The sequence below is a fragment of the Cupriavidus sp. 10L45 genome (assembly GCF_056395225.1).
The window spans coordinates 113,472-227,632 of record NZ_JBFTJC010000008.1; the positions used below are offsets into that span (position 1 = coordinate 113,472).

Annotated in this window: 96 protein-coding genes and 1 pseudogene (2 of these 97 cut by a window edge); 54 read left to right on the forward strand and 43 right to left on the reverse strand. The window is 67.5% G+C overall.

Going from position 1 to position 114,161, the window contains the following annotated elements; translation table 11 throughout:
• The 7 genes from AC1DFU_RS15940 to ccsB all read left to right on the forward strand — a co-directional run.
• Positions 1–303: the 3' end of a c-type cytochrome gene (locus AC1DFU_RS15940; RefSeq protein ID WP_092297918.1), read on the forward strand. It extends 402 nt beyond the left edge of the window; only the last 303 of its 705 coding nucleotides appear in the window; the start codon falls outside the window, past its left edge; it ends in the stop codon at positions 301–303.
• Entirely contained in the window at positions 300–671 is a 372-nt protein-coding gene (locus AC1DFU_RS15945) for a c-type cytochrome (protein WP_441590912.1), read from the forward strand. The genes AC1DFU_RS15940 and AC1DFU_RS15945 overlap by 4 nt, the downstream gene beginning before the upstream one ends.
• Positions 672–697: 26 nt before the next feature.
• Positions 698–1,621, forward strand: coding sequence for a multicopper oxidase domain-containing protein (locus AC1DFU_RS15950; protein ID WP_092297915.1), 924 nt, complete (start codon positions 698–700; stop codon positions 1,619–1,621).
• 72 nt (positions 1,622–1,693) lie between these two features.
• Positions 1,694–3,118 (forward strand): heavy metal-binding domain-containing protein, encoded by a 1,425-nt coding sequence (locus tag AC1DFU_RS15955; RefSeq protein ID WP_441590910.1) that lies wholly within the window; start codon positions 1,694–1,696, stop codon positions 3,116–3,118.
• Between the two features lie 66 nt (positions 3,119–3,184).
• Positions 3,185–6,337: an efflux RND transporter permease subunit gene (locus AC1DFU_RS15960; RefSeq protein WP_441590908.1), complete on the forward strand. Its 3,153-nt coding sequence runs from the start codon at positions 3,185–3,187 to the stop codon at positions 6,335–6,337.
• Complete coding sequence (locus AC1DFU_RS15965; RefSeq protein ID WP_477113762.1) at positions 6,334–8,370, forward strand: cytochrome c biogenesis protein ResB; 2,037 nt, start codon at positions 6,334–6,336, stop codon at positions 8,368–8,370. Before AC1DFU_RS15960 ends, AC1DFU_RS15965 begins: the two co-directional genes overlap by 4 nt.
• The gene (ccsB, locus tag AC1DFU_RS15970; RefSeq protein WP_441590905.1) at positions 8,367–9,551 is read left to right on the forward strand and encodes a c-type cytochrome biogenesis protein CcsB; all 1,185 of its coding nucleotides are present in this window, start codon (positions 8,367–8,369) and stop codon (positions 9,549–9,551) included. Before AC1DFU_RS15965 ends, ccsB begins: the two co-directional genes overlap by 4 nt.
• 24 nt (positions 9,552–9,575) lie before the next feature.
• Here ccsB and AC1DFU_RS15975 read toward each other — a convergent pair whose 3' ends face one another.
• Together AC1DFU_RS15975 and AC1DFU_RS15980 are read right to left on the reverse strand one after the other, a co-directional pair.
• The gene (locus AC1DFU_RS15975) at positions 9,576–9,716 is read right to left on the reverse strand and encodes a hypothetical protein (protein WP_177219974.1); all 141 of its coding nucleotides are present in this window, start codon (positions 9,714–9,716) and stop codon (positions 9,576–9,578) included.
• A gap of 114 nt (positions 9,717–9,830) precedes the next feature.
• The gene (locus AC1DFU_RS15980) at positions 9,831–10,742 is read right to left on the reverse strand and encodes a LysR family transcriptional regulator (protein ID WP_092297906.1); all 912 of its coding nucleotides are present in this window, start codon (positions 10,740–10,742) and stop codon (positions 9,831–9,833) included.
• 142 nt (positions 10,743–10,884) lie between these two features.
• On the opposite strand from AC1DFU_RS15980, the gene AC1DFU_RS15985 reads away from it, so the two are divergent.
• From AC1DFU_RS15985 to AC1DFU_RS16010, 6 genes are all read left to right on the forward strand, one after another.
• On the forward strand, positions 10,885–11,649 hold the full coding sequence (locus AC1DFU_RS15985; RefSeq protein WP_441590903.1) for an SDR family oxidoreductase: 765 nt from the start codon (positions 10,885–10,887) through the stop codon (positions 11,647–11,649).
• Between the two features lie 19 nt (positions 11,650–11,668).
• Complete coding sequence (locus AC1DFU_RS15990; RefSeq protein WP_441590901.1) at positions 11,669–12,568, forward strand: SDR family oxidoreductase; 900 nt, start codon at positions 11,669–11,671, stop codon at positions 12,566–12,568.
• 582 nt (positions 12,569–13,150) lie between these two features.
• Entirely contained in the window at positions 13,151–14,500 is a 1,350-nt protein-coding gene (locus tag AC1DFU_RS15995) for an HlyD family secretion protein (RefSeq protein WP_441590899.1), read from the forward strand.
• A gap of 132 nt (positions 14,501–14,632) precedes the next feature.
• Positions 14,633–15,898, forward strand: coding sequence for a hypothetical protein (locus AC1DFU_RS16000; protein WP_369823508.1), 1,266 nt, complete (start codon positions 14,633–14,635; stop codon positions 15,896–15,898).
• A 2-nt stretch (positions 15,899–15,900) separates the two neighbouring features.
• Entirely contained in the window at positions 15,901–17,883 is a 1,983-nt protein-coding gene (locus tag AC1DFU_RS16005) for a glycosyltransferase family 2 protein (RefSeq protein ID WP_441590897.1), read from the forward strand.
• Positions 17,884–17,888: 5 nt separating this feature from the next.
• Positions 17,889–19,451, forward strand: a complete 1,563-nt coding sequence (locus AC1DFU_RS16010) for an efflux transporter outer membrane subunit (RefSeq protein WP_441590895.1) — start codon at positions 17,889–17,891, stop codon at positions 19,449–19,451.
• Here the strand turns inward: AC1DFU_RS16010 and AC1DFU_RS16015 are convergent.
• On the reverse strand, positions 19,423–24,918 hold the full coding sequence (locus AC1DFU_RS16015; protein ID WP_477159671.1) for a trifunctional serine/threonine-protein kinase/ATP-binding protein/sensor histidine kinase: 5,496 nt from the start codon (positions 24,916–24,918) through the stop codon (positions 19,423–19,425). The genes AC1DFU_RS16010 and AC1DFU_RS16015 overlap by 29 nt on opposite strands.
• Before the next feature lie 279 nt (positions 24,919–25,197).
• On the opposite strand from AC1DFU_RS16015, the gene AC1DFU_RS16020 reads away from it, so the two are divergent.
• The 10 genes from AC1DFU_RS16020 (at position 25,198) to AC1DFU_RS16065 (ending at position 36,939) form a co-directional block, all read left to right on the forward strand.
• Positions 25,198–25,569, forward strand: coding sequence for a c-type cytochrome (locus tag AC1DFU_RS16020; RefSeq protein WP_441590892.1), 372 nt, complete (start codon positions 25,198–25,200; stop codon positions 25,567–25,569).
• 51 nt (positions 25,570–25,620) lie between these two features.
• Entirely contained in the window at positions 25,621–27,999 is a 2,379-nt protein-coding gene (locus AC1DFU_RS16025) for a DNA polymerase II (RefSeq protein ID WP_441590890.1), read from the forward strand.
• Between the two features lie 113 nt (positions 28,000–28,112).
• Positions 28,113–29,804 carry an MBL fold metallo-hydrolase gene (locus AC1DFU_RS16030; RefSeq protein ID WP_092297888.1) on the forward strand — a complete coding sequence of 564 codons (1,692 nt, stop codon included), beginning with the start codon at positions 28,113–28,115 and terminating at the stop codon, positions 29,802–29,804.
• Between the two features lie 18 nt (positions 29,805–29,822).
• Positions 29,823–30,767 carry a LysR family transcriptional regulator gene (locus tag AC1DFU_RS16035; protein ID WP_441590888.1) on the forward strand — a complete coding sequence of 315 codons (945 nt, stop codon included), beginning with the start codon at positions 29,823–29,825 and terminating at the stop codon, positions 30,765–30,767.
• A gap of 84 nt (positions 30,768–30,851) precedes the next feature.
• Positions 30,852–31,289, forward strand: a complete 438-nt coding sequence (locus AC1DFU_RS16040) for a hypothetical protein (RefSeq protein ID WP_092297882.1) — start codon at positions 30,852–30,854, stop codon at positions 31,287–31,289.
• A gap of 194 nt (positions 31,290–31,483) precedes the next feature.
• Positions 31,484–31,633 (forward strand): hypothetical protein, encoded by a 150-nt coding sequence (locus AC1DFU_RS16045; protein WP_177219971.1) that lies wholly within the window; start codon positions 31,484–31,486, stop codon positions 31,631–31,633.
• A gap of 263 nt (positions 31,634–31,896) precedes the next feature.
• Positions 31,897–33,135, forward strand: a complete 1,239-nt coding sequence (locus AC1DFU_RS16050; RefSeq protein WP_441590886.1) for an AI-2E family transporter — start codon at positions 31,897–31,899, stop codon at positions 33,133–33,135.
• A 156-nt stretch (positions 33,136–33,291) separates the two neighbouring features.
• Entirely contained in the window at positions 33,292–34,353 is a 1,062-nt protein-coding gene (locus tag AC1DFU_RS16055) for a cyclase family protein (RefSeq protein ID WP_092297876.1), read from the forward strand.
• 59 nt (positions 34,354–34,412) lie between these two features.
• The gene (locus AC1DFU_RS16060) at positions 34,413–35,663 is read left to right on the forward strand and encodes an ABC transporter substrate-binding protein (protein ID WP_092297873.1); all 1,251 of its coding nucleotides are present in this window, start codon (positions 34,413–34,415) and stop codon (positions 35,661–35,663) included.
• 169 nt (positions 35,664–35,832) lie between these two features.
• Entirely contained in the window at positions 35,833–36,939 is a 1,107-nt protein-coding gene (locus AC1DFU_RS16065) for a porin (protein ID WP_092297870.1), read from the forward strand.
• A gap of 190 nt (positions 36,940–37,129) precedes the next feature.
• Here AC1DFU_RS16065 and AC1DFU_RS16070 read toward each other — a convergent pair whose 3' ends face one another.
• Positions 37,130–38,017, reverse strand: coding sequence for an RNA polymerase sigma-70 factor (locus AC1DFU_RS16070; RefSeq protein ID WP_441590883.1), 888 nt, complete (start codon positions 38,015–38,017; stop codon positions 37,130–37,132).
• A 169-nt stretch (positions 38,018–38,186) separates the two neighbouring features.
• On the opposite strand from AC1DFU_RS16070, the gene AC1DFU_RS16075 reads away from it, so the two are divergent.
• Entirely contained in the window at positions 38,187–38,504 is a 318-nt protein-coding gene (locus tag AC1DFU_RS16075) for a CppA family protein (RefSeq protein ID WP_441591168.1), read from the forward strand.
• Between the two features lie 27 nt (positions 38,505–38,531).
• Here AC1DFU_RS16075 and AC1DFU_RS16080 read toward each other — a convergent pair whose 3' ends face one another.
• Complete coding sequence (locus AC1DFU_RS16080) at positions 38,532–40,211, reverse strand: thiamine pyrophosphate-binding protein (protein WP_441590881.1); 1,680 nt, start codon at positions 40,209–40,211, stop codon at positions 38,532–38,534.
• Positions 40,212–40,490: 279 nt separating this feature from the next.
• Between AC1DFU_RS16080 and AC1DFU_RS16085 the strand changes: the two genes are divergently transcribed.
• The 5 genes from AC1DFU_RS16085 to AC1DFU_RS16105 are packed head-to-tail and all read left to right on the forward strand — an operon-like array spanning position 40,491 to position 45,257.
• On the forward strand, positions 40,491–41,486 hold the full coding sequence (locus AC1DFU_RS16085; protein WP_092297864.1) for a Bug family tripartite tricarboxylate transporter substrate binding protein: 996 nt from the start codon (positions 40,491–40,493) through the stop codon (positions 41,484–41,486).
• A 3-nt stretch (positions 41,487–41,489) separates the two neighbouring features.
• Positions 41,490–42,584 carry a malate/lactate/ureidoglycolate dehydrogenase gene (locus tag AC1DFU_RS16090; protein ID WP_441590879.1) on the forward strand — a complete coding sequence of 365 codons (1,095 nt, stop codon included), beginning with the start codon at positions 41,490–41,492 and terminating at the stop codon, positions 42,582–42,584.
• Positions 42,585–42,606: 22 nt separating this feature from the next.
• The gene (gene garL / locus AC1DFU_RS16095) at positions 42,607–43,395 is read left to right on the forward strand and encodes a 2-dehydro-3-deoxyglucarate aldolase (RefSeq protein WP_092297858.1); all 789 of its coding nucleotides are present in this window, start codon (positions 42,607–42,609) and stop codon (positions 43,393–43,395) included.
• Positions 43,396–43,419: 24 nt separating this feature from the next.
• Positions 43,420–44,322 carry a 2-hydroxy-3-oxopropionate reductase gene (locus tag AC1DFU_RS16100; RefSeq protein WP_092297855.1) on the forward strand — a complete coding sequence of 301 codons (903 nt, stop codon included), beginning with the start codon at positions 43,420–43,422 and terminating at the stop codon, positions 44,320–44,322.
• Positions 44,322–45,257, forward strand: a complete 936-nt coding sequence (locus tag AC1DFU_RS16105; protein ID WP_441590877.1) for a LysR family transcriptional regulator — start codon at positions 44,322–44,324, stop codon at positions 45,255–45,257. The genes AC1DFU_RS16100 and AC1DFU_RS16105 overlap by 1 nt, the downstream gene beginning before the upstream one ends.
• A gap of 31 nt (positions 45,258–45,288) precedes the next feature.
• Here the strand turns inward: AC1DFU_RS16105 and AC1DFU_RS16110 are convergent, their stop codons facing one another.
• Positions 45,289–45,627, reverse strand: a complete 339-nt coding sequence (locus AC1DFU_RS16110) for a hypothetical protein (RefSeq protein ID WP_441590875.1) — start codon at positions 45,625–45,627, stop codon at positions 45,289–45,291.
• Positions 45,628–45,940: 313 nt separating this feature from the next.
• On the opposite strand from AC1DFU_RS16110, the gene AC1DFU_RS16115 reads away from it, so the two are divergent.
• Both AC1DFU_RS16115 and AC1DFU_RS16120 read left to right on the forward strand, forming a co-directional pair.
• Positions 45,941–46,426 carry a GFA family protein gene (locus tag AC1DFU_RS16115; protein WP_092297849.1) on the forward strand — a complete coding sequence of 162 codons (486 nt, stop codon included), beginning with the start codon at positions 45,941–45,943 and terminating at the stop codon, positions 46,424–46,426.
• A gap of 89 nt (positions 46,427–46,515) precedes the next feature.
• On the forward strand, positions 46,516–47,850 hold the full coding sequence (locus AC1DFU_RS16120) for a PQQ-dependent sugar dehydrogenase (protein WP_441590873.1): 1,335 nt from the start codon (positions 46,516–46,518) through the stop codon (positions 47,848–47,850).
• Positions 47,851–47,946: 96 nt separating this feature from the next.
• Here the strand turns inward: AC1DFU_RS16120 and AC1DFU_RS16125 are convergent, their stop codons facing one another.
• Positions 47,947–49,008: a porin gene (locus tag AC1DFU_RS16125; RefSeq protein WP_092297843.1), complete on the reverse strand. Its 1,062-nt coding sequence runs from the start codon at positions 49,006–49,008 to the stop codon at positions 47,947–47,949.
• A 202-nt stretch (positions 49,009–49,210) separates the two neighbouring features.
• Between AC1DFU_RS16125 and AC1DFU_RS16130 the strand changes: the two genes are divergently transcribed.
• Both AC1DFU_RS16130 and AC1DFU_RS16135 read left to right on the forward strand, forming a co-directional pair.
• Positions 49,211–49,915: a response regulator gene (locus AC1DFU_RS16130; protein WP_092297840.1), complete on the forward strand. Its 705-nt coding sequence runs from the start codon at positions 49,211–49,213 to the stop codon at positions 49,913–49,915.
• Positions 49,916–49,934: 19 nt separating this feature from the next.
• Complete coding sequence (locus tag AC1DFU_RS16135) at positions 49,935–51,341, forward strand: sensor histidine kinase (RefSeq protein ID WP_092297838.1); 1,407 nt, start codon at positions 49,935–49,937, stop codon at positions 51,339–51,341.
• Here AC1DFU_RS16135 and AC1DFU_RS16140 read toward each other — a convergent pair.
• Positions 51,338–51,865, reverse strand: coding sequence for a DUF3016 domain-containing protein (locus AC1DFU_RS16140; protein ID WP_441590870.1), 528 nt, complete (start codon positions 51,863–51,865; stop codon positions 51,338–51,340). The genes AC1DFU_RS16135 and AC1DFU_RS16140 overlap by 4 nt on opposite strands.
• A gap of 229 nt (positions 51,866–52,094) precedes the next feature.
• Between AC1DFU_RS16140 and AC1DFU_RS16145 the strand changes: the two genes are divergently transcribed.
• Positions 52,095–52,370 (forward strand): FmdB family zinc ribbon protein, encoded by a 276-nt coding sequence (locus AC1DFU_RS16145; protein WP_092297832.1) that lies wholly within the window; start codon positions 52,095–52,097, stop codon positions 52,368–52,370.
• Between the two features lie 27 nt (positions 52,371–52,397).
• Here AC1DFU_RS16145 and AC1DFU_RS16150 read toward each other — a convergent pair whose 3' ends face one another.
• From AC1DFU_RS16150 to AC1DFU_RS16180, 7 genes are all read right to left on the reverse strand, one after another.
• Positions 52,398–53,228, reverse strand: coding sequence for an alpha/beta fold hydrolase (locus tag AC1DFU_RS16150; RefSeq protein WP_441590868.1), 831 nt, complete (start codon positions 53,226–53,228; stop codon positions 52,398–52,400).
• Positions 53,229–53,258: 30 nt separating this feature from the next.
• Complete coding sequence (locus tag AC1DFU_RS16155) at positions 53,259–53,993, reverse strand: sensor histidine kinase (protein WP_369823503.1); 735 nt, start codon at positions 53,991–53,993, stop codon at positions 53,259–53,261.
• A gap of 131 nt (positions 53,994–54,124) precedes the next feature.
• Complete coding sequence (locus AC1DFU_RS16160) at positions 54,125–54,787, reverse strand: response regulator transcription factor (RefSeq protein ID WP_441591167.1); 663 nt, start codon at positions 54,785–54,787, stop codon at positions 54,125–54,127.
• An 86-nt stretch (positions 54,788–54,873) separates the two neighbouring features.
• Entirely contained in the window at positions 54,874–56,157 is a 1,284-nt protein-coding gene (locus AC1DFU_RS16165; protein WP_092297826.1) for an MFS transporter, read from the reverse strand.
• A 21-nt stretch (positions 56,158–56,178) separates the two neighbouring features.
• Positions 56,179–59,004, reverse strand: coding sequence for a molybdopterin-dependent oxidoreductase (locus AC1DFU_RS16170; protein WP_092297823.1), 2,826 nt, complete (start codon positions 59,002–59,004; stop codon positions 56,179–56,181).
• Positions 58,985–59,839, reverse strand: coding sequence for an FAD binding domain-containing protein (locus tag AC1DFU_RS16175; protein ID WP_092297820.1), 855 nt, complete (start codon positions 59,837–59,839; stop codon positions 58,985–58,987). Before AC1DFU_RS16175 ends, AC1DFU_RS16170 begins: the two co-directional genes overlap by 20 nt.
• 2 nt (positions 59,840–59,841) lie before the next feature.
• Positions 59,842–60,534 (reverse strand): TetR/AcrR family transcriptional regulator, encoded by a 693-nt coding sequence (locus AC1DFU_RS16180; protein ID WP_092297817.1) that lies wholly within the window; start codon positions 60,532–60,534, stop codon positions 59,842–59,844.
• A gap of 334 nt (positions 60,535–60,868) precedes the next feature.
• On the opposite strand from AC1DFU_RS16180, the gene AC1DFU_RS16185 reads away from it, so the two are divergent.
• Positions 60,869–62,266, forward strand: a complete 1,398-nt coding sequence (locus tag AC1DFU_RS16185) for a GAF domain-containing sensor histidine kinase (RefSeq protein ID WP_441590865.1) — start codon at positions 60,869–60,871, stop codon at positions 62,264–62,266.
• A 6-nt stretch (positions 62,267–62,272) separates the two neighbouring features.
• On the opposite strand, the gene AC1DFU_RS16190 is transcribed toward AC1DFU_RS16185, so the two are convergent.
• Together AC1DFU_RS16190 and AC1DFU_RS16195 are read right to left on the reverse strand one after the other, a co-directional pair.
• Positions 62,273–63,232 carry a quinone oxidoreductase family protein gene (locus tag AC1DFU_RS16190; protein ID WP_441590863.1) on the reverse strand — a complete coding sequence of 320 codons (960 nt, stop codon included), beginning with the start codon at positions 63,230–63,232 and terminating at the stop codon, positions 62,273–62,275.
• Between the two features lie 49 nt (positions 63,233–63,281).
• On the reverse strand, positions 63,282–63,848 hold the full coding sequence (locus AC1DFU_RS16195; RefSeq protein ID WP_092297808.1) for a TetR/AcrR family transcriptional regulator: 567 nt from the start codon (positions 63,846–63,848) through the stop codon (positions 63,282–63,284).
• A 141-nt stretch (positions 63,849–63,989) separates the two neighbouring features.
• On the opposite strand from AC1DFU_RS16195, the gene AC1DFU_RS16200 reads away from it, so the two are divergent.
• Positions 63,990–64,823 carry a class I SAM-dependent methyltransferase gene (locus tag AC1DFU_RS16200; RefSeq protein ID WP_092297805.1) on the forward strand — a complete coding sequence of 278 codons (834 nt, stop codon included), beginning with the start codon at positions 63,990–63,992 and terminating at the stop codon, positions 64,821–64,823.
• Between the two features lie 134 nt (positions 64,824–64,957).
• Positions 64,958–65,350, forward strand: coding sequence for a lysozyme inhibitor LprI family protein (locus AC1DFU_RS16205; RefSeq protein ID WP_441590861.1), 393 nt, complete (start codon positions 64,958–64,960; stop codon positions 65,348–65,350).
• 26 nt (positions 65,351–65,376) lie between these two features.
• On the opposite strand, the gene AC1DFU_RS16210 is transcribed toward AC1DFU_RS16205, so the two are convergent.
• The 4 genes from AC1DFU_RS16210 to AC1DFU_RS16225 all read right to left on the reverse strand — a co-directional run bounded on the left by AC1DFU_RS16210 (position 65,377) and on the right by AC1DFU_RS16225 (position 69,927).
• On the reverse strand, positions 65,377–66,957 hold the full coding sequence (locus AC1DFU_RS16210; protein WP_441590860.1) for an EAL domain-containing protein: 1,581 nt from the start codon (positions 66,955–66,957) through the stop codon (positions 65,377–65,379).
• A gap of 104 nt (positions 66,958–67,061) precedes the next feature.
• Entirely contained in the window at positions 67,062–67,910 is an 849-nt protein-coding gene (locus AC1DFU_RS16215) for a tetratricopeptide repeat protein (protein WP_092297796.1), read from the reverse strand.
• A gap of 21 nt (positions 67,911–67,931) precedes the next feature.
• Positions 67,932–68,852, reverse strand: coding sequence for a non-homologous end joining protein Ku (gene ku / locus AC1DFU_RS16220; protein ID WP_092297794.1), 921 nt, complete (start codon positions 68,850–68,852; stop codon positions 67,932–67,934).
• 136 nt (positions 68,853–68,988) lie between these two features.
• Entirely contained in the window at positions 68,989–69,927 is a 939-nt protein-coding gene (locus AC1DFU_RS16225) for an AraC family transcriptional regulator (protein ID WP_441590857.1), read from the reverse strand.
• Between the two features lie 152 nt (positions 69,928–70,079).
• Here AC1DFU_RS16225 and AC1DFU_RS16230 point away from each other — a divergent pair, with 152 nt between their 5' ends.
• Positions 70,080–70,616: a carboxymuconolactone decarboxylase family protein gene (locus AC1DFU_RS16230; RefSeq protein WP_441590855.1), complete on the forward strand. Its 537-nt coding sequence runs from the start codon at positions 70,080–70,082 to the stop codon at positions 70,614–70,616.
• Between the two features lie 35 nt (positions 70,617–70,651).
• On the opposite strand, the gene AC1DFU_RS16235 is transcribed toward AC1DFU_RS16230, so the two are convergent.
• Positions 70,652–71,851 (reverse strand): BamA/TamA family outer membrane protein, encoded by a 1,200-nt coding sequence (locus AC1DFU_RS16235; RefSeq protein ID WP_441590853.1) that lies wholly within the window; start codon positions 71,849–71,851, stop codon positions 70,652–70,654.
• A 483-nt stretch (positions 71,852–72,334) separates the two neighbouring features.
• Here AC1DFU_RS16235 and AC1DFU_RS16240 point away from each other — a divergent pair, with 483 nt between their 5' ends.
• Positions 72,335–72,775 (forward strand): MarR family winged helix-turn-helix transcriptional regulator, encoded by a 441-nt coding sequence (locus tag AC1DFU_RS16240; RefSeq protein ID WP_441590852.1) that lies wholly within the window; start codon positions 72,335–72,337, stop codon positions 72,773–72,775.
• A 31-nt stretch (positions 72,776–72,806) separates the two neighbouring features.
• On the opposite strand, the gene AC1DFU_RS16245 is transcribed toward AC1DFU_RS16240, so the two are convergent.
• Together AC1DFU_RS16245 and AC1DFU_RS16250 are read right to left on the reverse strand one after the other, a co-directional pair.
• Positions 72,807–74,660, reverse strand: a complete 1,854-nt coding sequence (locus tag AC1DFU_RS16245) for a flavin monoamine oxidase family protein (RefSeq protein ID WP_441590850.1) — start codon at positions 74,658–74,660, stop codon at positions 72,807–72,809.
• Between the two features lie 4 nt (positions 74,661–74,664).
• Positions 74,665–75,942 (reverse strand): cytochrome c, encoded by a 1,278-nt coding sequence (locus tag AC1DFU_RS16250; RefSeq protein WP_441590848.1) that lies wholly within the window; start codon positions 75,940–75,942, stop codon positions 74,665–74,667.
• A gap of 188 nt (positions 75,943–76,130) precedes the next feature.
• Between AC1DFU_RS16250 and AC1DFU_RS16255 the strand changes: the two genes are divergently transcribed.
• Complete coding sequence (locus AC1DFU_RS16255) at positions 76,131–77,543, forward strand: aminotransferase-like domain-containing protein (RefSeq protein ID WP_441590846.1); 1,413 nt, start codon at positions 76,131–76,133, stop codon at positions 77,541–77,543.
• 18 nt (positions 77,544–77,561) lie between these two features.
• On the opposite strand, the gene AC1DFU_RS16260 is transcribed toward AC1DFU_RS16255, so the two are convergent.
• From AC1DFU_RS16260 to AC1DFU_RS16270, 3 genes are all read right to left on the reverse strand, one after another.
• Positions 77,562–79,043: an ABC transporter permease/substrate-binding protein gene (locus AC1DFU_RS16260; protein ID WP_441591166.1), complete on the reverse strand. Its 1,482-nt coding sequence runs from the start codon at positions 79,041–79,043 to the stop codon at positions 77,562–77,564.
• A gap of 100 nt (positions 79,044–79,143) precedes the next feature.
• A complete protein-coding gene (locus AC1DFU_RS16265) occupies positions 79,144–79,539 on the reverse strand; it encodes a cupin domain-containing protein (RefSeq protein ID WP_441590844.1) in 396 nt (131 codons plus the stop codon).
• A 32-nt stretch (positions 79,540–79,571) separates the two neighbouring features.
• Entirely contained in the window at positions 79,572–82,637 is a 3,066-nt protein-coding gene (locus AC1DFU_RS16270; protein ID WP_092297774.1) for an FtsK/SpoIIIE family DNA translocase, read from the reverse strand.
• Between the two features lie 248 nt (positions 82,638–82,885).
• Between AC1DFU_RS16270 and AC1DFU_RS16275 the strand changes: the two are divergent.
• Positions 82,886–83,137 (forward strand): annotated as a pseudogene (locus tag AC1DFU_RS16275) (response regulator); the annotation flags it as partial.
• 212 nt (positions 83,138–83,349) lie between these two features.
• The gene (locus AC1DFU_RS16280) at positions 83,350–84,048 is read left to right on the forward strand and encodes an EAL domain-containing protein (RefSeq protein ID WP_477159869.1); all 699 of its coding nucleotides are present in this window, start codon (positions 83,350–83,352) and stop codon (positions 84,046–84,048) included.
• Here AC1DFU_RS16280 and AC1DFU_RS16285 read toward each other — a convergent pair.
• The 3 genes from AC1DFU_RS16285 to AC1DFU_RS16295 form a co-directional block, all read right to left on the reverse strand.
• The gene (locus AC1DFU_RS16285) at positions 84,005–84,604 is read right to left on the reverse strand and encodes a DUF4136 domain-containing protein (RefSeq protein WP_441590842.1); all 600 of its coding nucleotides are present in this window, start codon (positions 84,602–84,604) and stop codon (positions 84,005–84,007) included. The two genes, AC1DFU_RS16280 and AC1DFU_RS16285, sit on opposite strands and share 44 nt — an antisense overlap.
• A gap of 4 nt (positions 84,605–84,608) precedes the next feature.
• Positions 84,609–85,022, reverse strand: a complete 414-nt coding sequence (locus AC1DFU_RS16290; protein WP_092297765.1) for a DoxX family protein — start codon at positions 85,020–85,022, stop codon at positions 84,609–84,611.
• Positions 85,023–85,143: 121 nt separating this feature from the next.
• On the reverse strand, positions 85,144–86,163 hold the full coding sequence (locus tag AC1DFU_RS16295; protein ID WP_092297762.1) for a LysR substrate-binding domain-containing protein: 1,020 nt from the start codon (positions 86,161–86,163) through the stop codon (positions 85,144–85,146).
• Between the two features lie 155 nt (positions 86,164–86,318).
• Here AC1DFU_RS16295 and AC1DFU_RS16300 point away from each other — a divergent pair, with 155 nt between their 5' ends.
• Both AC1DFU_RS16300 and egtB read left to right on the forward strand, forming a co-directional pair.
• On the forward strand, positions 86,319–86,939 hold the full coding sequence (locus AC1DFU_RS16300) for an FMN-dependent NADH-azoreductase (protein WP_092297759.1): 621 nt from the start codon (positions 86,319–86,321) through the stop codon (positions 86,937–86,939).
• Positions 86,940–87,222: 283 nt separating this feature from the next.
• Positions 87,223–88,512, forward strand: coding sequence for an ergothioneine biosynthesis protein EgtB (gene egtB, locus AC1DFU_RS16305; RefSeq protein WP_092297757.1), 1,290 nt, complete (start codon positions 87,223–87,225; stop codon positions 88,510–88,512).
• A 143-nt stretch (positions 88,513–88,655) separates the two neighbouring features.
• Here egtB and prpR read toward each other — a convergent pair whose 3' ends face one another.
• A complete protein-coding gene (gene prpR / locus AC1DFU_RS16310; protein ID WP_369823506.1) occupies positions 88,656–90,590 on the reverse strand; it encodes a propionate catabolism operon regulatory protein PrpR in 1,935 nt (644 codons plus the stop codon).
• A 351-nt stretch (positions 90,591–90,941) separates the two neighbouring features.
• On the opposite strand from prpR, the gene prpB reads away from it, so the two are divergent.
• From prpB to AC1DFU_RS16335, 5 genes are all read left to right on the forward strand, one after another.
• Complete coding sequence (gene prpB / locus AC1DFU_RS16315; protein ID WP_441590839.1) at positions 90,942–91,850, forward strand: methylisocitrate lyase; 909 nt, start codon at positions 90,942–90,944, stop codon at positions 91,848–91,850.
• 89 nt (positions 91,851–91,939) lie between these two features.
• Positions 91,940–93,094 carry a bifunctional 2-methylcitrate synthase/citrate synthase gene (gene prpC / locus AC1DFU_RS16320; protein ID WP_092297748.1) on the forward strand — a complete coding sequence of 385 codons (1,155 nt, stop codon included), beginning with the start codon at positions 91,940–91,942 and terminating at the stop codon, positions 93,092–93,094.
• Positions 93,095–93,160: 66 nt separating this feature from the next.
• Positions 93,161–95,758 carry a Fe/S-dependent 2-methylisocitrate dehydratase AcnD gene (acnD, locus tag AC1DFU_RS16325; RefSeq protein WP_092297745.1) on the forward strand — a complete coding sequence of 866 codons (2,598 nt, stop codon included), beginning with the start codon at positions 93,161–93,163 and terminating at the stop codon, positions 95,756–95,758.
• Between the two features lie 28 nt (positions 95,759–95,786).
• Entirely contained in the window at positions 95,787–96,983 is a 1,197-nt protein-coding gene (prpF, locus tag AC1DFU_RS16330) for a 2-methylaconitate cis-trans isomerase PrpF (protein WP_441590837.1), read from the forward strand.
• A gap of 237 nt (positions 96,984–97,220) precedes the next feature.
• The gene (locus AC1DFU_RS16335) at positions 97,221–98,369 is read left to right on the forward strand and encodes an asparaginase (protein WP_255370909.1); all 1,149 of its coding nucleotides are present in this window, start codon (positions 97,221–97,223) and stop codon (positions 98,367–98,369) included.
• A 56-nt stretch (positions 98,370–98,425) separates the two neighbouring features.
• On the opposite strand, the gene AC1DFU_RS16340 is transcribed toward AC1DFU_RS16335, so the two are convergent.
• A complete protein-coding gene (locus AC1DFU_RS16340) occupies positions 98,426–98,860 on the reverse strand; it encodes a PaaI family thioesterase (protein WP_092297739.1) in 435 nt (144 codons plus the stop codon).
• 223 nt (positions 98,861–99,083) lie between these two features.
• Between AC1DFU_RS16340 and AC1DFU_RS16345 the strand changes: the two genes are divergently transcribed.
• Positions 99,084–99,953, forward strand: coding sequence for an acyltransferase (locus AC1DFU_RS16345; RefSeq protein ID WP_092297736.1), 870 nt, complete (start codon positions 99,084–99,086; stop codon positions 99,951–99,953).
• A gap of 102 nt (positions 99,954–100,055) precedes the next feature.
• Positions 100,056–100,280 carry a DUF1289 domain-containing protein gene (locus tag AC1DFU_RS16350; protein ID WP_092297733.1) on the forward strand — a complete coding sequence of 75 codons (225 nt, stop codon included), beginning with the start codon at positions 100,056–100,058 and terminating at the stop codon, positions 100,278–100,280.
• Here the strand turns inward: AC1DFU_RS16350 and AC1DFU_RS16355 are convergent.
• The 4 genes from AC1DFU_RS16355 to AC1DFU_RS16370 all read right to left on the reverse strand — a co-directional run bounded on the left by AC1DFU_RS16355 (position 100,267) and on the right by AC1DFU_RS16370 (position 105,750).
• Positions 100,267–100,995: an MOSC domain-containing protein gene (locus AC1DFU_RS16355; protein ID WP_441590835.1), complete on the reverse strand. Its 729-nt coding sequence runs from the start codon at positions 100,993–100,995 to the stop codon at positions 100,267–100,269. The two genes, AC1DFU_RS16350 and AC1DFU_RS16355, sit on opposite strands and share 14 nt — an antisense overlap.
• Positions 100,992–101,705 carry a glutamine amidotransferase gene (locus AC1DFU_RS16360; protein WP_144195131.1) on the reverse strand — a complete coding sequence of 238 codons (714 nt, stop codon included), beginning with the start codon at positions 101,703–101,705 and terminating at the stop codon, positions 100,992–100,994. Before AC1DFU_RS16360 ends, AC1DFU_RS16355 begins: the two co-directional genes overlap by 4 nt.
• Positions 101,706–101,723: 18 nt before the next feature.
• On the reverse strand, positions 101,724–104,186 hold the full coding sequence (locus tag AC1DFU_RS16365) for a penicillin acylase family protein (protein WP_441590833.1): 2,463 nt from the start codon (positions 104,184–104,186) through the stop codon (positions 101,724–101,726).
• Positions 104,187–104,319: 133 nt separating this feature from the next.
• The gene (locus AC1DFU_RS16370; RefSeq protein ID WP_441590831.1) at positions 104,320–105,750 is read right to left on the reverse strand and encodes an aldehyde dehydrogenase family protein; all 1,431 of its coding nucleotides are present in this window, start codon (positions 105,748–105,750) and stop codon (positions 104,320–104,322) included.
• 147 nt (positions 105,751–105,897) lie between these two features.
• On the opposite strand from AC1DFU_RS16370, the gene AC1DFU_RS16375 reads away from it, so the two are divergent.
• A complete protein-coding gene (locus AC1DFU_RS16375; protein ID WP_441590830.1) occupies positions 105,898–106,515 on the forward strand; it encodes a hypothetical protein in 618 nt (205 codons plus the stop codon).
• A 39-nt stretch (positions 106,516–106,554) separates the two neighbouring features.
• Here the strand turns inward: AC1DFU_RS16375 and AC1DFU_RS16380 are convergent, their stop codons facing one another.
• From AC1DFU_RS16380 to AC1DFU_RS16405, 6 genes are all read right to left on the reverse strand, one after another.
• A complete protein-coding gene (locus AC1DFU_RS16380; protein ID WP_092297716.1) occupies positions 106,555–108,177 on the reverse strand; it encodes an ABC-F family ATPase in 1,623 nt (540 codons plus the stop codon).
• 240 nt (positions 108,178–108,417) lie between these two features.
• Positions 108,418–109,341, reverse strand: a complete 924-nt coding sequence (gene ldcA / locus AC1DFU_RS16385) for a muramoyltetrapeptide carboxypeptidase (protein ID WP_092297713.1) — start codon at positions 109,339–109,341, stop codon at positions 108,418–108,420.
• On the reverse strand, positions 109,338–109,889 hold the full coding sequence (gene tadA, locus AC1DFU_RS16390; protein ID WP_441590827.1) for a tRNA adenosine(34) deaminase TadA: 552 nt from the start codon (positions 109,887–109,889) through the stop codon (positions 109,338–109,340). The genes ldcA and tadA overlap by 4 nt, the downstream gene beginning before the upstream one ends.
• A gap of 9 nt (positions 109,890–109,898) precedes the next feature.
• Positions 109,899–110,375, reverse strand: coding sequence for a 6-pyruvoyl trahydropterin synthase family protein (locus tag AC1DFU_RS16395; RefSeq protein WP_092297707.1), 477 nt, complete (start codon positions 110,373–110,375; stop codon positions 109,899–109,901).
• 3 nt (positions 110,376–110,378) lie between these two features.
• Entirely contained in the window at positions 110,379–111,023 is a 645-nt protein-coding gene (gene queE, locus AC1DFU_RS16400) for a 7-carboxy-7-deazaguanine synthase (protein ID WP_441590825.1), read from the reverse strand.
• A gap of 75 nt (positions 111,024–111,098) precedes the next feature.
• A complete protein-coding gene (locus tag AC1DFU_RS16405; RefSeq protein WP_092297701.1) occupies positions 111,099–111,986 on the reverse strand; it encodes a LysR substrate-binding domain-containing protein in 888 nt (295 codons plus the stop codon).
• A gap of 105 nt (positions 111,987–112,091) precedes the next feature.
• Between AC1DFU_RS16405 and AC1DFU_RS16410 the strand changes: the two genes are divergently transcribed.
• Together AC1DFU_RS16410 and dkgB are read left to right on the forward strand one after the other, a co-directional pair.
• A complete protein-coding gene (locus AC1DFU_RS16410) occupies positions 112,092–113,300 on the forward strand; it encodes an MFS transporter (protein WP_092297947.1) in 1,209 nt (402 codons plus the stop codon).
• Positions 113,301–113,334: 34 nt separating this feature from the next.
• Positions 113,335–114,135 carry a 2,5-didehydrogluconate reductase DkgB gene (gene dkgB, locus AC1DFU_RS16415; RefSeq protein WP_441590823.1) on the forward strand — a complete coding sequence of 267 codons (801 nt, stop codon included), beginning with the start codon at positions 113,335–113,337 and terminating at the stop codon, positions 114,133–114,135.
• 7 nt (positions 114,136–114,142) lie between these two features.
• On the opposite strand, the gene AC1DFU_RS16420 is transcribed toward dkgB, so the two are convergent.
• On the reverse strand, positions 114,143–114,161 hold the final stretch of the coding sequence (locus AC1DFU_RS16420) for a DUF1993 domain-containing protein (RefSeq protein WP_092297696.1). The gene runs 488 nt beyond the window's last position; 19 of the gene's 507 nt are visible here — the last part of the coding sequence; the start codon falls outside the window, past its right edge — the gene reads right to left on this strand; its stop codon occupies positions 114,143–114,145.

Genomic DNA, 114,161 nt, shown 5'->3' on the forward strand with positions numbered 1-114,161 from the left:
GCCGGCCTGGTGGAGAAAGGCGGCTTCAAGAACGATCCGCCCAACGCCTCCATGGCCAGCCTGCTGTTTGCCAAGCTGCGCGGCTGCGCCTCCTGCCATTCGGCCAAGCCGGGCAACGGCGGCAGCTCTGGGCCGGAGATGGTGGATGGTGGCGCGCGGCTGCAGCCGGACTACGTGGTCGCCTACATCAAGGATCCACAGAAATTCGACCCGCATGTCTGGATGCCGCGCCTCGACCTCAATGATGCCGATATCCAGAAGCTGGCCGGATACATCACCACGTTGAAGGGAGAGCCGAAATGAGGCGCCAGACGACTTTCCTGATGCTCGCGCCGCTGCTTGTGGCCGCTGGCATCAACCGTGCGCATGCCGACGACCAGTTCGCGCATGCCACACGGCTCTACAACACGTATTGCGTGCAGTGTCACGGTGTGAACCGTGACGGCAACGGTGTGAACAGCCGCGACATGGCGGTCAAGCCGCGCGATCACACCGACACCAAGGCTATGGGTGACACACCAGATGAAACGCTGTTGAAGGCGATCAAGGGAGGTGGTCTCGCTGTAGGGAAATCCGTTCTGATGCCGAAATGGGAGGGCCTGCTCACCGACGACGACATGAAGGAAATGGTCAGTTACCTGCGCTTCGTAAGCAAGACTGGCACCAAGTAATACGCAACCGAGGAAACACAAGACAAATGAAAGCCCTTCCAACCCTGCTCTTTGCCGCCGCCGCTCTCCTGGCCGGCGTGCAGGCGCATGCGAAGACCGTCAAGGTCACGATGACAGCCAAGGAGATCGACCTGCCTATCGACAACAAGGGGACGATGTACCGCACCTGGACCTTCGACGGCCAGGTGCCGGGCACCGTGGTCCATGTCACCGAAGGCGACACGATCGAGTTCACACTGATCAACGACAAGGCGAACAAGAACTCGCACTCGATGGACTTTCACGCGGCACGCGTGGATGTCGTCAAGGACTTCGAGGCCGTGAAGCCGGGTGAAGAAGCCCACTACACGTTCACTGCCGACTACCCGGGGGTGTTCTTCTACCACTGCGGCGCGGACCCGATGATCCAGCATATCGCACGCGGCATGTACGGCACGATCATCGTGGATCCGAAGGATTCCAAGGCCATGCCGAAGGCGGATCGCGAGTATGTGCTGATCCAGTCCGAGCTGTACGCGAATCCGGACAACCAGGCGGACATGATGGCCAACAAGTGGACCAACGTCATGTTCAACGGCAGCATCTTCAAGTACGACCCGGTGCATGATCCGAGCGCCACCCGCGTGCTGCAAGCCAAGCCGGGCGAGCGCGTGCGGATTTACTTCGTCAACGCCGGTGTGAACGAGTTCTCGTCGCTCCACCCCATCGCGGGTATCTGGGATCGCGTCTACGGCAGCGGCAACCCCAAGAACGTCCACGTGGGCATGCAGAGCTTCGTGGTTGGGCCGGGCGATGCCGCCACGTTCGACCTGATCTCGCCGAAGGAAGGCGCCAACGCCATCGTGTCGCACTCGCTGCGTCAGGCGCTGTCGGGCGCCATCGCCATCATGCAGTTCTCCAATGATGCCGATCCGAAGGCCGGCAAGGGCGACAACATCCTCGTGAGGTAAGCAGCGCGGGGCTAACGGCTGGCCGAGGCGGGGACATCGTCGCGGCCGGCCACAGAGAGCAAGGTGAAAAACATGAAAGAAGGTGCGATGCTGGGCATCGGCGGCGCTACCGTGGCACTGCTGGCTGGTGTGGTGGGAATGGTGGCTTCGTACGACTACGTCAACGATCCACTGATCAGCCAGGCGCGGGCGGTGACCGCCGATGCTGGGGCGCATGCGGATGGCGGGCACGACCAGATGCACGGTCGACCTGAAGCCGGGAATGCACTGCTGACGGCGGCAACCAAGTCCGCCAGCGGCGTCACGCAGTACACCTGCCCCATGCATCCGAACATCGTCACGGCCCAGCCGGGCAACTGCCCGATCTGCGGCATGCACCTGGTCAAGGCCGGCGCCACCCAGTCGATGCCGCAGCACCAGCACGCGCAGCAATCCGCTGCCGCCGCGCCGATTGCCGTGACCGTGGGCGATGCCGCCTACCGGCAGATGGGCATCGCGGTGGAGGTCGTCACGCACCGCCAGTTGAAGCCGGTCATCAACACCTATGCCGTGCTCGAATCCGACCAGGGACGTGCCACGTCCGCCACGCCGAAGTTCGAGGGCTGGATCAAGCGCCTGGGCGTCGCCGCAACCGGCGAGCGGGTGCGTCAGGGCCAGGTGCTTTACGAGATCTACTCCGCCGAGGCGCAACAGCGCCAGCGCGACTACCTCGACCTGCTGACCCGCCGCGACGGCCTGACCTCCGGCGGCATGGCCGCGCTGGAACAGAGCAACGCGATGCTCGGCAGTCTTGCGCGCGAAATTGCCCGCCAGCGGGACCGCCTGCGCGAAGCCGAGATTCCGCCGGCGGTCATGGCAAAGCTCGATACGGAGCGCCGCATTACCGAGGTCATTCCCGTGCTGGCGCAGCGCGACGGCATCGTTTCCGCCATCAATGTCAGGCCCGGCGGCTTTGCCGGACCCAGCCAGCCGGTGCTGACCTACGGCGACCCGCGCGGCACTAGCGCCACGCTGTCGCTCTATCCCGATCAACTGCCACTGCTTGCGCAGGGTGGCCAGCTCACGCTGACCTCGGACACCGTGCCCGGCTGGCGCGCCACCGCGCCGCTGCGTGCCACCACGGCGGAGGTGGACCCGGCCACCCGCAAGGCCCGTGTGCGCGTGACGCTCAACCAGGTGCCCGCCGCCCTCGTCGCCGGCACCTTCCTCCATGCCATCGTCGAGGTCGCGGGCGAGACCACGCTAACGGCACCGCGCGATGCCGTGCTGCGCACCGGCCACGGGAGCTTCGTCATGGTCGCGCTGGGCGAAGGACGTTTCGTGCCGACCGAGGTGCGGCTGGGCAAGGAAGACGCCGAGCGCGTTGAGATTGTCGACGGACTGGCCGAAGGCGCGGCAATCGCCGTGAACGGCCAGTTCCTGCTCGGTGCGGAGGCTTCTCTGGCGGCCACGCGCCAGCGCATGGGCGGCGGCGCGGCCGCGAAAGAGATCCTGTAACGACAAGGCGACAGCGCGGCGGCAGCGCATCCGCCCCAATGACATCGGCATGACGGAGAACATATCGTGATAGGACGCATCATCGACTGGTCCATAGCGCATCGCGCGGCCGTCCTGCTTGCCGCGGCGATGCTTTGCACGGCGGCCATCGTCTCGCTGCGCAGCTTGCCGCTCGATGCCCTGCCCGATCTCTCCGATACGCAGGTCATCGTCAAGACCGACTACACCGGGCAGCCGCCTCAGCTGGTCGAGGATCAGGTGACCTATCCGCTGGCCAGCGCGATGCTGTCCATTCCGGATGCCGACGCCGTGCGCGGCTTCTCCATGTACGGCCAGTCCTACCTGTACATCGTCTTTCGTGATGGCGTGGCGCCTGCCGTGGCGCGTGCGCGCGTGACCGAGCAACTCAACCAGATCCGCGACCGCCTGCCCGCCGGCGTGTCGCCCACCTTGGGTCCGGATGCCTCGGGCGTGGGCTGGATCCTCGAATACGCGTTGGAGGACCCATCCGGGCAGGTGCCGCCGGATCGGCTCAAGGCACTGCAGGACTACTATCTCGCGCCGGAACTCCGCGCCATCCCCGGCGTGGCGGAAATCGCGGGTGTGGGTGGCAAGGGTCGGCAGTACGAGATCCAGGTGGATCCGCAGCGGCTGGCATCGCTCGATCTCTCGATCGCGGATGTTGCCGGCGCCGTGCGCGAGAGCAACCAGGCCATCGAGGGCGGCGCGTTCGAGCTGGCGCGCTCGCGACTGGTGGTGCGCGCCAATGGCCTGCTGCGCAAGCCTGCCGACCTGGCCGAGATTCCCGTGGCGAACAGTGCAGACGGCGGCGCGATCCGGCTCCGGGATGTCGCCACCATCGCCACCGTGCCGCGCCCCACCGAGGGTGCCGTCGACGTGGACGGTCACGGCGATGCCGCCAGCGCCATTGTGGTCATGCGCCAGGGCCAGAACACCCTCGACACCATCGAGCGGGTCAAGACGCGCCTGGGCCAGTTGCAGGGCGGTCTGCCGGCGGGCGTGAAGGTGACCATCCAGTACGACCGCTCCTCGCTCATTCTGCGCGCCGTCGATACCCTGCGCACCAAACTGATCGAGGAATCGCTGGCCGTCGCGCTCGTCTGCCTGGTGTTCCTGCTGCACCTGCGCTCGTCGCTGACCGCCATCGTCACGCTGCCGGTCGGCATTCTCGGCGCCCTGCTCGTGCTGCGGTTGCAGGGCAGCACCGCCAACATCATGTCGCTGGGCGGCATCGCGATTGCCGTGGGGGCGATGGTGGACGCCGCCATCGTCATGGTGGAAAGCATGCACCGGCGCCTGGAAAAGGAACCCGACCCCGCACCCGCGCGCCGCTGGGAGATGGTGCGCGCCAGCGCGAACGAGGTGGGCCCCTCGCTGTTCCTCTCGCTGGTGGTGATCGCCGTGTCCTTCCTGCCGGTCTTCGCGCTGCAGGGGCAGGAAGCGAAGCTGTTCTTCCCGCTGGCCTTCACCAAGACCTATGCGATGGCCTTCGCGGCCGGGCTGGCCATCACGCTGACGCCGGTGCTGATGGGCTACGCGGTGCGCGGCAAGATCCGTGGCGAATCCCGCAACCCCGTCAGCCGTGTCCTGCGTGCCGTGTATGCGCCGCTGCTCTTCGGCACGCTGCGCCATGCCCGTCTGGCGCTGGTCGCCGGCCTCGCCCTGGTGCTGAGCGCCGCGTGGCCGCTCTACCGGCTGGGCAGCGAGTTCATGCCGCCCTTGGACGAAGGCGACCTGCTCTACATGCCGACCACGCTGCAATCGGTCTCCGCCGCCGAGGCGCAGCACCTCCTGCAGATGACCAATCGCATGATCCTGCAGGTACCGGAGGTCGAGCACGTGTTCGGCAAGGTGGGTCGTTCGGACTCGGCCACTGATCCGGCGCCGCTGTCGATGATCGAGACCACTATCCGCCTGCATCCGCGCGACCAGTGGCGCCCCGGCACGTCGATCGAGGACGTGATCGCAAAGCTGGACGCCGCCGTGCGCGTGCCAGGCCTGACCAACTCCTGGGGCTATCCCATCCGCACGCGCATCGACATGGTGTCTACCGGCATCCGCAGCCAGCTCGCGCTCAAGGTCAGCGGGCCGACACTCGCGGGCATCGACACCATGGCCGGCGAGATCCAGGCCGTGCTCAACCGGGTGGAAGGCACGCGCTCGGTGTTTGCGGAGCGCGCGGGCAGCGGCCGTTATCTGGATATCGACATCGACCGCGCCGCGGCCGGGCGCCTCGGCATCCGCATCGCGGACATCCAGGGTGTGATCGAAGGCGCGCTCGGCGGCCAGCAGTTGACGGTGATGACCGACGGGCGGGAGCGCATCCCCGTGACGCTGCGGCTGCCGGCCTGGCAACGCGAGACGCCGGACGCCATCGGCGCGCTGCAGGTCAAGGCGCCATCCGGCGCGCTCGCGCCACTGCGCGATCTGGCGCACATCCGCATCAGCGATGGCCCCACCGAGATCAAGAGCGAGAACGCCAAGCTGATCGGCTACGTGTTCGTCGACGTGGCTGGCGCCGATATCGGCGGCTACTACCGCCGCGCCAGCGCCGCGCTGGCGGCGGCCGGCATCCACCAGCAGGGTTACACCGCCACCTGGACCGGGCAGTACCTGCAGTTCGAGAACGCGTCCGCCAACCTCGCACTGATCGGCATCGCCACGGCTGCGCTGGTGCTGGGCCTGCTCTACCTGCACTTCCGCAGCCTGCGGCGCGTGCTGCTGGTGCTGCTCTGCCTGCCCGCCGCCGTGGCCGGGGGCGTGTGGCTGGTGTGGTGGCTGGACTACCAGATGTCGGTCGCGGTTGTGATCGGCCTGATCGCGCTGGCCGGGGTGGCCACCGAGTTCGGCGTGGTCATGGTGCTCTACCTCGACCAGGCGGTCGGCCGCTGGCGGCATGATGGCGGGCACCTCGGCTCGGCGGGCTTCTACCGCGCCGTGGTGGGCGGCGCGCTGCTGCGGCTGCGGCCGAAGGCCATGACGGTTTCGGTGATCCTTGCCGGGCTGCTGCCGGTCATGCTGTCCGACGCCACGGGCGCTGACGTGATGAAGCGGATCGCCGCACCACTGCTGGGTGGGATGCTGTCGGCGCCGGTGTTCTCGCTGCTGCTGATGCCGGCGCTCTACGTCATGCTGTTCCGCGAGCGTGCCGCCCGCGCGCCGCGCCTCGGCACACTGGATAGGGAGGTACGGGTATGAGCACGAACGCCCCAACCCGGCCATCGGCCCACCCCGCACCCATCGCACTCGGGGAACGGGTGCGGAAGGCGGCCCGCGCGTTGTATCACCTGCTTGGCTCGATGCGCTTCGCCGTGGCGATCCTCGTCATCGTGGCGCTGGCGGCCTGCATCGGCAGCATCGTGCCGCAGAACGCCGGGCCGGCCGCCTATGTCTCCCAATACGGCACGACCTGGACGGCGGTGCTGGTGTTCCTCGGCATGACCGACGTCTACCACGCGAGCTGGTTCGGCGCGCTGCTGGTGGTCATGTCCACGTCGACGGCGATCTGCGTGGTGCGCAATACGCCCGCCATGCTCCGGCAGGTCTTCGATCGGCAGGATCAGGTGAACCGAAAGTTCGTCGAGACCCTGCCCTGCCGCGTGCGCTTCCGTCACGACGCAGGCGAGGCCGCACTGCTGGCCACCCTGATGCCGGCGCTGCGGCGCGAGCGCTTTCGTGTCGCCACACGGCGGACTGCCGATGGGGCGCTGCTGGTGGCGGCGCGGCGCGGTGGCGCGCGGCGCGTCGGCTATATCCTGACGCACGCCGCAATCGTCCTGATTACCGTGGCTGCGTTCCTTGACAGCGATCTCGCCGTGCGGGGCCGCGTGCTGGCCAGCCTCCAGCAGATCGAGACCCGCGACCTGCCCGTCGATGCCGTGCCGCCCAGCAGCGTGCTGCCGGCCGGCACGCTCAGCTATCGCGGCCAGCTCACCCTTGCCGAAGGTGAATCGGCCAGCAACGCCATCGTCCCCATCGGCGATGGCTATCTGGTCCAGCCGCTGCCGTTCACCGTGCGGCTGCACCGCTTCCACATCGAGCGCTATCCCAACGGCCAGCCCCGGGACTTCGTCAGCGACCTGGAGATCCAGTTGCCCGGGCAGCCGCCGACACGCCACGCGCTGCGCGTCAACCATCCGCTCGCCGAGCACGGCGTCACGCTCTACCAGTCCGGATTTGCTGATGGTGGCAGCACGCTGAACCTGCGCATGCTCTCCCGGACTGGCGCGGCGGTGCCGCTGGCGGCCACCGTGGGCAGCGATGTGCCGCTGCTGATCGATAACGCGCCCTGGACGTTCCAGGCGAGCGACCTGCGCATGGACAACATCCAGGACACCGGCAACGCGCCGGCACAGGGGCTGCTGCGCCGCTACCTCGAAGGCCGCTCCGGCACCGTCGCCGACCTGGGACCGACCATCGAATACGTGCTGCGCGACCCGGCTGGCCAGCCCCGCACCATGGTGACGTACCTGCGGCCGCTGACCTTTGGCGGCGACCGCTACTTCGTCAGCGGCGTGCGCCGGGCGGATGGCGAGGGCTACGAGTACATCCGCGTGCCTGTCGATGCGGACGGATCGGCGACCACGTTCGAGCGATTCGAGCGCCAGCTGCAGGATCCCGCCGCGCGGCAGCGTGCGGCGCGCCGGATACTGGCCAAGCCCTCCGCGGAAATGGCGGACGTGGCGGCCCGTGCGCTGGAGGTGTTCGCCCATGACGGCTCGCCCGGCATCGCCGCGCTGGTGGAAGCGACGGTGCCCGAGGCGGAACGCGGCGCAGCCACCACGCTGCTCTCCGGCCTGGTGGTGCGCGCCGCGCGCGCGCTGGCCGCCGAGGACGACGAGCAGGGTCCACAGGACGCCTCCGCCCGGCGCCGCCTGCAGGACCTGCTGAACGCCCACGACGACATGGTGGCCAGTGACGCGCCCGCGTGGGCGCTGGCCGGCACCGTCAGCCAGCGCGCCGCCTCCGGCCTGCAGGTCGCCCGGCGTGGTGGCGATGCGCTGTTGATCGTCAGCCTGTCGATGCTGGCCATCGGCGTGTGGCTGCTGTACGCGGTGCGCGAGCGGCGCCTCTGGCTGTGGTGGGACCCAGCCAGCCGCGTGGCGGTGGCCGGTCTGCGCGCCAATCGCAAGATGCCCGGGCTCGAAGCGGAACTGGCTGCATGGCTGGCGCCGCTCGGCCCCCTCCCGCCGGTGGACGCCGGCAACCGTGACTTATCGGAACCATCATGAAAACTGCCATTGCAGAGCCCGCCCCGGCGGGTGCCTCCGCCCCCGCCCTGAACGCCGCTGCGGTGGGAAACCCGCCACCGGCGGGCGCCCTCCCCGGCAAGCTGTTCGCCATCGCGCTGGCGGGCGGGGTCGCCGTCTGCTACGCACGCTGGTGGGCGGCCATGGACGGCTACGAGGTCGTGATCCTCGCGCTGGCCGCCGCCGGGCTGGTCTATGCCGGCAATGCGTGGCCGCCCCTGCGGGCGTTCATGGCCGGCACGGGTGCCGTGGCATCGCTGCTCTGCTGGCAGCTCGGCCGCGATATCGGCGGCGCCGTGGCCGTCGGCAACCTCGCCAGCGGCCCGGTGAGTCAGCCGGTGTTGCTGGGCTCGGGCGCGCTGATCGGCGTTGCCACGCTGGCCTCCATCGCCGGCTGGGTAGGACAGCGGGCGCACCTGGCCGCGATCGGCCGTGCTGCCACGTGGAGCGGGCTGGGGCTCGCGGCTGCGGCCTTCCTCACGCGCTGGTACGAGTCGTACCGCATCGGTGCCGGCATGGGCCACATACCGGTCAGCAATCTCTATGAGGTGTTTGTCGTCTTCATCATCCTGACCGGCCTGATGATGCTGTACATGGCGTCCCGCTATCGCGCGGCGGGGTTCACGGTGTTCACCCTGCCGCTGCTGTGCGCGGCCTACGCCTTCCTGTTCTGGTATGGCGGCGCGCGCGGCGCAGGCGCGATCACGCCGTTGATTCCGGCGCTGCAGTCGTATTGGATGAAGCTGCACGTGCCGGCGAACTTCCTCGCCTATGGCGCGTTCTCGATCGCAGCCATGCTCGGCGGCGCGCGCCTGCTGTCGGGACGGCGTTTCATGAGGTCGCGCATGCCGGATCCGGCATGGATCGACGAAGCGGTGTACCGCGCCATCGCGAGCGGCTTCGCCTGTTTCACGGTCGCCACGATCCTCGGGGCGCTGTGGGCGGCGGAAGCCTGGGGCGGCTATTGGTCATGGGACCCCAAGGAAACCTGGGCCCTGGCGGTCTGGCTGAACTACGCGGCGTGGCTGCACCTGCGCATGCTGGGCAAGGTGAGCGCGCCCGTGCTGGCGTGGTGGGCGGTGGCCGGCCTGTTCGTCACGCTCTTCGCCTTCCTTGGCGTCAACATGTACCTGGCTGGCCTGCACTCGTACGGTTCACTCTGAACGCGGCCGACGGTTACAAAGCGCTCACACCGCGCGCACGTCCACCAATTCGCCTGCCGCGCCACGCTCCCCTTGGGGATCGACGAGATCGGCGATGGCCATGGTGACGCTGACGCCCGAGAACAGGAAAGCGACGGCAAGGGCGAAAAGGGTGGCGACTTCCATGAAGCACTCCAGCTACGTTTAGGAGTTTCCATTATATGATGCGTCGCACCATCTGTAAATATTTTGTATGTGGTATATCACGAGAGATTGAGCATCTCGCCTGGAAATGATCGATCAGTCGCTTTCCGTCTCTTTTCTGCATCGATCGGCGAATTCCCGGGCGGCCCAGTCGAGAAACGCCCTCACCCGTGGCGATAGCTGCCGGGACCGCTGATACAACAGCGAGACCGGCGCCGAAGGCGGCGGCGTGTCCGGCAGGATCTCCACCAGTTCGCCATCGGCCAGTTCCCGTTCGATATGGAAGCGCGGCACCTGGGCCAACCCTAGCCCCAGCTTGATCCCGGCCAGGTAGCTTTCCGTCCCGGTCACGGTCAGTACGGCCGGTATCGATACGGCCTGTATTTCCCCGTGGACGTCGAACTCCAGCGGCGTGACATTCCCCGTCGTAACCGATCGGATGCCCACCATCTGGTGCCCGTCGAGCGATGCCAGGCTCGTTGGCGTGCCGAACCGCGCCAGGTAAGCCGGCGTGGCGCAGGTCAGCCGGTCCAGGGTCGCCACTTGCCGCGCCACCAGCTCGCTATCGGGCAATTTGCCATAGCGGAGCACGCAATCGACGCCCTCCTGCACCATGTCGACCCAGCGGTCGCCCTCGCTCATCGAGATCTGGATATGCGGATGCCGGGCGAGGAAGTCCGGAAATCCCGGCAGCAGGAAATGGCGCGCGATTGTGCCCTGCACCTCCAGCCGCAGCAGCCCCTTCGGCTCGGCGCCGTTGAAGGCGCCCTCGGCGTCCTCGATGTCGTCCAGGATGGTCAGGCAGCGCCGGTAGTACGCCTCCCCGTCCAGCGTCGGCCGCACTACGCGCGTGGTCCGCTGCAGCAGCCGAACTCCCAGCCGCCCCTCCAGATCGTGGATGACCTTGGTCACCGTCGATCTCGGCACCTCCATGTCGTGCGCCGCCAGCGTAAAGCTGCGCCGCTCCACCACCCGCGTAAATAGCCGCATTGCGTCGAACCGGTCCACCCCACCCTCCGCCGATTGTTTCCCTGCCAGAACAAGTGCGGGCAATTTTAGACCGATTATCTATCCGCTCCAATCGCGCATAGTTCACTCAACCCGCAGCGCCACACAGCGAATGGCGGCCACCCAACCCCGGAGAAGAACCATGAGCACCACCCAGAACAGCACCCAAGCCAAGTCCAACCAGCAGGTCGCCATCGTGACCGGCGCCTCACGCGGCATCGGCGCCGCCATCGCCCGCCGGCTGGCGCAGGAGGGCTTCACCGTCGTCGTCAACTATGCCGGCAGCGCTGGCGAAGCCGAGGCGCTGGTCGCCGAAATCGAAGCCGCCGGCGGCCGGGCGATTCCGGAGCAGGCCAATGTGGCCGACCCGGCCGCCGTGGCGCGCATGTTCGATGCCGCCGAAGCCGCTTTCGGTGGTGTGGACGTCCTCGTCAACAACGCCGGCATCATGAAGTTGGCGAAGCTGGCCGACAGCGACGACGCCTTGTTCGACAGCCAGATCGCCATCAACCTCAAGGGCACGTTCAACACGCTGCGCGAAGCGTCGCGCCGCCTGCGCAACGGCGGCCGAGTGATCAACCTGTCGTCGAGCGTGGTCGGCCTCTACCAGCCCGCCTACGCGGTGTACGCCGCCACGAAGGCCGGCGTGGAAGCCATGACGCATGTGATGACGAAGGAAATGCGCGGCCGGAACATCACGGTGAACGTCGTGGCACCCGGCCCCACTGCCACCGCCCTGTTCCTCGACGGCAAGCCGCAGGAAGTCATCGACAACCTCGCCCGGCTCGCCCCGCTGGAGCGCCTGGGCGCGCCGGAGGACATCGCCAACACCGTGGCCTTCCTGGCTGGCCCCGATGGCGCCTGGGTCAACGGGCAAACCATCCGCGTCAACGGCGGCATCATCTGATGCAGGAGCGGAGTCCATCATGAAGAAAGTCATCCTCATCACTGGCGCGTCGAGCGGCTTCGGCCGCCTGACCGCCGAGGCCCTCGCCAAGGCCGGCCACACGGTCTACGCCTCCATGCGCAACACGGCCAGCCGCAATGCCGAAGTCGTGGCGCAAATGGCTGCGTTCGCCCGCAGGCATGACGCTGATCTGCGTACGGTGGAGCTGGACGTACAGTCGCAGCCGTCCATCGATGACGCCGTGGCCAGCATCCTCGCCGCCACGGGCCGCATCGACGTGCTGATGCATAACGCGGGCCACATGGCCTTCGGCCCCGCCGAGGCGTTCACGCCGGAACAATTCGCCCAGCTGTACGACATCAACGTGCTCAGCACCCAGCGCGTGAACCGCGCGGTGCTGCCCCATCTGCGCCGCCAGAAGCAAGGGCTGCTGGTCTGGGTCTCGAGCAGCAGCTCGGCCGGCGGCACCCCGCCCTACCTCGCCCCCTACTTCGCGGCGAAGGCGGCGATGGATGCCATCGCGGTCCAGTACGCGCGCGAGTTGTCGCGCTGGGGCATCGAGACATCGATCATCGTCCCGGGCGCGTTCACCAGCGGCACCAACCATTTCGCGCACACGGGGTTGCCTGCCGATACCGCGCGCGCGGAGGAATACGAGTCGGGCCCTTATCCCGGCTTTGGCGATGAAATCCAGCACGCGTTCGCCGGCATCGTGCCGCCCGATGCGGATGCGGGACAAGTGGCCGACGCCATCGTCGATGTCGTCAACGCGCCGTTCGGCAAGCGGCCGTTCCGCGTGCATGTCGATCCGACGCAGGACGGCGCCGACGTCGGCTTCGCCGTGCTGGACCGCCTGCGTGCCGAGATGCTCCATCGCGTGGGCATGGGAGATCTTCTCGTGCCGCGCGTCGCGCAGTGAGCACGCTGCAATCTCTACGACCTCGTAACATTTTCCCCCACGCTTCTTCCATCACAACTGCACCGAGACACTGCATCATGCCCTGATGCAGTGCTCTCACGTCACCGCTTCATTACTAGTGTTGCGTGACGCGCGCATGACCCTTGTCGCACGCGGCCGACCGAACGGCCGTACTAAGTATTGCGATATACAGCCCTTACACTTCCTTACAGCACGCCCCCGTCAAACTGACTACCTTTGAATCGCTCCGGCAATGCCATGCCGATCCCATCCGCGATATGGTGTGACGGAGCATCAATGGGCGTGTATCGCCTCGCTGTACCGGTCCGCTTTTGTGGGCCTCTCAAATGACCGGCCTGCCTGCCCGGTCTGGAAGTAAAGCCAGTTCCGGCGCGTAGCAACAGCCCGGGACCACGCGCATAAGAACTACCTGGGGACGACGACGTTGCGCCTCCGCGCGCGCCAACACCGCGTGCGGGGTGCAGCTTTTGCCCGTGATTTCCGCGATTCCGCTCCGGCCATCGCGGTGGGGACGCTTTTGCCCGTTTTTTGACGGGCGCTGACTATTGTTCGGAGGATGGCATGCAGAACGACAAGCCCGACAACAAACCAACGTTGCCGACGCGCCGGCCCACCTCCCCCGCGCCCCCGCCCGGCGGTAAGCTCGACGACCCCCTCGTCGCGCGGCGTGGCGGCATGCTGAGCCTGCGGCCACTGTGGCAGATCGTGCCGCGGCTGGCCAGCTACGGGATGGTGGCCTTCATCATCTGGGTGGTCCTCTCCGTGATGTTCCCGCCCGTGTTCACGCGGTCTTCCGAGCGCGCCGTGGTGAACAGCCCCGTGAACCTCGTCACCACGCCGGTGGAAGGCATCGTGACGAAGCAGATCGTGGCTGTGGGCAGCACCTTCGCGCAGGGGCAGTCGCTGATGACGCTCCAGAATCCCAATACCGACCGCTCGCTGCTGGTGGAACTGCTCGGCAAGCAACTCGACAACCAGAAGCGCTATGAAGCCGCCAAGGCCAAGCTCGAGGGCAACCAGGCGCGGCTGGCGTCCACCGGCGACGACATCAAGCGCTACCAGTCGGCGGCGCAGCGCGAGCATGCGTCCAAGCTGCGCGGCATCGAGGCGCGGCTCTCCGTGGCCAAGCAGCAGATCGACCAACAGACCGACCTCGTCAATCGCAACCAGGCCATGCAGTGGGCCGGGGCGGTGAGCCAGGCCTATACCGATGCCTCGCGCAACCAGCTCACCGTGCTGGCCGGCAATCGGGATGCGATCCAGGCCGAACTGGATACCGCACGCGGCAGCAGCGAGGCGGCGCGCGGCAAGGTGTACATGTCGAGTACCGACGGCGCGCTGGGCTCGCTCGCGCAACGGCAGGACGAGTTGCGCGCGGAGAACGTGCAGCTCGAAGCCGAGATCAAGCAGTTGGAGGAGTACGGCCAGTCGGTCGACAAACTCGTCGCCGCCGAGCAGGAGCGCGTGGAGCGGGTCACCAACCTCGACATCAAGGCCTATGGCGGCGGCATCGTCGAGGATGTGACCGCCCCGCCGGGTACGCGCGTGGCGGCCGGCGCCACCTTGATGCGCACCACCAACTGCGCCCAGCCGAGCGTGGTGGCGGTGTTCCCGCGCAGCCTCAGCAAGGACCTCCTGCCCGGCGCCAAGGTCAAGGTGCAGGTCGATGGCGTGGCCGTGCCGCTGTCGGGCGCGGTGTCCGAGATCCTGCCGCGCGCCCCCGATGGCGACCAGGCGCGCTACTTCGTGCCCTTCCCGCCCATCGAGAAGAACGAGATCTATCTGATTGCCAAGCTGAACAAGCCTCTGCCTGACTTGCCCGGCAGCAGCGGCAGCGGCACGGACCGCTGCGCGCTCGGCCACTGGGCCAAGGTCAGCCTCGATCGCCCGTGGTTCAAGAGCCTGATCTGAGATCGATTGCGTTCGATTGCGTTCGACTGGATCGGCAATCCGCCACGTTCCCCACGCCCGCAGGAAGGAGACCTCGCCGTGCAGCGTTATTCCCTACCCTCCCAAGCGCTGGCGTGCGCGGGGGCGTGCCTGATGGCCGCCGCGCTCGCCACGCCGCCCCCCGCCATGGCCGCGCCCCCGGTTCCGCCCGACGCCGCGCGCCAGCAATTGCGCGATGGCGCCTGCCAGGCGCTGACCGCGCGCGTCGGCGCCTTGCCCGGCAAGGGCCCGGTCATGCTCGGCAGCTACGAGCCGGCCCCCGGCGGCGAGCCCCTGCCCGCCCCGCTGCGCCAGTCGGCCTTCGTCTATGACAACGCGCTGGCCGGCATCGCCCTCATTGCCTGCGGGCAGCCCGCCGCCGCGCGCCGGATTGCCGATGGCGTGGTGGCCGGCGTCACGCGTGACCGCCACTACCACGATGGCCGCGTGCGCAACGCCTACCGCGCCGGCGCCGTGCCCGATGGCCCGGTGCCGCTGCCGGGCTGGTGGGACGAGCCGAGCAAGAAATGGTTCGAAGACCGCTACCAGGTGGGCACGGCCACCGGCAATGTCGCCTGGGCCGCGCTGCTGCTGCTGGCGGTCTATGAATCGACGCAGGACCGTCGCTACCTGGACACCGCCGGCACGCTGATGGGCTGGATCGACAAGCAGACCTTCGCCAGCGAGCCCCCGGCGGCCTTTATCGGCGGCTTCTTCGGCCATGAGCCCGCGCCGCAGCGGCAGGGCTGGAAGTCCACCGAACACAATGTCGATGCCTACGCGGCCTTCCGCTGGCTGGGCCGCTACAGCGATGACCCGCGCTGGCGCACCGGCGCGGACCGCGCCAAGCGCTTCGTGGAGGCGATGTGGCAGCCCGGCGAAGGCCGCTTCGTCATCGGCACGCGCGACGATGGGCGCTCGCTCAACGCCGGGCCGTCCGCGCTCGATGCCTCGCTATGGCCGCTGATCGCCGTGCCCGAATCGGCCAATACCTGGCGCCGCGCGCTGGACTGGACGCGGAGCCGCCACGCCGTGGGCGGCGGCTACGGCTTCAACGCCAGCCCCGATGGCGTCTGGACGGAAGGCACCGGACAGGCCGCGCTGGTCCTGCGCGCCATGGGCCGCGAGGACGAGGCCCGCCCGCTCTGGCCGCTGCTGCTGGCCCAGCGGGCGCCCTCGGGCTACCTCTTTGCCACGCCCGAGCGCCGCATCCGCACCGGTCTCCAGATCGGCCCGGACAGCACCACCGACGATTTCTACTACTACCACCTGCCCCACCTCGGGGCCACCGCGTGGGCCATCCTGGCCGCGGCCGGCTGGAATCCGTTCCAGCCCGGCGGACGACAGGCCGACACCGCCAATGTCGCCAACAAGGAGTGACGATGTTCGCCGATTTTCTCGAAAACCGGATGCTGATGGAGATCAACGCCGGCGCCTTCCTGATCGCGGTGCTATGCCTGCGCGGCAGCCGCCATCGCGCGGCGGACCGTTGGCTGTTCGGCATCGCCGCCGGGGTGCTGCTGTCGTGCTACTACGTCTGGCGCTGCACGCAGACCCTGCCGGACTGGCGCATGGACTTCCCGAGCGTGTGGTCGTACGCGTTCTTCGGCTTCGAGACCCTGACGATTGCCTACACGCTGATCTCGATCGTCACGCTGACGCGCACCTCGGACCACAGCGCGGCGGCCGATGCCGGCGAGGCGGTCCTGCGCCGCAGCCCCGAGGTGCCGCAGGTGGACATCTTCATCGCCACCTATAACGAGGGGCTGGACGTACTCGAAAAGACCATCGTCGCCGCACTGGCCATCGACTATCCCAACTTCCGCGTCTGGGTGCTCGACGATACCCGGCGCGACTGGCTCAAGGACTTCTGCGGCACGGTCGGCGCGCGCTACGTGACCCGTCCGGACAACACCCACGCCAAGGCTGGCAACCTCAATAACGGGCTGCAGCACAGCGCGGAGGCGGGCGGCGCGCCGTTCATCATGGTCCTGGACGCGGACTTCGCGCCGAACCGGAACATCCTGCTGCGCATCATCGGCCTGTTCGACGACCCCGTGGTCGGCGTGGTGCAGACGCCGCAGTTCTACTACAACGCCGACCCGATCCAGTACAACCTGCGCTCGACCGAATGCTGGGTGGACGAGCAGCGGGCCTTCTTCGACGTCATGCAGCCGGCCAAGGACGCCTGGGGCACCGCGTTCTGCATCGGCACTTCGTTCGTGGTGCGGCGCGACGCGCTGACCAAGATCGGCGGATTTCCGACCGGCACGGTCACCGAGGACATCCACCTGACCTACCGCCTGATGCCGCACGGCTACATCACGCGCTGGCTCAACGAGCGGCTCAGCGTGGGCCTGTCTGCCGAAGGGCTGCCTGAATACATCAGCCAGCGCAGCCGCTGGGGGCTGGGCACGATCCAGGTGGCGCTCACCGCCGATGGTCCCCTGCGCGGGCGCGGCTATTCGCTGCGGCAGCGGCTGCACTACGTGCACGGCCTGCTCCACTGGCTGAGCCGCCCGTTCACCTTGATGCTGCTGGCCGGCCCCCTGCTCTACTGGTATTTCAACGTGCCGACGCTATATGGCGATCCGGTCCAGTTCCTCGCCTATGGCGTGCCGGCGCTGCTGCTGTACTGGGCCTACAGCATCTGGATCACCGGCTCGCGGGCGATGCCGATCTTCACCGAGGTCACCCAGATCGTGGCGGCACTGGCGGTGACCGCCACGCTGGCCAGCGCCGTGTTCAAGCCGTTCGGGCGACCGTTCAAGGTCACCAACAAGGGGCTGGACCGCTCGAAGCTGGTGATCCACGGCAAGTTCGCCGCGCTCTACGGCGGAATGTTCCTGCTCACCGGCATGGGGCTGGCGCGTGCCGTGGCCGCCGATGGCTCGGCGCCCGGCCTGGCCTTCAACATCGGCTGGACGCTGGTGTCGATGGTGCTGTACTTCGCCTCCCTGCTGGTGTGCTTCGAGCTGCCGCGCCCCCGCAAGGAAGAACGCTTTCCGCACCGGGAGCGCGCCGTGCTGCGGCTCTTCGGCAAGGATGGCAACGCCTACGAATTCCACGGCACCACGCGCGACCTCTCCTGCAACGGCGCGGGCCTGCTGCTCGACGGCAACGCGGCCGTCACGCGCGGCATGGACGGCGCCGAAGGGGCGATCTGGCTGGAACCGCTGGGCTGGGTGCCCTGCCGCGTGGCGCGTGCGCGCGGCAACCTCGCCGGCGTGGCGCTGCGCCCCGACACGGCCGCCCGCCACCGCCTGATCCGCCTGCTGTTCAGCGAGCCCGCACACAACATCGCAGACCGTGGCCGGCCCGGCGTGGCCATCGCCCAGCTGCTGCGACGCGCTTTTTCGGGATAACCACCATGACCAAGACAATCACGACGATGCGCTACCTAGTCCCCCTGCTCCCGCTGGCGCTGGTCGCCTGCACGCTCGAACCCACCTACCAGCGGCCCGAGTCGCCGGTGCCCCAGCAATGGCCGACCGGCGCCGCGTACCAATCTGGCGCATCCGGTGCCCAGGCGGCCTCACCGGGGCAAGCGCAGGCGCAGGCACCCGCCGCCAGCCTGGGCTGGGAAGATTTCTTCACCGATGCGCGCCTGCGCCGGCTGATCGAACTCGCGCTGGCCAACAATCGCGACCTGCGCATTGCCACGCTGTCGATCGACCAGGCGCGCGCGCAGTACCGCATCCAGCGGGCGGCGCAGTTCCCGGCCATCAATGGCAGCGCCGGCTTCGCCAGTTCGCGCATCAGCGGCGACCTGCGCCCGCCGGGGCAGGACCCGATCATCAACGCGTGGACCGCCGGCGTGGGCTTCAACGCCTTCGAACTGGACCTGTTCGGCCGGGTGCGCAGCCTCAAGCACGAGGCGCTGGAGCAATACCTCGCCATCGAGGAGGTGCGCCGCAGCGCGCAAATCAGCCTTGTGGCCGAGGTTGCCAGTGCCTACCTGACGCTCCGGGCCGATCAGGAACTGCTGAAGATCTCGCAGGACACGCTCAAGGTGCAGGAAGACGCCGCGCAGATGATCGACCGCAGCAAGCGCGCGGGCGGCATGGCCCAGCTCGACACCCATCGCGCCCAGACCCAGCTGGAGACGGCGCGCGTGGGCGTGGAGCAGTACACGCGCCAGGTGGCGCAGGATGAAAACGCGCTGGCGCTGCTGATCGGCGGGCAACTGCCGGCCGACTTGCCGGCGCCGCAGCCGTTCGAGAACAATTCCTTCGTGGCCGAATTGCCGGCCGGGCTGCCCTCCACCGTGCTCGAGCAGCGGCCAGACATCATGGCCGCCGAACACCGGCTCAAGGCGGCCAACGCCAATATCGGCGCGGCGCGGGCGGCCTTCTTCCCGACCATCTCGCTGACCGCCAGCGTCGGCGCGGCCAGCAGCACGCTGGCGGGGCTGTTCTCGGGCGGCATGGCCTGGGTCTTCGCGCCGCAGATCACCCTGCCGATCTTCAATGCGGGCGCCAATCAGGCGCGCCTGACCGTCTCCGAGGTGCAGAAGGACATCAACGTGGCCGCCTACGAGAAGACCATCCAGGGTGCGTTCCGCGAAGTGGCCGACGGGCTGGCCGCGCGCGGCACCTACGACCGCCAGACGGCTGCGCAGGAGGCGCTGGCGAAGGAGATTACCGAGACGCGGCGCCTGTCGGAAATCCGCTTCAAGAACGGGGTGGATGACTACTTCGGCGTCTTCGATGCCCAGCGGCAGCTCTACAACGCCCAGCAGACGCTGGTGACGATCCGCCTCGCGCGGCTGACCAGCCGGGTGGGCCTGTACAAGGCGCTCGGCGGCGGATGGACGCAGGCGACGGTGGCCCAGCCGGCCCAGCCCGCACCCGGCGCGCCAGCCGCGCCAGCCGCCCCCGCCGCGAAAGCTGCCACGCCGGCCGTCACGCAGCCGGTTGCGCAGGCACGGTGAACTGGACCACGGCGCCCCGGGGCTGGTTCGGGCTCGCCCAGAGCCGGCCGCCGTGGGCCTCGATGATCGACCGGCAGATCGACAGCCCCATGCCCAGGCCCGTGGCCTTGGTCGTGTAGAACGGGGCGAACACGCGCTCGGCGTCTTGCGGCGCAAAGCCTGGGCCGGTGTCGCTCACCGTCACCAACACGCTGCCGGCCTCGGCCTGCACGGTGCGGATAAGCAATTGCCGGGCACCGTCGCCGATGCCGCCCATGGCCTCCAGCGCGTTCATGATCAGGTTGAGCAGCACCTGCTGCAGTTCCACGCGGTCGCCTTCGATGGCTGGCAAGCCGTCCGCAAGCTGCGCCTGCACCGTGGCGCGGCCCTTGTCGGCTTCGCCACGGGTCAGCTCGACCACCTCGCCGATCGCCTGATTGATGTCCACCAGCTCCTTGCGCGGCGGCGCCTTCTTGATCAGTTGGCGGATGCGCCCGAGCACGTCCCCCGCGCGGTTGGCGTCCTTGACGATACGGGTGAGCGCCTGGCCCACCTCGTCGATATTGGACGGTTTGGCGCCCAGCCAGCGCAGTGCCGCCTGCGCATTGGTCACCGTCGCCGCAATCGGCTGGCTGACTTCGTGCGCGATCGACGCCGCAAGCTGCCCCATGGTGGCCACGCGGTTGGCGTGCGCCAGTTCGGCCTGGACTTCGCGATAGCGCTGCTCGCCCTGGTGGACCCTTTCCTCGGCCTGCTTGCGCTCGGTCAGGTCGAGCACGAACGCCACGCCCTCCTTCCGGCCGGCTTCGAACGTGGCCAGGCCAACGATGACCGGCAAGTAGCTGCCATCCTTCCTGACGTACGCCTTCTCGAAGGGCCGCGCGTGCCCCGTCCGCACGGCCTCGGCCAGTGCATGGTGGTTGACCGGGCGCAATTCCGGCGGCGTCAGGTCGTCCCAGCCCACGCGCCCCGAGAGCAGTTCCTCGCGCTCATATCCCACCATGCGCAGGAAGGCATCATTGGCTTCGAGAATCTCGCCCTCGCCCCGCCAGAAGACGATCCCGATGATGTTGGCGTCCACGAGTCGCCCGATCTTCGCTTCCCGTTCCGCCACGTCGCGGTACAGCCGGGCGTTTTCCAGCGAGATGGCGGCCTGCGAGGCCAGCAGCTTCAGCACCGCGATCTGGGCCGGGCAGAACACGCGGGCGGTCAGGTTGTTTTCGAGGTACAGCGCGCCGATGAGCTTGGCCTGGTTCATCAGCGGCAGGCAGAGCACGGAGCGGGCGCGATGCTGGCGAATGTACGGGTCGGCGGAGAAGGACGGCTCGGCCACGGCGTCGTCGAGGAACACGTTCTCGCGCGTGCGCAGGGCATGGTAGAGGACCGATTCCGGCAGCATGGCCGCGCTCACGGGCGCCGCGCGCAGTTGCAGCAGGATCGCGTCGCTGCCGGTCGTGGCTTCCGCCGCAATTCGCAGTTCGCCGCCGTCCGACAGGATCAGCAGGCCGCGTTCGGCGCCGGCCTGCTCGATGGCCGTGCGCATGATCATCTCGATCAGGTTGTCCAGGACGATTTCGCCCGAGGCGGCCTGTGACACCTTGATCACGGTGGCAAGGTCGAGATGTTCGACTGGCGTGGCGATGGTGTTCGTCGCCCCGGGCGCGGCTTCCTCCGTCCGCAGTTGCGGATACTCGGCCTCCAGCTGCCGCACCTTGCCCGCAGCGCCCCAGCGCAGGTAGCCGTAACGGGCGTCCCGCAAATAGACACGGGCGATCTTCGCCAGACCACGCGCCGCATAGAAGCGTGCCGCGAGTTCGTTGACAAGCGCCTCATTGTGCACATAACCGCCATCCTGCGCGAGCTGGATGGCGGTCTCGTAGCCAAGTTCGGCGTCCACCACACGGTCTTCGAGCCGGGCGATTTCGGCAGCCACCAGCGCGGCATGGCCGGCAAAGTTCTCCGGGCAGAGATCGGCCCAGATGCGGAGTTCGCGCTGCTGAGCGGCCAGGATGTCCATATGTGGCTGGCGGTCGTCGGCTGGCATGGCGGTGCACAGGCCGGCCCGGGCCAGCGCGCTATAGAAGACGTACTCGCCCTCTTCGATGAACCCGTGCGCGGCCGGCAGCAGCGGTTCTGCCCGGGACGCGGCCTCCAGGGCGCCCGCATGGTCGCCGGCGACATAACGCGCCTGCAGTTTGCGGATCCAGTACCAGCAGGCGTTCAGGATGGAGCCCATGGGCAGGCGGCCCTCGACCTGGGCTTCGTTGAACTGCGCGTCGTCCAGGCTGCCGAATGCCGGCGTCAGGCCGCGCAACATCCGGATCAGCGCAAGCTGGGTCTCCATGAAGCCGATGACGAGGCCGAAGCGCTTCATCTTCACGTAGGCCAGGCCGCGTTCGGCTTCGCTCTGGGTCTCCGCCAGCGGCGTGCCGATGAACAGCAGGTTGGCGGCGAGGCTGTTGCAGACGAAGGCGCCGAACGGCACGTCGCCAGTCCGGTTCGCGGCGTCGAAGGCGCGGCGCAACTGGTCGTTGGTGGTCCGCACAGGCTCCGCCCAGCGCCGGGCGAACAGCGCGTAGGACAGGTAGGTGCGGGCTTCGTAGTGATCGAGCCCGCGCCGCTCCGCCAGTTCGCAGCCAAGCTGGCCGAACTGGAAGGCGCGCGCGTAGTCGCCAAAGCGCCGCCCGACCACCCGGGGCACGTTGGTGTAGGCCACGCACGAGGCATCGGCGTTGCCGTGCTCCAGACTGAGGTTGGTCGCCTTGCAGATGGTCAGGGACGCGAGGTTGGCATCCGTATGCGACGCCGGCACGAAAAGCTTGATCAGGACGTCGACGGTGCCGATCGAGGCGGGATCCTCCATCGGCGGCAAGTCGATCAGCGTTTCGATCGGCCGATCGCCGAGTTGGGACCGGATGCGCGCGTACTCGGCCTGCACCGCGGTCTCGTCCGGGTGCGGGGACCAGTCGATCCCCACATGGCGGAGGAAGGCGAGGCAAACGGCGATGGCGTTGTCGCGCTGGCCGAGCACCACGTAGATGTCCACCTGCCAGCAGGTGACCTGGGCACGTTCGACCGTCGTCGTGGCGCGCGCGGACAGCGCCGCGAACCGCGCTTCGGCCACCGGCGCCTGCCCGGACAGGAACTCGCACTGGGCGCGACCCGACTCCAGCGCGAATCGCAGCGCAGGCCGGCGGACCCAGCCGTCGTCGTTCAGGAGTGCCGCGCCCGCCGCGAAATAGGTGAGCGCCGAGGCGTAGGCCGTCGCCGCCTTGGCGCGCTCGCCGGCAAGCAGGTTGAATTCCGCCAGTTGGTCCCGTTCCTCCTGTTCGGCGATCAGCGCCGCGCCCCGGTTGAGCTGGCCCACGATCTCGAAGATCGCGCCTTGGCGCTCGCCCGGTGCCGTCTGGGCGGCAATCAGCCGCCCGACCCGGAGGTGGGCCTCGGCGCGCGAGGCTTCGGGGATCATCGAATAGGCGGCTTCGTGGATCCGGTCGTGCACGAAGGCGTAGGCGCCCTCCTGCCGCTCGACCAGCTCCTGGCGAATCGCCTCCCAGAAGGCCGCATGGACCTGCCCTTCGGCCATGCCGAGGATGGTCGAGAGCGTGGTGATGCCGGCGACGTTGCCGAGGCAGGCCAGTTGCTGCAAGGCCTGCTGGGTCGCGTCGGGCAGGCGGGCCAGCTTGCCGACCATCAGCTCCACCACGTTGTCGGTGTAACCCTTGGCGTGGATGCGGTCGGCCTCCCAGCGCCAATCCCGGGCGGCATGGTCGAAGGTCAGCAGGTTCTCATCGACCAGCCCGTGCAGGAACTGGATCACGAAGAACGGGTTGCCGACGGTCTTGTCCCAGATCAACTGCGCCAGCGGCGCGATGCGCGCCGGCTCGCCATGCAGCGACTCTGCCACCAGTTGCTCGACATGGCCGCCGGTAAGCGGCGCCAGCCGGATTTCGTCGATCCTGACGCCCTTGCCGCGAATGGCGCGCAGCGTGCCCGCCAGCGGATGCGCGTCGTCGACCTCGTTGTCGCGATAGGCGCCGATCAGCATCAGATAGCGCAGGTCCGCATGGCTCAGCAGGTCTTCCAGCAGGGCCAGCGTGGCGGCGTCGAGCCACTGGAGGTCGTCGAGAAACAGCGCCAGCGGATGCTCGGCCCGGGCGAATACGCCGATGAAGCGCCGGAAGACGAGCAGGAAGCGGTGCTGCGCCTGCTGGGGCTCCAGTTCGGCCACCGGCGGCGGCTCGCCGATGATCAGCTTCAGTTCCGGGATCAGGTCCGTCATGAGCCGCGCATTGGGCTCCAGCGCCTCCAGCAGCGCGCCGCGCCAGCGTTCGAGCTCCGCATCGGGCTTGCCGAGCAGCGAGCGCACCAGGCCCTGGAAGGCCTGCACCAGCGTGGAATACGGGATGTCGCGCTTGTACTGGTCGAACTTGCCGGACGCAAACAGCCCGCGCGGCGGCACCTGCACCCGGTGCAGTTCATAGACCACCGACGACTTGCCGATGCCGGAATAGCCGGAGACCAGCACCATCTCCGGCACGCCGCCGTCGACGATCCGCGCGAAGGCGTCGAGCATCGTATCGACCTCCTGCTCACGCCCGTACAGCTTCTCGGGTATCCGCAGCCGGTCGCGCGTGCCGTGCCCGTCGAGTGGGAGTGCGTCGATGCTGCCCTGCCGCCTCCAGTCGTCCAGACAGCGCCGCAGGTCATGCTCGAGCCCGGCGGCGGTCTGGTAACGCTCCTCGGCCGTCTTGGCCAGCAGCTTCGCGACGATGTCGCAGAGCATGTCCGGGATGGTCTCCACCCGCGTGCGCGCCGCCACCGGGAGGCGGGCGATATGGCAGTGGACCCACTCCATGGCGTCGGTCGCCACGAATGGCAGCACACCGGTCAGCATCTGGTACAGCGTGACGCCCAGGGCATAGAGGTCGCTGCGCGAGTCGATCGACCGGTTCATCCGCCCGGTCTGCTCGGGCGCCATGTAGGCGAGCGTGCCGGCGATGGTCTCGGGCGGCTCCGGGGCCTGCCGTTCGCGTGGCAGCCGCGAGGCAAGGCCGAAACCGGTGAGCCGGGCCTGGCCGTCGGCGCAATTCACGAGGATATGGGTGGGCTTGAGGTCCTTGTGGACCAGCCCGCGCTGGTGCAGCTTGCCCAGTGCCGATGCGATGCCGATGGCGTGCCCCAGGAACGTCTCCGTCTCCATCGGCACGCCCAGTTGCTGCGAAAGCGGTTCGCCGCCGGCGTCCTCCAGGATCAGCAGGCTCCGGCCACCTTCGTGGACCAGTGCCAGCGGACGGGCGGCCCAGCTGCCATCCAGTTCGTCCTTCAGGCCGAATTCGTGGGCGAGGCGATCCAGCGAGGCAGGCAGCGGGTGCTCGGCGGCGGGCCGCGCCAGCAGGACGGTCGGCCCGTTGCCGCCGCCCGGGTGCCGCCCTCGATGGAAGACGCGCTCCCCATCGTCCCACTGCATCTTCACGCTGTCATTCATTGGCACCGGCACCTGTCTATATCTATGCGCGAAAAGGCGCCGCGACAGCATATACCAAGCCGCCAGCCGCAAGCTGCCCGGAAGGCACCGCGCGACAGGATTGTCCGAGTTTCAGGGCTGTCTGGCGGCCCGCTGTTGTCGGCTTAAATATCGGGTCGAGATAATGATAGTTATCAGGCCATGTCGAATCGTGATTCGGCCGATTTTTCGGGGTGACGAAGGGAAAAGCCGAGGGGGCGGCTACACTGTCGCCGCTGCAATTCCCCTCGCTTACCCACCATGCGTTTCCCCTTCCTCGCGCTCCTGGCCGGCATCGCCATCCAGACCAGCGCCCATGCCGCCGGCGATATCGAGACCGGACGTGCCGTGTTCGACCGCAAGTGCGCCTCCTGCCACAAGATCGGCCCGGCGGCGCGCGGCACCTTCGGCCCCCACCTCAACGGCATCGTTGGCCGGCCGGCGGGCACGACTTCCGACTACCGCTATTCCGATGCCATGAAGACGTCGAAGGTGGTCTGGACCCCCGAGACGCTCCGCGCCTTCATCCACGCCCCGAACAAGGTGGTGCCGGGCAACAAGATGCGCTTCTGGGGCATCGGCGACGACAGCGAGATCACCGACCTGCTGGCCTTCCTGCAAACGGTTCGGTAGGGGCTAGAATCCCGCCAGCACCTCCCCACAGGTTTTCCATAGGCTTCCAGCGTGGCACTTGAGCAGGGCTTCATCCTGACCCGGCACTGGCGCGATACTCCCGCCGGTACCGAGGTCGATTTCTGGCTGGCCACGGACCAGGGGCCGCGCCTGCTGCGCCTGCCGCCCCAGCCGTCGGTGGCCTTCGTGCCCGAGGCCCAGCGCGATCAGGCCGAGCCGCTGCTGCGCGGCGAGCGCGATGTGGACTTGCGCCCGCTCGAGTTGCAGGACTTCCACCGCCGGCCCGTGCTCGGGCTCTACTGCCAGCAGCACCGCCAGCTGATCCGGATCGACAAGGCGCTGCGGCAGGCTGGCGTGGATGTTTACGAGGCCGATATCCGCCCGCCCGAGCGCTACCTGATGGAGCGCTTCATCACCGCGCCGGTCTGGTTCGACGGCCAGCCGGACGCGCACGGCGTGCTGCGCCAAGCGCAGATGAAGCCGGCCACCGACTATCGCCCCACCCTGCGCCTGGTCTCGCTCGATATCGAAACCACCGCCCATGGCGAGCTGTATTCGATTGCGCTGGAAGGCTGCGGCCAGCGGCAGGTCTATATGCTCGGCCCGGCGCCGGCGGGCGATCCGGCCCCGCTGGACTTCGCGCTCGAATACTGCGACACCCGCCCCGCCCTGCTCGAAAAACTCAACCAGTGGCTGGCCGAGCACGACCCGGACGCCATCATCGGCTGGAACCTCGTTCAGTTCGATCTTCGCGTGCTGCAGGCCCACGCAGTGCAGTTCCAGGTGCCGTTGCGGCTGGGCCGGGGCGGCGCCGAGATGGAGTGGCGCGAGCACGCCAGGCAGCAGCACTACTTCGCGGCGGCGGCCGGGCGGCTGATCATCGACGGCATCGAGGCGCTGCGCGGCGCCACGTGGAGCTTCCCGTCGTTCAGCCTGGAGTCGGTGGCCCAGACCCTGCTCGGCGAAGGCAAGGCGATCGACAACCCCTACGACCGCATGGACGCCATCGACCGCATGTTCGCCGAGGACAAGCCCGCGCTGGCACGCTACAACCTGCGCGACTGCGAGCTGGTCACCCGCATCTTCGCCGCCACCGAGCTGCTGACCTTCCTGCTGGAGCGCGCCACCGTCACCGGCCTGCCGACCGACCGCAGCGGCGGCTCGGTGGCCGCCTTCACACATCTATATATGCCGCTGATGCACCGGCAGGGCTACGTGGCGCCGAATCTGGGCGAACTGGCGCCCGAGGCCAGCCCCGGCGGTTTTGTCATGGATTCGCGCCCCGGCCTGTACGAGTCGGTGCTGGTGCTGGACTACAAGAGCCTGTATCCATCGATCATCCGCACCTTCCTGATCGATCCGATTGGGCTGGTGGAGGGGCTGGCCCACCCCGATGACGCCGATTCGGTGCCCGGCTTCCGGGGCGCGCGGTTCTCGCGCGGCAAGCACTGCCTGCCGGCCATCGTCGCCCGGATCTGGCAGGGCCGCGAGGCGGCCAAGCGCGAGCAGAACAAGCCGCTCTCGCAGGCGCTGAAGATCATCATGAATGCGTTCTACGGCGTGCTGGGATCGAGCGGCTGCCGCTTCTTCGACCCGCGCCTGGCGTCGTCGATCACCATGCGCGGCCACGAGATCATGCGCCAGACGCGCCTGCTGATCGAGGCGCGCGGCTATGACGTGATCTATGGCGACACCGATTCCACCTTCGTCTGGCTGCGCGGCGCCCATGCCGAGGATGATGCGGCACGCATCGGGCGTGAACTTGTCGCCTACGTCAACGACTGGTGGCGCGACCACCTGCGCCAGACCTTCGACCTGGACAGCGCGCTGGAACTCCAGTTCGAGACCCACTTCCGGCGCTTCCTGATGCCAACCATCCGGGGCGCCGAGTTGGGCAGCAAGAAGCGCTACGCCGGTCAGGTCATGCGTGCCGATGGCCGCGCCGAGATGGTGTTCAAGGGGCTGGAGACGGTGCGTACGGACTGGTCGCCGCTGGCGCAGCAGTTCCAGCAGACGCTCTACGCGATGATCTTCAACCGCGAGCCGTACCGCGATTATGTGCGGGACATCGTGCGCCGCACGCTGGCCGGCGAACTGGACGCGCAACTGGTTTACCGCAAGCGCCTGCGGCGCCAGCTTGGCGACTACCAGCGCAACGTCCCGCCTCACGTGCGCGCCGCGCGGCTGGCCGATGCCTATAACGATAGCCAGGGCCGCCCGCGCCAGTACCAGAACGGCGGCTGGATCAGCTATGTGATGACGGTGGCCGGGCCGATGCCGATGGAGACGCTCGATCCGCGCCAGTCGCCGATCGATTATGACCACTACATCACAAAACAGCTCCAGCCGATTGCCGACGCCATCCTGCCCTTCCTCGACGATGATTTCGACACGCTGCTGACTGGGCAGATGGCGCTGTTTCCGGACTGAAATCCGCCCCCATCCCAAGAGCAGCGCGGGATTCCTGCTGCATCGCGGCAGATTCGAACCGCCCGAACCCATTACACTTGGCGCCTGTTCTGATACTGCGCCCCATTCCGTCCATGTCCGAGACCCACGCCACTGCCGCCCCCGTTCGCTCCAAAGCCCTGCGCGCCGCCGCCAGCGTGCTGGTGCTACGCGACGGCCCGGCGGGCATGGAGGTGCTGATGATGCGCCGCCCCCAGCGCGACGACGACCGCAGCGCCGGTGCCTTTGTCTTCCCGGGCGGCACACTCGATGAGCAGGATACGGCACTTCACCCCTTGTGCGATGGCCTCGACGATGCCGCCGCCAGCGCCCGGCTCAATGTCGACAAAAACGGGCTCGACTATTACCTCTGCGCCGCACGCGAAGCGTTCGAGGAAGCCGGCCTGCTGTTCGCCCGCGATGCCAACGGCCAGAATGTGGATCTCGATGCACTCGACGCGGACACCTACGGCAGCCTGCGCGAAGCCGCCGGCTACGGCGGCGCCGGCATCGCCCATGTCTGCGAACGGCTGGGCGTGCGCCTCGCCGTGGACCAACTGGCCTACGGCAGCCACTGGCTGACGCCGCCGGGCCTGCCGAAGCGCTTCGACACGCGCTTCTTCTTCGCGCTGGCGCCGGCTGGGCAGACCGCGCGGCACGATGGCGTTGAAGCGGTCGAGCATCGCTGGATGCGGCCCGTCGATGCGCTCGACCCGGCGAACGAGATCTCCCTGGTCAACGTCACGCGGCGCATGCTCCAGTCGATTTCGCACTTCCCGACTGCGCAGGCGTGCTTCGACCATGCCCAAAAGCTGCGCAACATCGTGCAGATCATGCCGCGCCTGGCCACCGGCCCCAAGGGCGTGCGGCCGGTGATGCCGGAGGAAGCGCCGTACGCCGAAATCGCCCGGATCGACCCCGATGGCGCCGGCCATGGCCGCTACGCGCTGGCGCCGGGCGCAGCGGTGAAGCTCTCCGAACGGGTCTGGCGCGTCACGGCGGACAACGGCAACGTGATGACTGGCCCCGGCACCAACACCTACTTCGTGGGCGGCGGCGCGGACAACACCTGGGCGATGATCGATCCCGGCCCCGCCGATCCGGCCCATATCACCGCCGTGCTGGCCGCCGCGCCGGGCCCGGTGAAGTGGATTCTCGTCACGCATACCCACCTGGACCATTCGCCCGCCTCCGTGGCGGTGCGCGAGGCCACCGGCGCGCCGGTCTGGGGGCGCGTCACGGCCGTGCAGGACCGCCAGGACCAGACTTTCGCGCCGGACCGCATGCCCGAGCACGGAGAGCGCATCGTGCTCGGCCCGCACGCCACGCTGCGGGTGGTCCACACGCCGGGGCATGCATCGAACCATCTCTGCTACCTGCTCGAGGAAGAGAAGACGCTGTTCACGGGCGACCACGTCATGCAGGGTTCCAGCGTCGTCATCAATCCGCCCGATGGGGACATGCGCGCCTATCTGGCGTCCCTGCAGGCGCTGCTCGACGAAGACCTGGAGTGGATTGCGCCGGGCCACGGCTTCCTGATGCCGCGCCCCCGGGATGCCATCCGGCTGCTGATTCGCCATCGGCAGCAGCGCGAGGCCAAGGTGCTGAACGCGCTGCGCGCGCTGGCGCCGGCCGATATCGGCACGCTGCTCGCCAGCGTCTACGACGACGTGCCCGAGCGCATGCATCCGGTGGCGCAGCGCTCGCTGCTGGCCCACCTGCGCAAGCTCGAGGAAGACGGCGTGGCGCGCGAGACCGAGGCGGTCTGGCATCTGATTTCGGCATGAGCCACAAATGAACCGCGCATGAACTTCAGCCTTTCCGATCTGCGCGCCTTCGTGGCGGTGGCCGAACTGAGCAGCTTCCGCGCGGCAGCGACGGAGTTGCATCTGTCCCAGCCGGCGTTGTCGCGCCGGATCGAGAAGCTGGAAGACGCCCTCGGCGTGCGGCTGTTCGACCGGACGACGCGCTCGGTGGAGATGACCGCCGTGGGCCGGGAGTTCTCGCGCAAGGCGCGCGAACTCCTGAACGGGCTGGAGGAGTCGCTGCTCGGCATCCGGGACGTGGCCACCCGCGTGACCGGCGAAGTCACGGTGGCGTGCGTGCCCTCGGCGGTGCGCTACTTCCTGCCGGCGGTGCTGCGCAAGTACCACGAGACGTGGCCGCGTATCGTCGTGCGGCTGATCGACGAAGGCGCCAACGAGGTGCTGAACCTGATCGTGCGCAACGAGGCCGACTTCGGCCTGAACTACATCGGCACGCAGGAGCCCGACGTCGAGTTCGAACCCGTGCTCAAGGAACCGTTCGTGGTGGCCTGCCCGCCCGACCATCCGCTGGCGCGCAAGCGCAAGGTCACCTGGGCCGAACTGGGCCAATACGACTACATGACCGTGGGCAAGGCCAGCGGCAACCGCATGCTGCTGGACCTGGCGCTGACCGATGTACCCGATCGCCCACAGTGGTATTGCGAGGTGCGGCACGTCAGCACGCTGGTGAGCCTGGTGGAAGCCGGGCTCGGCGTGGCGGCGGTACCCCGGCTGGCCATGCCGCCGGGCAAGCATCCCACGCTGACCAGCGTGCCGCTGGTGGAGCCCACCGTCTCGCGTACCGTGGGGCTGATCCGGCGGCGCGGCCGGTCCCTGTCGCCGGCGGCGCAGCAACTGTATGACATGCTGCTGACCGCCAATGCCGAAATGCAGGGGGCCAAGACGCTGCCTGGACACCGAAAGCGCGGCAACCCCCGTACCTGAAATATCTGGATACCTTGCCGCACTGGCAGCGCGGCGCATCGCTGCCTACATTGGATGACATCGCTATTCGTCCAAGGCGCCGCCATGTCCAGACAATTTGCCATCCTGCTGCTGATGCTGGCCGCCTCCGGCGCCGCCCACGCCGTCACCAAGTGCCAGAGCGGCAAGGACACGCTCTATACGGCGGCATCGTGCCCGGCGGGCTACCGCGATGTCACGTCCACCATGCGTGCCAATGTGACCACCATCACCAAGACCCCCAAGATCCGCCAGGACGAGCAGGCCTACCTGCAGAGCCGCGCCCAGATGGCGCAACAGATCCAGGTCTGGCAGGGGCGCGAGGACGATCTCGACCTGCGCGCGCAGAACGTCTTCTGGAATCAGTGCCGGGCACTCGAGTACCAGGCGCGGGCCGCCGAGCGCGCCATGCATACCACCGAGTACTGGAGCCGCGCGGACCGCTACCGCAGCGACGTCCATGCCCTGCGCTCGCAGCAATACGAGATGGGGTGCTACTTCTAGGGCCGAGGCTGATGCGAGGCGGTCATGATCCATGCCCCTCGTAGAACCTGCCGATATTAGTCAGGCTTAGATCGGCATACAGAAAATTTCAGGCAAATCGGCGCCGGTGAAACGTCTTGTCTCACATACAATTCGTTCCCATCGGCCCGCCAACGAAAGCTGGCAACGCGGTCGCAACCTACTCCTGTGATGCCATGCTGACTCTCACTGTGATCGTTGCGTATATGCTGGCCTGTATCGTCGCACTGGCCTTCGGCGCCCGCTGGGTGCTCAAGAATGACCCGCTGCTCAAGCAGTCGGGCGCCCGCCCTCACGGCGACGATCATTCGACGCTGACGCGCTAACCCGCCATGCGCTGATCGCCCCCCGGCTACGCCAGCCACGCAATCCCCAGAAGCCCGGTTCACGAGACCGGGCTTTTGCTTTGGTGCGGCTTTCGTGTATCAGGCTGCACACGCCCAAGCCCGCCTTAGAAGGTCGCGCCGCTGTCCTACACCGCGACCCGGAACGCACCGACACCCTCCCGCGCCCCGTAGTGACTATGGTTATGGCAGGCGTCCGCCTCGTGACGCCATGTCCTTCTTGTCTGCGAGCCGCCCCGCCATCCATGTCGCGCGTACCGATCCAGCCCGCCATGCGGGCCGCCCCGCCCGGCACCGTGGCCGGGCCTGATGTTGTGCCGGATGTCGTACCGGAGGGGGTGCCCGCAGTCACGGCTGAGGTGCCCGCGGACGCCGCGCCGGCGTCACCCACCCGTACGCCCCCCAAGCTGTCCGTCTCTGTGCGCCGCGCCAGCACGGCGTTGGTCATTCTGGCGACGCTCGCATCGCTCTACACCCTGCACCTCGCCCGCGACTTCATCGTGCCAGTGGTGGTGGCCATCGTCATCGCCTACCTGCTCGATCCGATGGTCGAGTGGCTCCAGCGCCAGCGGGTGCCGCGCGCCGTGGGCGCGACCGTGGTGCTGCTCGGCATGCTGGCCCTGCTGCTGTGCGGCGCCTATCTGCTCCAGGGGCAGATTGAATCTATCGTCGACCGGCTGCCCGCCATCGCCAGCAAGCTCTCCCGCTCGCTGGGCGAACTGGTGAGCGGCGACGACTCCATGCTGCAAAAGATCCGCCGCGCCACCACGGTACTGGTCGGTACCGGTCAGCCACCGCCGACCAAGGGCGCGCCGATCGTCGTCGAACGTTCCGCCGACGCCCTCAACAACGCCATCTGGGTGGGATCGATGGGCGTCTTCGCGATGCTGGCGCAGGCCATCGTCGTGCTGTTCCTGACCTGGTTCCTGCTGCTGGGCGGCGACATGTTCAAGCGCAAGTTCATCAAGATGGCCGGCACCACCATCAGCCAGAAGAAGATCAGCGTGCACATGCTCGACGAGATCAACCGGGCGATCCAGCGCTACATGCTGATGCTGGTCATCACGAACGCCGCGCTGGGGCTTTGTACGTACATCCTGCTCAGGTATCTGTCGATCGACAATGCCGGCGCATGGGCGCTGGCGGCTGCCTCGCTGCACCTGGTGCCGTACTTCGGCGCGGTACTGATCGCCCTGTGCCTGGGCGTGGCCGGGTTCATGCAGTTCGGCACGCTGTCCGTCGCGGCAGCGGCGGCCGGTGGGTCGATGCTGATCGCCACGCTGATCGGCTCCGGCATGACCACCTGGATGACGGGGCGCATGGCGCGCATGAACGCCGTCGCCGTCTTCGTCTCGCTGCTGCTGTTCACGTGGCTCTGGGGCACCTGGGGGATGCTGCTGGCGATTCCGCTGGCCGTCATCGCCAAGGTCGTGGCCGACCACGTCGAAGGGCTCGAGGTGGTGGCCGAGTTCCTCGGCGAATAGCCGTCCCCCTCGCCTTCCTTCCTCCTATTTCGTCACGCGGAACTTGATGCGACGCAGAATGACCGCGCCGCATGGATCACGTATAACCGGATGCTGCGCCGCGATGTGGCGGCGGCGCTTCAACCGGCAACATCTTTCGCGAGGGAGGTATCAGGCATGCGTTGGCAGCAACGTCCGCAGGGCTCCAACTGGGGCGATTTCGGTCCTGACGATCAACTGGGGCGCGTCAATTTGATCGGCCCCGAGCAGGTGGTCAAGGGCGCGCGCGAGATCCAGGCGGGGCGCAGCTTCTGCCTCTCGCTGCCGCTGGACTACCCCGGCGGCAACAAGCTCAATCCGCGCCGCCATCCGCCCGAGTTGCGCCCCACCTTCCGCGACGACTCCCCGTACATGAACTTCCCGCTGGCCAAGGTGAACCCGGCCGCGACCGATGTCATCAGCGACGATCAGGTGCTGCTCTGCCTCCAGTACTCCACCCAGTGGGACTCGCTGGCCCACGTGGGCGCGCTGTTCGATGCGGACGGCGATGGCAAGCTCGAGCGCGTCTACTACAACGGCTATCGCGCCAACGCGGACATCGTCGGCCCGGTCGACTATGCCGATGACGACCAGTTCGCCGCCCACGATTGCAGCCACGGCCATACCCATAGCCACGCGGATGCGCTCGGCATCGAGAACTTCGCCGTCAAGGGCATGCAGGGCCGGGGCGTGCTGGTGGATCTGGCCGATGTGTTCGGCATGGACTTCCGCAACGTCGGCTACGACGACCTGATGCACGCCATGGACACCCATCGCGTGGAAGTGGAGCCCGGCGACATGCTCCTGCTGCGCACCGGCTTTGCCGAAGTCGTGCTGTCGATGCAGCGCGAGCCCGACGAAGCGGTGCTCCACCACAGTTGCGCAGCGCTAAACGGGCGCGACGCCCGGTTGCTGAACTGGATCACCGATTCCGGCATCGCCGCGCTGATCGCCGACAACTACGCCGTGGAGCGCTACCCGGCCCTGCCGCCGCCCGACGAGGCGAAGACGCATCCGCTGCTGCCGCTCCACCACCATTGCCTGTTCAAGCTGGGGCTGCCGCTTGGCGAACTCTGGTATCTCAAGGACCTGGCGGACTGGCTGCGCGCGCACCGCCGCTCGCGCTTCATGCTCACGGCGCCGCCGCTGCGGCTGCCGGGCGCGGTGGGCTCGCCGGTGACGCCGGTGGCCACGGTGTGATCCGCGGTGTGCGTTTTTAAATCGTAGAAGAACTAGATAAAAAACTGGAGGAGACAACCATGAAGACTTCAGCGACATGGCGGCGGACGGCCGCTGCCCTGCTGGCGCTGGCCGGTGCTGGCGGTGTGGCCGGCATCGCCTCGGCCCAGCCGAAGGCAGGGATTTCCGATGATGTCGTCAAGATCGGCCTGCTGCTCGACATGAGCGGCCTCTACGCCGACGTGACCGGGCGCGGCAGCGCCACGGCGGCGCAGATGGCCATCGACGACTTCGGCGGCAAGGTGCTCGGCAAGAAAATCGAGCTGGTGGTGGTGGATCACCAGAACAAGGCCGACATCGCCGCCAACAAGGCGCGTGAATGGTTCGATACGGACAAGGTCGATGCCATCCTGGATGTGGCGGCTTCGGCACCCGCGCTGGCCGTGCTCGACGTGGCGAAGCAGAAGAACAAGATCGTGGTGTTCTCCGGCCCCGGCAGCGAGCGCCTCACCAACGACCTGTGCACGCCGGTTTCGGTCCACTACGCCTACGACACCTACGCGCTGGCCAACACCACGGCCAAGGCCATGGTCCAGCGCGGCGGCAAGACGTGGTTCTTCCTGACCGCCGACTACGCGTTCGGCCACACGCTCCAGCAGTCAGCCACCACGGTGGTCACCGAGGCCGGCGGGCAGGTGCTCGGCGCCGCGCGCCATCCGCTCAGTACCAGCGACTTCGCCTCCTACCTGCTCCAGGCGCAGGCGAGCAAGGCGCAGGTGGTGGGCCTGGCCAACGCGGGCGGCGACACGGTCAACGCCATCAAGGCCGCCTCCGAGTTCGGCCTGACGCGCGACGGCAAGCAGCGCATGGCCGGACTGTTGCTCTATATCAACGACATCCACGCGCTCGGCCTCAAGACCGCGCAGGGGCTGGTGCTGACCGAGGCGTTCTACTGGGACATGAACGACGCCACGCGCGCCTGGTCGCGCAAGTACTTCGACAAGGTCAAGAAGATGCCGAACATGAGCCAGGCAGGCGTCTACTCCTCCGTCACGCACTACCTGAAGGCCGTGCAGGCGGCCGGCACGGACGAGACCGCACCGACCATGGAGAAGATGAAGGCGATGCCGATCAACGACTTCTTCGCCAAGAACGGCCGCATCCGCGCCGATGGGCGCATGGTGCACGATATGTATTTGTTCGAGGTCAAGACGCCGGCCGAGTCCAAGTACCCGTGGGACTACTACAAGGTGCTGGCCACGGTGCCGGGCGACCAGGCGTTCATCCCGCCGTCGAAGTCGCAATGTCCGTTGCTCAAGGGCAGCCGCTGACGGAGCGCTGAAGGGCGCTTGACGCCCCAATTGTTCAAATCCCGGGACAGTCTGTCAGCCCAGACGCGCTTCTCCCGTTCCTGATCCCTCGTTACATTGCAGTCGCCGCCGGCACGCCCGAGCCCTTACGGGGTGCGCGGGCGGCGACCATAACAAGGATCACGAACGCATGAAGACCCGTCTCGCCTGCCTGGCCACGCTGGCCATCCTCCCTGCCCTGCCCGCTGCTGCCCACGCCCAGGGCAGCATCACGCTCTACGGCGTCGTCGACGCTGGCGTGGAATTCCTGACCAACGTGCCGAACGCGGCCACCGGCGGCAGCAACAACGTCGTGCGGATGTCCGCCGGCAACCTCTCCACCTCCCGCTGGGGCCTGCGCGGCGCCGAAGACCTGGGCGGCGGCCTGAAGGCCGTCTTCACGCTGGAAAACGGCTTCGACCTCGACACCGGCAGCGCCAACCAGGGCGGCCGCATGTTCGGGCGTCAGGCGTTCGTCGGCCTGCAGAACCAGTACGGCACGCTGTCGCTGGGCCGCCATCAGACCGTGCTGTACGACTTCTCGCTGGCCTATGACCCGATGGCCATCGCCACGCGCTACTCGGTGCTGATGCACGACAAGTGGATGTCCGGCCGCGCCGATAACTCGGTGAAGTTCACCGGCCAGACCGGCGCGCTGTACTACGGTCTGTTCTACAGCACCGGCTACGACAGCAGCGCCGGCGGCGAGGTGCCGGGCGACTACAAGGCCGGCCGCAACTTCAGCGCCAGCGTCGGCTACACGGCCGGCCCGCTGTCCGCCCGCGTGGTGTACGACGAAGTGCGCGGCAGCACCGTCGTCACGGACGACAACCGCGAGCGCCGCGCCACCCTCGGCGCCAGCTACGACTTCGGCCGGGCCCGTGCCTTCGCCGGCTATCGCTGGTACTACGGCGACTTCGCCAGCAGCTCGCTGCGCACCAACCTGTACTGGATCGGCGCGAACTACCAGGTCACGCCGGCCATCACGCTGACTGGCGCGGCCTACTACACCGACGTGCGCAACAGCGGCGGCGACCCGTACAGCTTCGTGCTGTCCGGCACGTACGCGTTCTCCAAGCGCACCGACCTGTACACCATCGTCGCCTACGCCCAGAACCGGGACGGCTCGGCCATGGGCCTGTCCGGCTTCGGCCCGTCGCTGAACCGCAGTGCCAGCACCCTGACGGCCACAACCGAACAGGTGGGCGCCGGCCAGAACCAGTTCGGCGCCATCGTCGGCATCCGCCACCGCTTCTGAGCGCAGCGGCCACGCTGAAATCCACTTGACGGAGACTTTCCCTTCGTCTTTGGGCCCGCCTTGGCGGGCTCTTTTTTGGATCAGGCCGCAGAAAACGCCCGCCGGGCGTTATGCCGGTGCAGCCGGGACAAGCCCGTACCTGGACATGACTGCGATCAAGGCGCACGAACTCACAGCGGCCGCCCCTTCCTTACGCCTCTCCGCCAAAATACGCCGCAATCCGCGCCAGTTTGTCCGGGTTGCGTTGCACGTGGATGCGGGCGATGCGGTCGCCTTCGACCACAAAGGTCTGCGCGGACTCCAGCGCGCCGTCGAAGTAGCGCAGCAGCGCCCATTCGCCATTGAGCAGCACCAGCCGCACCCGGAGGCCCTCGCCGGGGAATCTGAGGCGCGTGGCGTAGAACAGTTGCGCGATGCGCCGTGCGCCTTCGAGCGGCTTGGGGAAGGTCTGGACCCTGCCGCCGCCGTCGCCGGCCAGGGTGGCGTCGTTGGCCAGCAGCGCCTGGATGCCGGCGAAGTCGCCGCCCTGCATCGCCTGGGCGAACGCCTGGACCATGTGCCGATGGGTGTCCGGGGACACCGTGAAGCGCGGCCGGTCGTCGCGTAGCTGGGTTTTTGCCCGGCTGACCAGCTGGCGGCAGCTGGCCTCGCTCTTGCCGATCACGCGCGCCACCTCGTCGTAGTCGTTGTCGAAAACCTCGCGCAGGAGGAAGGCCGCGCGGGCCTCGGGCGTCAGGCGCTCCAGCAGGAGGAGGAAGGCGACGGAGATGTCATCGGCGCGCTCCTTGATGGCCTCGGGGTTGTCCGGGCTGTCCGTGATCAGCGGCTCGGGCAGCCAGATCCCGGTGTAGTGCTCGCGCTGGATCTTGGCGGCGCGCAGGCGGTCGATGGCGATGCGGGTGGTTACCGAGACCAGCCAGGCTTCGGCATTTTCGATTTCCGTCTGGTCAGCCGTGTGCCAGCGCAGCCAGGCGTCCTGTACGACGTCCTCGGCCTCGGCCACGGCGCCGAGCATCCGGTAGGCAATCCCGTGCAGGCGCGGGCGCAGCTTGTGGAAGGTGGCGGTGGTGTCGTCCATGATTCGATGCGAAAAGGCGGCTGGCAGACCGCCATGGTGGCCACGCGTGCCGGCCCAGCGCAAGAACTTTCAAGCATTTTCCGACGCACACCTTGAAAATTCCGATGCACTGTATATATTTACAGTAACTGTATGAATGAACAGTATATCGGAGTGCGGAATGGAACACCTGATCCACCTGATCCGTGTGCAGAACGAATATGACCGCCAGGTGCTGGTCTGGCTGCGGGGGCGCATTGGTGATGCCGCCCTGCTGTCGGCCGCGCACCGGGCCACCGTCGACGATAAAAAGCCTTATCTTTCAACGATTTGCCGCCTGATCGGGATTCGGGCGCCGTCGCGCCGCGCGCTGGCGGACGAGGCTCGCAAGAGCCATCGCGCGGTGGGCGAGCGGTATCTGGAGCAGATCCGCGAGATCCTGGCCCGCCCGACGTCCGGCCATGAAAAAGCCGGGCACGAGGCCCGGCCACAAGCGGCGCTGTTCTAGATCGCCTAGGCAGCGTCTGATCCGGGCTCAGGCCGGCAGTTCGGTCACGCGCATTGCGGGCGTGATCTGGAGCGGATCGGTCATCAGCTCCAGCACGGCCGGCTGGCCGGCGTTGCGGGCGCGCTCGAACGCTGCCGCAAAGTCCTCCGTCTTCTCCACCCGCTCCGCCCACGCCCCGCAGGCGCGCGCCATCGCCACGAAATCCGGGTTGGCGATGGTCGTGCCGCTCTGGCGGCCCGGGTAGCGCTTCTCCTGATGCATGCGGATGGTGCCGTACATGCGGTTATTCACCAGGATCACGATCAGGTTGGCGCCATGCGCGGCGGCCGTGGCGATCTCCTGCGGATACATCAGGAAGCAACCGTCGCCAGCCAGGCAGACCACGGTCTTCTCGGGCGCGCGCAGCTTCGCGGCAATCGCGGCCGGCAGGCCGTAACCCATCGCGCCGCAGGTGGGCGCCAGTTCCGTGCGCGGACGCTTGTACGCGTAGAAGCGGTGCAGCCAGACCGTGTAATTGCCGGCGCCGTTGCTGAGGATGGCGTCTTCGGGCAGCACCGCGTTCAGGTGCGACATCGCGGCAGCCATATCCACCCCCGTCAGTTCCGCATGGGGCTTGGGCGGCGTGACGAAGGCCTCGTGCTCGGCCCGGGCGCCGCTGGTCCAGTCCTTCCATCCGATAGAAGCCGGCGCCGGCAGCGCGGCCAGCATGGCTGCCGCAGGCACCACGCCCGAATGGATCGGCAGTGCCGACTGGTAGACGCGGCCCAGCTCGCCGCTATCGGCATGGATATGCACCAGCTTCTGCTTGGGACGCGGGACTTCCAGCAGCGTGTAGCCATCGGTGGCGATGTCGCCCAGCCGGGTGCCGACCGCCACGATCAGGTCGGCCGTGCGCACCCGCTCGGCCAGCTTGGGGCTCACGCCCAGGCTCAGATGGCCGATGTAGTGCGGGTCGCGGTTATCGATCACGTCCTGCCGGCGGAAGGCGCAGGCCACGGGCAGGTTCCATGCCTTGACGAAGGCGGCGAAGTCACGCACTGCCGCGTCGGTCCAGCCGGCGCCGCCGGCGATCACCAGCGGCTGGCGGGCCTCGGCCAGCGCGGCGGCCAGCGCCCGGGCATCCTCGGCGCGCGGGGCGGCCGCCACGGTGCGGTACGGCTCGGCATCGGCGCAGTCCACCAGATCGTCGAGCACGTCTTCGGGCAGCGCCAGCACCACCGGGCCGGGCCGGCCGGACGTGGCCACCTGGAAGGCGCGCGCCACCATCTCGGGAATCCGGGCCGGATCGTCGATCTCGGCCGCCCACTTGGCCATCGTGCCGAACACTGCCGCGTAATCCACCTCCTGGAACGCCTCCCGGCCCTTGTGGGCGCGGGAGATCTGCCCCACGAACAGGATCATCGGCGTGGAGTCCTGCTGGGCGATATGCACGCCGATGCTGGCGTGCGTGGCGCCCGGGCCCCGGGTGACGAAGCAGATACCGGGGCGGCCGGTCAGCTTGCCGTCCGCCTCGGCCATGTTGGCGGCGGCGCCTTCGTGCTTGGTGACGACGAGGTCGATGGCCGGCTGGTCGTGCAGCGCGTCCAGCACGTCCAGGAAGCTCTCGCCGGGCACGCAGAAGATGCGCTCCGTGCCATGCAGGCGCAGTTGGTCCACGAGGACACGGCCGCCGGTGCGGGCCTGGGAGGATGGGGTTTGAGCGGTCATGACGAAAAGTATGGACAGGATCGGAGGCGGCGCCAAGGTGGAGCCAAGCAGGCGCCAGACCCGAAGCAGGCGGCGATGACAGCGATTTTTCCGTTTGACGGGCGCCGCCGCGGGGTCTATCGTGCATTTCTGTTATGCGTTTTATGCAAGGCAGCCCGCCTCGCGCCCGTGTAGATTGGCTACCGAGGCGATGCTGCCATGACAGCGCGCCCGCCCGCGACACCTGACGGCCATCCCGGCCGTCCCATAACAATGCTCGCGAAAACAGGAGACCATGCAATGTCCTTCCCTCATCGATTGATGCGGCCGGCCCTGGCCGTGCTTTGCCTTGGATGCATGGCGGCGGCCCCACTGGCGCAAGCCCAGTCCGCCGACCAGTACCCCAGCAAGCCGATCAACTACGTCGTGCCATTCGCGGCGGGCGGCACCACGGACCTGCTCGGCCGACTGATCGGCCAGCGGCTGTCGCAGGTGCTCGGCCAGTCGGTGGTGGTGGAAAACCGCGCCGGCGCCGGCGGCAATATCGGTTCGGACTACGTGTCCAAGGCCGCGCCGGACGGCTACACGCTGCTCGGCGGCACCATCAGCTCGCACGCCATCAACGTGAGCCTGTACCCCAAGATGCCGTACGACCCGGTCAAGAACTTCCAGCCGGTGGCGCTGATCGGCACGCTGCCCAATGTGCTGGTGGTGAACGTGAACAGCCCGTACAAGTCGGTGCAGGACGTGATGGCAGCGGCCAAGGCCAAACCGGGGTCGATCAACTTCGGCTCGTCCGGCAACGGCACCTCCCAGCATCTGGCGGCCGAACTGTTCGCCAACATGGCCGGCCTGAAGATGACCCACGTGCCCTATAAGGGCAGCAGCCAGGCGGTACAGGCGCTGCTCGGCAATCAGGTCGATATCGTCTTCGAGAACAGCGTGGCCGCCATGCCGATGGTGCAGTCCGGCAAGTTCCGCGCGCTGGCCACCACCGGCGCCAAGCGCGCCGCCGAGCTGCCCGATGTGCCGACCATGGCCGAATCGGGCCTGCCGGGCTATGAAATCGTCTCGTGGCAGGCGATCTTCGCGCCGGCCGGCACGCCGATGCCCATCGTCAACAAGCTGGCCACCGAGATCGGCAAGATCATCCACCAGCCGGACGTCAAGGCGAAGCTGGTGGGCATGGGCGTGGAGCCGTCTGGCGCCGGCCCGGCCGAACTCGGCAAGTTCCAGAAGAGCGAGGTGGCCAAGTGGGCCAACCTGATCAAGGTCGCCAACATCCACCTGGAGTAACGCATGGCAGAACACCGTATTCCGACCGCCGGCCTGCATCGCTGGGTCGTGGACCTGTGGCTGGCGGCGGGGTCCGATGCGCGTGAGGCGCAGCTGACCGCCGACCACCTCGTCGGCGCCAATCTCTCGGGCCATGACTCGCATGGCGTGGGCATGATCCCGAAGTACGTGCTGTCCTGGCAGGGCGAGCAATTGCAGCTCAATCAGCAGGTCAGCGTGGTGCATGAGTCCGGCGGCATCCTGAGCCTGGACGGCAACCGGGGCATGGGCCAGGCCGTGACCGAGGAGGCGATGCGCATGGGCATCGCCCGCGCACAGGAGCACGGCGTGTGCGTGATGGGGCTGCGGCGCTCGCACCATCTGGGCCGGGTGGGCCACTGGGCCGAGCAGGCCACGGCGGCCGGCATGATCTCGATCCACTTCGTGAATGTGCTGTCCAAGCCGCTCGTGGCGCCGCATGGCGGCTACGACGCGCGCTTCGGCACCAATCCATTCACGATCGGCGTGCCGGTGGCGGGCGCCCCGCCGCTGGTGCTCGACTTCGCCACCAGCGCCATCGCAATGGGCAAGGTGCGCGTGGCCAACAACAAGGGCGTGCCGGTGCCGCCGGGCAGCCTGATGGACCCGAACGGGCATCCCACCGACGACCCGTCGGTCATGTTCCCGCCGCCCGGTACGCCGCACGGCGCGCTGCGCACCTTCGGCGAGCACAAGGGCTACGTGCTGGCCGTGATGTGCGAGCTGCTCGGCGCGGCCGTGACTGGCGGCCACACCATCCGCCCGGAAACGCTGACGCACGAGCATGCGGTCTGGAACAACATGCTGGCGATCATCTTCGATCCGGCCCGCCTGGGCAGCAGCACCACCTTCGGCCATGAGGTGGAATCCTTTGTCGATTGGCTGAAGGCGTCCCGGCTGCAACCGGGCAACGATGCCATCCGCCTCCCCGGCGACCCCGAGCGCGCATGGCGCAAGGCGCGCGCCGACTTTATCCCCGTGGATGCCGGCACGCTGGCCCAGCTCGACGACGCCGCGGCGCGCGTGCTCCAGGCGCGCGGCCAATCCCCCGGCCCGCTCTCCGCCCTGGCGGCGGACTGAACCCAAGGCTCAAGGAATTCTCATGACGACCCCTCACCTGCCCCAGCTTTCCCCGCTGCCCAACCAGTTCCGTGCGGACATCCTCGCGCGCAAGCGCCTGATTGGCTGCTGGACCTCGCTCGGCCAGCCGGTTACCACCGAGATCATCGGCCTGGCCGGCTTCGACTGGATGCTGCTCGATGGCGAGCACGCGCCCAACGACGTACTGACCTTCGTGCCGCAGCTGATGGCGCTCAAGGACAGCACCAGCGCGCCCGTGGTCCGGCCGCCCTGGAACGATCCCGTGCTGCTCAAGCGCCTGCTGGACATCGGCTTCTATAACTTCCTGATCCCGTTCGTGGAGTCGGCCGAGGAAGCCCGCCGCGCAGTGCGGGCCACGCGCTACCCGCCGGACGGCGTGCGCGGGGTGTCCGGCGTACAGCGCCAGAACCGCTACGGCACGCTGCCGGACTTCTTCAAGACCATCAACGAGAACATCTGCGTGCTGGTGCAGATCGAGAGCCGCAAGGGCGTGGAGGCTGCCGACGAGATCTGCGCCGAGCCCGGCGTGGACGGCATCTTCATCGGCCCGAACGACCTCGCCGCCGCCTACGGCCACCTCGGCGACCCGAACCACCCGGAGGTGCAGGCCGCCGTGGCGCAGATCTACGACGCCGCCAACCGCGCCGGCAAGGCCATCGGCACGCTGACTCCCGTGGAGGCAGACGCCCGCCGCTACCTCGACATGGGCGCGCACTTCGTCGCCGTGGGGCTGGACCACACGCTGCTGCGCGACGCCTCCCGCGCGCTGCGCGAGCGCTTTGCGCAATGACGCTATCTATATAGGAAAACGGATATGAGCAAGATCGGATTCATCGGACTCGGCGTGATGGGCGCGCCGATGGCGCAACACCTTCAGGCGGGCGGCCACACGGTCTACGCCCACACGCGCAGCGGCGTGCCGCAGGCGCTCCAGGATGCCGGCATGCAGGCCTGCGCCAATGCCACCGAGGTGGCGCGTCAGGCCGACGTCATCTTCCTGATGCTGCCCGATACGCCGGACGTGGCGCGCGTGCTGTTCGGCGAGCACGGCGTGGCCGAGGGCCTGAGCCAGGGCAAGACCGTGGTCGACATGAGTTCGATCTCCCCGATCGAGACGCGCGAGTTCGCGGCCCGCATCGAGCAGCTGGGTTGCGAGTATGTGGATGCGCCGGTGTCCGGCGGCGAGGTGGGGGCCAAGGCGGCCACGCTGTCGATCATGGCCGGCGGCAAGCAGGATGTGTTCGACCGCGTGCTGCCGCTGCTCCAGCTGATGGGCAAGAACATCACGCTGGTCGGCAATGTCGGTGACGGCCAGGTGGCCAAGGTGGCGAACCAGGTGATCGTGGCGCTGACCATCGAGGCCGTGAGCGAGGCGCTGGTGCTGGCCGCCAAGGCCGGCGCGGACCCGGCGCGCGTGCGTCAGGCGCTGATGGGCGGCTTTGCCAGCTCGCGCATCCTGGAAGTGCATGGCGAACGGATGATCAAGCGCACCTTCGACCCGGGCTTCCGCATCGAACTGCACCAGAAGGACCTGAACCTGGCGCTGTCCACGGCCAAGGCGCTGGGGGTGGGACTGCCGAACACGGCGTCCTGCCAGCAGCTGTTCAACGTCTGCGTGGCGCAGGGCGGCGCGGGTTGGGACCATTCGGGGCTGGTCAAGGCGATCGAGCATATGTCGTCGTTCGCCATCGGCGACAAGCCCAAGACGGCGGGCTGATGTCGGCGCTGAACTCCGACGACCTTGCGTGCTTTGTCTGCGTGGCCAACACGCAGAGCATCTCCCGCGCGGCGCTGGAGCTTGGCGCGGACCAGTCCACGGTCAGCCGCCAGATCGCCCGGCTGGAGGCGGCGCTGGACACGCGCCTGTTCCACCGCAGCGGCCGGGGCGTGGTGCTGACCGAGTCCGGCTCCACGCTGCTCGGCTACGCGCGCCAGGTGGCGGTCACGCTCAACGAGGCCCGTGCCGCCGTGCGCAAGTCCACGGCACAGGGGCCGTCCCAGTTGGTCATCGCCGCGCAGCCGACCATCGCCAACACGGCCTTCGCGGCCATCGGCACGGCGCTCAAGCAGCGCTTTCCGGCGACCAAGCTGCGCTTTGCCGAAGGGCTGGCCAGCCCGATCCTTGCCTGGCTGGCTGCCGGCGAGATCGACGTCGCCCTGCTCTACCTGCCCGAGCAGCAAGGCGCGCTGAAGGTGGATGTCCTGCTGGAAGAAGACCTGACGCTGGTGACGCCCACCTCGTGGAGCCACCTCGGCCTGACCTTCCCGGTGCGGCGGCTGGGCGAAGTGCCGCTGATCCTGCCGAGTACCGGGCATGGCCTGCGCGTGCTGGCCGAATCGCTGGCCGCGCGCGCCGGCACCACGCTGAACATGGCGCTGGAGTGCGATGCCTCGAATACGGTGTCGATGCGGCTGGTGGAGGATGGCTGCGGCGCCACGCTGCTGCCGTTCGCCGCCGTGGCGGACCGCGTGGCGCAGGGGCGGCTGCACTCGGCCCGGCTGGTGGAGCCGGTGGTGACGCGCCAGGTAGTGCTGGCCACGGCGCGCAATCGCACCGTGGTGCCCGAGCTGTGGGACATCATGCAGACCGTGCGGCAGTCCGTGCGGAATATCGTGATGTCCGGCGCGTGGCCGGGAGCGCGGCTGGTCTAGCCCCGCCCCCGGGAATCCGGGTGGGATTCGCTTACTGCTTCGGCGCCTGCAGTTCCTGCTTGGCGGTTTCGTTGGCCGCCTTGTTGGCGTCCTTGCGCTCCTGCTTGGCGGCGCCAACATCCTGCTTGTATTCGCCCTTCGCGGCGGCCTTCTCGGCCTTGTACTGGTCGCTCGCAACCTTGCGGGCTTCGCGGCGCTCCACCAGCGGGTCCTTCGGCGGTTGAATCTGCGTCATGCCCGGCGGCACGGCGGCGTTGCCGCCGGCGGGTGCCGGGGCGGCCGTGGTCTGGGCGAAAGCGGTGGCGGACAACAGCCCAGCGGTCAGGGTGCCGATCAGCGAGCCAGTGCGGATGATTCGGTTCGTGGACATGTTCTTGGACATATGAGACCTCTCAAGATGTTGTTATCTCGGACGGTGCCCGCGTACAACCTGTGGCAGCGCGGGCACCACGCAATGCCGCACGCAGGATGTCTTGCCTTCCTGCGCCGCGCACCGAAGTTTAGAAGCCGACTCGTGCCCCGCGTGCCGCATTCCAACATCTCCTTACAAAAACTCATCGGCGCTGACAGACACTCTCCGACAACGCCACACTTTTCGCGAATTCTGCAGATTTGGCGTGCTTGAAGCGACCGGCTCCGTCGCCCACACTGGGAGGCATCGACCGTGCCAACCAGGAGGGATCATGCATCTCGAAGGCTCGTGCCAATGCGGCGCCGTGCAGTTCAGTCTGGAGTCCGATTCGCCCTGCCCCTATATGCATTGCCATTGCTCGATCTGCCGCAAGACTGGCGGCGGCGGAGGCTATGGCATCAACCTCGGCGGGGATGCCCACTCGCTGCGCGTTCGCGGCAAGAAGCATGTCTCGCGCTATCACGCTGTGATGCGCGAGCCCGGCCAGCGCCCCAAGCGCTCGAAGGCCTTCCGCCATTTCTGCGCCGAGTGCGGCAGTCCGCTGTGGCTCTGGGACCCGCGCTGGCCCGACATGGTCTACCCCAACGCGAGCGCCATCGACACGCCCCTGCCCCGCCCACCCGAAGTGGTGGAGGCTTCGCTGGAGAACGTCGCGCCATGGGTGGATGTGCCACGCGGCAAGGGCCATCGCCATTGCGAGACCTGGCCGGAAGAATCGCTGCACGACTGGCACAAGCGGCACCGCCTGCTGGCCTGAGTGGCCTAAAGTCGGACACTGGCCGACAGACGCCTGCCAAGTGATTTCCTATGCTCCAAGCATGGCGCCCCGCGCGCAAGGAGCCTGACATGCCGAGCTTCCGCCCTCTTCCTCTCCCGTTGGCCATCTGCCTGACCGTCGCTGCGCTACTCGCCACGGGATGCGGCGAATCCGCCAAGCTGCCGGAGTCGGCCGGCATCGGCGCCTCGCCGCAATTGCCCGAGCCGAACAAGACGTTGATCCCGACCGTGCATATCGCGCCGGCCAAGGGCTGGGAGGACGGCAAGAAGCCGGTGGCGGCGGATGGCATGACGGTGACCGCATTCGCCGACAAGCTCGACCATCCGCGCTGGGTCTACGTGCTGCCCAATGGCGATGTCCTCGTGGCCGAGTCGAACGCGCCGCCCAAGCCGGACGACGGCAAAGGGATCAAGGGCTGGGTCATGAAGCAGGTGATGAAGCGCGCCGGCGCGGGTGTGCCGAGCGCCAACCGCATCACGCTGCTGCGCGACACCAACGGCGACGGCGTGGCCGACGAGCGCTCCGTCTTCCTCAAGGACCTGAATTCGCCGTTCGGCATGGTGCTGGTCGGCAACGACTTCTACGTGGCCAATACCGACGCCGTAGTGCGCTATCCCTACGCGCCGGGACAGCCGAGCATCACCGATCCGGGCCAGAAACTCGTGGATTTACCAGGCGGGCCGCTGAACCATCACTGGACCAAGAACATCATCGCCAGCCAGGACGGCAACAAGCTCTACGTCACGGTCGGCTCGAACAGCAACGTGGCCGAAAACGGCATCGACAAGGAAGCGGGCCGCGCCGCCATCTGGGAGGTGGATCGCCAGACCGGCCAGCACCGCGTGTTCGCCAGCGGCCTGCGCAACCCGAACGGCATGGCCTGGGAGCCGACCAGCGGCATGTTGTGGACGGCCGTGAATGAGCGCGATGAAATCGGCAGCGATCTGGTGCCGGACTACATTACCTCCGTGCGCGATGGCGGCTTCTACGGCTGGCCGTACAGCTACTACGGCCAACATGTGGATGTGCGCGTGAAGCCGCCGGCCCCCGATCTGGTGGCGAAGGCCATCGTGCCCGACTACGCGGTGGGCACGCATACGGCTTCGCTAGGGCTGGCCAGCGCCGCCGGCAACAGCCTGCCGGCAAGGTTCCAGCACGGGATGTTCATCGGCCAGCATGGCTCATGGAACCGCAAGCCGCGTGCCGGCTACAAGGTGATCTTCGTCCCGTTCGAGCAGGGCAAGCCCAACGGTGCGCCCTTCGACGTGCTGACCGGCTTCCTGACCGCCGACGGCGACGCCCAGGGCCGCCCGGTGGGCGTGGCCGTGGACAAGCGCGGCGGGTTGCTGGTGGCCGATGACGTCGGCAATGTGATCTGGCGCGTGACCGGCGCGACTAAATAGATAGCGCCGAAATGCAAAAACCGGCGGCGCGAGCCCCTCGCGCCGCCGGAAGACCACCCACCACGATGGTCCAAACAACAATCCGACTGTGAAGAATCAGAAGCGGTGCTGGAGACCCGCCGTGACACCGACCTGATTGTTGGCAGAGCCCACAAAGTCGCGCGAGAGACTCACGGTCTGACCGTTGCGCGCCTTGGCATAGCCTGCGGACAGGTAGGCCATGGTGCGTTTGGAAAGATTGTATTGAGCGCGCAGCGAGAACAGGATCGGATCGCCGTCCGTCGCGCCCTTGATGTTCTGCTTGTACACCGCGCCGTAGAGCGTGAAGGCCGGCGTGAAGTCGTACGCCGCGCCCACCCAGTACAGGTCGCTCAGCTGCGAGGCCGCGCCGTTCGTGAAGGTGCGCTTGTAATTGCGGTAGCCGCCGTACAGCGCAAGCGAGCCGAAGTCATAGCTCAGGCCGGCGTGGACGCCCTGGATATAGTCCATCGTATCGGCCGGCGTGGTGCTGCCGCCCGCGCCGTTCTGGCGATCCCAGGTCACGGCGGTAGCGAAGCCGCCCGACGAATAGCCGACGCCGACGTCGTATTTCGACGAAGACTTGAACTCGCCCGGCACCTCGCCCAGCGAAACCGTGGCGCCCAGTTTCACGCCGCCGAACGTGCCGTCATAGCGAACCACATTGGTCGCACGCGAGAACATGCCGTCCTTGCGCCCGCCCGACGCCGTGGACGAGGTCGCCCACGAGTAGTTCGGCGCGTAGCCCATCGGGTCGAACGGCAGCATGAAATCGTAGGTCGTGGTGAAGTCACGGCCCAGCAGCAGGCGGCCCCATTTGTTCTGCAGGCCCACGGTGGCGCGGCGGTCGAACAGTGTGTTGTCGGTGTCCAGCTTGCCGGTGTCGATGGCGATACCGCTTTCCAGTTGGAACACGGCCTTCAGGCCGCCGCCCAGGTCCTCGGTGCCGCGCAGGCCCCAGCGCGAGGTATTCTTGCCGCCCGAGATCACCTTGACTGCCGAACCACCGCCCGGCCCGGCGTGGTTGAGGTACTCCACGCCCGAATCCACGATGCCGTACAGCGTGACGCTGGACTGCGCTGCCGCACCGCCCGTAGCAACGCAAGCCATCCCGGCAACGACCCATGCCATCCGTTTCATGCCTGTCTCCTGTGTCTTTTTTGTGAGTGAACGGCGCGAATGGTATGGGAGGCTCACTTTCAGATCGCTTTCGAAAATCCTTCAAATACGGACCGTTGCGGGCGTGCGGATTGGGGCTTTCCCTAGCTAGCCCGCCCCGCTGCTTCCCGGTATCAATCACGCGCTGTTGCCGTTCCCCTGCCGCTACTGCCGTCCCCCTGCCATGCGTATCCTGCTTGCCGAAGACAACCTGAAACTGGCCGCCTCCCTCGTGGAGTCCCTGGGCCAGAGCGGCTTCACGGTCGATTGCATGCACGACGGCGCGAGCGCCGACAACCTGCTCTCCACGCAGGACTACGCGCTGGCCATCCTCGATATCGGCCTGCCCCGCCTGGACGGCCTGGAAGTGCTGCGGCGCCTGCGGCAGCGGCGCAACCCGGTGCCGGTGCTGATCCTGACCGCGCACGGTTCCGTCGAAGACCGCGTGCGCGGCCTGGACCTCGGCGCCGACGACTACCTCGCCAAGCCCTTCGCCCTGACCGAACTGGAAGCCCGCGCCCGCGCGCTGATCCGGCGCAGCCACGGCCACGACCGCACCGCGCTGCACTGCGGGCCACTCCACTACGACGCCGTCAGCCGGGCCTTCACGCTGCACGGCACACTGCTGGCGCTGACCGGGCGCGAGCGCGCGGTGCTGGAGATCCTGCTGATGCGCGATGGCCGGGCCGTCAACAAGGCCGCGCTATCGGAGAAGATCTTCGGCATCGAGGAGTCGGTGAACCCGGACGCCATCGAGATCTACGTCTACCGGCTGCGCAAGAAGCTGGAAGGCAGCGGCGTCGGCATCGTCACGCTGCGCGGGCTGGGCTACCTGCTCGAGGTGCGCGCCCCGGCCCCCGAGGACGCCAACCTCGCCGCCCAGCCGTGAGCCGGTCAGGACCTCGGCGATGAAATCGGCGAGCCTGCGCTGGCAGCTCTCGCTGTGGCTGCTGCTGCCGCTGCTCGGGCTGCTGGCGCTCGACGCCTGGCTGACCGACCGCCGCGCCATGGCCGCCGCCCACGAGGCGTTCGACCGCACGCTGGCCGCCTCGCTCAAGGCCATGCGCGAGGGCATTAGTCTGCGCGACGGCCGCGTGGAGGTGGAGGTACCCTACCTCGCCCTCGAAGTCTTCGACGCCGAAGCCGGTTCGCGCATTTACTACGAGATCCGCGACGAGACCGGCGCCACCATCACCGGCTATCCGGCCCTGCCGATGCCGGCCCAACCCGTGCGCGCGCTCTATCGCACGCAGTTTTACGATGCCGACTATCGCGGCGAGCCGGTGCGGATGGCCGCCATGCCGCTGCCGCTGCACGACGTGCGCTCCGCGCGCACGCAACTGGTCTGGGTGCTCGTGGCCGAGACCACCGAGCCGCGCGCGCAACTGGCCAATGACATCCTGATGGGATCGCTGCTGCAGGAGCTGATGCTGGTCAGCCTGGCGCTGGCCATCGTCTGGTTCGGGGTGCGGCGCGGGCTGCGGCCGCTGCACCGGCTGTCCGAGGCGATAAGCGCGCGTGGCCCGGACGACCTCCAGCCGCTGGACGCCGCCACGCTGCCCGTGGAGACCCAGCCGCTGGTCAACGCCGTCAACCAGTACGTGGCGCGGCTCCAGCGCATGGTCGAGGGGCGCAAGCGCTTCTTTGCCGATGCCGCGCACCAGCTCAAGACGCCGCTGGCCATCATCCAGGCCGAATCGGAACTGGCGCTGCGCGAACGCGAACTGGCCGGCGCGCGGGCGCATCTGGCCCGCCTCAACAGTTCGGTCCGGCAGGCGGCGAAGGAGGTGGAGCAGCTGCTGTCGCTCTCCCGGCTGGAGCCGGACAGCGGCTATGCGCCCACGCTCCACCGGCTGCGGCTCGGCGCGCTGGCGCAGGCGGTGGCCCTGGACTGGGCGCCACTCGCCCGGCGGGACGGGGTGGATCTGGGTTTCGAAGGAGACGTTGCCGAAGCTGGCGACGCGCAGGATGAGATCGACGGCCAGCCCGAACTCCTCCAGGAACTACTCGGCAACCTGATCGACAACGCGGTGCGCTACGCGGGCGCTGGCGCCATGGTGACGGTGCGTGTGCGCGGCACGCGGTTACAGGTGGAGGACAACGGCCCCGGCATCGCGCCGCAGGACCGGGAACCCGTGTTCCAGCGCTTCTATCGGGGGGAGGCCAGCGCAGCGCGCGCCGGCAGCGGGCTCGGGCTATCCATCGTGCGGGAAATCGCCCGACTCCACGGCGCGGCAATCGTGCTCGGCGACACGCCCGGCGGCGGCCTGACCATCGCGCTTCATTTCCCGCCTGCCGGGGGCGAGGCGGCCTAGCTCTTGCCCGTCAGCTTGCCGATCCGGCGCCCGAACCAGTCGTCGATCATGACCTTCTCGTAGCGCAGCCGGTCCGACGGCCCGTACAGGTTCACGCCCCAACCGAAATTCATGTTCGAGATGCGCTCCTGCGCGCTGGCCACCACCTCGTCACCGTGGCGCAGTTCATATTGCAGCGTCATGCGCGGCCACGTGGCATCCCGGATCACGCGCACCTGCTGCGCGTAGCGCCAGTCGATATAGCCGGCCAGATCGATGTCCAGCACCTCGATCGTCAGCGAATACCCCTCCGGCAACTTGCGCGCCGCCAGTTTGGCGAAGTGCTTTCGGATGTCATCGAGCACCTGCCGGTCACTGCCATACGACTGCGACCATGAGGCATCGGTATAGGTCTCGGGATGGATGAACGTCACCGACAACGCCGAAGACGGCTGCCCCTGCGAAGGCGCCGGCGCCCCGCCGGCCGCCCCGGACACCCCCAGCGTCGCCAAGGCAACCAGAACGGGAAGAAAGTACGTGGACATGGCATCACGCCTGCAGAAAGAACGGCCTGGAACGCCGACGGACGATGCCCGGACAAACGGGACAGGAACGCATGCGCCACCCGGCATCAAGCCGCTGAGCCCGGGATGGTTTCAGGATAGGTCAGCGGGGGAAACGCTGGCCCCTAACCGCCCGGGTTCCCCGCCATCGACGTTTCACAAGGCCTGGCGTAAGCTGAACCCCTCTTATTTCCCGACCCAGCGAGAAGCGATGCCCACCTATGACTACCGGTGTGACGATTGCGGCGATTTTGCGTTGATGCGGCCGATGGCGCAGCGGGACGAGCCGGTTGGCTGCCCGCACTGTGGCAAGGCTGCGGCGCGGGCGCTGGTGGCCGCGCCCGCGTTGGCGGGGGCACCGGGGGCCGTGCCGTCGGAGTTGGCGGGCCATGGTGCAGGGTGTGCCTGCTGCGGGCCGGTGAAGCTGGCCGGGCGTGCCGATGGCGGCCGGGGTGGCGCGGGGTGGTCCAAGTTCAGCTCGGGCTGACCGGGCCAGTCTACGTTTATCGTCCGCTCAGCGCGCCAGCCACGCCAGCAGCAGCGCGTTGACGGCCGTATCGGCCTCGTATTGGACCCAGTGGCCGGCGCCGGGCACGATCTCGCCGCGCCGGCCTTCCCGCCCGTCGATCAGGCTTGCCAGCACCTCTGGCGGATCGGCGGTCACGTCGTGCTCCCCGAAGGCCATCAGCACCGGCCCACCGAAGCGGTCCAGCGCCGCGCGCAGCCCGCCGGCGCGTGAAATCTGCTTGCTGCGGAAGCGCGTGTCGCGGCAGGACTCGGTGTAGGCGAGCAGCGCCAGCGCATCCACCTTGGCGGGGTCCGCGATCATGAACGCGGCGACGTTCTGCTGCATCGCCGCCGCCAGCGTCTCGGGGCTCCCGGCGCGGCGCCAGTCGACCAGCGCGATGGTCTGCCGCCGTGTGCCGCCGTGGCCACCCGGCCCCAGCAGCGCCAGCCCGCGCACGTTGGGCAGGCGGGAGGCCAGATGCGAGGCCGTCAGCCCGCCGAACGAGAAGCCGACCAGATCGACATCGCCCATATCGGGCAGTTGGGCGAAGTTCGCCACCACGGCCTCCACCAGCGCCGGCATGTCGGTCCCCACCGGGTCTCCGGAGACGCCGTAGCCGGGCAGATCGGGCACCCAGACCGTATGGCGGGCCGCCAGCGCCTCGATATTGCGCACCCAGTGCAGCCAGCTGCCGTGGCCGCCGTGCACGAGCAGCGCATCCGGCCCGCTGCCAAAGCGGCGCCACACCATGCGGCACCCGGCCGCTTCCGTGACGCGGGTCGTGCCCTGCGCCGTCAATCGTGCGACGAATGCTGCCGCCGATGTGTCTTCCTTCAAAATCCTGCCTCCCCAGTGAATCCGCGCCGCTCAGAGCGGCAGCGACAAGCTCGCTTCCAGGCCGCCCTCGCGCCGATTCTGTAGCTTCAACTCCCCACGCATGGCCTTGGCCAGTCGCAGGGCGATGGCCAGCCCCAAGCCGCTGCCCGGACCCCGGCTGGCGGTGTGCGGCGACCGGTACCATGGCCTCAACACGGCATCCAGCTCCGATGGCGCGATCCCGGGTCCGGAATCGATCACAGCCAGATGCAGGCGCCTATTCTCCATGCGAACGGCGATGCGGACAACGCTGCCATAGCGAAACGCATTGTCGATCAGGTTGACCAGCACGCGGCGCAGCGCGTGTGGACAGGTGACGATCGGGCGTCCCACCTGCCCTTCCAGCGCCAGTGCGCAGCCCGCATCCCGATAGTCCTGGACCAGCACGTCGAGGAGGCTATCCGCGTCCACGCTCCGCAGCGGCTGTACAAGGCCGCTCTGCATGCGCGCGCAGGACAGGCTGGCTTCGGCGAGTTCCCGCATTTCGTCGAGATCACGCTCCATGGCGTGACGCAGCGGCGCGTCGTCGATCATCTCGCAACGCAGCAGCATGCGTGTCAGCGGCGTGCGCAAGTCATGCGCATACGATGCCTGCATGGTCAGCAGCTCGGATTCTCGCGCCTTGCATCGCCGGTACATCCATTGCGCACAAACCAGTGCAAAGAGCAGCAATCCGGCGCATCCGAGCAGGAGCACACTCGTCAGGGCTCCCGGTTCCATAGTCATTGGCATTCTCCGTTCGCCGTCAACCAAACGGCGCTGCGGAATATCACCATGACGCGGTGCAAGGCGCCATCATCCGGTGAGATGGCGGTCCCTAAACCTTCATTTACGCGAACGCTTCGCCGGTGGCCGGGCTAGGCAGCGCGCGCCTCGCCCAGCGCGCGCATGATCTGAACGGCCTCTACCACCGTGCGCGCGTTCATCTTGCGCATCGCGTGGCCGCGATAAATCTTCGCGGTGATCTCGGCAATGCCCATGGCCGCGGCAATCTGCTTGTTCATCATGCCGGCCAAGACATGCCGGAGGACCTCGCGCTCACGGGCGGTCAGCGTATCCCAGGACCGTCGCAGCCCGCGCAACGACTGCTCCGTTTCAAGCTGCTGCATGTCGCGCTCCAGCGCGGCAATGACGGCGTCGATCATGTCCTGGTCCCGGAACGGCTTGGCCAGGAAATCGACCGCACCGGCCTTCATGGCCTTCACCGACATGGCGATATCGGCGTGGCCGCTCATGAAGACGATCGGCATGTGCGGCTGGCCCTTTTGCATTGCCGACTTCTGGAACGCGAGCCCGCTTTGCCCGCGCAGGCGGACATCGAGCACGAGACAGGCGGGGCCGATCACTTTCGGCGCGCGCTGAAAGTCCTCCACGGACCCGAACGCCCGGACCTGCAGATCGATGGACTCCAGGAGGCTGGTCAGGGCTTTGCGCATCAGTTCGTCGTCGTCCACGATATGGACCGTGCCCTGGGCGAGCACCTGCGGATAAGCCGTGGAAGCATGGTGGGGGGCAGTCATGGTCGGAAACGGTGCGCTATAGAAGAAGTGAATCTGGAATGCTCTGACATACGCCGGCAGGCGCGCATCCATACCAAGGTATGGGTCTACACGGTATCCAGCGCCTGCCCCTTTGTCTCGGGCAACAGCAAGACCATGAGCAGCACCACGCCGTACGCGGCCCCCGAGAAAATGGCGATGGCCATGGCAAGACTCGTGGAGTGGCTGAGCATGCCGACCAGACTCGGAAACAGGGCGCCGATGCCGCGCCCGAAGTTGTAGGTAAAGCTCTGCCCGTTGGCGCGGCTTTCCGAGGGATACAACTCCGTCAGGTAGGCGCCGACCCCACTGAAAATGCCGCAGGACGCGAAGCCCAGCGGGAAACCGAGCCACAGCATCTCCGCGTTGGAAAGGGGCAGCGTCAGGTAGAGGTATACCGAGGCGATCGACAGCAGCGCAAACAGGATGAAGTTGCGCCGGCGCCCCCAGTAGTCGGACAGATAGGCGCCGACGACATACCCACAGAAGGAGCCCACGATGATCACCATCAGGTAGCCGCCGGTGTTCAGCACGGACAGGTGCCGCTCCAGCTTCAGGTAGGTGGGCAGCCATGTCGACATCGCATAGAAGCCGCCCTGGATGCCCGTGCACAGCAGCGCGGCCAGCACGGTCCGGCGCAGCAACGCCGGCGAGAAAATGACCCACATCGAAGCGGGCTTGACCCCTTGTCGCCTTGCCTCGGCCGCCGTCGCGAACACTTCGGGCTCCGGCACGTGCTTGCGCACGTACAGGACGAGCAGCGCGGGCAGGACGCCCACCCAGAACAAGCTGCGCCACGCCAGCGACTCGGGTAGCACCGAGAACGCAATGCTGTAGAGAATCGCCGCGAGCCCCCAGCCGACCGCCCAGCCGCTTTGCACCAGGCCGACCGCCTTGCCACGGTGCTTCGGGGCGATGATCTCCCCGATCAGCACGGCGCCCACGGCCCATTCCCCGCCGAAGCCGAGCCCCTGCAAGGCACGGAGCACGAAGATCTGCTCGAAATTCTGCGCGAAGCCGATCGCGAACGTGCAGACGGAGAACCAGAGGATTGTGCCCTGCAACACCTTGACCCGGCCGTAGCGGTCCGCCAGCATGCCCGCGATCCATCCGCCAATCGCGGAGAAGATCAGCGTCACGGTGCCCAGCAGCCCTGCCTGGCCCCGGTCCAGTCCCCAGACGTCGATCAGTGACGCGAGGACAAAGCTGAACACCATGAAATCGAAGGCATCGGTGGCCCAGCCGATGAACGATGCCAGGAACGTCCGCCTGGCTTGCGGGCTCAGTTCCGCATACCAGTCCAGGCTGGATGGGCTCGGCAACGCGGGCTGGTCAATGTTTTTTGTTGTCATTGTCTAGGCCGTTCGAAGGAACTATCGGGGCACGCCGGATGCCGCGTCGCGGGCGGCAAGCGCGCGACGGATGACATCGGGGGTAGCAGGCGCCTCGCGGATCCGCACGCCAATCGCATCATGGATGGCATTGAGGATGGCGGCCGCCGTGGGCACCAATGCCGGCTCGCCAATGCCTTTTGCCCCGTAGGGGCCGATGGCCGTGGGCGCCTCGATGAAGATCGACTGGACCTCGGGCATGTCGTGCACCGTGGGAATCAGGTAATCGTGCAGATTGTTGTGACGGCCCGGGTGGTATTTCTCCATCAACGCCATGCCGACGCCCTGCGCCACCGCCCCCTCGACCTGCCCTTCGAGCAGCGTCGGGTTGACCATGCGGCCCACGTCATGCGCCGCCACCACTTTCAGCACGCGGACGCGTCCGCTCTCGCAGTCCACCACCACTTCCGCCATCTGGGCGCCGAACGCATAGGTCGCGTAGGGACTGCCTTGCCCGGCGGCATCTAGAGAAGTGATGGGCGGATCGAAACGCTCTTCCGCCGCGACGACATAGCCGTGGGCGTCGACCGGGAGCGTCCGAAGATCCAGGGCATGATCGTCGATGGCGATGCCGCTCGCACTGACCCGGATCTTCGCATCGGCCGCCGCGCCTGCCAGCGCCAGCAGCCGGTGGCGCAAGGCCGTACCGGCAAGATAGGCTGCGCGGCCCGTGATGAAGGTCTGGCGCGACGCCGAGGTGCGGCCGCAATCCGGTGTGAGATGCGTGTCGGGCCCGATGAACTGTAGTTGGTCGACCGGAACACCGAGCGCGTCGGCGGCGATCTGGGGAATGACCGTGTTCGCGCCCTGCCCCGCGTCCACCGCGCCCTGATGCAGGACCACCGTGCCGTCCGGCCGGACACCGAAGCGCACCGTGGAAGGATTCGGCAACGCCGTGTTGCCGCAGCCATAGAAGAACGCGGCGATGCCGACGCCATGGCGAATATGGCTGGGCGAGGCTGCGTTCAGGCTGGCGATGCGGCTCCGTGCCGCCTGCCATGCCGGACGCAGCGCGTCGAGGCATTCGACCAGCCCCACGCTGTGGTCGAGCACCTGCCCGGTCGGCAACGAGTCGCCGGGCCGCAGGGCGTTCTTCGCCCGAAACTCCAGCGGATCGATGCCCGCCGCGAGCGCAAGTTCGTCGATCAGTTGCTCCTGCGACATCATCGTCTGCGGCACGCCGAAGCCACGGAACGCCCCGGCGGGGGTGATGTGGGTATGGATGGCACGCGTGTGCGCACGGTAGTGCGGCAGGACGTACGGGCCGCCAGCGTGCACCGGCACCCGATTGGCCACAGCGGTGCCCCAGGAGGCAAAGGCACCGGTATTGAAATCGCCCTCGAACTCCACCGCGCACAACCGGCCATCGGCATCGGCGGCCATGGTAGACGTCATGCGGCCCGGGTGGCGCTTGGTCGAGGTGCCCATCGATTCTTCGCGCGAGAACACCATGGCCACGGGCCTGTCGAGGTGCCACGCCGCGATGGCGAGCAGCGGCTGGACCGTCATGTCCAGCTTGCCGCCGAAGCCTCCGCCGACGGCCGTGGCCACCACGCGCACCCGCTCGGGCGGCACGCCAAGGATACGGGCCAGATCGCCGCGATGCGGGTGCGGCGCCTGGGTGGACGAGTGAATCTCGATCATGTCGCCGACGCGCCGCGCCCAGCCCGCCTCCGGCTCGAGGTAGGCGTGCTCGACGAAACTCGAGTTGAACGTGGCGCTCACCACGTGACGGGCGTCCTGAATCGCGCGCCCGGTGTCGCCGCGGCGTACGTGCCCTTCGATCAGCACATTACCCGGACGGTTGGCATGGAGCTGCGGGCTGCCTTCGCTTACGGCTTCTGCGGGGGTCAGAACCGGCGCGAGGGGCTCCCACGCCACGGGAAAGCGCGCCAGGGACAGGGCCTCGATCGCCTCGCGCTCGCCGACGACCAGCGCTACCGCTTCGAGATAGTGCCGCGTCTCCGCTTCCGGCAGGACAGGCTGATCGGCGTACGGGGTGGCCACACCATGCAGATTGATCCCGGGGACATCGGCATGGGTCAGGATGCGATGCACACCGGGATGCGCATCGACGAACGCGTTCAGGTCGCCGAATGCGAAGCGCGCACGGTGATGGGGGCTGCGGACCGCGCGCACGACCAGACTGTTGGCCGGGTAAGCGTCGCCGCCGAAGCGCTGGCTCCCATCGACCTTCTCCGGCCCATCCAGCCGAGTCAGGGGCACGCCCACGGCGGGGCCTTCGGATGGCGGGGGGGTGCAATGCCGCACCCCGCTGCCGCAACCGACTTCGGTCACGGCGTCCACGATCTTCTGGTAGCCGGTGCACCGGCACAGCACGCCCTCGATGGCGGCACGGGCAGTTGCGCGATCGGTCACGCGGCCGGCGTCGATCGCCGTCGCCGACGCCATCAGCATGCCCGGCGTGCAGAAGCCGCATTGCACCGCCTGATGCGCGAGAAACGCCTGCTGGAGCCGCGCGCCACACTGCGTGCCTTCGGCCAGTCCCTCGACGGTCACGACGCGGCGACCCGCCACCTGCCCCACGGGGGTCAGGCAGGCATAGCGCGGCTCGCCATCCACCAGGACCGTGCAGCTTCCGCAGTCACCCTGGCGACAGCCGTCCTTCGTGCCGAATTGCCGCAGCCCGGTGCGCAGGTAGTCGAGAAGGCGCTGGGACTGGTCCGCTGGCAGCGGCAGGCGCTTGCCGTTCAGTTCGAAGCCCTCTTCTCCGGGCGGCGTCGGTGCTTCGCCGGCAGCGCCTGCGTTGGGAACGGAAAGGGAAATGTCATCCAGCAGATACGCCATGAGCGGCCTCCTCGATGCAATGGGTCAAGGCGCGCATGATGGCGAGCCGTGCGAGATGGGTGCGATGGGCGGCAGTCGCGCGGCAGTCTTCTATCGGAGACAGGGCTGCAAGCGAGGCGCCGTCGATGATGTCGCGCAGTGCTTCCGGCCGCTGCGCCAGCAATGACGCCTCCAGTGCCGGCATCCGCAGCGCGACCGCCGAGGCGCCGCCGACAGCAACGGCGGCGTCCTCCACTGTGTTCACTGCGGACATGCGCAGCCGCACGGCGGCTGATACCACGGCGAGGGCCGAGCCGTCACGATTTGTGCATTTGACGAACGCCGTGCGGTCCGCGTCGGCCGGCAGCGGAAACAGGATGGCGACGAGCAGTTCATCGGCCTTCAGGGCGACCTGACGGGCGCCCAGGAGAAATTCGTGCAGCGGCAGCCGCCGCACGCCCCGGACACTCGCCAGTTCGACCTGCGCATCAAGCGACAGCAAGGGCGGCACGCCATCCGCAATCGGCGACGCGTGGCACAGGTTGCCACCGACGGTGCCCTGGACGCGAATCTGCAGCGAGCCAACGGCCGCCGCCGCGTCCCGGAGCGCCACCGGCAGCCACGTGGTCAGTGCGACGGATTCCCAGGCGCTGGCGGCGCCGATCCGCACCCAGCCATCGCTCCGCTCGATGCGGCGCAAGGCGTCGATGCGGCTGATGTCCACCCATTCCGACCGGGCCGGCACGAGCGCCAGATCGGCGAAGGCATCGGTTCCGCCGCAGACCACACGCCGCCGCGGATCATCCGCAAGCGTTGCGAGCGCTTCCTCGACGGTGTGGGCACGGAAATAGTTCATGGCTATGGGGCGGAAGGCGGCATTGCCGGGGCGGGGGCATCCGCGCGGACGGCGCGCAACACACTATCTATCACAAATTCTTCCCAATGGCGCACCGCTTCCGGGGTATCCAGTTCCTCGCCAAGGAACACCGACAAGGTGTAGCGGTTCGACGTATAAAAATAGGCCGCCGATGCGATCAGGAGGAACACATCGCGTGCATTCAGGTCCGGGCGGAACAGACCCCGCTCGGCGCCACTCGCCAGTATCCGGGCCACGATCTGCACCGCATGCGCCGAATATTCGCCCCGGCGCTCCAGCTTGGACACATGCCGGCCCTTGTGCTGGTTCTCCGTGTTGAGCAGATTGACGAACTCGGGATTGCGCCGGTAGTAGTCCAGCTTGAACCGGATCAGGATCTCGAGCGCCTCCACCGGCCTCGCCGGATCCGGCGCCACCTTGGCTTCGGCCTCGTCCATTCGCCGGTAGATGTCTTCCAGCACCGCGACGAACAGCCCCTCCTTGCTCCCGTAGTAGTAATAGATCATCCGGTCATAAGACTTCGCCAGGCTGGAGATCTTTTCCACGCTGCCGCCTTCGTAGCCGTATCGAGCGAAGACCTTGGTCGCCGCGCGAAGAATCTTGTCGCGGGTGGCTTGCGCCGTCGCTTCCCGAATGCCGGTTCCGCGCACAGCCTTTTTTCCTGCTGGGGTCATATCACTCCTATGGTGGCGGCATGCCGATCCGCCGCACCAACATTCTCCGACCAGAACTCGTACTGCAATTTTCATACAGTGAGTGCTACATGAGTGAATGATCATACATGGCCCTAAAAGCAGTTGCAAGTTAGCGACGAAATACCGTTGTAGTTCAACAGCTTAGAATCAATAGTCACCTCGGTTAGGCGAGCTGGAATCTACACCTCATCAGATTTCCATCTGTCATTGTCAACGCCGATGTGCTAACGTTGGTTAATGGAGCGTTCACTACATGAAGTGAACGGATCCAGGTTGAACGGGGTCCACGACAGGTGGGCGAGAGGCAAGAAGAATGAACAACGAACTCGACAATTCCCGGCGCACCGCGCCGGCCTGGAAACCGGCCTCCGAGAGGAGCGCCGCCGAAACCGCGCCAGCAATCGATGGCCCCCCATCGTCATGGCTACCCGACCTTGACATGCACACGCTACGGCGGGCCTCCCGGACCCTGGCCACGGAGGTCATGCCGGCCAGGCGCCTGGGCACCCTGCTCCATGCCGCCATGCAAAGCACGGAGGCCACGTGGGGCTTTATCGCGGTCGTGCACGCAGACAGCTGGGAGACCGTAGCCAGCGCCACGGCATCGGACGCCCAGGCCTTTTGTACCGAGCCCCTGCCTATGGCCGACCTGCCGCTGTCCATCCTGTCGACAGCCATCCGCATGCAGAGCGGACTGGCGCTCCACGATGCCTGCGCCGCGCATCATTGGGGGGTCGACGACTATGTCCGACGTTGCGCGCCCCGCTCCGTAGTCTGCGTGCCGATGCGGTGCGATGGCGCGGCGGTCGGCGCCTTGTATCTGGAACACCGGCACGCGGCAGGCGCCTTTACCCCGGCAAAGATCGCCGTGGTCGAGATCATTGCCTTGCAGGCCAGCTTCGCCCTGGAAAACGCGCGCCTTCATGACGCGCTTTCGGTGCAGGGCGCGCGGCTGAGCAGTACCGAGGAAAAAATGCGCGATACGCTCTCGGAACTGGCGCGTGCCAGCCAGCTCAGGGCGCTCGGGGAGATGGTGGCGTCGATCGTGCACGAAGTTGCGCAGCCCGTCTCGGCCCTCGACTCCTCTGCCCGGGCCGGCCTGAGATGGCTCGATCGCAGCACCCCGAACATCGATGCCGCCCGCGAAATGCTCGCGCACATCTCCGCCTGCGCCATGCGCGCCCGCACCATCATCAGCGGCCTGCGCGCGCAGGCGCGCCAGGTCGAGCCGACCTTCACCGCCTTCGACCTCGGCGAGGCCGTTCGAGAGGCGGCAGAGATCGTCGCCTGCACGCTCGATGCCATGAACGTGCATTTGCGCCTCGATGCATTCCCGCCTTCGACGCAGGTACGCGGCGAACGTGTGCAATTGCAACAGGCCATCATCAGCCTGCTGATCAACGGCGCGGAATCCATGCATGGGCAGCCGGCTGGCGAAAGACTGCTGGTGCTGGCATGCAGCCCCTCGCAAGACGTGCTGCGCATTGACATCGACGACGGCGGCGAAGGTTTCCATCCGCAACTGGCGGACCGCATCTTCGAGCCGCTGTTCACCACAAAGCCGAACGGCATGGGCATGGGCCTGACCATTTGCAAGGCCATCGTGGACGCGCATCAAGGTCAACTGGACCTGACCCCGCGTCCGGAAGGCGGCACGCGCGCCACCATCACGCTGCCGCGCCTGCCTGCCCTCTGGAGCGCGATGCAATAGGCACGTTCACGGCACCAGGAGCAGCTTGCCGGTGGTCGCCCGCCCTTCCATTTCGGCATGGGCTTGCGCGGCGGCCGCCAGCGGATAAACACCGCCGATGGTCGTGCGCAACTTGCCGTCGAGGACCCACCGGAAGAGCTGCGCCGCGTGCGCCCGAAGGCGTTCCGGCGTACGCACATGATGGGCGAAGACCGCGTAGCCAAGCTTGACGCTCTTCGGCAGGCTCATGATGTCGATGAGACCGGGGCCACCCAGGACCGGCCCGAACCAGCAGAACGTCCCTGCAACCCGGAGCGAATCCATTGACCCTTGAAAGGTCGCGGGACCGGAGCCGTCATAGACGACGTGCACGCCCTCGCCGCCGGACAGGCGCACGGCCTCTTCGGCAAATTGGCCAGCCTTGTCCACGATGACGTGGTCCGCTCCGGCATTCCGCGCGATCACCGCCTTGCTCTCCGACGATACGCGGCCAATCACCCGGCCGCCCCGGAGCTTGATGATCTGCGTCAGCAGCAGCCCAACGCCACCGGCCGCCGCGTGTACGAGCGCGACGTCGCCAGGTTGCACGGGATAGAACTCGGTCGCGAAGTGGCTGGCGGTCAGCCCCGCCATCATGATGGAGGCAGCAGTCCGATCGTCGATGCCATCGGGCACGGGCACCAGGGAGGTTGCCGGGACCACGGCCATCTCGGCATAGCTGCCGGGCGCGTAAGCCCAGGCCACGCGCTGACCGAGCTGGATGTCATCGACGCCTTCACCGGTGGCCACCACCCGTCCGGCACCTTCGACGCCCAGCGCCTTCGGGTAAGGCATTTCCGTCCAGAACTCCCCCCGCCGGACGCCAATGTCCATGAAATTCACGCCCGAAGCGGCAATCTCGACCAGTACCTCCCCTTTTCCAGGCACCGGGATGGGCGCCTCGACCACATCGATCACGTCCGGGCTATTCAGCATTACGACTTTCATTTGTCATCCTTTCTTGAACGTTCGTTCCAAAATAGAGAAAAAAAACAGCTCACCGCAGCGCTTTCAGCGTGAGCTTTCCAAAGGTGCGCAATTCCGCCTCGCCGGCTCCAGCACGGGCAGCGAGCCGAATGGCAGCGAAATTCGCCTGCAGGAATCCGGCGATGTGATGCGGATCGAGATCCGCTGCAATATCGCCATCAACCTGTGCTTCCTTGATTCTGGCGGTAAAGGCCTTGGCCAGGACGTTCGCGGCATCATGACGAATCTGGGTCAGGTCCGCGCGCTCGGTACCAAACTCGCTGATCGAACTGACGCCCAGACACGGCTCGCCGGCGTGGATTACCACCCGTTCGACCATCCGCTGGATGCCCTCGAAAGCCTTGGCATTGCTGTATAGCGTGGCAATGTGCGCCTGCGTTTCCGCCCCGGCATAGCGCTCCACCGCGGAACAATACAGTTGCCATTTATCGTTGAACGTGGCGTAGAGGCTCTGCCGCCCGATTTTCATGGCGGCGGTCAGCATCTCGGTGGACGTACCCGCGAAGCCATGCTCCCCGAACACGCCTATTGCCGCGTCGAGGACTTCGTCCTTGTTGAATTCTCTTGGTCTGGCCATGGGTGAAATCTAGGCGTTCTGGAACGATAAGTCAAGAATTCCGGCCATTTCGATTGTGAGGGCATCCGGCGGGGCGCGGCGCAACTGGCATATTGCTGGCTTCGACGCGTGCAGACAACGCCAGACCACCCGGAGACCCGCATGGATGCCACCCGCCCGACCGATGACTCCCAGACCGCGCTATGGAATGGCACGGCCGGCAATGCCTGGGTCGATGCCCAGGCGATCCTCGACCAGTTGTTCCACCCGTTCGAAGACCTGCTGGCCCGGACCACCGCCGAGCATCAGGCGCGCGCCGTCCTGGACGTGGGATGCGGCACCGGCGGCACTACCGTGGCCGTGGCCCGGGCGGCCGGCCATGCGACCGGGATCGATATCTCCGCCCCGATGATCACCGCCGCCCAGGCCCGCGCCGCCCGCGAGCAGGTGCCGGCGCAGTTCATCCTCGCCGATGCCCAGACGCACGCCTTCGCCCCGGCCAGCTTCGACCTGATCGTGTCCCGCTTCGGCGTGATGTTCTTCGACGACCCGGTGCGCGCCTTCGCCAACCTGCGCCAAGCCCTCCGCCCCAACGGGCTGCTGCGCGTCATCGCCTGGCGCAGCGCCGGCGAAAACCCCTTCATGACCACCGCCGAACAGGCCGCCGCCCCGCTGCTGCCCGAACTGCCCCCGCGCCAACCCAACGCCCCCGGTCAGTTCGCCTTCGCCAACGCCGCCCGCGTCGAACAAATCCTAAAAGACAGTGGCTGGCACGACATCGACCTCCAGCCCATCGACGTCACCTGCACCTTCGCCGAAAAAGACCTGCTCACCTACATCACCCGCCTCGGCCCCCTGGGCCGCATCCTCCCCAACCTCGACGAAACCCGGCAGAAAGCCATCATCGACGTAGTACGCCCGGCGTTCGACCCGTACGTGCACGGCGAGACAGTCAGGCTGGATGTGGCGTGCTGGATGATTGGGGCGGAGGGGTGAGGTTTGTCGGGTGTCATTGGCCGCTATCGCGCAATTGAATAGGATGGCCGGCTTGATATGACATCGCTTTTGAGAGGCACTCCGACATCATGCGCGCAATAAGATTCGTCGCCCTATGGCTGGCACTTGGTTCAATGCCGGTTTACGCGGCGCCCGCTGCCACGGTCAACGAGCGGACCTTGCGCGAAGCGTGCGGAGCGTATTCGCAGGCTGGCATGCGCGAATGCCTTGTGGCGAAAGTCGACGAAAGTCGGAAAGCATTGAAGGCTGCCGAGGCGGAGGCCAGTGGCCGACTTGCCGGATGGGATGAAGACCCCAAATACGTCAATTTCGCAAAAGTGCGATTGGCTGCCAGCACGAAAGCCTTTGCCACCTATCGCAAGGATCAGTGCTCGCTTGCCGCAGCGCTGGGCGGCGGCGCGATTGGCAACGCGTTGGAAATCTGGCGGTTGGCCTGTGAGGCCGAGCTTAACCACTGGCGCGCCGACCAGCTTCAGCGGGCCACGGTCGACCTGCCTTTGAAGTAAATGTGATGGCCCCCCTGCGCCACCACCTAAGCCGCCACCACCGCCTTCGACTCCTGCACCTCCCCATCCCCCAGGATCTCCCGGGCGCTGGCCGGGCGGCGGTACAGGTAGCCTTGGGCGCAGTCGACGCCGACTTCGGCCAGCAAGGCGTGCTGTGCTTCTGATTCGATGCCTTCCGCGATGACCACCAGCCGGAAGTGGTGGGCCATTGCCACGATGCTGCGCAGCAGGGCCCGGCCGTCCGGGGAGACGTCCTGGGTGAATTGCCGATCGATCTTCAGGTAGTCGAACGGGAAGTTGCGGATCATGTCGAGGTTGTTGTTGCGCGTGCCGAAGTCGTCCACGGCCAGGCGGATGCCGGCGTGGTGCAGGCGGTCGAACGCCTCCATGGCCGCGCCGTGGTCGGCCAGCAGGTGGCGCTCGGTGATTTCCATCACCAGCCCGGAGCCGTCCGGCATCGATGCCTGCAATGCCGCCAGTTCCGCCGCGAAGCCCTTGCGCCGCAGGTTCAGCGGCGCCACGTTCACGGCCACATGGAGCGCGCGCGTCGGGCGGTAGCGGTTCATGTCGTCCACGGCCTGATGCAGGACGAAGCGCGTGATGTCGTCGATCACCGCCGTCGATTCCACCGTTTCGATGAACGACGAGGGCGGGATCATGCCCCAGCGCGGGTGGCGCCAGCGCAGGAAGGCTTCCACGCCGATGGTCTCGCGCGTGCGGACCGCCACGATCGGCTGGTAGGCCAGATGGAACTCGCCACGCCGCAGGCCCTGCCGCACGGCCTGGAGCAGCAGCCGCTTCGGCGCGGCCACGGCCAGGAAGCCGGCCACGGCCAGCAGCCCGAGCAGCAGCCCGATGGCGCCGATGAACAGGGCGTAGCGGTGCAACAGCTCGGAGGAGAACGCCGGGGATGCCGCCACCGCCACGGTGAGGGGATAGGCGGTGGAGCGGGCTAGCGTGCTGCGTGGGATGGCGGTGGGCGCGTCGCGGTAGGTGCCGTCCTGGTCCATCGTGGCCTCGCCGACGCTCAGGGCGATGGTGCCGGCGCCGAATTCCTTGCCGTGCGCCAGGGTGTCCACGAGGTAGGTGCCGTCGATCAGGAAAATCGCGCCCTGCGAGGGCTCGGTGGCGCTGGGCAGGTACAGCACCAGCGCGGGCGCCTGTTCGCGGAACGGCGTGCGGCCGACCAGCACGATGCGCTGCTGTCGCGCGGCGGCCTTGTTATCGCCGAAATACCAGCTCAGCGGCACCTTGATCTCGCCGCGCGCCGACGAGCAATAGATCACGTCATTGGCCACCACGGCCGCCGCGCGCGCATAGGGGATGTAGCTTTCGCGCTCGCGCAGCGGGCGGCCGATCTCTGCGCAGGGCCGGCCGGCCAGCGGCGCCACGTGCAGGGCGCCCTCGCGCTCGACGGTGGCGATGATGCGCTCGATGGCGGCCACCACGTCCTGGGCGACGATCGACTCGCGGCGATCCACCAGTTGCTGGGCATACTGCTGCCCCACCCACAGCGCACTCGCCGTGGTCACGGCGCACACCACCAACGACACCAGCCACGTGACGGGCGAGAAAGACCATCCCTCGAAGCGGTCGCGCCATGCCATGCCCAAGACTTCCCCTCCGCCAACCTGGACTGTCCGCTGATTGTGGGCCGGCCTGCCGTTTCAATGCTGTCCGACAAGCGCCTACATGCGCGTCGCTGTGGCGTTTAGTCCACTGGCTCGAGCCTGCGGTACTGGTTGTAATGCCGGATGGCGCGACGCGGGTCGCCGAGGGCCTCGTGCAGCCGCGCGGCGTTGTAATGCGCATCGGCGAAATCAGGGGCCAGTTCGATGCACGCGTGGTAGCTCTCCAGCGCCTCGCGCGGCGCGCCGGCGTCTTCCAGCGCCACGCCGAGGTTGAAGTGCAGCAACGGCTGCGCGGGCAATGCCGCGAGCGCGGCCCGGTAGCTGGCCACGGCATCGGCATGGCGGCCCTGCTCGCTCAGCAGGCAGCCCAGGTTCAGCCAGGCGTCGAGGTAGTCCGGCGCCGCCGCTACGGCCTGACGATAGGCCGCTTCGGCGCCGGGGGCGTCGTCATGCTGCTCGCTGGCCACGGCGCGTTCGAACCAGCCGGTGGGATCGGTGTCGCCGACCGAGGGGGACGGCGCTGCCGGTGCGCGCGCGTGTCGCAGATCGACGATATTGCCCGATGGGTGCGGCGGTCTGCCGGCCGCGTCCAGGTCGAGCACGAACTGGCCGGTGTCCACGTGCCAGCGGCCCTGGCGGTCTTGCACGGTCACGTCGCCGCCCACGGCGGACAGGCGCAGGCCGGTAGGCGGCCGCCCCTCGCCCAGCCCTTGCAGCCGTTTCAGGGAGCGCGTGATATGGCGCGTGGGAATACGCGAATCGCGCAGCGACTGGGCCGTGCGCAGCAGCACCACATCCTGGAACGTGAACCGATAGGCCTGGCGCGCGCCGCGCCGGGGGGCGATCACGCCAGCGGCGATCAGCGCCGTCACCACGGTGCGCGAAATGCCCAGAACGCCCTGGACATCGCGCATGGAGTAGTCATCCATCAATACGCATCCGTCATCGCGCTAGCCCTGCTTGCGAGCGCGTTTTGGCTCGGCGGCGGTCTTGGCCGGCGCCGCAGCGGCACGGCGGGCGGTCTTGCGTGGCGCGGTTTCGGCAGCGGGGGCGGCAACCTTCCCCGCACTCTTGGCCGCCGCCGGCTGGCGCTTGTTCGCGCCGATGCTCTTGCGCAGGGCCTCCATCAGGTCGATGACCTCGCCGCCGGACGGCGCCGGGGCCTCGGCCGCCACGGTGATCTTCTTGCCGGAGATCTTCTTGTCGATCTGCTCGAGGATGCGTTGCTTCTCCTCGTCGGTATAGGCCGAGGCGTCATAGCCCTTCACCGAGTTTTGCTCGATCAACTGCTGCGCCAGCGCCAGTTCGGCGGGCTGCACGTCGGTCTCCTCGACGTGCAGGTCGGCCATGTCGCGTACTTCGTCGGCATAAAGCAGTTGCTGGAGGATCAGGCCATCGTCGCCGACGCGGATCTGCACCATGTACTGCTTGCCCTTCCAAGACCACTTGGCCAGCGCGCAGGTCTTGGTCTTGCGCATGGCCTCGGCCAGCAGGTTGTACGGCTTGGCGCCGCGCTTGTCCGGGCCCAGGTAGTAAGGCTTGTCATAGTAGATCGGGTCGATGGCGCCGGCGGGCATGAACGAGACGATGTCGATGGTCTGCTGCGCGGCCTCTTCCAGCGCGGAAAGCTCCTCGGGCGTGAACGTGACGTAGCGGTCTTTCTCGAACTCGTAGCCCTTGACCATCTCGGCGCGCTCCACCACCACGTCTTCCTTCAGGCAGATGTACTGCTGGCGCAGGCGCGAGCCGCAGCCCTTGTGCAGCAGGTTGAAGCTGATGCCGGACTTGCTCTCGGTGGCCGAGAACACTTTCACGGGAATCGACACCAGCCCAAAGCTGATGGATAGCGAGGCGATGGAACGTGCGGCCATGGCGCAGCCCTCCTGGAGACTCCTGTCGTTCCGTCGAGTCTAGTCAACGCGGGGCCCTGCCCGCCAGCGGGCGCGTGCCGCATGTTCGTGACGGGTCACCTCCCACAGCAAAAATGTCGATCATGGCTCACATCGATCAATCGTCGGCGGCCCGGCGCGCACGATGCTGGCGCCGGTACGCGCCCGGGGCGATGCCGAAATGCTGGGCGAACACGCGGCCGAACGCGGCCTGCGAGGCGTAGCCGCACTGCTCGCCCACGGCGGCGGCGGAGAGCCCGTCCTGCCGCAGCAGCCGGGCGGCGCGATCCATGCGCAGCGTGGTCACCAGTTCCAGCGGGGTCATGCCGCCGAGTTGGCTGAAGCGCCGCGCCAGGGTCGCGCGCGAGACGTTGCACAGCGCGGCCAGGCTATCGACGGTCCACGGCTGTTCGGGCGCCCGCACCACCGCCTCCACCACGCGCGCCATGCGGGCGTCCGCCATCAGCGCGATCAGCCCGCGCGACACCCCGCCCCGATCGATCAAGGCCCGCAGCAGCACCGTGAACAGCGCCGTGGACAGGTCCGCCACAATCGCCGCCCCACCCGGCCGTGGCCGGTCCGCCTCGGCATGCATCATGCCGATCAGCCCGCGCAGCCAGCTCGCATTCCCGTTGAGGTTGGGATCGTCGGTGCCGATGCACAGCACCTCCGGCAGCGTGCGCAGCAGCACATCGGCCGAACTGCCCAGCACGAAGGTGCCGCACAGGATGTCCAGCGGCGCGGCGGCGCCGGGCACGGTGACTTCGGTGACCACCCCGTTGAAATGGCGCGACGCCGCCACGGCGCGCGAGCCGGCCTGCAGGCCGATCAGCGTGTGGGCGGCGCCATGCGGGAACAGCAGCACGTCGCCGGCGGTGGCGCGCAGGCGGCCATCGCCCACGGCAATCTCGATCTCACCTTCGAGGATCACGTGATACGGCACGTGCCCCGGCGCGGCCTGGGCGTTGAAGGTCGACCAGACCCCCGCCACGCGGCAATGCAGGTCCACGGTGCCCGATGGCGCGAGCAGGCGTACGAGTTCGCTGAGACTATCCATTGAGACGATTGAGCAAATAGTTGAGTGAATTCTAGTCCATTCGGATCGTCGACGCCCCTACTATGGAGTCCAAGGAAGCGCCACGCAGCACGGTGTCTCCGCAGCAAGGAACCCAGAACTCTCACCCATCGCATCAGCAAGGAGTTGCAATCATGACCACCCGTCTCCATACCGCCCCCGTCCAGCAAGCCACCGGCCAGACCGCCGAACTGTTCGGCGCCATCCGCAAGGGCCTCGGCAAGGTGCCGAATATGTACGCCACCATCGGCAGCAACGCGCCGGCCGTGCTGGCGCAGACGCTGCAGGTCGGCGAAGTCGTCAAGGGAAGTTCACTCTCTGCGCGTGAACGGGAAGCGATCAACCTGTCCGTGAGCGAGCACAGCGGTTGTGACTACTGCGTGGCCGCCCACACGATGATCGCCAAGCTGGCTGGCTATACCGCTGAGGAAACGCGCCAATTGCGCCAGGGCAGCTATCCGCAGGACGCCCGGACCGACGCGCTGGTGCGCTTCGCCCTCGAACTGGTGGGCACGCGCGGCACGTTGCCGGCCGCGAGCGTGGAGGCAGTGCGCGCCGCCGGCTTCAACGACACGCAGATCGTGGAGGCGGTGCACGCGGTCGGCGCCATCCTCTTCACCAATATGATCAATCGCCTGAACGACACCACACTGGACTTCCCGGCCGTGTAAGGATCAGGGCGGATGGGCGGTGCGTGGTCAGCCACTCAGCGCCACGCGCTGCCCATCTGGATATAGAAGGCGTTCTGGTCCCGGCTGTGGGCGATGTCGATCCCCATCGAAATCCCCAGCTTCCGCGCGATGACATAGCGGAAGCCGGTGCCCACGCTGACCACGGTGCTGGCGTCCGAGAAGTCGTTCCAGCGTCCGTAGGCCTTGCCCACCCCGCTGAAGGCGAGCACCGACCAGCGCGGCGTGACGTCCCAACGCAACTCCACCTCGGAAACCACGGCGTTGCGGTCCTGGTAGCGGCCTACCTGTACGCCGCGCAGGTCGACATAGGGCTGTGCATAAAACGGCACATCACCCGTCGAGAACTTGGTGTCGGCGCGCAGCCCCAGGATCAGCGTGCGGGCGATGGGCAGCCAGGTGAAACCCCGGGCGTTATACATATTGAAGTCCTGCGAACTGCCGAGCGCCCCGCGCGCGAACTGGGCCTCGAATTCGGCATAAATCCCCTTGCCCGGGAAGAAAATATTGTCGCGGGAGTCATAATCGACCACGAGTGCACCCTTTCCGATGCGCTGTTCGCTGGTCACTCCCCCCACTTCCGGGGCGTTGCCGCCGAATTTGAACGTGGCCGTGGAATCGAAATAGGTATAGCGCGGTCCGACATACCAGTGCGAATCGGCCACGCGGAATAGCACCTGCTGCACCAGAAAAACCCCGTCCAGCGAATAGTGACGCGGCTGGTTCGACAAGCCGAAATACTCCAGATTCGCGCTCACCTTGGCGATCGCGCCGAGGTAGCGGATGCGGTCGCCCCGCCAGGTATGGAAATGCGCGAGCCCGGCCGCCCAGGTGCCATTTTCGGTATAGGCGCCGCCGATGCCGGTGATATTGGGTGGCGCAGGGCCCTCGCCGCTGGCGTGGGCCTCGGCGGCCCGGTCGGCCAGCGATTGCGAGAAGAACAGCAGCCCGAGCCCGAAGCCATAGCCGACGGCCGGCTCCGTGATGATGGTCGGCACGGGCAGCGCGCCCTTGTGGTGGAGCAGGAAATCGCTCATGTCGAGCATGCCGTCCTCGGGGTCGAAGAACGACAGCGGCGGTTTTTCCGACTTGCCTGGCGGGGCGGCTGGTGGCTGTGCCTGCGAAGGGACCAGCGCGTCCGGCACCGGTTGGGCATGGCCGACCGATGCGGCGGCCGCAATCAGGCCCGCCATCGAGGCCCGGGCGAAAGGATGCATGGTGGCTCTCATCGATGAGCTGGCGTGCTAAATGGGGCGACGCCCTGCGGCGAATGTAACGTAGCCTGCGCCTCCATGACCGGATCGCCGATATGAACGTTCTTGCGCGCGTGTTTAGTTTTCTTTTCCAGGCGCCCTGCGCGAGTGTCGATGCCGTACCTTGCAACTTACCCGCTTGGGTCATCCATCATTATCTCGATGGAAATCGTGCCACCCGGATGGGTGATTATCTAGGGGATTATTCTTGGGCGGCAATTTAGATACCAGCGGCATTTACATCAAATCACAATAAAATTGAATTCACATTTTTTACAAGATTTGCCAGACTAGCTGCGGACATGGCATGAGGCACATGTCCCGGCGCGCACCGCGTATGCGCGCACGCCACCGAAGGCAAAGAACAGACGGCCGTATCAGCCGCGCTCACGCGCTGGCGAGCCGTCGCGCGGCTTGATCGATTGGATGCAAGAGGGGGTAAGCGCAGTGAACCACTACACCAAAGACAACTTCCAGCTCACACAGAGCATCGGCTTCCATCTCAACAAGGCGCGCAACAGCCTGCTGCTGGAGATGGATTCGGCCCTGCGTCCGCTGGACATCAATGGCCAGCAGATGGGCATCCTGCTGTCGCTGAACCGCGGCATGGCGACCACGCCGTTCGAGATCAGCAAGCTGCTCGGCATCGACAGCGGACTGATGACGCGCATGCTCGACAAGCTGGAGGAAAAGCGGCTGCTGGAGCGCAGCCGGAGCATCGACGACCGGCGCGTGGTCAATCTGATCCTGACCGAGAAAGGCAAGGCCGTCGCCACGCAGATCCCCGATATCGCGCCCGAGGTGCTGAACCATCACCTGAAGGGCTTCAGCGAGCAGGAATTCGAGGAATTCCGCCGGCTGCTCCAGAAGTTCGTCACCGGCAACTGACCGGAGCCGCCCGCCTCCCGCTCCTGCCCCGCTAGGCTGCGGGGCGAGACAGGCTGTCCACGGCGCGCCACGCGGTATCCACCGCGCCCGTCACCGATGCACTGCCGGCGCTGTCCGCGCCGGCAATCCGCACATTGCCGACCCCTCGCCCCGCCTGTTCCAGCGCGGCCTGCAGCGAGGCGTCGTCGGGCGCCAGCCCGCCCGGCATATAGCTGTAGCCATGCGCCCAGCGGTTCAGCGTAATCCCACGTATCTGTTTCGATGAAGCGAAGCCGCCCGGGGCCAGCATGCGGTCCAGTTGGGCGCGGATTTCGCGCTCGAGGGCGTCGAAGGGCGTGCCCAGCAGGAAGGCGCGACCGGCGCGGAAGCGCTCGCGCGCGCTCATGCCGCTGTCCGGCACCGTGGGCACGTAGAGCATGTGAAGCACCGCCGGATTGGCCGGATCGGCCGCAGCACCAGCCGGCGCCTCCAGCCACAGGTCCGAGTACGCCATGGTCGGCGCATGAATGCGCCACGCCTTGAGGGTCTCGAAGGCGCGCCAGTCGTCCAGCGCCACCTTCGTATACACCAGCGGCGCCTTCACGCACGCGCGCAGCGTGGCCTTGGCCGGCGCCGGCAGCGTCGGCAGGATGAACGGCACCATCATGTTGTAGCCGGCCACCACCACGTGCTGCGCCTCCACGCGTTGCAGGTTGCCTTGCCAGCCATAGGTCACGCGCGTGATGCGCACATCGGGTTCGATGGCCACCGCCGTACTGTTCAGGCGCACGCGCACCGGACTGCCGTCGCGGTCCAGCCGGGCATAGTCGAAGCGGGCATCGGCCAGCCCCGCGCCACCACGCGATGCCGGGGACACGCCCGGCACCAGCGCCTGGATCAGCGCCCGGGCCAGCGTGGCGTTGCCATCGGCAAACCAGAGCCGCGAGGCTGGCGACTTGCCGAGGCGCGGATCGAGCACCGGCTTGGGCATGCCCGCCCCCGCCGGCAGACCGATGGCGATAGCCTGCGCCACCGAGATGCCGTCCGCGTCGAGCGCATAGGCATCGTGGCTGCGGCTGCGCAGGAAACGCACGGCCGGCAGGCCAAGCCCCGCTTTCTCGCGCAAGAAGATCGCATAGCGCGTCCGCTGGAGGTAGGCCGTGCGATCGGTCCCACTCATCTCGGCGAGGTAATCCACCCCGCCCTGCGCCAGCCGCAGCAGCGCCTGCCGGTCTGCCGGGGGCAGTGGCGCGGCATCGAGAAAATGGGCGATGCCGTCGGCGGGCGGCTGGCTGGCGGCGTTCCGGGCATCGATCCCGTCTGCGAACGGATCGCCCGCGAGCCACTGGTCGCGGCCGAAGTGCTCGGCGTCGAAGAACACCGCGCGGCCCATCCCCCGGCGCTGATAAGCGTCGCCCGGGCCGGGTGCCGGCGCGGTGCGGATGTCGATGCCCACCCCGGCCAGCATCGTGCGCATGGCCGCGCTGTCGGTGGCGGATGGCGGCATCTCGGCGCTGCCGCCATAGCTCACCAGCGTCTTGCCGCGCACCGTGAATTCGTTGCGCTTGGCGTGGCCGCCGAAGTCGTCGTGATTGTCGAGGATCAGGATGCGCCGGTCCGCGCCGAACTTCTGGCGATAGAACCAGGCCGTCGCCAGCCCGCTGATGCCACCGCCCACTACCACGAGGTCATACGACTCGCGCGCCAGCACGGTCGGGTACGTGGTGCCTTCGCGCGCCAGCCCGTGGGCCAGCGTAAACGTGCCGGCATGGTTGCCGCGCAGCCCGGTGAGCGATGGCGGGTAGCCGGCCGCCGTGGCCTGTGCACGCACCAAGCCCGCCGGGGCGATACCGGCCGCGATGGTCAGCGCGGCGCCATTGAGGAAGTCTCTGCGAGTGATCGTCATGGCGTCAGCGCGATGGGGGCCGTGCGGGTTCGGGCGTGGGCGTGCCGAGTTCGCGCCGGCGGGCGGCCACGGCGGCCTCCGTCACGGGCGCGGCACGGTTGCCCCAGCTGCCGCGGATGAACGTGAGCAGGTTGGCCAGCTCCTGGTCTTCCATGGTCCAGCCATAGCCGGGCATGTGGTAATCGGTGGGCGCGGTGCTCACGCGCGCGGTGACGGCGCCTTCGAGCAGCAGGTTGATCAGCGACGCCGGGTCTGGATCGGCCACGGTCGGGTTGCCCGCCAGCGGCGGAAACACCCGCGCGAAGCCACGTCCGCTGGCGTTGTGGCAGGGCATGCAGAACGTGGCGAACTGGCGCGCACCGGCCGCATCGAATCGACCCTGCTCCAGCAGCGTGGTCACGGTGGGGTCGTAGCGGAATGGCTGGGTCTCGCCGCGCGTGCCGGGCAGTGACTTCAGATAGGTGGCCACGGCGTCCAGGTCGCCCGGCGCCATATGCTGCGTGGACGCGGCGATCACCGTGGACATCGGCCCGAACGAGGTGGCGTGGGCATTGCGGCCGGTGCGCAGGTACTCGGCCACGTCCGCCTTCGTCCACGCGCCGAGGCCCGTGATCTGGTCGCCCGTCAGGTTGGTGGCCGACCATCCTTCGACGGACGCGCCAGCCAGGAAATGCCGGCTGCGCTCGTCCAGGCCCTTCTCCCCATACAGCCGCCCGCGCGGCGTATGGCAGGCGCCGCAGTGCGCCACGGCCTGCACCACGTAGGCGCCCCGGTTCCAGGCGGCGCCCTTGGAGGCATCGGTACGCACGGGGTCATCGCGCAAATTCAGCCAGTTCCAGGGCACCAGCAGCCAGCGCATGTTGTACGGCCAGCGCATCTCGGCGTCCGGGTTGGACTGGCTGACCGGCCTGACCTCGGCACGCAGGTAGGCGTAGAGCGCCGCCACGTCGTCACGTGTCATGCGCGCATAGGACGTGTACGGCATGGCCGGATAGAGGTGCTTGCCGTCACGCGCCACGCCGCGGCGAACGGCGCGGTCGAAATCATCGAGCGAATACTCGCCGAGGCCCGTGGCGGCGTCAGGCGTGATGTTGGTCGAATAGACCGTGCCGGCGCCGGTGCGCAGCGGCAGACCGCCGGCCATGGGCGCCCCGCCCTCCTTGGTATGGCAAGCGGCGCAGTTAGCGATGCCGGCCAGGTAGCGGCCGCGTGCGATCTGCTCCGGGGACGGCGCGCTCGCCGGCGCCGCTGCCCGCGCGGGCAGCGCGGTCAGTACGCTCATCACGGTCAAGGCCGCAAGCGCGGCGAGGGCGGCCGGCAACCACCTTCCGAAACATCGCATGGGGCGCATCCTGTAATCGGACTGCATGGGGACGGATTGGACCCGACATCTTGCGGCCTGAGCCCGAAACGGAACAGAATCAGCCGCATGACTTTTTACCGTATCAGATTTGCGCCGATTCCCAAAGCATGAAACGTTATGAAGCGTTGGCCGAGACACTGGCCGCCGACATCCGCAACGGCACGCTGCCGCCCGGCACGCGCCTGCCCTCCATCCGCAAGACCGTGGCCCAGTATGGCGTGAGCCCGTCCACGGCCTTCCAGGCCTACTACCGGCTCGAGGAGCGCGGGCTGGTGCGGGCGCGCGAGCGATCCGGCTACTACGTGGCGGGCGCGGCCACCCGCGTGCTGCCGGCGCCCCGGGCGCACGCGCCGCAGAAGGTGTCGACCGAGGTCGATGTCTCCCGGCTGGTCTTCTCCGTGCTCGACGGCGCGCGCGAGCGCGATCTGGTGCAGTTCGGCTCCGCCTTTCCCTCGCCCGAGCTGTTCCCGTGGGAGCGGCTGGGCAAGGCGCTGGCGCGCGCCGGCCGCGAACTCGATCCGTGGAACAGCGTGGACGACCTGCCGCCGGGCAATGCCGCGCTGCGGCAGCAGATCGGCCTGCGCTACCTCGGCACCGGCGCGCCGCAGCCGGTGGACGACATCATCGTCACCAACGGCGCGCTCGACGCCCTGAACCTCTGCCTGATGGCCGTGACCGAGCCGGGCGATGTGGTGGCCATTGAATCGCCGGGGTTCTACGCCGCGCTCCAGGCGCTGGAGCGGCTCCGGCTCAAGGCGGTGGAAATTCCGGTCGATCCCGTCGATGGCCTCGATCTGGACGCACTGGAGGCCGCGCTCGGGCGCCATCGCATCAAGGCGTGCTGGTTCATGACCCAGTTCCAGAACCCGATGGGCGCCAGCATGGCCGAGGACCGCAAGCGCGCGCTGGTGGCCCTGCTCGCGCGCCACGGCGTGCCGCTGATCGAGGACGATGTCTATGGCGAGTTGTACTTCGGCAACCGCTGCCCGCTGCCGGCCAAGGCGTTCGACACCGAAGGGCTCGTGATGCACTGCAGTTCGTTCTCGAAGACGCTGGCGCCGGGTTTCCGCATCGGCTGGGTGGCGCCCGGGCGCTACGGCGAAGCCATCCGCCATCTGAAGCTGATGACTACGCTCTCCGCCGGCGTGCCCACGCAGCTGGCGTTGGCCGAATACCTGCGCCATGGCAGCTACGACAAGCATCTGCGCCGGCTGCGCCATGTGCTGGAAATGCAGCAGGGGCAGATGATCGACGCCATTGGCCGGTATTTCCCCGACGATGTACGCGTATCGCGGCCTGACGGCGGTTATTTCCTGTGGGTGGAGTTGGGCGAAGGCTTCGACGCGCTGGCGCTGCATCAGGCGGCCCGGGCGGCGGGTATCGGCATTGCGCCGGGGCCGGTGTTCTCGGCGCGGCAGGGCTTTCGCCATTGCATCCGGATCAACTACGGGCACGCCTGGAACGAGACGGCCGAGGCTGCGGTGAAGACACTGGGCACACTGGCGAAAGCCGGCCGATAGCCGACGAAGCCCGACGATTCAGGCGCGGCGACGCCAGGCCCAGTAGGCTTCCACCAGCCCGAAGCCGCCTTGCATAACGAGGGCCAGCACCGCCGCCGGCACGGCGCCGGCCAGCAGCAGCGTGGAATCGTTGAGCGCCAGACCGGTGGCGATCCGCTCGCCGTAGCCGCCGGCCCCGACGAAGGCGGCGATGGTCGCCGTGCCCACGCTGATGATGGCGGCCGTCTTCACACCGGCCAGGATGATCGGCATCGCCAGCGGCAACTCCACATAGCGCAGCACCTGCCCGGTCCGGAAGCCCAGCGCGCGCGCCGCATCCCGCATGCCCGGCGCGATTTGTTGCAATCCAGTACAGGTGTTTCTGACAATGGGCAGCAGCGCGTAGAGGAACAGCGCAACCATGGCCGGCCAGACGCCGATCTGGCCCAGCAGCGGGATCAGCATGGCCAGCAGGGCCAGCGAGGGAATCGTCTGCAAGACGCTCACCACGGCCAACACCGCCTGCCCGAGCCGGCGCCGGCGCGCCGCGACAATCCCGAGCGGCACGCCCAGCAGCGTGGCCGCCCCTACTGCGCCGCCGACGAGCGACAGATGCCGCACGGTCAGCCGCCAGGTATCGGCGCTCCAGAGCACCCCGCCGAGGCCATCGCGCCGGTCGCCCTTCTTTTCCCCCGTCGACGCGCCCCCCGCCCCGCCCACGAACCGCCGCGCGATGGCCCCGAAGGACTCGCCATCGATCTCGGCCGCCGCATTCATGTCGATCATGTCCGTCACGCTGATCCGGCCGGCCAGTCCCTGCAACGCCTGCCATGCGGCCGGATGCCGGCGCGGCGCGTCGAGCCGATAGACGATCACGGCTTCGTAAGGTGGAAAGACATGCCGGTCGTCCTCCAGCACGCGCAGGTGGAATTTGCGGATCTTGGCGTCGGTGGAATAGATGTCGGTGGCGTCGATCTGCCCCTCGGCCAGCGCCTCGTAGGCAATGCCATGGTCGATGCCGACCGGCCGCTGCGTCAGGCCATAGCGCTGCGCCAGCATCGGCCAGCCATCGGCCCGGCCCAGGAACTCGTGCGACAGGCCAAGCCGCAGCCGGGGCTGGCCGGCGAGGTCGGACAGCTTGCGCAGATTGCCCGCGCGGGCGTCGGCCACCGCAATCGCATAGGTATTCTCGAAGCCCAGCGGGATGCCCGCGCCAAGGCCCATCGGCGCCAGCGCCGCGTTGATCTGGGCCAGCGTGGCGCCCGGCGGCAGCTTCAGGATCTCGCCGGCCAGCGTGCCGGTGTAGTCGGGATAGAGGTCGATGCTGCCCGCCTTGAGCGCCTCGAAGACGATGGCGGTGTTGCCCAGGCCCGGCAGATGGCGCGCCTCGCTGTGCGCAGCGGCGGCAGTCTGGGTCAGGATTTCACCGAGGATGTACGACTCGGTGAAGCGCTTGGAGCCAACGCGCAGCGGCTCGGCCTGGGCAGGGCGGGCGCACAGCAGGGCCGCCATGAGCGCCATCCACGCCACGAGCAGCGGGAATGCGGTGGGAAAACGCTGGGTCGAGGCAGGCAAGCCGGGGCTCCGCGTGGGGATGTCCCGACATCATAACGGCAGTGGATCAGGAAGTTGGGCCAGCCTGGCTGGCGGATTGGCCGGGGGATTGGTCGCCGGAGGGCTGGCGTGCAACATGCACGGCCAGCCAGATCGTCGGCTGGGCGGCGTCGGTCCAGGCCACGCGGTGGCGGCAATGGGCCGGCAGGTGCAGCCAGTCGCCGGCGCCCAGCGTGTGCGTGGCGCCGGCCTCGATCTCCACCGCGCCGCTGCCGCTGACCACGACCACCCATTCGTCCTCGGGGTTGTCGTACCAGAAGCCGGGCGGGCTGGCCTGCCCGTTGGAGACGATCCGCTCGATCCGCACATCTCCGGCACCCGGCCATTGGGTCAGCGCGGTAAACACCTCGCCCGGCGCGTTCGCCGGCACGTCTTGCAGCAGGTTGCCGTGGATCGGTGTCATCGCTGGTTTCCTCCGCCCGGCCTGCCGGGGCGTTACTCGGGTCCGCCCGGGGCGAGCACCTCGCGCGTGCCGTTGCGGCCCATCGGCGAGACAAGCCCCGCCGCTTCCATCTGCTCGATCAGCCGTGCGGCACGGTTGTAGCCGATGCGCAGCTGGCGCTGCACGGCGGAAATCGACGCCCGCCGCGAGTTGAGCACGAACGAGGCCGCGTCGTCGTACAGCGGGTCGGATTCGCCCTCGCCGCCGGTCTCGCCAAACAGGTCGGTGGCGCCTTCCGGCGTGTCGCCGGCCAGGATGGCTTCATCATAGTCAGGCTCGCCGAACTGCTTCCAGTGCTCCACCACCCGGTGCACCTCGTCGTCCGCCACGAACGCGCCATGCACGCGCTGCGGGTAGCCGGTGCCGGGCGGCAGGAACAGCATGTCGCCCTGCCCCAGCAGGCTTTCGGCGCCCATCTGGTCGAGAATGGTCCGCGAATCGATCTTCGACGACACCTGGAACGCCACGCGCGTCGGGATATTGGCCTTGATCAGGCCCGTGATGACGTCCACGGACGGCCGCTGCGTGGCCAGGATCAGATGGATACCGGCGGCGCGCGCCTTCTGCGCCAGTCGGGCGATCAGTTCCTCGATCTTCTTGCCGGCCACCATCATCAGGTCGGCCAGTTCGTCGATTACCACCACGATGAGCGGTAGCGTGGACAGCGGCTCGGGCGCGTCCGGCGTCAGCGAGAACGGGTTGCGCACCTTCTCGCCGGCCGCCTCGGCCGCGCGGATCTTCTGGTTGTAGCCGGCCAGATTGCGCACGCCGAGCGCGGACATCAGCCGATAACGCTTTTCCATCTCCCCCACGCACCAGTTCAGCGCGTGCGCGGCCTGCTTCATGTCCGTGACCACGGGCGCCAGCAGGTGCGGAATGCCCTCGTACACGGACAGTTCGAGCATCTTGGGGTCGATCATGATCAGGCGCACGTCTTCCGGCGTGGCCTTGTACAGCATCGACAGGATCATCGCGTTGACCGCGACGGACTTGCCCGAGCCGGTGGTACCGGCCACCAGCAGGTGCGGCGCGCGGGCGAGGTCGGTCACCACGGGGTTGCCGGTGATGTCCTTGCCCATCGCCAGCACCAGCCGCGAGGCATGCGCCTGGAACGCCGCGCCGGCCACGATCTCGGACAGCCGGATCATCTGGCGCTTGGCATTGGGCAGCTCCAGCCCCATGCAGGTCTTGCCGGGAATGGTTTCCACCACGCGGATCGACGTCACGCCGAGCGCGCGCGCGAGGTCCTTCATCAGCCCCACCACCTGTGCACCACGCACGCCCATGGCCGGATCCACCTCGAAGCGCGTGATGACCGGCCCGGCGCTGGCGCCGACCACCGACACCGGCACCTTGAACTCGGCCAGACGCTGGGCGATCAGTTCGCCCGTTTCGCGCAGATGTTCTTCGGACACTTCCTCGCCGTTCTCGACGGCCGCTTCGAGCAGACTGGCGCTCGGGAGGCGGTAATCCACGATACGGGGCGGCGGCGGGGTGACCGGGGCGGGGGTTGCTACAGGCGCAGCGGCCGGCGTCAGCGGCACGGTCCGGCCGACCACCGCAGGCAGCACGATGCGCGGCTTGGGCGCGGGCTGGACCAGCGTGTTGGCGTCGAACGCGGGCGGGACGTCGTCGCTGGTGTCGTCGCTTGCATCGTCTTCCGATGCCTCGGCGGCGGCTGGTGACGGCGTGGGCGCTTCGATGACGAAATCGGCCGATGCCACGGCGTCCGCCACGGAGAACGTGGGTTCGGGTTCCGGCTCTGGCTCGGGTTGGGGTTCAGCGATGGGCTCCGGTGCGGCTTCCGGCTCGGCAAGCACTGCCGCCACGGGCTCTTCCACCGCTTCTGGCTCGGCAACGGGCGTTTCTGCCACTGTTTCTGCCACTGCATGGGGCGCCACTTCCTGCCCTGCCCGGCCCGCCAGCGCGCGCAGTTCGGCCAGCAGTTCCAAGGCCTCCTGGCGGATCGCGGCCATCGTCACGGGTGCGTCGGGTGTCGCGGGGACGGCGGCAGGCGCGGGGGTATCCACGGTATCCACTGTGGCGAGATCGTCGATCCCGTTCACGATCGCTTCCGCGCGTGCCACGACTTCTGGCTCCATCGGCATCGTCGCCGTGACGGCGGGCGGCTCCATGACGGCCACGTCGGACGGGGCCGCCGCCACCGCCGCCGCTACCGTCGCAGCCTGTGCGGCTTCCGGCAGCGTGGTGATGGCCGAGCGCAGGCCCAACGCGGGATTGCGGAACGGGCTGCTCACCACCGTCGCGCGCGGCGCGGCGGGCTTTTGTGGCGCAGGGGTGGGAGCGGGGTTGGGTACACCGGCCCGGGCCGGCGACACCGGCGCCGGCTTCGCGGCTGGCGGCGGCATCACGGGCGCCGGTTTGGCGGGCGCGGCCTTCACAGCGCCGGGCGAATCGGCGTGATGCAGCCAGATCTCGCCCGGTTGCGGCGGCGACTGGCGCGTGCGCGGGGGCGGCTGCCATGCGGGCTGCTTGCGTGCGGAGACGGCTTCGATCTGCTTGGTGCGCGGGGGCGTGGGGCTCCAGCCGGCGGCGCTATGGGTAGGCAGGGACGTGGTTTCCCAACGGTCCAGCCCCTCGCGGCCAGCGGCCATCGACGGCGACGCTGCCGCGCCAGCGAATGCGCCGGCATCGGACCGGGACTCGGGTCGTGCGGCGGGACGTGCCGGCTGACGCGGCGCATCTTCCTGCGCGCGCGGCTTGCGCAGCAGGAACAGGCTGCGCCACGTTTCGCCAAAGACCATCGGTGCGGCCAGCCCTAGCACGGCCAGCATCATCAGCAGCGCGCCGGTCCAGCCCAGCAGGTTCGACGCCAGCCCCGCCAGCGCGTGCCCCACGGCGCCGCCGGCGCCCTCGCCTTCGGCCGCCGTCAGGGACTCCAGCGTGGCGCTGGCGCCCAGCACCAGCAGCGTACCCAGCCACACCCGCAGCGAGCCACGACCAAACGGCCGGCGGTCGCCGGCGAGCGCGCGCGTTGCTGTGCGCCATGCCAGCGGCAACAGCCAGAAGGTCGACAATCCGAACCAGCCCAGACCCATGATGAATATGAAAACGTCAAAACTACGGGCAGCGATTGTAGCGGGTCTGAGCGCCCCGGATGGCGCCAATCCCGGCCAATTGCCAAAAATCAGAGGATTCTCTGACTCTGCATGACCAGCGACGACGCGGGAGTACCATCGCCGCAACGTTCTTCTCTCCTCCCCCTCTCCGTATGACCTCGCCGATTTCCACGCTGCGCATTCTTCTGGTGGAAGACCACGCATTCCAGCGCGCGGTGGCCGCCGACATGCTGCGCGCACTCGGCGCGACGCAGATCGTGGAAGCCGACGATGGCGCGACCGCGTTGGACCGGCTCACCGCGCAATCGTTCGACGTGGTGTTCTGCGACATCGCGATGCCCCGGCTCAACGGCCCGGGCCTGATGGCCGAGCTGGCGCGGCGCGGGGATCGGGCTTTCGCGGCCACGGCACCGGCCTGGGTCTGGATGACCGCGCAGGATGCCGACATCCTCGATTCGCACCAGCGTCTGGCCGAAGCGCTCGGCCTGCGTGCGGTACACGCGCTGCGCAAACCGCTGGAGCAGGCCGAGTTGGCTGGCATCCTGGCCGAGGCGGCCCGGGGCGATGGCGCGCGGCCGGACGCGGCGACGCCCGACGATGCCACCCTGCTCGCCGCCGTGCCCGATGGCCTCCACATCGTGCTCCAGCCGCAGTTCGCCCTCGCCACGGCCGGCTGGCGGGGGCCGAGGCGCTGTGCCGCTGGCGCCATCCCACGCTGGGCAACGTGCCGCCGGACCGTTTCATCGCCCGGCTGGAAATGCTCGACGCCGCCGACCCCATCCTCTTTATGGCGATTGATGCCTGCGTGGCCATGCATCGGCGCCTGCGCGCAGCCGGGCTGGAGATCGTGCTGGGCGTCAACGCCTCGGCGCGCACGCTTTGCCGGCCGGAGACGCTGCCGAGGCTGGACGCGATGGTCGCCGCCGCCGGCCTGCCCCGCCGGCAACTGGTGATCGAACTGACCGAGGAATTCCCGGTGCCGGACACCGTGGCGCTGTCCGTGGCGCTCAACCAGTTGCGGCTGCTGGGCTATGGCGTGGCGATCGACGACTTCGGCGTGGGCATCGCCACGTTGAAATTACTCGCGGATCTGCCATTCACGCAGATCAAGCTGGATCGCTCGTTCGTCAAACATGTGGATGGGGACGACCAGCGTACGGCGATCTGCCGGCACGTGATTGCGCTGGCGCGCGACCTGGGGCGCGAATGCGTGGCGGAAGGCGTGGAAACGGTGTCGCAGCGCGCGGCGCTGGCGTCGCTTGGCTGCGATCTGGGACAGGGCTATCTGTGGTCGGCCCCGCTGGCGCCGGACGATTTCCTCGCCGCGGCGCCGGCATGGGCCGGCCTTACGGCGCCGCCCGGAACGGATATTTCGCGAAAATCTGAGTGACGACGGCGTCCAGCGCCGGCTGGCTGTCCTGCGGATCCACGCGGCTCGCATCGCCCTGCGCCACGCCCTCCCAGACCAACTGGTTCTTCCGGGCATCGACCAGATCGATATTGAGCGTGCCTTCTGTATACACGTAGGTGTCGTTGTAGAAGCCGTAGCCCGGCCACGGCCCGTACATGCCGCCGCGATAGGCGTAGTAACCCATGTAGCCGGGCGGCGGCATCGGCGCCGGGTCGCTGACCACCTTCTGGCGCAGCCGCGCGTTGAAGTTGACGAGCAGGTCCGGCGACTGCTGGGTATACCGATAGCCGCGCGCCGTCATTTCGCGCTGGACCGCCGTCTTCAGATATTGCGTGGTCAGGCTCTCGTAGCCCTGTCGGTCGGTGCCGGGCCGGGCGACGAAGCCAAAGGTGCGATAGGCGGAGAAGTCCGCCGTGCGGTTGTAGTCGGTGCGGATATCCGGGCCGGTGGCGCAGCCGGCGAGTGCGGCAAGCGCCGCAGCGCCGAATACGCCCCGGGCGCGGCTCACGATCTGGGTCGGGAGATGGGTGCGCATGATGTCAGTTCCACTTGCCGTCGACGCCGCCCACGCTGAGGCGGCCCGCGCCCAGCAGCGCCACGGCGATGGCGCTGGCCAGGAACATGCCCTGCAACTCCAGCTCCCAGCCGCCGTTCTTGTTGATCATATTGAGCTGGCCCGCATGCACCAGCGCCAGCGCGAAGATCATGTTGATGGCCACGATCAGCGCCGCCGGCCGCGTCCATAGGCCGATGATCAGCAGGATGGGCGCCACCACCTCGCCGATATAGACCCCGTAGGCCACATAGGAAGGCAGCCCGGCCTGGGTCACCGTCTGGATGACGAAGCCGGGTCCCGCCATCAGCTTGGCAATGCCGTGGAGCAGGATCAACACGCCCAACACGATCCGGATAACGGCCTTGCCCAGGTCCTGCGAACCTTGCGTGCGACTCATTGCTGCGCCTCCTTGCCCTTGGTTTGGAAACGGGGGTACGGCCCCCGCCCTCCGGGGCGCCGCACAAGTACCTTAGTGTGTACCGGCGTGAAGGTAAAGGCGCAATGCCCAGATGGCGAGGTCAGGGCTGGGGCTCGTCCTTCGGGGGCGAAAGCATGGTCGAAGACGGGGCCAACGGCGGAGGCGCCGCGAAAGGCGGCGCCGCGTGCATCGGCATGACGCCCGTCGTCATCATGCCCACCCGGCGGGCGGTCTCGGGCAGTACCTCGGCCAGGAAATCGAGGAAGCGGCGCAGCGGCGGCGTCACGCCTTTGCGTGACGGAAACACCGCATGGAGGACGCCCATCGGCAAATCCCACTGGGGCAGGACGACTTCCATGTCGCCGCGCGCGATCTCGTCGCGGCAATACATGCCCGGCAGCATGGCCACGCCCACGCCGGCCAGCACGGCCTCGCGCAGCAGCGCGAATTCGTCGCAGACGAGCTTGGGGTCGTACTGGATATGGACGGATTCGCCGGCTTTGTCGAACAGCGTCCAGATGAACTTGCCATCGTGCGGCCGCTGGCCGACGCCGGGCATGCCTTCCAGCGCCTGCGGGGTGCGCGGGCGGCCGATGCTGTCCAGCAGCGCCGGGCTGGCCACCATCCGCAATTCGCCCTTGCCGAAGGTACGCACGGCGAGGCTGGAGTCCTCGAGCACGTCGCGCACGCGCAGGGCCAGGTCGTAGCCCTCGCCGATCACGTCCACGCGCCGGTTGGTGGCGTCGATTTCCAGCTTGATGCCGGGGTTGGCGCGCATGAAGCCGCCGATCCACGGGGCGAGCAGGATCTGGGCGATGGCCACCGGGCAGCTGATGCGCAGCGATCCTCCCGGCTGCTCGCGGGCATGTTCGATCACTTCCCGCGCGGCTTCGGCGGCCTGGAGCATGTCCCGGCAGCGGGCGTAGTACTGCTCGCCGAGTGGCGTTACGCGCACCTGACGTGTGGTCCGGCGCAGCAACTGGACGCCCAGGTCGCGCTCCAGCTGGGCAATGCGGCGGGAAAGCCGCGACTTCGGCACGCCGCTGGCGCGGCTCGCGGCCGAGAAGCTGCCGTGTTGTACCACCTGGGCGAACAGCGACAGGTCATTGAGGTCTTGCATCCGGGTCTCCGGTGAGGCGATGGCGGCGATTGGGGGCGTTGAGGACGCAGGTCGTTGCGAAGGTAGAACAATTATTTGCATTTTGCCTCACTACCGGCACCAATGCCCAGCCGCTATCTTTCATTCCATCCAACCGAACCCTAGTGGAGAAAGACATGAACATCCTGCAGATCGATTCCAGCGTCCTTGGTGACAACTCCGTTTCGCGCTCGCTGACCGCCAGCGTGGTGGCCGACCTGGTCGCCAAGAACCCCGGCGCCAAGGTGACCGTGCGTGACCTGGACCAGGACGCCCCGGCACACCTGACCGGCAACCTGCTGCCCGTGCTGGGCGGCCCGAAGGATGGCCTGAACGCCGTGCAGCAAGCCGAACTGGATCGCACCGAAGCCTGGCTGGCCGAACTGCTGGCTGCCGACGTCGTCGTGATTGGCGCACCGCAATACAACTTTGGCATCCCGAGCCAGCTCAAGGCGTGGATCGACCGCGTGGCACAAGCTGGCCGCACCTTCCGCTACACCGAAGCCGGCCCGGAAGGCCTGCTCAAGGGCAAGCGCGCCATCGTGGTGTCGTCCCGTGGTGGCGTACGCCAGAACGCCGACGCGCTGGATCTGCATGAAATCACCGTCGATACGGTCCTGCGCTTCCTGGGCATCGCCGACATCTCGATCGTGCGCGCCCACGGCCTGGCCATGGGCCCGGACAGCCGCGAAGCTGGCCTGAGCGCCGCCCGCACGGCCATCGCCGCGCTGAACGACGCCACCCGCGCCGCTGCCTGATCTGCTGCCAGAACTGCTTTCCGCTCCTCCGTGGTAACGGTGCCGCCTCCCTTGGCACCGGTTTTTCCTCCAGGCCGCGCCCTTCCGGGCGCGGCCCTTTTTTTGCGTCCGGGCCTTGCGGCGGTGCGTCACGCGTGCCGCCGGGTGTAGGCATCGGCCTACGGCCCGCCTCACCTTCCCCCGGCTCGCTCCGCCGGGCGAACGGGTCTATCATGGGTCGGATTCGGGTCGATTCCCATCGGCCTGCCGTCGCGTCGCATTCGAGTCGTCCCTGGGAGCCTGCATGACCTCTGCACTGTTGCCTGCCGCCGCCAATCATCCACCGCACGAGCCCGCCCTGCTCGGCCAGTACCGGCACGTGCGCGCCGCCACGGAAGCCATGGTGGCGGATATTTCCGACGCCGACTCAACCGTGCAATCCATGGACGACGCCAGTCCTGCCAAATGGCATCTGGCCCATACGACGTGGTTTTTCGAGGAATTCGTGCTCGCCGCGCGCATCCCGGACTACGAGCCGGTGGATCCGCAGTACCGCTACCTGTTCAACTCCTATTACGAGGCAGTCGGCGCGCGGCATCCGCGTCCGCGCCGGGGGCTGCTGACGCGGCCGTCGCTGGACGAGATCCTGGCCTATCGGGAAGCCGTGGACGAATCCATGCTCTCGCTGCTCACCGATGCCCAGACCGACGCGGAAGCCGCGCTGGTCACGCTCGGCCTCAATCACGAGCAACAGCATCAGGAACTGCTGCTGACCGACATCCTGCATCTGTTCGCCCAGAATCCGCTGCGTCCGGCATATGCGCCCGCGTTGACCGCGCCGGTCATCGCCGATCCGCGCCCGGCGCCGGAGTGGCTGAAGTTCTCGGGCGGCGTGGTGGCCATCGGCCATGCCGGCGATGACTTCGCGTTCGATTGCGAAACCCCGCGCCATAACGTGCTGCTGCAGCCGTATGCGCTGTCCTCGCATCCGGTCAGCAACCATCAATGGTTCGAATTCATCGAGGACGGCGGCTACCAGACGGCCGGGCTGTGGCTTTCCGATGGCTGGCGCTGGGTCTGCGACAACGCCATCCAGGCGCCGCTGTACTGGGAAGAGCGCGACGGCACGTGGTGGCAGATGACGCTGCGCGGCATGCAGCCGGTGGATGCGGACAGCCCAGTCACGCACGTGAGCTTCTTCGAGGCCGACGCCTTCGCGCGCTGGGCCGAGCGCCGGCTGCCGACCGAGGCCGAATGGGAGCACGCGGCGCGCAACCTATCGGCGACCGGCAATTTCGTGGAAGGCCGCACGCTGCGGCCGCTGCCGGATCGGCAGAACACCTCGGGAGCCTTGCGCCAGATGTTCGGCGATGTCTGGGAATGGACGGCCAGCGCCTTCCTGCCCTATCCCGGCTTCCGCCCGAGCGCGGGCGCGGTAGGCGAGTACAACGGCAAATTCATGAGCAGCCAGATGGTGCTGCGCGGCGGCTCATGCGTGACGCCGGAATCCCATATCCGGGCCAGCTATCGCAACTTCTTCTATCCGCACCAGCGCTGGCAGTTCACGGGCGTCCGGCTTGCGGACGATGTGTGATCCGCTGATTGGCTGACTAACTCACCGACCGACCGACCGACCGACCGACCGCATGCCCTGCCAGCCCGACTTTCGGTGGTGGGGCAAAATTTTGGCGGTTAATTGAAAAATTCAAGATTCGAAGAGGCCGATCGATGTTCTGATCAGCCCTCCTTCAGCCGACGCCAGAGCGTGGTGGCACTGATCCCAAGCTGGGCGCAGGCGGCCGTCCGATTGCCGCCGCATTCGGCCAGCACCCGGCGGATGTGCTCCGCCTGGCTCGCCTTGGCCACGCCGGCCAGCGAGCGGCTCTCTTCCGATGGCGCGGTCAGCATCGCCATCTCCATCTCCATCGGCACCCTTGGCGCCCCCTCGCCGTTCTCCGAAGAAAACAGCTCCGGCACGGCCGCCTGCAGCTCGCGCTGCAACGCCGCCGGCTGGAGTTCGGCGCCTGCCACCAGCACGGCAATCCGCTCCGTCACGTTCTCCAGCTCACGGATATTGCCGGGCCAGGCATAGCGGGTCAGGCGCTCCCGCACCGTCGCGGGCAGTCGCTGCGGGGCCTTGGTGCCGAGCCGCTCCTGCGCGCGCCGGTATAGCAGTTCGGCGAGATCGGGCAGATCGGCCACGCGCTCGCGCAGCGGCGGCATTTCAATGCGCAGGATGTTGAGCCGGTAGTAGAGATCCTGGCGGAAGGTGCCCTCACGCACCCGCGCGGCGAGGTCCCGGTGCGTGGCGGCAATCACGCGCACATTGATCGGCACGGCCTCGATGCCGCCAATCGGCAGCACCTGTTTTTCCTGGAGCACGCGCAGCAGCCGGGTTTGCAGCGCTGGCGGCATGTCGCCCACCTCGTCGAGAAACAACGTGCCGTTGTGGGCCGATTCGAACAAGCCCGCCTTGCCCCCGCGCCGGGCGCCGGTGAACGCGCCTTCCTCGTAGCCGAACAGTTCGGATTCGAGCAGCGACTCGGGAAACGCCGCGCAATTCACGGCAATGAACGGGAAAGCGCGGCGCGGACTGGCGTCGTGCATGCCCTGCGCCAGCACTTCCTTGCCGGTGCCGCTCTCGCCGCCAACCAGCACCGTGGAATCGACCAGCGCGTAGCGCCGCGCCAGCGCGCGCAGGTCGCTCATCGCCGGGGAGGCGCCGGCCAGGTCGTCCAGGCTGTAGCGCACCCCGGCCGGGCGGGCGCGGGCGCGCGAGCGCAGGTTGCGGTCGGCGCGATGGATGGCGTTGGCGTCCTGAATGGTCAGCACCGCGCCCGTGGTGCCGGCTTCCCCGACGATGGGAATGCGGTTGACCACCACCATGCGGTCGCCCAGCCGGTGGATGGCCTCCAGCTCGCGGGTGCCGCTTTCCATCACGGCGTCGAGCGCGAGGCCCGGCGCCAGCGTGGACAGCTTGCGCCCTACGGCCACGCCGGTCGGGGTGCCGAGGAACCGTTCCATGGCCGGATTGAACGCCTGCACGCGGCCTTCAGTGTCCACGGCGGCCACGCCTTCGTTCAGGTGGGCCAGGATCGTATTCACGTAGTCGCGCCGGGTGGATTCGATACGCCGCAGCCGCGCCGCCTCGATCGCATCTTCCAGCGCCAGCCGCACCGCATTGCCCGAATATAGGAAAACGCCCATCAAGCCGTATTTGTCGGCCAGGTCGGTCACCATGCCCGGCCCCACCACCACGCGGATGCCCTCTTCCTTGAGCGCCCGCACACGTGCCGTGGCGTCATCCTCGGTCAGATAGGTGTAGCGGGGGATGTCGAGCGAGAACGCGCGCACGAATTCGTCGACTTCGGCGTAGGTCGAGGCATGGGTGACCAGCGCCACCTTCGGCGAAATCCGACGCGCCGTGGCCAGCGCGCTCATCACGTCGAAGCCGGTCACCTTGACCAGCACCACGGGCACATCCACATGCTGGCGCAGATAGGCACCGTTGGAGCCGCCCGCCACCACCACATCGACGCGACCCTCCCGCACCTCGCGGTTGATGGCGCTGGCGGCGGCCTCGAAGGCCCGCCCGACGATGCGGAACTCCGCACGGGCCGCGTAGGCCGGGATCAATTCTGCGAAGGCGCGCGAGAGACGGCTGATGCCCATCGCCCAGATGCGGGGACGGCCGCCGGCCGGCATGGCGGGCGCGTGGAGGGGCGCGGAGGAAGGCAGGAGACTCATGATGGGAACGGCCGTGTAGACGGTTGCATTGTGCGCCGGATGGTTCGATCTTTCAATCCTGAACGACTTGCATTTCATATTTGAAATGTGAATGTGATGAAAGCGCCTATGTCGGACCTTATGCGATGATTGAGATTACCGGCGTAGATAGTTGTTTATTAACGATATCTATCTATCTGAACGGCCATCCAGGGAAGCCCGCCACCACATGGCACACCCCTTGCGCTCTATCTGGCCGCTCTCAATGCCATTCCAGAACACTCCAAGCACACGCCCATGACCTTTTCCGCCTCCGAACTCGCCCGCTCCGCCGGCGCCCGCTTCCGCCAGGCCCTGGCCGACGAAAGCCCGCTGCAGATTCCCGGCACCATCAACGCCAACCACGCGCTGCTGGCCAAGCGCGCGGGCTATCGCGCCATCTACCTGTCCGGTGGCGGCGTGGCCGCGGGCTCGCTCGGCCTGCCTGACCTGGGCATTTCCAACCTGGATGACGTACTGACCGACATCCGCCGCATCACCGACGTCTGCGACACCCCGCTGCTGGTGGACGTGGATACCGGCTTCGGCGCTTCCGCCTTCAACGTGGCCCGCACCACGCGCTCGCTGATCAAGTTCGGCGCCGCCGCGATGCACATCGAGGACCAGGTTGGCGCCAAGCGCTGCGGCCACCGTCCGGGCAAGGAAATCGTCACCCAGGGCGAAATGGTCGATCGCATCAAGGCCGCCGTCGACGCCCGCACGGACGAGAACTTCGTCATCATGGCCCGCACCGACGCGCTGGCCGTGGAAGGCCTCGACAAGGCCATCGAACGTGCCGTGGCCTGCGCGGAAGCCGGCGCCGACGCCATCTTCCCCGAAGCCATGACCGACCTCGACATGTACCGCCGTTTCGTCGATGCCGTGCGCGTGCCGGTGCTGGCCAACCTGACCGAGTTCGGCGCCACCCCGTATTTCACGCTCGACGATCTGCGCAGCGTGGGCGTGGCGATGTCGCTCTACCCGCTCTCCGCCTTCCGCGCCATGAACAAGGCCGCCGAGAACGTGTACGAGGCCATCCGCCGCGACGGCACCCAGAAGAACGTCGTCAGCACCATGCAGACCCGCGCCGAACTGTACGAGCGCATCGGCTACCATGATTACGAGCAGAAGCTCGACGCGCTGTTCGCGCAGGGCAAGGCCAAGTAAGCCAGCCCGCCCGACACCATCCGCCTCGATCTACAACGATCTGCACCCATCAGTACCCATCAGCACCCAGACCAACAAGGAGACCCACAATGTCCGAAGCTCAACCGCTCGCCACGCCCAAGCCCAAGAAGTCCGTCGCCCTGTCCGGCGTGACCGCGGGGAATACCGCGCTTTGCACCGTGGGCCGCAGCGGCAATGACCTGCACTATCGCGGCTACGACATCCTGGACATCGCCGATACCTGCGAATTCGAGGAAATCGCCCACCTGCTGGTGCACGGCAAGCTGCCGACCAAGGCCGAACTGGCCGCCTACAAGGCCAAGCTGAAGTCCCTGCGCGGCCTGCCCGCCAACGTCAAGGCGGCGCTGGAATGGGTCCCGGCCAGCGCCCACCCGATGGATGTGATGCGCACGGGCGTGTCGGTCCTCGGCAACGTGCTGCCCGAGAAGGACGACCACAACACGCCGGGCGCGCGTGATATCGCCGACCAGCTGATGGCCAGCCTCGGCTCGATGCTGCTGTACTGGTACCACTACAGCCACAACGGCCGCCGCATCGAGGTGGAAACGGACGATGACTCCATCGGCGCCCACTTCCTGCACCTGCTGCACGGCAAGGCGCCGTCCAAGCTGTGGGAACGCGCGATGCAAACGTCGCTGATCCTCTACGCGGAGCACGAGTTCAACGCCTCCACCTTCACCGCGCGCGTGATCGCCGGTACGGGTTCGGACATGCATTCGTCGATCTGTGGCGCCATCGGCGCGCTGCGCGGCCCGAAGCATGGCGGCGCCAATGAAGTGGCGTTCGAGATCCAGAAGCGCTACGACACCCCGGACGAAGCCGAGGCCGACGTGCGCCGCCGCGTGGAGAACAAGGAAGTCGTGATCGGCTTTGGCCACCCGGTGTACACCACGGGCGACCCGCGCAACCAGGTGATCAAGGAAGTGGCGCGCAAGCTGTCGAAGGACGCCGGCTCGACCAAGATGTTCAGCATCGCCGAGCGCCTGGAAACGGTGATGTGGGATGCCAAGAAGATGTTCCCGAACCTCGACTGGTTCAGCGCCGTGAGCTACCACATGATGGGCGTGCCGACGGCGATGTTCACGCCGCTGTTCGTCATCGCCCGCACCTCGGGCTGGGCCGCGCACATCATCGAGCAGCGGATCGACAACAAGATCATCCGCCCGAGCGCCAACTACACGGGGCCCGAGAACCTCAAGTTCGTGCCGATCGAGAAGCGCTGACCGGTGCCGCGCGGGGCCCCCTGCCCCGCGCCGCCCGCCACGGACGCTCCATAACCACCCCACGCCATGAACACTGCCTACCGCAAGCCGCTGCCCGGCACCAAACTGGACTACTTCGACGCGCGCGCCGCCGTGGAAGCCATCCACCCGGGCGCCTATGACAAGCTGCCCTACACCTCGCGCGTGCTGGCCGAGAATCTCGTGCGCCGCTGCGACCCGTCCACGCTGACCGCCTCGCTGCAACAACTGATCGAGCGCAAGCGCGAACTGGACTTCCCGTGGTTCCCCGCACGCGTGGTCTGCCACGACATCCTGGGCCAGACCGCGCTGGTGGACCTGGCCGGCCTGCGCGATGCCATTGCCGACCAGGGCGGCGACCCCGCGCTGGTCAACCCGGTGGTGCCGGTGCAACTGATCGTCGATCACTCGCTCGCCGTGGAATGCGGCGGCTTCGATCCCGATGCGTTCACCAAGAACCGCGCCATCGAAGACCGACGCAACGAAGACCGTTTCGATTTCATCAACTGGACCAAGAAGGCTTTCCGCAACGTGGACGTCATCCCGCCGGGCAACGGGATCATGCACCAGATCAATCTGGAGCGGATGTCGCCGGTGATCCACGCCGAGCAAGGCCTGGCCTACCCCGATACCGTGGTGGGCACGGACAGCCACACGCCGCACGTGGACGCGCTGGGCGTGATCGCCATCGGCGTGGGCGGCCTGGAGGCCGAGAACGTGATGCTGGGCCGCGCCTCGTGGATGCGCCTGCCTGACATCGTCGGTGTGGAGCTGTCTGGCAAGCGCCAGCCCGGCATTACCGCCACCGACATCGTGCTGGCCCTGACCGAGTTCCTGCGCAAGGAAAAGGTGGTCGGTGCCTATCTGGAATTCCGTGGCGAAGGTGCCTCCAGCCTCACATTGGGCGACCGCGCGACCATCTCGAACATGGCCCCCGAATACGGCGCCACGGCCGCGATGTTCTATATCGATGAGCAGACGCTGGCCTACCTGCGCCTGACCGGCCGGGAAGACGCGCAAGTCGCGCTGGTGGAAACCTACGCGAAGACGGCCGGCCTGTGGGCCGACTCGCTGGCCAACGCCGAGTACGAGCGCACGCTGCATTTCGACCTGTCCACCGTGGTCCGCAACATGGCCGGCCCGTCGAACCCGCACAAGCGGCTGCCGACGTCCGACCTGGCCGCGCGCGGCATCGCCGGCCAGTGGGATGACGTGCCGGGCCAGATGCCCGACGGTGCCGTCATCATCGCCGCCATTACGAGCTGCACCAACACCAGCAACCCGCGCAACGTGATTGCAGCGGCACTTCTGGCCCGCAATGCCAACGCGCGCGGGCTGACGCGCAAGCCGTGGGTCAAGTCGTCGCTGGCGCCGGGCTCCAAGGCGGTCGAGTTGTATCTCGAGGAAGCCAAGCTGCTGCCCGATCTCGAAAAGCTCGGCTTCGGCATCGTCGCGTTCGCCTGCACCACCTGCAACGGCATGTCCGGCGCGCTCGATCCGGTGATCCAGAAGGAAATCGTCGACCGCGACCTGTACGCCACGGCGGTGCTGTCCGGCAACCGCAACTTCGACGGCCGCATCCACCCGTACGCCAAGCAGGCGTTCCTGGCCTCGCCGCCGCTGGTGGTGGCCTACGCCATCGCTGGCACGATCCGCTTCGACATCGAGCGCGATGCGCTGGGCAAGGACGCCGACGGCAAGCCGATCTACCTGAAGGACATCTGGCCGAGCGACGAGGAAATCGACGAGATCGTCGCCAAGAGCGTGAAGCCGGAGCAGTTCCGCAAGGTCTACGAGCCGATGTTCGCCATTTCGGTGGACCAGGGCGAGGCCGTGAGCCCGCTCTACGACTGGCGCGCCCAGAGCACCTACATCCGCCGTCCGCCGTACTGGGAAGGCGCGCTGGCCGGCGAGCGCACGCTGCGCGGCATGCGGCCGCTGGCAGTGCTGGGTGACAACATCACGACGGACCACCTGTCGCCATCGAACGCCATCATGCTGAACAGCGCGGCTGGCGAGTACCTGGCGAAGATGGGCCTGCCCGAGGAAGACTTCAACTCGTACGCCACGCACCGGGGCGACCACCTGACCGCCCAGCGCGCCACCTTCGCCAACCCGACGCTGATCAACGAGATGGCCGTGGTCGATGGCACGATCAAGAAGGGTTCGCTGACGCGGATCGAGCCGGAAGGCAAGGTCGTGCGCATGTGGGAAGCCATCGAGACTTATATGGAGCGCAAGCAGCCGCTGATCGTGGTGGCCGGGGCCGACTATGGCCAGGGCTCGTCGCGTGACTGGGCGGCCAAGGGCGTGCGGCTGGCCGGCGTGGAAGCCATCGTGGCCGAGGGCTTCGAGCGCATCCACCGTACCAACCTGATTGGCATGGGCGTGCTGCCGGTGGAGTTCAAGCCGGGGGTGAACCGCACCACGCTGGGCCTGGACGGCACCGAGACGTACGACATCGTCGGCGCCCGCAAGCCGCGCGCCGAACTGACGCTGGTCATCCATCGCAAGAACGGCGAGCGCGTGGACGTGCCGGTGCAGTGCCGGCTGGACACCGCCGAGGAAGTGTCGATCTACGAGGCCGGCGGCGTGCTGCAACGGTTCGCGCAGGACTTCCTGGAATCGGCGCGTGCCGCGGCTTGATGGGAATTCACCGGAAACTGGACGAAGCATGACTCACGTAGCGCAAGTCAAGATTCCCGCCACCTACATGCGTGGCGGCACCAGCAAGGGCGTCTTCTTCCGCCTGCAGGACCTGCCCGAGGCCACGCGCGTGCCCGGCGCGGCGCGCGACAAGCTGCTGATGCGCGTCATCGGCAGCCCGGACCCGTACGGCAAGCAGATCGACGGCATGGGTGCGGCCACGTCGAGCACCAGCAAGACGGTCATCATCAGCGCCAGCACGCGGCCGGACCACGACGTGGACTACCTGTTCGGCCAGGTGTCGATCGACCAGCCGTTCGTCGACTGGAGCGGCAACTGCGGCAACCTCTCCGCCGCCGTGGGGCCGTTCGCCATCAGCAACGGCTTCATCGATGCCGCGCGCATCCCGCGCAGCGGCAGCGGCGTGGTCACCGTGCGGATCTGGCAGGCCAATATCGGCAAGACCATCGTCGCGCACGTGCCGGTGACGGATGGCGCGGTGCAGGAGACCGGCGACTTCGAACTGGACGGGGTGACCTTCCCCGCCGCCGAGGTGCAGTTGGAGTTCATGGACCCCGCCGAGGAAGGCGAGGATGGCGGCGGCGCGATGTTCCCGACCGGCAACCTCGTCGATGACCTGGAGGTGCCCGGCGTGGGCACGCTCAAGGCGACGATGATCAACGCCGGCATTCCGACGATCTTCGTCAATGCCGACGCCATCGGCTACACCGGCACCGAGCTGCAGGACGCCATCAACGGCAATCCGAAGGCGCTGGCGATGTTCGAGACCATCCGGGCCTACGGCGCAAAGCGCATGGGGCTGATCCGCGACATCGACGAGGCCGCACGGCGCCAGCACACGCCGAAGGTGGCGTTCGTGGCGCGGCCGGTCTCGTACACGGCGTCCAGCGGCAAGGCCGTCAACGCTGGCGACGTGGACCTGCTGGTGCGCGCGCTGTCGATGGGCAAGCTGCACCACGCCATGATGGGCACGGCGGCGGTGGCTATCGGCACGGCGGCGGCGGTGCCGGGCACGCTGGTCAACCTCGCAGCCGGCGGCGGCGAGCGCGAGGCGGTGCGCTTCGGGCACCCGTCCGGCACGCTGCGGGTGGGCGCGCAGGCCAGCCAGGCCGATGGCCAGTGGACCGTCACCAAGGCCATCATGAGCCGCAGCGCACGCGTGCTGATGGAAGGCTGGGTGCGCGTGCCGGGCGACGCGTTCTGACCGTTTCGCCCGACTCGTCTCCCAACTCGCAATACCTCTAAAAAGCGGCATCCTTCCCCCGGGGGGGATGCCGCTTTGTCTTATGGGGCATACGTTTGCGGGCGATGACGGTTGTCGACGCAACCGCCGCCGGTGGGTATAGTGCTCGCTCCGTCCGACGCCGGACGGTATCCATGAATCGAAGACACGGGGCGGCGCTTCCACAAGACGCCCGAACCTGCCGACATGAGGAGCATCATGCAACGTACCTGCCTGAAATCGCTTGCCAAGCCGATGGCGACACCCATCGCCGCGCTGCTGCTGTCCGCCGGGCTGATGTCCGGCCTGGCCCACGCGCAACTGGCTCCGGCCCCGGGCGCTGACCCGGCCACCACCACTACCGCCCCTGCCGAGGCGCGCAAGGCCAACGTGGTCATCATCGGCACGGGCGGCACCATCGCCGGCGCAGGCGCATCGGCCACCAACACAGCGGCCTACCAGTCGGCCGTGGTGCCGGTGGACAAGATCATCGCCTCGGTGCCCGAGATTTCGAAGGTCGCCAACGTCAAGGGCGAGCAGGTCTTCCAGATCGGCTCGGAGAGCTTCAACAACGAGCGCCTGCTGAAGTTGGGCAAGCGCGTGTCCGAACTCCTGAAGCAGCCGGACGTGGACGGCATCGTCATCACGCACGGCACGGACACGATCGAGGAAACGTCGTACTTCCTGAACCTCACGCTCAAGAGCGACAAGCCCGTGGTAGTGGTCGGCTCGATGCGCCCGGGCACGGCGCTGGGCGCAGACGGCGCGCTGAACCTGTATGACGCGGTGCTGGTGGCCTCCCGGCCCGAGTCGCGCGGCAAGGGCACGCTGGTGGTGCTGAACGACGAGATCCACACCGGCCGCGACGTGACCAAGACCAACACGTTCAAGACCGAGACCTTCCGCTCGCCGTTCGGCCCGCTCGGCTACGTGGTGGAAGGCCGCACGCTGTACTACCGCACGCTGGCGCGCCCGCACACCACGCAGACCGAGTTCGATATCGACAAGATCGACAAGCTGCCCGAAGTCGCTGTGGTCTACGCCTACGGCAACGTGAACCCGGCCAGCATCGACGCGGCAGTGAAGAATGGCGCCAAGGCCATCGTCTATGCCGCCACCGGCAACGGCAGCGTGGGCGACTACATGGTGGAACCGCTCAAGGCGGCCCGCGCCAAGGGCGTGCAGATCGTGCGCGCCTCCCGCACGGGCAGCGGCGTGGTGGTACGCAACGCCGAGCAGCCAGACGACAAATACGACTGGATCGTCACCGACGACCAACTGCCGCAAAAGGCACGCATCCTGATGGCGCTGGCGCTGACCAAGACCAACGACCCGAAGGCGCTGCAACAGATGTTCTGGAAGTATTGATGTCCCCCGCCCCTTCCCGCCCGCGGGAGGGGGCATCCGCACCGCCCCTCGCCCCCTCAGAACAGCGCCGTCGTCATCAGCGCCTTGGCCACCAGCGGCCCCTCGTTAGCACCGTCGGCGTAGACCGACACCTCGAGCGACACCTGCCGCTTGCCCCGACGGATCACCTCCGCCACCGCGCGTAACGCCACGCCATCGGCGGGCGCCAGGTACTGGATCGACAGCGCCCCGGTGGCGCCGCCGCGTACCACCTCCAGATCCACGTTCGAGAACGCAGCCGCCGCGCCGGCCACATCGATCAGCGTGGCGATCACCCCGCCATGCACGACCTTCCGCACCGTCACGTTGTTCGGGCTGAACGGCAGCACCAGCTCCACGCGGTCCACCGCCAGTGCATCCAGGCGGATGCCCAGCGTGCGCGCCACCGGCGATTCCATCAGGACGGACGCCACCATCGCGGCCAGGCGCGGGTCCACAGTCGATTCAGGCATAGGAAGGCTCCAGAACATACGGCATGGTACGAATTCGATTCCACCCAGCCTAGCCGGCCCCGCCCATTCGCTCAATGACCTGAGGGGTAGTTGAGCAGGCTCAAGGCCTCTTTCCTCGGTAGTGCTACTTCTCATTGCGGCGCAACACCGCACCAACCTAGTCGGATACTCATAGAGCGACCTGTGGCGAGTAGTACACTTCGGCTATACAACAAGGAGGTCCATGACCGCAGAGAAGATTCAGCAGAAGGGCGAAGGGATGATTCAGGTAGGGAACGCCACGTCGATTGGCGAGAACGTGCAGGTGATTTTCCTGCGCCCCGCCACCGTGCAGATTGGCGACTACGTGTCGCTGGGCGATGGCGTCAAGCTGGTCGTCGACGGTGGCGACGTGCGCATCGGCGACTGGACCACCCTCCATTCAGACACCCTGGTCCTGTCGAAGACCGGTGTCGAAATCGGCCAGCACTGCTGGTTCGGGCAGAACACGGTGCTCGACGGCACGGGCGGCCTGACCATCGAGAATGGCGTACGCGTCGGCATGTACTCGCAGCTCTGGTCCCACGTGGCCGCCGGCGAGCAGATCGAGGGCTGCACCCTATTCGGCGAGCGCCCGATCCATGTGGAATCCGATGTCTGGCTGGTCGGCTCTTGCATCGTGGCGTCTGGCGTGCGCATCGGCCGTCGCACGGTTGCGCTGATCGGCTCGAACCTGACCAAGGACGCGCCTGCCGAAGTGGTGCTGGCCGGGTCGCCAGCGAAGGTCAAGGACGGGCTGTCCTTTTACAAGCCGGTGACGCTGGACGAGAAATTCGAGATGCTGGCTGGCTGGCTCGGGCAGATTGCCGGAATGCCAACGATGGATGCACCGTCCCTGGAGCGTGACGGCGACGCGATCACCGTGCACTGGGATGACGTGGAGAAGGTCACGTTCTACAAGCACGCGGCCGATTACGACAAGGCGGTCGTTAATCGCCCCGGCAAGACCACGCTGGGCTGCGTGGAGAATAAGCGCTACGTCAAGGCCATGACCGGCGCCGAGCGCGGCGTGCTGAAATTCCTGGCCGGCAACAAGGCGCGCTTCTACGCCTGAGCGAGAATCGGCCCTGAGCCTCCGGCTGCACACCCTGGCGCCGGGGCGCCGGCCGGTATAATGGCCACCCAAACGTTCCAGCCGTCCCCGCCCCACCCCTGCATGCCTGCCGAACCGTCCGACATTACCGAAGCCCAGGGTCTCAGTGACCGGCCCGACAGCCCCTGCATCGGCATCTGCTCCACCTTGTTCGATGAGATCTGCCAGGGTTGCGGCCGCACCGCCGTCGAGGTCAGTAACTGGGTGTTCTACTCCGATGCCGAAAAGCAGGTGATCTGGGACCGCATCACGCGCGAGGGCACTGCGCGCCGCTTCAGCCAGGGCTGAGGGATCCGGGGATGACCCCGGTCAGCCGCTTCTCCATATCCTCGACTTCGCGCCGCGCCACGCGCTCGCGGGCGAGTTTTCGCCAGCTTTCCGCCAACGGCGCCAGTTCCGCCATCTCGGCCAGCGCTGCATGGTTGAGGCGGTCGACATAGAGCACGTGCAGCAGCCGCTGCAGGCTCCATTGCGGGTAAGGCCGTGCGGCCAGCACCAGCCGGTCCCCGGCGCGCACCTCGCCTTCCTCGATCACCCGGTAATACCAGCCCGTGCGCTGGCTCTGCTGCACCGCGCGCGACATGCCCGCGTAGCCAAAGCGGTGATTGAGCTTCCAGCATGGCTGGCGCGCCTGCGAGACCTCCACCAGCGCCGAACCGAGCCGGAACTGGTCGCCGATGCACACGTCCGCTTCCGTCAAACCCCGCGTGCTCAGGTTCTCGCCGAAGGCACCGGGGCGCGACAGGACATCGGTCACGCCATCTTCCCGCGCCAGTTCCGCCGCCCAGGCCGGGTAGTGATCGCGCGGATAGTGATGGACGGCCTTTTCCGGGCCGCCGTGATGGCGCGGATCGCCCTGCTCGTCCCCAGCCAGCCCGAGCGTGGTCACACGCAGCGGGCCGTCCTGCAACTGCTTGTCGATGCCGCTCGGCACCCCCTTCGGGCCGAACGGGCGCACCTTGCCCGCGAGCAAGGCGTCAATGGCGATATCGATAACCGTCACAGCCCGGCCTCGTCGAGCCAGCGCATGAACATACGCTCCCCGGCGGCGGCCACGGTGGCGCCGATCTCGGCGGTGCGGCGGCGGATGGTGCGCGGGTCGATGCCGGCCTTGGCCAGTTCCACGGTATGGCCGATCAGCCAGGTCTCGATGTCGCCGGGCAGCACCTCGGGGTGGAATTGCAGCGCCAGCACGTGCTGGCCGATCGCGTACGCCTGATGCGGCGTGCCGGCCGTGGAGGCCAGCAGTTCGGCGCCAGCCGGCAGGTCGAAGGTGTCGCCGTGCCAGTGCAGCACCTGCCAGTCGGCGTCCGCCAGCGCCGCGAGTGGCGAGCGCAGGCCGGCCTCGGTCGGCGTAACTGGCCCCCAGCCAATCTCGCGCGTGCCCGGATAGACGCGCGCGCCAGATGCCGCCGCGATCAGCTGCGCGCCCAGGCAGGCGCCGATCATCGGCCGCCGCGTGCCGAGCCGCTCGCGGATCACCGCGATCTCGGCCTCCAGCCACGGATAGGCCTCGGTTTCATAGACCCCGATCGGCCCGCCCAGCACCACCAGCAGGTCCGCCGGATCGGCCGCGACCAGCGTCAGGTCGTCCACGCCGGCCTGGAACACGCGGATCTCGTGCCCGCGGTCGCGCACGGCATTCGCAATCACACCGGCATGCTCGAACGGCACATGCTGGATCACGTCGGTGCGGCGTCGGGTCTCGGTCATCGTCAATTCTCCTGATGCTTAGGGTGCGCCGGCTGGCCGGAGCACCAATGTGTCGAACGCGTCGCCGCCGGGATTGCGGCGTGGCGCGCCAATCGTAATGAACTGTACTGCCGCCCAGCGCTCGGTCCAGTCGCGGTAGTGCGGAGATAAGGCATTGCCCGATTGTCCCGTCGAGGTCATGAAGCGGGAATGGGACAAATCTGAAAGGTCGTAAATCGCGCGCAGGCTGGCCGCGTGCACGCTCTCGAACGGCGCGGCCTCGTCGCGGAGGGCGTGACGGCCGACATCCACCGTATACGTATCACCGCCGGTCGGCACGCGCACGTTGAAGAACCCTGACAAGTACGAAACCTTGCCGAATGGCTTGTGCTCGGCGCGCGCCGTATGGGCCCGGCCCCAGCGCCATTTTTCCGGATTGCTGCCATAGCGGGTGTCCAGGTCGGCGATGGCCCGCTGCCAGGCCAGGCCGATGGTCTCCGCGCAGGTCTCGCGCGTCGGCGTACGAGTGTTGTCGCACCAGAACGCGCCGGCGCCGTTCGGGGCGCGCAGCGCGTTGAGCATCGGCAACTGCACGTTGCGCTGGTCCCAGAGCCGGTTGAACTGGGTTTCGTCCAGCTTGTCCTCGAACAGCAGCCGCGACAGCTCGCGCAGCCACGCGGTGGCGACCAGCGGCTCGGCGCGGTCCGCCGCCATGGTGGCATCCCACTTGCGCAGGGCATCGAACAAGGCGCGCTCGCGGTCCGGGCGCTTGGCGTCGCTGGCCACCGGGGCGGCCAGCAGCAGCGGCAAGGCGTCGCGCACGGCCAGCGAGAGCACGTCCTTCTGGATGGCCGCGAAGGTGTCCGGCGTATGGCGCGGGGTGGCCTCCAGCAGCGCCCGGATGCGATCGTGGCGGTACGGCACCGTCCACTCGCTGGTGATGAAGTACGGGTAGTCGTCGGCCACGATCTTCTGGTTAGCCGTCACGATCATGCCGTCCGGCGGGTTGAAGCGGCGCGGCAGCGCGTCGAACGGCACGAAGCCGGTCCAGTCGTAGCGCGCATCCCAGCCCGGCGCCGGCGCGAGGCCCTTCAGGTCGTTGTCCGCCCGGCGCAGCGGCACCCGGCCCGGCGCGATATAGCCGATATTCCCGTCCACATCGGCATAGACGATGTTCTGCTGCGGCGCGTGGAGGTCCCGCATCGCCGCCAGGAAGGTGTTCCAGTCGCGCGCGCCGGCCAGCTTCAGGCCGCCTTCGAAGGTCTTGTCGTCCGGGCGTAGCGCGGTCCACTGAAACGCCACCACGTACTGCGCGCCCAGCGGCTTGGCGGCGATGGTCAGCGGCTCGGCCACATCGGATAGCACCGGGCCGTGGCGCGTGGCCCGGACGGTCAGGTTCACGTCCGGGGCGCCCTTCACGCGGATGGTCTCGGTGCGGGTCTCGAACTCCGCCCAGCCGTCCGGCGTCTGGTAGCGGGTGGGGTGCGCGGGATCGATCCGTTCTATATAGAGGTCCTGCACGTCCGGCGCGGTATTGGTGAAGCCCCAGGCAATGCGCGCGTTATGGCCGAGCACGACCAGCGGAATGCCGGGCAGCGTGGCGCCCGTTACGTCGAGCCCCGGCGCCTGCATCTGGGCGAAGTACCAGAGCGACGGCGCCTGCAAGCCCAGGTGCGGGTCATTGGCCAGCAAGGGCTTGCCGCTGACCGTGTGGGCGCCCGAGACCACCCAGTTGTTCGATCCCATGCCCTCCACATAACCCGCCGGCGCCCGCTCCACCACGCTCGCCATGGCTGTGGCCACGGGCGCGAGTTGGCGATAGAAGGCCGCGTAGTCCATCGTGCGCAGCGGCACATCGCCCGGATACGGCGCGAGGATCTCGGCGATGCGCGCCGTCGGCAGTTGCTGGGCCAGTCCCATGCGCAGGACCTCCTGCGTCCAGTTGCCGCCCAGGTCCCACGCCATCATGGTCTGCCAGCCGAGCGTGTCGACGGGCTCCCAGCGCTCGGGCTTGGTGCCGAGGATCAGGAACTCGGGGGGGAGCGCGGACTTGCGCGTATCGATAAACGCGTTCACGCCATCGGCATAGGCTTGCAGCGCCGCGCGGGTCTCGGGGGAAGTCTGGGCGAGGATGGCCTCGGCGTTTCGCCGCACCCCGAGCGTGCGCAGGAAGCGGTCGGTGTCCAGCGCGCCAGGGCCGAGGATCTCCGCCAGCCGGCCGGCCACCACGCGCTTGTTCATCTGCATCTGCCAGAGCCGGTCCTGCGCGTGGACGTAGCCGAGCGCGTAATAGGCGTCCAGCACGTGGGCGGCCTGGATGTGCGGCACGGCGTTGCGGTCCCGCACCACGACGACGCGGTCGTGCAGGCCGGGCAGGATCAGCGTGCCGGCCGTGTCCGGCTGCGAGGCCTGGCGATACCAGGCATAGCCGCCCACCGCACCCGTCGCCAGCAGCAACATGAGCGAGAGCAGCCAGCCGCCGAGCCGTTTCCACCAGCGCATCGTATTCCTCCGAAAATTTCAGATCGATTCAGGTCGATTGGGATCGATCAAAGACCGAAGCATCGCAGATTCCGGCGCCAGAAAAAAATGCCCGGACGTGCCGGGCATGCGATGCAACGCCAGGAAGTGCCCGTCAGGCGGGCTTCTTCAGCTGCAGCGACTTGTATTCGAGGAATTCCTCGAGTCCGTACTTGCCAGCCTCGCGCCCGTTGCCGGACTGCTTGAAGCCGCCGAACGGCGCGTTCATGTTGAACGGACCGCCGTTGATGTCCACCTGCCCGGTGCGGATGCGGCGCGCCACGCGGATCGCGCGGGCCTCGTCGCCGGACCAGACCCCGCCGCCCAGCCCGTAGACGCTGTCATTGGCGATGCGCACGGCATCGTCCTCGGTGTCATAGCAGATCACGGTCAGTACCGGGCCGAAGATCTCTTCCTGCGCCACGGTCGCCTTCGGATCGACATTCCCGAGCACCGTCGGCTTGACGAAAAAGCCCTTGTCGAGCCCCTCGGGGGCGTCGGGGCCGCCGGCCAGCAGTTCGGCGCCCTCCTCCAGTCCGCGGCGGATGTAGCCCGTCACGCGCTCCTTCTGCACGGCCGAGATCAGCGGGCCGAGGCGCGTGGTCTCCACCAGCGGGTCGCCAAGCGTGAAGTTCTCCACCACCTTCGCGGCGATGGCCTTGACCTCGTCATAACGGGCGCGCGGCACCAGCATGCGGGTATGGGCCGAGCAGGTCTGGCCCGAATTCAGGAAGCAGGCGTTGATGGTGCCCTTGACGGCCTGCGGCAGGTCCGCGTCGTCCAGGATCACCGAGGCGGACTTGCCGCCCAGTTCCAGCGCCACGCGCTTGACCGACTGCGCGGCCAGCTCGGACACGCGCTTGCCGGCCCGCGTGCTGCCGGTGAACGACACCATGTCCACTTCGGGGTGGCTCGCCAGCACTTCGCCCACGATCGGGCCATAGCCGGTGACGAGGTTGAACACGCCCGGCGGCAGGCCGGCGGCCTCGATCACCTCGGCCAGCACGAAGGCGTTCAGCGGCGCCACCTCGGACGGCTTGAGCACCACCGTGCAGCCGGCGGCCAGCGCCGGCGCCACCTTCAGCGTGATCTGGTTCAGCGGGTAATTCCATGGCGTGATGGCGGCCACTACGCCCACGGGCTCGCGCACCACCAGCGAATTGCCGACCTGTTCCTCGAACTGGAACTGCTCCAGCAGCGAGGCGGCCTGGCCCCAGTTATAGACCGGCCCACCCACCTGGATGGCCCGCGCCAGCTTGATCGGCATGCCCACTTCGCCGGCAATCAGCTGCGCCAGTTCCTCGGTACGGTCCTTGAGCCCCTCGGCGATCTTGCGGATGTAGCCGGCACGCACGGCCGGCGGGGTGTTGGACCACCCGTCGAAGGCGGCCCGCGCGGCGGCGATGGCGTCCTCAGCGTCCCGGGCGTCGCCCTCGGGAATCTTGCCCATGACCGCCTCGGTGGCGGAATGAACCACATCGATCAGCCCGCTGCCATGGGGCTGAATCCACTTGCCGTTGATGAAAAGTTTGTCTCGTTGTTGCATGGCCACAGTTCTCAATAGGTGAATCGGCGGTTGCAATTTTTTGTTACTTTTAGGGTGCCTCACATTGTAGAGCGGAATGCCAACTCGGATTTTGTTTGATTCCGGGCGCATGACGCCGATCGAAAACAAAGAAAAGAGGAGCGAGACATGGTCGATCCGGTCTTTCAGAAGACGGAGGCAGGTCAGGAGGAGATCCGCACGCGTGCCCGCAAGCTCGATCACAAGCTGCGCGCGCTGCTGCTTATCGTGAATGGCGAACGCCCCAAATCGGCGCTGCTGGCGCAGGTGGGCGGGATGGGGGTCGGGGAGGAAGCGCTGGATACGCTGGTGGAACTGGGGCTGGTAGTCGCAGAAACCTCGGAGGCCGCCAAACCCCTCGCCGCGCCAGCGAGCACCACCCCACAGCGCCCGGCCCGCTCCGGGCCGCCGGACACCAACCTGTTTGCGGCGTATTCAGCACTTAGCAAGGGACTGGATGACGTGCTGGCCGATACCGCCATCGCACCTATGCCGGTGACAGTAGGCGGCGCGGACAGCTACAAGCAGCTCTATCACTTCTATACCGATGTGATCGGCAATCATCTGGGATTGCGCGGCTACGTCCTGCAGGTGAAGGTGGAAAAGGCGGGAACGGTGGCCGAACTGGCCGAGTTGCGCGACGCACTGGGCGCGGCCTTGCAGAAGGCCAAGGGCGAGATCACCGCGCGGGCAATTCTTGATCAGCTGGATGCGATGCTGGCGGCGCAGGGGGCGGCCGCCAGGTAAAACCATCGCCCCTCCCCAGAGGAGAGGGGCGTTCCCTGCTTAAGCCGCGATACCCTGCGACTCCAGGTACTCGTCGTACGTGCCGAGGTAGTCGGTGATCTTGCCGTCCGTGCGGACTTCGATCACACGCGTGGCCAGGCCGTTGATCAGTTCGCGGTCGTGCGACACAAAGATCAGGGTCCCGGTGAACTTGTCCAGGGCGATCTGCAGCGACTCGATCGACTCCATGTCCATGTGGTTGGTCGGCTCGTCCATGGCCAGCACGTTGTGGCGGCCCAGCATCAGCTTGCCCCAGATCATGCGGCCCTTCTCGCCACCGGACAGCACCTTGACGTTCTTCTTGATGTCGTCGGCCGAGAACAGCAGCCGGCCCAGCGTGCCGCGCAGCGACTGGTCGTCGTCGCCGGCCTGCGTCCACTGGCTCATCCAGTCCATCACGTCGCGGTCCACCGGGAATTCTTCGTAGGTGTCCTGCGGCATGTAGCCGACGTTGGCGTTCTCGGCCCACTTCACCTCGCCGCGATCCACTTCCACGCCGCGCTGCACGCCAGTCTGGACGATATTGTTCAGCAGGCTGCGCAGCAGCGTGGTCTTGCCGGCGCCGTTTTCACCGATGATCGCCACGCGCTCGCCGGCCTGGATCGCCAGCGTCAGGTTGTTGATGATCTTGCGGTCGTAGGTCTTGGTGATGCCCTCCACCTCGACCGCCAGGTTATGCAGCTTCTTCTCGAACTCGAAGCGGACGAACGGGTTCTGGCGCGACGACGGCTTGATGTCTTCCACCTTGATCTTGTCGATCTGCTTCGCGCGCGACGTGGCCTGGCGGGCCTTGGACTTGTTGGCCGAGAAGCGGCGCACGAAGTCCTGCAGTTCCGTGATGCGCTCCTTGGCGCGCGCGTTGGCGGCCACCTGGCGCTCGCGGGCCTGCATCGACGCTTCCATATAGTCGTCGTAGTTGCCCGGGTAGACCTTCAGCGTGCCGTAGTCCATGTCGGCCATGTGCGTGCACACCGAATTCAGGAAATGTCGATCGTGGGAGATGATGATCATCGTGGAATTGCGCTCGTTGAGCACATCTTCCAGCCAGCGGATCGTGTTGATGTCCAGGTTATTGGTCGGTTCGTCGAGCAGCAGCACGTCCGGGTTCGAGAACAGCGCCTGCGCCAGCAGCACACGCAGCTTCCAGCCGGGAGCGATGTCGCTCATCGCGCCCTGGTGCTGGTCGGTGGGAATGCCCACGCCCAGCAGCAGCTCGCCGGCGCGCGCCTCGGCGGTGTAGCCGTCGAACTCGGCATAGCGGGCTTCCAGCTCGGCCGCCTTCATGTAGTCCTCGTCCGTGGCTTCCGGATTGGCGTAGATGGCGTCGCGCTCGGTCGCGGCAGCCCACATCTCGGTATGGCCCATCATCACCACGTCCAGCACGCGGTTGTCTTCATAGCCGAACTGGTCCTGGCGCAGCTTGCCCAGGCGCACGCCCGGCTCCAGCATGACCTGGCCCGACGAGGGCTCCAGGTCGCTGCCGAGAATCTTCATGAAGGTGGACTTGCCGCAGCCGTTCGCGCCGATCAGGCCGTAGCGGTTGCCTTCGCCGAACTTGACCGTGATGTTCTCGAACAGCGGCTTGGGGCCGAACTGCATGGTGATGTTTGCGGTAGAAAGCACGTCTGGAACCTTTGAATGCGTATGGGTGCGTAGAGGGAGGCTGCGCGGGGCGCCTGCGCCGCCCGGGCCGGCCCGGGCTTGCCAAGGCTGGGGGATCGCGTGGAAGACCTGCCCATCAGCGCGTCCGACCTGGCAAAAATGCGGAAATAACCCGAGATTTTACCACTCGCGGGCCGTTAGCGGGGATTGCTGGGGCGATTGCCGGAGCCGCGGCGGGATGTGACGTCTGGTGTGACGCCGTTACAGCGTCGGGTAGCCGGACAGGGCCAGCGTGAAGCCGTCCGCCTGGGCGGTTAGCCGGGCCTGGGCACCCACCGGCAGCGTCAGCTTGCGTGGGCAGTGGCCGAACGGCAGGCCGGTCAGCACCGGAATGCCGACTTCGGCACGCACGTAGTCGAACACGGCGTCCATGTCGTAGCCGTTGTCGTAGTCCGTGGTGCGGTAATTAGAGAAATCCCCCAGCACCAGCGCCTGCTGGCGCGCCAGCACGCCGGCCTGCGCCAGTTGCAGCAGCATCCGTTCGATGCGGTACGGCGGCTCGTTGATGTCCTCGATGAACAGGATGCCGCCATCGATCTTCGGCATGTACGGGGTGCCGAGCAGGCTGCAGAGCATGGCGAGGTTGCCGCCCCAGAGCGTGCCGTCCACGGCCACGGGCCGGCCCAGCGCCTGTGGGGCCTCCACCGTCACCGTGTAGGCCGGGTCGCGCAGGATGGCCTCGAAGTGCTGCCACATGTACGCGTCCACCGGCTCGGCGCCGAAGTCGGCCAGCAGCATCGGGCCGGCAAACGTCACGCCCCCGGTGGCGGCGAGGTAGGCCAGTTGAAACCCCGTGAAATCGCTATGTCCGACGATGGGCGTGCCGCTGGCGTGCGCCTGGTCGGCAATCCGCGCGAAATCGATCTTGCCGAGCAGCCGCCCCAGCCCGTAGCCGCCACGCACGGCCAGCGTCAGTTCGCGCTGGGCGCCGGTGCCGATGGCGTGCAGGTCGGCCAGCCGTTCGGCGTCCGTCCCCCCAAAGCGCTGGTAGCGGCGCGCCAGCACATCGGGATTGCCCACGTGATAGCCGTGGTGCTTGAGCCAGGCGCAGCCGCGTGCCGCAATCGCCACATCATGCGGATAACCGGAGGATGCAATCAGACGGACTTCGATCGATTCGCTCATGAATCTGAATTCTCTTCGCCGGAATCTGGAGCCGCGATTTTAACGCGTGCCGACTTCTGCGCACGGCGCCGCGCGCCAAAGAAATCACGCAGCATCTGGCCGCATTCCTCGGCCATCACGCCCCGGGCCACCGTGGTCTGGTGGTTGAGCGTGGCCTGCGCGAACAGGTCCACCACGCTGCCGGCCGCGCCGGTCTTGGGGTCGGTCGCGCCGAAGACCACGTGGCGCAGGCGGGCGTGGAGGATGGCGCCCGAGCACATCGCGCAGGGCTCCAACGTCACATATAGCTCGCACTCGGGCATGCGGTAGTTGCCGAGCACTTGGGCGGCGGCGCGCAGTGCCTGCATTTCGGCGTGGGCGGACGGGTCCATCGAGCGGATCGGCAGGTTGTGGCCGCGCGCGATGATCTTGTCGTTCCAGACCACCACGGCACCCACCGGCACCTCGCCCGCTGCCTCGGCCAGACGCGCCTCTTCCAGCGCGGCGCTCATGTAGAAGCGGTCGCGCGCGTCCGGATCGGGGAAGGTCTGGGGCAGCGGATCGGACATCGGCCCGGATCAGTCCTGGGCAGGCAGGCGCACCGGCGCGCTGACTTCGGCCCAGCAGTTCGGCGTTTCGAACAGCACGAGGCGGGTCAGTTGCAGATGGTGGCCGAAGCAGTCCTTGAACACAGGCGCGAGGATGTCGAACGCCACCTGGGCAAGGTTCTCCACCGTGGGAATGGACTCGAGCACCACGGTCTTGTGGTTGTCCATCGACTGGAGGAAATTCAGCAGCGCCGTGTCGCCCCGGTAGATCAGGAAGGCGTGATCCCATTTCGACACCAGATGCTCGTTGGCGAGCGTCTTGATGTCGCCGAAGTCGAGGATCATGCCGTCGTCGGAGGCGCCTTCCTTGTGCAGGACTTCGCCCGACAGGGTCAGGTCCAGGCGATAGCGATGGCCATGGATGTTGCGGCACTGGCCGCCATGGCTGGGAATACGGTGGCCGGAATCGAACTCCAGGCGACGGGTGATGGAGACTTGTTTGGTCATGGATCAGCGAATGCCCAGCAGCTTGTGGGTCTGCAGCGACAGGCGCCAGCGCGGGTGGCGCTGGCAGAATTCCACCGCCGCGGCCGTATTTTGCCGGGCCAGCGGGCCATCCATGGCCTGCACCATGAAATAGCGGAAATCCAGTTGTTCATATGCTGCGAAGTCCTGGCCGTCCTGCGGGATGACGACCTTGAGTTCGTCGCCGCGCGTCACCACGAGTTCCGCGCCCATCTTGGGGCTCACGCAGACCCAGTCGATGCCGTCCGGCACGGGCAGCGTGCCGTTGGTCTCGATGGCGATCTCGAAGCCCTGCGCGTGCAGCGCGTCGATCAGCGGCGCGTCCAGCTGGAGCAGCGGCTCGCCGCCGGTGCAGACCACGAGCGGCTTGCCGCCGGCGCTGCCCGGACCCTGGGGCCATTCGGAGGCCACCACGGCCGCCAGCTCCTCGGCGGTCTTGTACTTGCCGCCGCGCGTGCCGTCCGTGCCGACGAAATCGGTGTCACAGAACTGGCAGACTGCGCGCGCCCGGTCTTCTTCGCGGCCGGTCCACAGGTTGCAACCCGAGAAACGGCAGAACACCGCGGCGCGGCCGGCGTTGGCGCCTTCGCCCTGCAGCGTGTAGAAGATTTCCTTGACGGCGTAAGTCATTGTGTGGGGTAGCGACGAGCAACCCATTAGTATAGCAAGGGACTAGGGTTTTCGCTAAGACACACCCCGCCCCGCCTATGGCGCCAACCGTTCCTGCAGGAAGTCCAGGAACACGGCGATACGCGCCGAAAGCTGCGTGTTGAGGTAATAAACGGCGTGGATCGGCTGCCGGACCTCGATCGTGCTGGCCTCCAGCACCTGCACCAGCCGGCCCGCGCGCCGGTCCGCATCGGTCATGAAATCGGCCAGACTGACGATGCCCTGCCCGGCTAATGCCAGTTGCCGCAGGGTCTCGCCGCTCGATGCGGAGATTTGTGGACGAATCTCCACTTCCGCACCATTTTCCCCGCGCAGCGGCCAGCGATTCAGCGACTCCGGCTGGGTAAAGCCAAGCAAGGTGTGATCGGCAAGCTCGTCCACGACGGCCGGGGTGCCACGCGCCTTCAGGTAGTCCGGACTGGCCAGCACGCGGATGCGGTTGCTGCCCAACGGCCGCGCGTGCAGCGTGGAATCGCGCAGCGTGCCGATACGGATCGCCACATCGGTGCGATGTTCGAGCAGATCGATGATCTGATCGTTCGTGTTCAGTTCGAGTTCGATTTCCGGGTAGGCTGCGCGGAAGGCGCCGACCAGCGGCACCACCACGTGGAGCATGAACGGGGACGCCGCGTTCACCCGCAGCCGCCCTGCCGGGCGCTGGCGCCGCACCGCCATCTGCTCCTCGGCCAGATCGGCCGCCGCCAGGATCTGGCGCGCGTGGGCGAGCATCGCCGCGCCCTCCTCGGTCAGTTCCAGCCGCCGCGTGGTCCGGCGCAGCAGCGTGGTTTCCAGCTTCTCCTCCAGCCGGGACAGCGCCCGGCTGACCCCGGAGACGGTCTGGTCGAGTTGCTCCGCAGCGGCGGTGATCGAGCCGCTATCCACCACGGTCGCAAAGGCGAGCAATTCTTCGAGCGTCAGCTTCATCCTTGAATTTTAGTCAAATATCTTTGGCTGATCACGGGGTTTTTCTGCAAGAAAGCACGCGGCACACTGCGTCCATCGAAAAAACCCTGCTTGAGGATGTTCGACATGCCTATTGCCTTGCTCGCGCTGACGATCAGCGCCTTTGCCATCGGGACGACGGAATTCGTCATCGTCGGCCTGATTCCGACCATCGCGGCGGATTTGCATATCTCGGTACCCTCCGCCGGCCTGTTGGTGAGCCTGTACGCGCTGGGCGTGGCCGTGGGCGCGCCAGTGCTGACCGCCCTTACCGGCCGCCTGCCGCGCAAGCTGCTGCTGCTCTCGCTGATGGCGCTGTTCACGGCCGGCAACCTGCTCGCGTGGAAGGCGCCGAGCTATGAATCGCTGATCATGGCGCGCATCCTCACCGGCCTTGCGCATGGCGTGTTCTTCTCGATCGGCTCGACCATCGCCACCGGCCTGGTGCCGAAGGAGCGTGCCGCGAGCGCCATCGCCATCATGTTTACCGGGCTGACCGTGGCGCTGGTGACCGGCGTGCCGCTCGGTACCTTCATCGGCCAGCACTTTGGCTGGCGCGAGACCTTCCTGGCCGTGTCCGGCCTCGGCGTGGTCGCCTTTATCGGCAGCCTGCTGTTCGTGCCCTCGCAGATCCGCCATTCGCCGCCTGCCTCGCTGCTGCAGCAGGCGCGGGTGCTGGCCGAGCCGCGGCTGCTGCTGGTCTACGCGAAGACGGCCATCGGCTACGGCGGATCGTTCATTCCGTTCACTTTCCTCGCCCCGATCCTGCAGGACGTCTCGGGCTTCAGCGCCGGCGCCGTGGGCCTGGTGATGCTGGTGTATGGCGTCTCCGTGGCGGTGGGCAATATCTGGGGCGGCCGGCTGGCGGACCGGCATGGCCCGATTCCGGCGCTGCGCATCGTATTTCTCCTACTTGCCGCCGTGCTGTTCGTGCTGACCTTCACCGCGCCGCACCGCTGGCTGGTGGTGGCCACGGTGCTGGCCTGGGGCGCGGTCGCCTTCGGCAACGTGCCGGGCCTGCAGGTCTACGTGGTGAAGCAGGCGGAGCGCCATACGCCGCAGGCCGTGGACGTGGCGTCCGGCCTCAACATCGCCGCGTTCAACCTCGGCATTGCCGGGGCGGCCTGGGCGGGCGGGCTGATCGTCCAGCATCTGGGGCTGATGCATACGCCGTGGATCGGCGCGCTGGTGGTGCTCGTGGCGCTGGGCCTGACCGAATGGAGTGGCCGGCTGGACCGCGCCGCCGGCATCGATCACCGTGCGGGCAATGTGCCGGCCGGGGCGATGTCTCACTGATTGTTCGCCAACCTTCCTTTCATCGGAGAAATTCATGCAGATTCCGCAACTTGGCCTTGGCACCTTCCGACTCAAGGACCAGCAGGTCATCGATTCCGTGACGATGGGGCTGGAGGTGGGTTATCGCCACATCGACACGGCCCAGATCTACGGCAACGAGGCCGAAGTGGGCAGCGCGATTGCCGCCAGCGGCGTGCCGCGCGACGACCTGTTCGTGACGACCAAGATCTGGACCGAGCACCTGGGCCGCGACGCCCTGCGCGCCAGCCTTGAGACGAGTCTTGAGAAACTGAAGCTCGATCGGGTCGATCTGACGCTGATCCACTGGCCGTCACCGGGCGACGCGCTACCGGTGGCCGAGTATATGGAGGCGCTGGCGCAGGCCCAGGCCGCCGGGCTGACCCGCGCGATTGGCGTGTCGAATTTCACGATCGGGCATCTGAAGCAGGCCATCGACGCCGTTGGCGCGCCGGCCATCGCCACGAACCAGATCGAACTGCATCCCTTCCTGCAGAACCGCAAGGTGGCGGCGTTCATGCGCGAACAGGGGATCCATCTGACGGCCTACATGCCGCTGGCCTACGGCAAGGTGATGGAGGATGCGGTGCTACGGCGGATTGCCGCCGTGCGTGACGCCACGCCGGCGCAGGTGGCGCTGGCGTGGCTGATGCAACAGGGCTATGCGGTGATTCCGTCGTCCACCCGGCGCGCCAACCTTGAGAGCAATCTTGGCGCGGCGCGGATCACGCTGACGGCGGGCGAGATGGCCGAGATTGCCGCGCTGGACCGGGGCGAGCGGCTGGCCAACCCCGGCTTCGCGCCGCAATGGGATTAACGGCGGCTTACCGCGCGCCGAGGTAG

What these genes read in the sequence shown, in the direction of transcription:
- AC1DFU_RS16405 (WP_092297701.1), bottom strand. Translation starts at nt 111,986, where the DNA reads ATGAAGCTGACGCTCGAAGAATTGCTCGCCTTTGCGACCGTGGTGGAT.
- AC1DFU_RS16045 (WP_177219971.1), top strand. Translation starts at nt 31,484, where the DNA reads ATGCTGACTCTCACTGTGATCGTTGCGTATATGCTGGCCTGTATCGTC.
- AC1DFU_RS16230 (WP_441590855.1), top strand. Translation starts at nt 70,080, where the DNA reads ATGACCACCCGTCTCCATACCGCCCCCGTCCAGCAAGCCACCGGCCAG.
- AC1DFU_RS16115 (WP_092297849.1), top strand. Translation starts at nt 45,941, where the DNA reads ATGCATCTCGAAGGCTCGTGCCAATGCGGCGCCGTGCAGTTCAGTCTG.
- AC1DFU_RS16155 (WP_369823503.1), bottom strand. Translation starts at nt 53,993, where the DNA reads ATGACTATGGAACCGGGAGCCCTGACGAGTGTGCTCCTGCTCGGATGC.
- AC1DFU_RS16395 (WP_092297707.1), bottom strand. Translation starts at nt 110,375, where the DNA reads ATGACCAAACAAGTCTCCATCACCCGTCGCCTGGAGTTCGATTCCGGC.
- AC1DFU_RS16160 (WP_441591167.1), bottom strand. Translation starts at nt 54,787, where the DNA reads ATGACTGCCCCCCACCATGCTTCCACGGCTTATCCGCAGGTGCTCGCC.
- AC1DFU_RS16145 (WP_092297832.1), top strand. Translation starts at nt 52,095, where the DNA reads ATGCCCACCTATGACTACCGGTGTGACGATTGCGGCGATTTTGCGTTG.
- AC1DFU_RS16130 (WP_092297840.1), top strand. Translation starts at nt 49,211, where the DNA reads ATGCGTATCCTGCTTGCCGAAGACAACCTGAAACTGGCCGCCTCCCTC.
- AC1DFU_RS16375 (WP_441590830.1), top strand. Translation starts at nt 105,898, where the DNA reads ATGGTCGATCCGGTCTTTCAGAAGACGGAGGCAGGTCAGGAGGAGATC.
- AC1DFU_RS16195 (WP_092297808.1), bottom strand. Translation starts at nt 63,848, where the DNA reads ATGGCCAGACCAAGAGAATTCAACAAGGACGAAGTCCTCGACGCGGCA.
- garL (WP_092297858.1), top strand. Translation starts at nt 42,607, where the DNA reads ATGACGACCCCTCACCTGCCCCAGCTTTCCCCGCTGCCCAACCAGTTC.
- AC1DFU_RS16200 (WP_092297805.1), top strand. Translation starts at nt 63,990, where the DNA reads ATGGATGCCACCCGCCCGACCGATGACTCCCAGACCGCGCTATGGAAT.
- AC1DFU_RS16005 (WP_441590897.1), top strand. Translation starts at nt 15,901, where the DNA reads ATGTTCGCCGATTTTCTCGAAAACCGGATGCTGATGGAGATCAACGCC.
- AC1DFU_RS16185 (WP_441590865.1), top strand. Translation starts at nt 60,869, where the DNA reads ATGAACAACGAACTCGACAATTCCCGGCGCACCGCGCCGGCCTGGAAA.
- AC1DFU_RS16250 (WP_441590848.1), bottom strand. Translation starts at nt 75,942, where the DNA reads ATGAGCGTACTGACCGCGCTGCCCGCGCGGGCAGCGGCGCCGGCGAGC.
- AC1DFU_RS16215 (WP_092297796.1), bottom strand. Translation starts at nt 67,910, where the DNA reads ATGGATGACTACTCCATGCGCGATGTCCAGGGCGTTCTGGGCATTTCG.
- AC1DFU_RS16015 (WP_477159671.1), bottom strand. Translation starts at nt 24,918, where the DNA reads ATGAATGACAGCGTGAAGATGCAGTGGGACGATGGGGAGCGCGTCTTC.
- AC1DFU_RS16120 (WP_441590873.1), top strand. Translation starts at nt 46,516, where the DNA reads ATGCCGAGCTTCCGCCCTCTTCCTCTCCCGTTGGCCATCTGCCTGACC.
- prpR (WP_369823506.1), bottom strand. Translation starts at nt 90,590, where the DNA reads ATGGGCATCAGCCGTCTCTCGCGCGCCTTCGCAGAATTGATCCCGGCC.
- AC1DFU_RS16175 (WP_092297820.1), bottom strand. Translation starts at nt 59,839, where the DNA reads ATGAACTATTTCCGTGCCCACACCGTCGAGGAAGCGCTCGCAACGCTT.
- AC1DFU_RS16125 (WP_092297843.1), bottom strand. Translation starts at nt 49,008, where the DNA reads ATGAAACGGATGGCATGGGTCGTTGCCGGGATGGCTTGCGTTGCTACG.
- AC1DFU_RS16110 (WP_441590875.1), bottom strand. Translation starts at nt 45,627, where the DNA reads ATGTCCACGAACCGAATCATCCGCACTGGCTCGCTGATCGGCACCCTG.
- AC1DFU_RS16010 (WP_441590895.1), top strand. Translation starts at nt 17,889, where the DNA reads ATGACCAAGACAATCACGACGATGCGCTACCTAGTCCCCCTGCTCCCG.
- AC1DFU_RS15985 (WP_441590903.1), top strand. Translation starts at nt 10,885, where the DNA reads ATGAGCACCACCCAGAACAGCACCCAAGCCAAGTCCAACCAGCAGGTC.
- AC1DFU_RS16190 (WP_441590863.1), bottom strand. Translation starts at nt 63,232, where the DNA reads ATGAAAGTCGTAATGCTGAATAGCCCGGACGTGATCGATGTGGTCGAG.
- AC1DFU_RS16035 (WP_441590888.1), top strand. Translation starts at nt 29,823, where the DNA reads ATGAACTTCAGCCTTTCCGATCTGCGCGCCTTCGTGGCGGTGGCCGAA.
- AC1DFU_RS16255 (WP_441590846.1), top strand. Translation starts at nt 76,131, where the DNA reads ATGAAACGTTATGAAGCGTTGGCCGAGACACTGGCCGCCGACATCCGC.
- AC1DFU_RS16080 (WP_441590881.1), bottom strand. Translation starts at nt 40,211, where the DNA reads ATGACCGCTCAAACCCCATCCTCCCAGGCCCGCACCGGCGGCCGTGTC.
- AC1DFU_RS16100 (WP_092297855.1), top strand. Translation starts at nt 43,420, where the DNA reads ATGAGCAAGATCGGATTCATCGGACTCGGCGTGATGGGCGCGCCGATG.
- AC1DFU_RS16225 (WP_441590857.1), bottom strand. Translation starts at nt 69,927, where the DNA reads ATGGATAGTCTCAGCGAACTCGTACGCCTGCTCGCGCCATCGGGCACC.
- tadA (WP_441590827.1), bottom strand. Translation starts at nt 109,889, where the DNA reads ATGTCCGATCCGCTGCCCCAGACCTTCCCCGATCCGGACGCGCGCGAC.
- AC1DFU_RS16210 (WP_441590860.1), bottom strand. Translation starts at nt 66,957, where the DNA reads ATGGCATGGCGCGACCGCTTCGAGGGATGGTCTTTCTCGCCCGTCACG.
- prpB (WP_441590839.1), top strand. Translation starts at nt 90,942, where the DNA reads ATGACCTTTTCCGCCTCCGAACTCGCCCGCTCCGCCGGCGCCCGCTTC.
- AC1DFU_RS16290 (WP_092297765.1), bottom strand. Translation starts at nt 85,022, where the DNA reads ATGAGTCGCACGCAAGGTTCGCAGGACCTGGGCAAGGCCGTTATCCGG.
- AC1DFU_RS16360 (WP_144195131.1), bottom strand. Translation starts at nt 101,705, where the DNA reads ATGACCGAGACCCGACGCCGCACCGACGTGATCCAGCATGTGCCGTTC.
- AC1DFU_RS16000 (WP_369823508.1), top strand. Translation starts at nt 14,633, where the DNA reads ATGGCCGCCGCGCTCGCCACGCCGCCCCCCGCCATGGCCGCGCCCCCG.
- AC1DFU_RS16260 (WP_441591166.1), bottom strand. Translation starts at nt 79,043, where the DNA reads ATGGCGCTCATGGCGGCCCTGCTGTGCGCCCGCCCTGCCCAGGCCGAG.
- AC1DFU_RS16140 (WP_441590870.1), bottom strand. Translation starts at nt 51,865, where the DNA reads ATGTCCACGTACTTTCTTCCCGTTCTGGTTGCCTTGGCGACGCTGGGG.
- AC1DFU_RS16370 (WP_441590831.1), bottom strand. Translation starts at nt 105,750, where the DNA reads ATGCAACAACGAGACAAACTTTTCATCAACGGCAAGTGGATTCAGCCC.
- AC1DFU_RS16180 (WP_092297817.1), bottom strand. Translation starts at nt 60,534, where the DNA reads ATGACCCCAGCAGGAAAAAAGGCTGTGCGCGGAACCGGCATTCGGGAA.
- AC1DFU_RS16270 (WP_092297774.1), bottom strand. Translation starts at nt 82,637, where the DNA reads ATGGGTCTGGGCTGGTTCGGATTGTCGACCTTCTGGCTGTTGCCGCTG.
- AC1DFU_RS16410 (WP_092297947.1), top strand. Translation starts at nt 112,092, where the DNA reads ATGCCTATTGCCTTGCTCGCGCTGACGATCAGCGCCTTTGCCATCGGG.
- prpF (WP_441590837.1), top strand. Translation starts at nt 95,787, where the DNA reads ATGACTCACGTAGCGCAAGTCAAGATTCCCGCCACCTACATGCGTGGC.
- AC1DFU_RS16165 (WP_092297826.1), bottom strand. Translation starts at nt 56,157, where the DNA reads ATGACAACAAAAAACATTGACCAGCCCGCGTTGCCGAGCCCATCCAGC.
- queE (WP_441590825.1), bottom strand. Translation starts at nt 111,023, where the DNA reads ATGACTTACGCCGTCAAGGAAATCTTCTACACGCTGCAGGGCGAAGGC.
- AC1DFU_RS16300 (WP_092297759.1), top strand. Translation starts at nt 86,319, where the DNA reads ATGAACATCCTGCAGATCGATTCCAGCGTCCTTGGTGACAACTCCGTT.
- acnD (WP_092297745.1), top strand. Translation starts at nt 93,161, where the DNA reads ATGAACACTGCCTACCGCAAGCCGCTGCCCGGCACCAAACTGGACTAC.
- AC1DFU_RS16070 (WP_441590883.1), bottom strand. Translation starts at nt 38,017, where the DNA reads ATGGACGACACCACCGCCACCTTCCACAAGCTGCGCCCGCGCCTGCAC.
- AC1DFU_RS16055 (WP_092297876.1), top strand. Translation starts at nt 33,292, where the DNA reads ATGCGTTGGCAGCAACGTCCGCAGGGCTCCAACTGGGGCGATTTCGGT.
- AC1DFU_RS16205 (WP_441590861.1), top strand. Translation starts at nt 64,958, where the DNA reads ATGCCGGTTTACGCGGCGCCCGCTGCCACGGTCAACGAGCGGACCTTG.
- AC1DFU_RS15965 (WP_477113762.1), top strand. Translation starts at nt 6,334, where the DNA reads ATGAGCACGAACGCCCCAACCCGGCCATCGGCCCACCCCGCACCCATC.
- AC1DFU_RS16235 (WP_441590853.1), bottom strand. Translation starts at nt 71,851, where the DNA reads ATGCATCCTTTCGCCCGGGCCTCGATGGCGGGCCTGATTGCGGCCGCC.
- AC1DFU_RS16090 (WP_441590879.1), top strand. Translation starts at nt 41,490, where the DNA reads ATGGCAGAACACCGTATTCCGACCGCCGGCCTGCATCGCTGGGTCGTG.
- AC1DFU_RS16350 (WP_092297733.1), top strand. Translation starts at nt 100,056, where the DNA reads ATGCCTGCCGAACCGTCCGACATTACCGAAGCCCAGGGTCTCAGTGAC.
- AC1DFU_RS15945 (WP_441590912.1), top strand. Translation starts at nt 300, where the DNA reads ATGAGGCGCCAGACGACTTTCCTGATGCTCGCGCCGCTGCTTGTGGCC.
- AC1DFU_RS15995 (WP_441590899.1), top strand. Translation starts at nt 13,151, where the DNA reads ATGCAGAACGACAAGCCCGACAACAAACCAACGTTGCCGACGCGCCGG.
- AC1DFU_RS16060 (WP_092297873.1), top strand. Translation starts at nt 34,413, where the DNA reads ATGAAGACTTCAGCGACATGGCGGCGGACGGCCGCTGCCCTGCTGGCG.
- AC1DFU_RS16050 (WP_441590886.1), top strand. Translation starts at nt 31,897, where the DNA reads ATGTCGCGCGTACCGATCCAGCCCGCCATGCGGGCCGCCCCGCCCGGC.
- AC1DFU_RS16345 (WP_092297736.1), top strand. Translation starts at nt 99,084, where the DNA reads ATGACCGCAGAGAAGATTCAGCAGAAGGGCGAAGGGATGATTCAGGTA.
- AC1DFU_RS16135 (WP_092297838.1), top strand. Translation starts at nt 49,935, where the DNA reads ATGAAATCGGCGAGCCTGCGCTGGCAGCTCTCGCTGTGGCTGCTGCTG.
- AC1DFU_RS16085 (WP_092297864.1), top strand. Translation starts at nt 40,491, where the DNA reads ATGTCCTTCCCTCATCGATTGATGCGGCCGGCCCTGGCCGTGCTTTGC.
- ccsB (WP_441590905.1), top strand. Translation starts at nt 8,367, where the DNA reads ATGAAAACTGCCATTGCAGAGCCCGCCCCGGCGGGTGCCTCCGCCCCC.
- AC1DFU_RS15975 (WP_177219974.1), bottom strand. Translation starts at nt 9,716, where the DNA reads ATGGAAGTCGCCACCCTTTTCGCCCTTGCCGTCGCTTTCCTGTTCTCG.
- AC1DFU_RS16285 (WP_441590842.1), bottom strand. Translation starts at nt 84,604, where the DNA reads ATGCGCACCCATCTCCCGACCCAGATCGTGAGCCGCGCCCGGGGCGTA.
- egtB (WP_092297757.1), top strand. Translation starts at nt 87,223, where the DNA reads ATGACCTCTGCACTGTTGCCTGCCGCCGCCAATCATCCACCGCACGAG.
- AC1DFU_RS16335 (WP_255370909.1), top strand. Translation starts at nt 97,221, where the DNA reads ATGCAACGTACCTGCCTGAAATCGCTTGCCAAGCCGATGGCGACACCC.
- AC1DFU_RS16365 (WP_441590833.1), bottom strand. Translation starts at nt 104,186, where the DNA reads ATGCGCTGGTGGAAACGGCTCGGCGGCTGGCTGCTCTCGCTCATGTTG.
- AC1DFU_RS16065 (WP_092297870.1), top strand. Translation starts at nt 35,833, where the DNA reads ATGAAGACCCGTCTCGCCTGCCTGGCCACGCTGGCCATCCTCCCTGCC.
- AC1DFU_RS16340 (WP_092297739.1), bottom strand. Translation starts at nt 98,860, where the DNA reads ATGCCTGAATCGACTGTGGACCCGCGCCTGGCCGCGATGGTGGCGTCC.
- AC1DFU_RS16170 (WP_092297823.1), bottom strand. Translation starts at nt 59,004, where the DNA reads ATGGCGTATCTGCTGGATGACATTTCCCTTTCCGTTCCCAACGCAGGC.
- AC1DFU_RS15950 (WP_092297915.1), top strand. Translation starts at nt 698, where the DNA reads ATGAAAGCCCTTCCAACCCTGCTCTTTGCCGCCGCCGCTCTCCTGGCC.
- AC1DFU_RS16040 (WP_092297882.1), top strand. Translation starts at nt 30,852, where the DNA reads ATGTCCAGACAATTTGCCATCCTGCTGCTGATGCTGGCCGCCTCCGGC.
- AC1DFU_RS16030 (WP_092297888.1), top strand. Translation starts at nt 28,113, where the DNA reads ATGTCCGAGACCCACGCCACTGCCGCCCCCGTTCGCTCCAAAGCCCTG.
- ku (WP_092297794.1), bottom strand. Translation starts at nt 68,852, where the DNA reads ATGGCCGCACGTTCCATCGCCTCGCTATCCATCAGCTTTGGGCTGGTG.
- AC1DFU_RS16295 (WP_092297762.1), bottom strand. Translation starts at nt 86,163, where the DNA reads ATGCAAGACCTCAATGACCTGTCGCTGTTCGCCCAGGTGGTACAACAC.
- dkgB (WP_441590823.1), top strand. Translation starts at nt 113,335, where the DNA reads ATGCAGATTCCGCAACTTGGCCTTGGCACCTTCCGACTCAAGGACCAG.
- AC1DFU_RS16105 (WP_441590877.1), top strand. Translation starts at nt 44,322, where the DNA reads ATGTCGGCGCTGAACTCCGACGACCTTGCGTGCTTTGTCTGCGTGGCC.
- AC1DFU_RS16265 (WP_441590844.1), bottom strand. Translation starts at nt 79,539, where the DNA reads ATGACACCGATCCACGGCAACCTGCTGCAAGACGTGCCGGCGAACGCG.
- AC1DFU_RS16020 (WP_441590892.1), top strand. Translation starts at nt 25,198, where the DNA reads ATGCGTTTCCCCTTCCTCGCGCTCCTGGCCGGCATCGCCATCCAGACC.
- AC1DFU_RS15955 (WP_441590910.1), top strand. Translation starts at nt 1,694, where the DNA reads ATGAAAGAAGGTGCGATGCTGGGCATCGGCGGCGCTACCGTGGCACTG.
- AC1DFU_RS16245 (WP_441590850.1), bottom strand. Translation starts at nt 74,660, where the DNA reads ATGACGATCACTCGCAGAGACTTCCTCAATGGCGCCGCGCTGACCATC.
- AC1DFU_RS15990 (WP_441590901.1), top strand. Translation starts at nt 11,669, where the DNA reads ATGAAGAAAGTCATCCTCATCACTGGCGCGTCGAGCGGCTTCGGCCGC.
- ldcA (WP_092297713.1), bottom strand. Translation starts at nt 109,341, where the DNA reads ATGAGCGAATCGATCGAAGTCCGTCTGATTGCATCCTCCGGTTATCCG.
- prpC (WP_092297748.1), top strand. Translation starts at nt 91,940, where the DNA reads ATGTCCGAAGCTCAACCGCTCGCCACGCCCAAGCCCAAGAAGTCCGTC.